The organism is Novosphingobium sp. SG919 (genome assembly GCF_012932495.1).
GTDB lineage: Bacteria > Pseudomonadota > Alphaproteobacteria > Sphingomonadales > Sphingomonadaceae > Novosphingobium > Novosphingobium rhizosphaerae.
In genome coordinates, this window is sequence record NZ_JABCNG010000001.1 from 1,093,088 (window position 1) to 1,207,425 (window position 114,338).

A 114,338-nucleotide genomic window follows, 5' to 3' on the forward strand; every position below is an offset into this window, starting at 1 on the left:
CGCGCTGAGAATCGCTCGAGATCAGGCTCGGGCTCGCTTCTTCGAGGCGCCACGGCCGCCGCGGCGTCCTCATCGTCGCCGTCCTTCGGGTCGGTGCCGCGGATCCCCAGCAAGCCCCAGGGCTTCGCGTGATTTGGTGGGCGTCACAGCCCAGTCGAGCCCGTAGCGAACGCGTCGCCATTGCAGACCTTGAGGAGCGGTCCGACTGGCTGAGCGCGGTCAGTTGGCGTTTGACGCCAGAAGCGCGTCTGTGCGCCGACTTCGACATCGCTCGGGCGGACGGGCCGGTCGCGCTGACCCTAACCTTCCCTAGCTTCTTTCCGGACACCCCGCCTCAGATCACTCCGCGCGATGGCGTGAGGCTATCGAACCATCAGTACGGCGCGGGCGGGGAACTGTGCCTCGAATACCGACCCGACAACTGGGATCCGGCCTTCACTGGCGCGATGATGATCGAGAGCGCTCATAGGCTTCTAAGCGGTGAACGGCCCAGTCCCGGCGCAACTGCAACGGTTGACAACGCCCACCGAACCACGGTCGGACAGGATGTGCGCGGATCGTTTAACCGCCTGCTCCTGCCGGGCGATCTGGTCAACGTGATGGGCAGCCTCGCCCTGCATCAACCGGTCGAACTCGAAACCTCGGAGCACTTCAGCGCTGGCCATTGGCTGGCCTTCGTCCGACGGATCGGCACGAAGGAGGAGCCGATCTGGAACTGGGACACGAAGTTCGCGGGTCTTCGTAAGAGGACCGGCATCGCTGTGAAGATCATACCGAGCGTCCGAAACGGCGTCGTCGCCACCTATGACTTCTTCAAAACGGTCGTGAGCACGCTCAAGCGTCCGGACCTCGAGTCTCTAGTCGCTTCCTCCCAGGAGGAGTTCGCCATGCTGATCGAGTGCGACACCCAGATTTCGATGATGTCTCTGTCAAGCGGGAGCGGCAACCGCGCTGTCTTCGACTACAGGACGGTAGTGCTCCCGAAGGACGCACCCCGCATCCCAGCAGAATACGAACGTCTCGACCGGGCGACCGTCGCAATCGTGGGATGCGGATCGGTCGGTTCCAAGATCGCTGCGACCCTGGCTCGATCGGGCATCGGTCGCTTCGTGCTGGTGGATGGGGATGTGCTGCTCCCTGGCAATCTTGTGCGCAACGATCTGGACTGGCGGTCCGTGGGGCTGAACAAGCCGAACGCGGTCTCCGAGCGCATCAAGACAATTAATCCTTCTGCGGCGGTCACGGTGCATCGCATCCTGCTCGGTGGCCAGGAGAGCTCGGCCTCGACCGATGCCGCGCTTGAAGCGATAGGTCGTAGCGATCTGATCGTGGATGCGACGGCCGATGCCCAGGTGTTCAACCTATGCGCCGCGGTGGCCCGGAACGAGCGGAAGGTCATGGTCTGGGGCGAAGTGTTCGCAGGCGGCGTCGGTGGGCTCGTCGCCAGGCTCCGGCCCGACCAAGAGCCCGTACCCCACGCGGCGAGACGCCAGATCCTTGCTTGGTGCGACGACCATGGGATCGACGTGCCGCAGGGCGCGTCTGACCAATACGGCCTCCAGCTTTACGAGGACCTGCCGCCCCTGATCGCTGACGATGCCGAGGTCTCGTTGATCGCGGGCCACATGTCCAGGCTAGCAATCGATGCGCTGGTCAGAGACGCTTCGATCTTCCCCCATGCCGCCTACGCGATTGGGCTGAAGGCCGAATGGATTTTCCAGGCCCCGTTCGACACTTGGCCTATAGATCTCGTGCCACTGGGGGAATGGGGTCCCCAGAAGGACGAGCGGCTTGCCGAAGAGCTCGAGGCCTTCACAAGCGAGTTCTTCCCCGACCTGTCCGAGGGAGACGAGGGTTGAGGCTCGTCCTCCCGAGGGACGTCAGGGTGCGACTGCATAATGCCGTGAAGGCCGCGGGAGCCGTGGAGATAGGCGGCGTCCTCATGGCTGAGCAACTGGCGCCGGGAGAATTCTTGATCGTCGACTTCACCATCGACGCCCAGACCGGAGGCGCCGCCCACTTCGTTCGCTCCGTCGATGACCACAGGATCGCGCTGTCCGACTTCTTCGATCGCACCGGTTCCGACTTCAAGCGCTTCAACTACCTCGGCGAATGGCACTCCCATCCCAATCATCCGCCGGTGCCAAGCTTCGAGGACGTGAGTTCGATGGAGAATCTGGTCGGAGGCGAACGGGACATCCCCTTCGCGATCCTTCTCGTGGTCCGGGTGCACTGGCGATGGCTCAGCCTCAGCGCCACGCTCTTCGAACAGGGTCTCGAACCGAGGCCTGTCACAATCGACATCGGCCCGGCCGCCGGCTAAACTCAGAGCGCGAGAAGACAAGATGTCCAAGACCTCAATTCCGCAGCGAATCCAGTCCGCCATCTGGGCTAGGTCTGGAGGTCGCTGCGAATACCGTGGATGCAACGTCGACCTCGTGGGGGATTTGATCGCAAACAACGACGACGGCCTGTTCGGCTTCATCGCACATATCGTGGCGGACAGCCCGAACGGTCCGAGAGGCGACGCGATACGCTCCCCGCTCCTGGCGGCGGATCTCAACAACCTGATGATCCTCTGTCACCGCCATCACAAGATAGTCGACGTGGACGAGAAGGACGCGCACACCGAGGAGATGCTCCTCGCCATGAAGGAGGAGCACGAGGCCCGCATCGCCACCAACACCGGCATTAGCGCGGAGTATGCATCCCATGTGCTTCGCTTCGGCGCGACGATCGGCTCCAACGAGGCGCTGCTCTCGACTCAGGCCATCTTCGCCGCAATGCCGCCGCTGAGGCATCCGGCCACGCGGACCACCATCGATCTCGAAATGATCAATCAGGCCGTCCGCGACAATGAGGAGGACTACTGGGCGATCCAGAGACGCAACCTCGATCGGCTGTTCGCCGAGAAGGTCCGTGGTCGCATCGAACGGCAGGAGATCAAGCACCTGAGCGTCTTCGCGCTCGCTCCCCAACCGTTGCTGATAGAGCTCGGCCGCCTTCTCTACGACATCGTCCCGACGACGGTCCATCAGCGGCACCGAGAGCCGGAGACCTGGAACTGGCAGCGCGATCGGGATCCACTGGAGTTTGAGGTTTCGCGCCCGCCAGAAGGCGCGAAGGGACCTGTGGCTCTAAAGATCGCGGTAAGCGCCCACGTGAACGATGATCGCATCCACAGGGTGCTCGGCGAGGACACGGCCATATGGTCGATCACGGTGCACGACCCCGGCAATGACGTAGTCCGCCAGCCAGAAGATCTGTCCGCCTATCGCATTACGCTCAGGGCCCTCTACGAGGAGCTCCAGACCCGCTACGGGGAGCAGACCCTGCTCCACCTCTTCCCAGCGATGCCTGCGTCGCTCGCGGTTGAGACCGGACGGGTCTGGATGCCGAAGGTCAACCTCGCGATGCGAATCTACGACCACGTCCGCGACGTCGGTTTTGTCCCCACATTTATAATCGGAGAGTTGTCGAGCAACCTATCCTAGAAGAATGACAGATGCTGGCCGTAGCGACTAGAACAATGCCACTACGATGACGTCGCCACCGCTTGCAAACAGCGTAATCACCTAAATGAACGTCGGCGCTTATGGGTTAGCCCGAGGCGCTCTGTATGGCCAATATTGGGCACATTGCTGAACTTCCGCTTAGCCTTCCGCGATCGACCGCTTTCGGCTAGCAGCGACATTGGGTGCTATCGCCTTGAGCGACCGGGTCTGGTCGTTAGCTGCCACCGTCGCCGAGCCATGAAGCCCGCTGAGCCCGCCTGTAACCAGTTTTTGACGGGAGCTACTCACCGCAGATTTTGAGGAGGTGCAATCGCCGTGTAGAGCCTGTTGGTGTATTGCATGATCCATGATCGTCACTCTTCCTCAGCGGATCACGACTGATCTGCTCGCATTTTGCGAAACTATTTCGGCGGGCCGGCCGGTTTATGTCCGCTCCCGACCGGCCCCCGGGGCCCAACCTTCCGCGTGCTTCGACAATGTCAGCCGCAAGATTGCCAAGTCGGGCGGGCGTGTGGTCTATGGCTGGGCCATCTGGCATATCCCGGAGCTCTACTTCGAAGCCGAGCACCACGCCGTCTGGCAGGGCAGGGACGGCAAGCTTTTCGATGTCAGTCCGCAGTTAGGTCAGGTTCCGAAGATCCTGTTCCTGCCGGATTCATCGGCGGTGTACGATCCGCCCAACTTCCGCTGGAACCGGTTCGCCGCTGATGGCGAAAGCCCGCAGGCATTGGAATTCGTGCGTCTGGCGCGGCGCAGGTTGGAGATCCGCGAACCCTATCACACGCAGGAGTTCATGATCGCCACGCTCTCTGACGCGGATGCGGCGGAGCTCGCGGTGGTCGATGCCGGACTCGCGAGGATCTTGCGCGATCATGGGCGATGACACCGCCATCCGAACGTGCATCAACCGCCTCAGGCTAAGGTAGTTCTATCCCGAACGCGGCCGGGTTGATCGCCCTGAACCCGTCCCGCTTCGTCCACTCGAAATGTCCGCCCAGGCGTTCCACCAGAGCCCCGGCTTCTGCCCGCTCAAGGTTGACGGTCTTTAAGGCTTGCTTCGTAGTACGAAGATAGAGCACCGGTTGTGCGAGAATGTGCCCACTCGCCCGATCGAGCAGATCGGCAAGCATGACCACTTCGATTTCCTCAAGGGGGAGTATCGCGAGATACTCCAGCGCCACCCGCACGGCCGCCGAGCAGATGGCTTCACGATGCAACTCGTGTCGCCGCCCGATCGGAATAGCTTTTACCGAGGCCTTGCCAGACTTGAGCAGGGACACGCTCTGGTCGGGTATGTCTTCCAGATCCAGCCCCTCGACGACCGCGACCACGCGGCCGTCCATGAACAAGGTGTCCAGCCCCTCGACACTGAAGGGAAGGTCATCCAGCGAGGAATGCTGTTCAAGGGCCTCGACCATTGCGTCGGGCTCGAGCGCCATGACGCGCCGCGCGAAGCGGATACTGGCGTTATGGTCCTCCACTTCGCGCTTTCGCGCGACATGCGCCTGATCGTCCGCGGCGCGTGCTGCGGCGACGGCGTCTTCGAGGGCCTGCCTGGCCCTTGCTTCGCGCTTAAGAACCCTGGTCACCCAACCAGGCTGATAATCCGCGGCCTTGCGCCGTGCCGCATCTTCCGTCGCCGAGGTCCGTTCCGGAACCGGAGCCTCGGACTTCGACGCAGTGGACGTCCAGTTCACAAGCGAGGGTGGCTTGCGGTGAGCGCCCGTCAAGGCCTCGATGATCTCGTCAAATTCTCTCGCTGCCTGTGCGGATGCATCGAGCATCGCTTCGCGTTGCACGGCCTTCTGAAAGGCCACCCGACGGCGCTCGGCCTGCTTTGCACTACGATCCATTGCGCGCATCGTGCGAACAACACCGCGCGCGACTTGCCGGCTCGTAACCAAATATACCTCCAATGCGCCGCCAACTTTGCGTTGAACTATACTGCAACCGGGCGCAGAGCCTAAGGGAAATGGGATACCTTCTTGCCATACTTGCTGCGTCCGCAATGGTCTCGGGACCGGCTATCGTGGTTGATGGCGACACGCTGAGGATCCAAGGCGAACGCGTGCGGATCGCCGGGATCGATGCACCCGAGCGCGCGCAATGGTGCGGGCGCAGACAGCGTGTGCCTTGCGGTCGCCTCGCTGCCCAATGGATGGAGCATCGAGTCGAGGGACGCATCGTGCGATGCTCGCCAAGCGGACGCGATCAATATGGGCGTCTATTGGCGACCTGCCGTGTCGATGGAACCGATATAGGCAGCGCTGCTGTGGAAGCTGGCTGGGCCATCGCCTATCGCCGCTACAGCACTGCCTATGTCCTGCCGGAAAGCCGCGCGCGGCGCGCGGGACGCGGTCTTTGGGCGCTCGGCTTTCAAACACCCGAAGCGTACCGCCGGACGCACCGGCGCTAGCGATCAGCGCAGGCTCTTCGATTTCAGGCTGGGCATGCTGGCGCGCGCTTCATCGCCGTCCGGTGCAAGCGCGATGCGCTTCAACGGGACCGCACCAACGGGGAGAGCCCGTTCAATATGGAGCCCGCCGCCTTCGGCAGCCAAGGCCGACTGCAGCCGCGAGACATCGCCGCACCAGATCGTTTCGGCGTCACGGTCCCGTGCGGCATCGGGGCCAATGCCGCCGCGCTCGAACGCGACCGGCTTCATCTGAACCCGCTCACTACCGCTCACCTCCACACCATAGTCGGGGCGCGCGCCGCTACGCAGCACGAGGCGGCCATCCGTGGCCCAGGCGGTCGCCATGCCTTCCGTAAGCTCATAGCCAAGTTCGCCGAGCGCGGACAGCAATGCGTCGCGGCTGGCCGCCACTGCAGCTGCGTTGCGGTGGTCCAAAAGAGCGGATTCTACTGCCGCAGTCTTCGATCTTGCCGCTTCTGTCGAAAGCGCCTCTACTGCCTCGAAACCTGCCTCGACATCCAGCCCCGCAACGCGCGCTTGCGCAATAATCGCGGTGAGGGCGGTCAGCGCTTCCTCGCGCTCGCGGGCTGCAGTCAGACTGCGCCCTGTCTCGATTTCCAGCGCATCGAGGATGAGGTGACGGCGTTCGCGCAGCGCCGACCGAGCCTGGGCGAGCCGGTCTTCCCAAACCTCGCGAACCGCGCCTGGGGCAATCTGGCGGATCTGCGCGATCCGGACCGATATCCTGGTGACGGCCGGATCGCGCTCTTCCTCGTGGGCACTTGCCAACCAACCGGCAAACGAGGAGGAGCCTTCGTCGGTTTTGAGCCGGGAGGCGAGTTGACGATCGACGCCTTCGCGGGCCTTGGGCGCAAGGGCAAGCAGTGCGCGGCTCGTCGCGTCGGGGTCTCCACGCGCAAGACCCTGTTCGAGTTCGGGGTCGATCGGATTGCCGGAGTTGCGCAGCGCCGATAGCACGGCCGCCGATGCCTCGGCAGAACGGCGAGCCTTGGACGTGGCATCGGCCTGCGCTGCGGCGGCAGCAGCGAGCCGATGGTCGAGGTCGTCGCGCAGGAACTGTTCCTCCTGCGGCGCCTGTTTCTGCAGATCCATGAAACGATCAGCGGCAATGAGCGCTGCGAGTTTGTCACGGCGGCTCCGGGTTTGCGCGATGGCAGCGTCGTCCAGGCAATCGTTGCGCTGTCCGACCCGGATCCAGCGATCCAGGGCTGCGTCAACGCGCGCTAGATGCCCATGGCAAATGTCGATCAGTTCCTCGCGCGTGACGATCCGGACGACCTTGGGACCACTCATGACCGTACTCCCATTGCGTCCTGAATAGCGCTGTGCAGTCTCGCGCGCTCGATGGCTGGCTCATGGTGCCACCGATGCGACGATACGCGGTGAATGACCGGGATCGACCGCCGCAACACCGCAGGCCGCCACATCTCTCGGGCCCTGGCATGGGCGAGCAGGGGATCGCGCGGTGCGTCGCACTCGATGCCAATCCCGTAGAGTCCCGTGCGCGGGTCTTCGATCGCGAAGTCGAGACCGAAAGCACCTTCCTCGTTCACCGGTGAAGGTTCCCAGCCAAGCGAGCGGATTTCCTCTGCCACCGCTTCCTCTAGTCCGTCCTGGAGCTTGTCCTGTTGCGCGCCGCTGCGTTGCTCGGGCGTCAATCGTGCGAGCAGGGCCTGCGCTGCATCAAGCTCGCCTTCCGAAATACAACGGGCGTATTCGAAGTAGGCCTGGAGATAATCGCGCGGCGAACTTGCCTGGCGGCGGGTCGACAGGAGGTCCGAAATCAGCGGCACCGGCATCGAGGTTACCAGCAATACCTTCTGCCGCGCACGGGTCACGGCAACATTCAGGCGCCGCTCGCCGCCGGCCTGGCCGAGCACACCGAAGAAGCGGCGGAACGTCCCTTGCGCATTGCGGCCAAAGGTCGACGAGAACACGATCACATCGCGCTCGTCACCTTGCACATTCTCCACATTCTTCACGAAGAAGCCCATATCCTCGCCGCCTTCGACCCGGTCGCGCTCCCGCGAGATCGCCTGGCGGAAGGCGACATCCTGTTCGGCGAGATCTTCGAGGACCTCCTCGATCAGGTCGGCCTGCTTGCGATTGAAGGTCACCACACCGACGGTCGGGATTGGCCCTTTGGCTTCGAGCCAGATGCGTCTCAGGCTGGAGGCAACCATCTCGGCTTCGGCCCGGTTGGTCTGGTCCTCATAAACCCCGTCGGCACGCAGAACTTCAATCGGGCGGATCCGGCGAATCTCGTCTGCAGGATGGCGAGCAGGAACGCTCAGCTTGTTGACGTAGAACGACGCGTTCGAGAACTGGATGAGTTCGCGATAGGCGGAGCGATAATGGATCTGCAGTGTGGTGGGCGGCAGGACCGTCTTCGCCAGTTGGAGCAGGTCCGGGCAATCCTTGATCTCGCGGCGGTTCCAGGTCTCCGAAACGGTCTCGCGCTCTTCTTCCCCGAGCTCCTGCTCAGCGTCCTGGCCTTCGTAGACCTCGGCTTCGTCGCTTTCCACTCGGCTCGTGAAGAAGGCCGTCGGCGGCATCTGCTTTTCGTCGCCCGACACGATCATGTTGCGGCTGCGATAGAGTGTGGGCAGCGCATATTCGATCGGCATCTGCGATGCCTCGTCATAGATGACCGTATCGAACAAGGTCTTGCGCAAGGGAAGCAAGCGGCTCGCGACGTCGGGATTGACCAGCCAAACCGGGCGCAACTGCATCAGCCCGAGGTCGGCCCCCCTGTCTACAAATTCGCGCAGGCGCTTGGCACGCTGGCCGCGCAGGCGCGTGATGTCCTCCCACTCGCGCAGCGGCCGCAATCGGCTTGCGTCAAAGCCTTCTACCAGATGGCGCCGGTTGAGCGCGCGCATCTCAAGATCAGCCTGGGCCAGCGACTTGGCCTTGGCCTCCAGTTCGTCCGCTTCAAGCAGCAGCACGGGATGCTCACTTTCGAGGCGGTTCTTCCAGGCAAGCCGCGCCTCGGTCGCGATGATGCGACGAACGGTGGGCTCCAACTCAGGCGGGGACAGGCCCTCCAGTCTTTGCCGAATGCGGGACAATTCGGCAAAGATCGCCATCGCCTGCGCATCAAGCTGCGCAACGCGTGGACGGAAACGCTGATAGGCGGCAACGCTCGGCAGCGCATCCCTGATCGCGGCAAGGCGCGCCACGTTGGAAGCATCGCTTCGGACTGCGGCCAGGACTTCGCCGACCCATTCCTCCTCCATCCATAAGCGGAGGCGCTCGAGCAGCGCATACGATGCGGCGCGCGCGGTGTGCCGCGCCAGCCCCTGCTCAATTCCATCCATCAAATCCTCAACCGCCGAGCGGGTGCATGCGCGCGCCATCGCGAACGCCGTGCCATGCTCGGGATAGGCCTCAAGCCGCGCGACAAGCCCCTCGGCATGGGAGAGTGCCTTCAGGAGCGCCCGGCTGTGTTCGACAAGCTCCGGCACGCGCAGGCCTGCAAGAGAGCCTGAAGGCTCGCCGAGGTCGACGGTCAGCTCCGCCAGACGATCCCGGATCGGGCGCAGGCGCTGTTCGCGATGCAGCGCCGCATCGAATGCACCCGCATCGTCCAGCCCATTTTCGGCCAGGAAGCGCGCGCGCCGTCGTGACGCCATCCAGCGCGAGGGTGACAGTCGCTCAAGGAAGCTGGGCTGCCGCATGAGCCTGCCGGAGAGCTCGATCCAGTCGGTCAGATCCTCTTCCGAAAGGGCCTGCGTGATCGCAAGAGCGTCTGGCGCTGCGTCGTCGGCGGGAAGTCCGAGCAACGCGGCTTCCACCTCGTTGATGTTCTGGTGCGTGGTCGTCGACTGGGGCGACCGGCCACCCGCACCCGAAAGCCGGTCAAGCCAACGCGAAAGCCATTCACGCTCGCTCTCATCCAGATTCAGAAACGCGGCGCTGTGCTCGCTCGTCCAGCGGCGGTAGGGCTCTGGGTCGTCGATGGCGAGTGCATCTGGCGTGCGCTCGATGACTGCGTCGCGCTCACGCTCTGCGGCGGAAAAAGCAAGGAAGTCAGTCCCGAACGCGTCAACAGTGCCTGCATCGGCCGCAAAAGCCTTGGTACGCGCCAGTGCGCTTCCCTCATATAGCGCTGGCAGCCAAAGCCGTGCGAGCGGTGCGCATGTCTCGACCAGCGACGCGAGACTGCCCGGGTTTTCATCTGCCAGACGCTGGCGCAGCGATGGCAGCGCTGGCGTGTCGCCCTCGCGCGCAAGGCGAACGAGTTCGCCCAGGATCAAACGGTAAGACTGGCCGGTGGCCGGATCCTCGGCATGCAAGGCTGCGTGATAGGCATCGAGCTCATGCTCGAGAACCTCGATCCGGCCCGCGATCTGTTGGCGCTGCTGGCGCAGCAGCTGGGCGCCGCCCGGTCGGCGGAACAGTTCCTCGAGCTGCTCGCGGACCGCCCGAATGACCGGCTCGCGATCCTTGTTCACGTCATTGACCATGACCACGCGATTGCCGAGGCCGGCAGCGTCGAGGCGTTTGTGGACCACTTCAAGGGCGGCCTGTTTCTGGCAGACCACGAGCAGGCTTCGCCCCGTTCCGATGGCGTCGGCAACCATGTTGACGATGGTCTGGCTCTTGCCCGTCCCCGGTGGTCCCTCGACCAGCAGCCCGCGACCGGTCCTTGCCTCCAGGACGGCGGCTTCCTGCGACGGGTCGCTGTCGGCGGTGAAGAAGCGGTCGATCTCGGCGACGGACTTGGGCTCGGGCCGCTCCACGCTTTCACCGACGCGAAACGCCGTCTCAAGACTCGTACCGGCCGGTGGCAGCGCCTTGAGCTGCCGCAGATCTTCCATCACCGCCTGGCCGAGGAACCCCAGATGGAACAGCGCGGCACTGCAGTGGACGCGGTCCTCGCCGGGCCGAATTCGCAGATCCTTCGAGGGCAGGGGGCTAAGCGAACGCTGTGCCACGTCCGCGAAGTCGCGGAACGCTTCAACCACTTCGGCGGCCCTGATACTGGCGCGCGCAAGCAGCGCATTCGCCTTCTCGCGCCACGCAGCCGCCTGATCCATGCCGAGCAACGTCTCGAATGCCGGGTTCAACCGCACTTCTTCGCGGTCGCGATCGAACGACAGCGAAATCCGTCCTCTAGCGCCCACTTCCGGCACAAGCCTGACGGGCCACAGGAGAATAGGCGCAATGCGCGGCCGCGTCGAAGCACGGGCCTCCTGCATGACGAGAAAGGGAAAGCCCAGGTACAGGCCGTCGATGCCGGTATCGCGCCGATAAAGCGTGGCGTGCCCGTGCAGGGTCCGAAGCCGACGCTCGAGGCGCGGATCCTGTGTCAGGGGCGCTGGATCGATCGTGATGGGCTGGTCGTTGCGCAGCAGGACATGGTCCAGAAGCTCGGCCGCCGTGCGCCGGTCACTGTCGAGCTCGGCGAGATCGACGCGGGCTGTCGTCTTGCCGATCACCATGCGGGTTAGCGGCCCGCGCATCACTGCCCCCGTGATGCGCCGGGCGAAAAAGTCGAGCAGTGTCGCGACATAGGCCTGACGCGGGGGCTGCTTCCATTGGTCCTGAGGTACGGACAGCAGCGCCAGCGTGCGAACGACCGGGAGCCTGCGTTCAAGACGGAACTGGTCCGCCCATTCATCAATGCGGTCGATGCCGCAGCGCGCGAAGCCTTCGACGCGGGCGTCGATCTGCGCGAACAGTGTGCCTGGCGACGCGGTCAATCGATCCCGTGCTTCCGTACGGTCGAACTGCGCAAGCCCGGCGCGCCTTGCGGCGGCCTCGGCTTCATCGAGGATGGCATCTGCACTGCGAAACTGCGATGCCGCTGCCGCCAGAAGCAGGATAAAATCCTCCTCCTCGGTGATCTTGCGCTCGATGATCGCGAGCAAGCCCGGATGGTCCGTATCGGGAAGGATCTGGCGCTGCTCTTCCCACAAGGCGGCGAGCCGGCTCTTCGAGGTCGAGAGCACCAGCACGCGCAGCTTTGTTTCGTCGAGCTCCACTTCGAGATGGCGCGCGCGCTCCCGCACGCGTGCCTCTCGGCGCTTGAGGCGTGCCAGCCAGAGCTCGTCGTCCTCGCGCTCCAGTCGATCCGGGACCGGCCCCGTGATCAGCGCATAACCTTCCTCCGGATTCTCGATCAACCACCCCGGTGTGATGATCTCACCGCGGACCACCAACGGCATCGCGGGATTGAGCGTCTTGAGTGCGAGTGCATGCCGGATGTCAGGCGACACCTGCTCCAGCACCGCGATTTCGCGCACCTGGGCCCGCAGGTCGGGATGCAGACCTGCCTCTTCCATCCAGGTCAGGAGATCGCCCCGCAGCAGCAGGGTCCGTGCTTCGTCCCATTGGGCCGGATCGGCGGCTGCCAAGGCATACTGGGCTGGCCCCAAAAACCGTCGTCCGCCAAGCGTGATCGCGCGCCCGGCGGTGTCGTCGTCATAGGGCGAGCGTCGGCCGGGCGCCTCGGGTGCCCCGCCCGAGAGCCATTGCTGAACCTGATCCCATCCCCAGCGAAGGCGCCGGTCCGGGGCAAGCAGTCCGCGCAACAGCAAATCCACGCGCGGATCCAGGTCGTCCGGGATCGGCGCGCCGTTGGTAAGAATGCTGATCAGGAAGGACTGGTCGTCCGCACCCGCAAAGCAGGCACCCCGTGTCACCTGCTCCAGGATGATCATCCCCAGGCTCCACCAGTCACTGGCGGCAGCGACACCGCCAGCGACCGCTTCTGGTGCAGTGTAACGGGTAATCTCGAGAGGCGAGACGATGTCCAGGTCATAGTCGGACAGGCGCGCCGAGCCGAACCCGCTGATCACCAGGTCCAGCGGCTCGCGCGTGCGCACCATGATCGCGGCTGGCGAGAGATCACGGTGACGAAGGCCGCATTCGGCGAGGGCGGCCAGCGCACCGCCGATCTCTTCTACGATCCGTCCAAGCGTTGCGGGGTCGTCGGCAAGCAAACCAATATCAGCAAAGCTGCCGCCGCGCAGATCCTCCGAAACCTCATAGACGCGGTCGCCAAATCGACCCGTCTCGATCACTTCCGGCACATGGTCGCGGTCCAGTGTCGCCAGAACCTCATAGACTTCCGGATCGGGTTCGCTGCCTTGCGCATAGAGAACCACGATCGCCTTTCGCCCGTCCCTGGTGCGTTCGGCCCCGTAGCGTTCCTGGACATGGCTGCCGGTCTCGATGCGTCGCAGCAGCGTCCACTCACCAATGACGGTCGGCGCCGCAGGCGCCGAGTCTGCCGGATCGGACCCGCTGATCGCCGCGGGTTGATTAGCGTCGACAGGCGATCCAGGCGCCGTCGTGACGAGCGCAGATGTGTCTGCGTCGGCCCCGCATTCCGGGCAAATCAGGTCACCAGGCTCCAGCGCGTGGCCGTTGAGGCACTGGATTGCTTCTGGCAAAGGAGCGGGGGGCACCGCTGCCGCATTTGGGCGCCAGCCTTCCGCCCGCAGCGGAAGGCTGGAGAGATCCCAGCCGCAAGGTTGGCCGTCGTGCTCGCCCTCGCAGAACATCTCGTCCAGCGAACGCTCAGTTTGACAGTTGGGACAGAAGCGGATCATGCGGCAAATCGTCCCGGCATGTCGGAGGTGACGACCGTGTGGCCGGCTGCGGCCAGCGCACGGCGAAGCTTTGCCAGGTCTCCGCGCGCCGGAATGCCGGCCATCCACGCTGCGCCATCCGCATCGATCATGATGTCGAGTTTCAGATCGGAGCCTGTCGCGTTGCGTTCATAAGCCAGGAAGGGAGCGCCTCGTTGCGTGAGCACATGGAGTGCCTGATTGTCGCTGCCGCGAAGTGCCTTTGTCTGCGGAAGGTCGGAACGAAATGGACCGGTTATGAGCGCGTCGATGAGGTCCGGATGGGCGTCGAGCCAAGGTTGAATCTGGCCCAGTTCGAGGCCGGTGAAGACCAGCACGGACCGATCTGAAATGCTTCGCCATGCGGCGAGGAGCTCGGCCAGGGCTTCGGGCTGTTCGAACGGTTCACCGCCCGACACAGTCAAGCCGTCGGCGTCGGCGGCGAAGGCTGACAACTGGTCAATCACTTGTCCGGTATTCACGGCGCCTTCGTCATGGGCCCAGGTATCCGCCGAGATGCAGCCTGGACAATGCAGGCTACAGCCCTGGAACCACAGCCCGACGCGGCGCCCGTGCCCAAGGGCAGTGACAGGGAAATGCACACGTGACAGGAACATGCGCATCAGGCCGCCTCCAGCGTAAGCGTCGTGCTCGCGTCATGCACAAGCTTGGTGATCCGCACCGGACCCTCACCATCGCGCTCGAACAAAGCCCGGGCGAGGGGATTGATGAGATGGGCCTCGATCTTGTTGCGAATCCCGCGACCACCATTGGAGAGATCGGCGATACACAGTGCGCGCAAGGCCTCCAGCGCTTCGGTGCTGATCTCGATCGACTGACCGGCAGACTCTGCGTCTGCGCAGACGCTGCGGACCATGGCGTCGAAGATCTGGTTGCCCACCTCGGGCCGGATGAAATCGAAGACGATCACATTTTCGCCAAAGCGATTGAGGATCTCCGGACGGTTCAGCACGAGCTTGAAGTGGTTTTCGATGCCTTCGCGGACCCGCGCCTGAACTTCGGCAAAGGGTTGGGCCGGTGTAACATTGGCCCGACGCTCGCCATCCGGCCCGGTCGTATAGATGCCGAGATTTGAGGTGAAAATGATCAGCGCTTCGGAAAAATAAACGCGATCGCCGCGCCCCGAGGTCAGGACACCATCGTCGAGAATCTGCAGGAACTTGTCGAGAATGCGTGGATGCGCCTTCTCGATTTCATCGAACAGCACCACGCTGAATGGCTTCTCGCGGACCGCGTTGGTGAGTTCGCCGCCGACGTCATATCCGACATATCCGGGTGGGGCACCGATCAGGCGCTGGTCGGCATGTTCGGCGCTGAACTCCGACATGTCGAAGCGGATATAGGCACTTTCGTCGCCGAACAGCAGTTCGGTCATCGACTTGGCAAGCTCAGTCTTCCCGACGCCAGTCGGACCCGCCAGAAATGCGATGCCGCGCGGACGATTGCCGCGCCGTGCACCGCCAATCCCGGTCGCCGCGCGCTTGACGATGTCCAGCATGTGCGTGACGGCATGGTCCTGCCCCACGACCCGCTTGCGGATGCTGTCGGCGCCATCAAGGATCGTGCGACGTTCGATCTTGCGCCAGGCATCTTCGGTCACGCCAACCTTGTAGCGGCGCACTGCTTCGCCGATCGAGGATACATCGACCTGCTCGGCGCGTCCGAGCTGGACGACAGCGTTCAGGTCCATCAGCAGCATGCCCTCGGTCGCATCGACCAGGCTCTGTTTTGCCTCAAGGAGCACCATTTCGCTCGCATCCCGCCCGCCGGGCATTGAGCGCACAAGGGATGGCGCCACGGTGCTGCGCGCGGCACGGTCGGGCGTCGCAACGGGGATGTGGCGCAGGCGCGGATTGTCGATCAGCAGCCAGTCCGGCAGGTCGCCTTCCTTCTCGGCCACCCAGATGATGGAATTGAAGCGCGGGGCGCGCTCGGGGCCGACAGGCCGGGCTTGGGCGCTCTGTGCCAGCACCAGCGCCCGCGTGAAAAGAGCGTGCTCGGCGGCCGACAGGGCATCGCTGCGCACGACAAGCCGCGATGCAAAGTCAACGATGAGCGCCATGGGTGCGCCGTCGAGTTCCGTGTGGCGCTGCAGCGTGGTTGCCAGGAGATCGATACCACCGGCCGCCTTGCCGCTCGTGGGTGAAAGGCCGAGCCGGACCAGTGCTTCATCCGGGTCGCGCCCACTTGTGGCAGCACCAAGATTGGAGAAACCGCCGACCGGATCGTACCGCAGCACATCTTCATAACCTGCCTGGCCCAAGGCATCAGCCAGTACATCGCCCAGCGAAGCGGCAAACGCCTTGTCGCCCTCAGCGCGGATTTGAAGATCGCGGACATTGCCGGTGAGCACGAACTGGCTCTTGAGCGGCAGGAAACGCAAGAGGTCGCGCACCCAACGGGGACGCAGGTCTGCTCCGGTCACTTGTTCCTTTACCCCCGTTTGGGCCGCCAGCACGAGTCCGGGGCAACCAGCAGCCTATCCGTCAGCAAGACCGGGTCAATCCTTGATTGTCAACGACATGAACAAAACCGGGCGACGATTGCCTTGCGACAAGTCACGATCGGTCTTGGAAGTAATAAGTCGAAATCTGATAATGAACATGTACAGTCGCTGAGAATAGCGCCGGTACATTCTTCCGGATTGGCAACCTGACCCCGGTTACGATGTCTTCGCAGGCCTTATCGCGCGAGTCCAAGCTGCGTTTAGCCGGCTGAACGTCCGGCTGTAACATTCCGGCTCGCAATCTGGCCGGGATTGGGCAACCGGGGAGGCGCCTTTTTCAGCTCGAGCTGCACCTTGGACAGCGCCGGCGAGCTTTATGCAAGAGCGGCACGAGCGAAGTCACTATTGACCGGGCCTCATCAACCTTAGGATTTTTGGCTGTTTTCCACCGCGGAGTAACTGTGCGGCTGTCCGGCGAACAGGGCTCCTCCGATGCGGGTAGGAACCGTTCGACCGGCAGTGTGCCCTGGCTGCTCGTGAACAAATCGATCATTGCACAGGCGGGGAAAGCCTTCCCCTGAGGCCTGGCCGTAGGCGGCCAGACCTACCCCTTCTGCGGGGTTCCACCCCGCAACACCCCCAAGAGGAAGAGAACCGCTTCGCGCGAGCCGTGACGGGATGAAGGGCGAGAGAGGTCTCTCCCACCCGTCGCGGAAGGACACGCGATGGATACTCGAGCGAACGGGCAGCGCACGGCGGCGCGTCGGAACATCTATGCCGAAATCACGCAACGGATCTTGTCCGAGCTGGAAGCGGGGAGAGTGCCCTGGGTCCAGCCTTGGGCCGGCAGCGTCGCGCCGGTCGGCATGCCGTACAATGCCGTCAGCGGACGACGATACAGCGGGATCAATGTGCTCAGCCTGTGGCATGCAGCTGCAGAGCGTGGTTTTGCCGGGCACGGCTTCCTGACCTTCCGGCAAGCGCGAGAACTGGGCGGCAGCGTCCGACGCGGCGAGACGGGCATCGAGATTGTCTACACCCGCCGGATTGCTTCCCGCGACGAGCGGCAGTGCGCCGCCGACGAAGGCCGCGAGGCAAGGGCCACCATTCCCTTTCTGCGCCACTTCACGGTCTTTTCCGTCGATCAATGCGATGGCCTGCCTTCCACCATGGCAAGCGAGCGGCCACCGTCCGACCCTCAGTTGATCGAGCCGGCGGCAAACGCGCTGATCTGCGCGACGGGCGCTGATTTCCGGGTCGGTGGGCCGAGTGCATTCTACAGCCCGATCCATGACTATGTTCAGGTCCCCCGGCCGGAGGACTTCTTCGAGCCCATCAACTGGCACCGCACCGCATTTCACGAGCTTGCCCATTGGAGCGGGCACGGGTCCCGTCTTGCGCGTAACCAGAGCGGCGCGTTCGGATCCGCTGACTATGGCCGCGAAGAACTGGTCGCGGAAATGGCAGGTGCTTTCGTTTGCGCCACGCTCGGCATCCGGCCTACCGTTCGGCACAGCGACTACCTCGGCTCGTGGCTCAGCATCCTGCGCGAGGACAATCGCGCGATCCTTCGGACCGCTAGTGCCGCCTCGCGGGCCGCTGATTATCTCCTCGGCTTCCGAAAGGACGACCTCGGCAAAGGAGGCGTTTCGTGAGCGTGGTCATCGGTTGCAATCCGAATACTCTTGCGCGGAATTGTTGCCGCTTCTGTCAAAATTGGCAGCCTCCGTCGGCGAGCGCGGTCTCAGCATTCGAGGCGTGGATGAAGACGGGGCGTGGGCGTCCGGTTCGGCGGCCCAATGGCAAGTGCCACCGGGTTCTGTTGGATCGGCACGGAGCCGAATGCTTTTCGGCCACGGCGCCGGACTTCGTCTGTCTCAACTACACTGCCCGCACATCGCGCCACTCGCCTGCGTCGGATGAATTTGTGGTCGTGCGGTACGACAACGGCGAACCCGAGCGTGAGTGAGCATCTGTGGCGCGGCGCGGGCGAGGCATGCGCCGGCGCAAAGAGCGAGAGAGCGGCTGATCGCTCCGCGACAGGCATTGGGCTGGGGGAGAGGCTCCCGGCGGCCTGTCCGGAGGCCGCTATGCCTGGATCGTTCATTCGCCGTGTCCTGAGCCCGATTGCCCGGGGATTCATCACTTCAATGGTGGCACCCGAGCCCGACGCGTTGCGGGCGCTGGACATTGAGCTTCGCCGCCGCGAGCGACGCTGGCCATTTGGCGCTGCCCTTGTTCTGGCAGCCGTAGTGTCCGGTCTCTTGTGGGCGGCAGTCTTGCTGGTGTGGGTGGCAGGATGAGCGGATGAGCTGGCGGCGCCGGCGCATGGGGCAGGGGAAGACCCGCGTCGGAAGCGTGGCGGCATCAGAGGGAAAGGAAGGCCGGTGGCCTTGTGACGGGCCAGGAAGCCGAGAGAGAGTCTTTCGGCTGCCCGTCATGGAGTAGCTACCATGGCAAAAGCCGTACAGAAGATTACCCTCAGCCCCTCGCGCGACATCCCGCTCGACCGGCTGATCCTGTCACAGGCCAATGTGCGCCGGATCAAGGCTGGCGTGACGATTGGGGAACTGGCCGAGGACATTGCCCGCCGCACGCTGCTGCAGAGCCTCAACGTGCGGCCGATCCTCGATGCGGACAATCAGGAAACCGGCATGTTCGAAGTGCCGGCGGGCGGCCGCCGGTTCCGCGCGCTTGAGCTGCTGGTCAAGCAGAAGCGGCTGGCGAAGGATGCGCCGGTGCCTTGCGTGGTCCGGTCCCCATCCGACGAGGTTTCGGCGGAGGAGGACAGCCTCGCCGAGAATACATTTCGCGAACAGCTCCATCCGCTCGACCAGTTTCGCGCCATGCAGGCGATGGTCGACAAGGGCGCCGATGTGGAAGCCATTGCCGCGCATTTCATGACCACGCCGGCGGTGGTGCGCCAGCGTCTCAAGCTCGCCTCGGTCTCGCCCAAACTGCACGAGGTCTATGCCGAAGACGGCATGACGCTGGAGCAGCTCATGGCCTTTTCGGTCAGCGACGACCATGCGCGGCAGGAGCAGGTCTGGGAACTGCTGACCCACAGTTTCAATAAATCCGCTGGCTATATCCGGGCACGACTGACCGAGAACAGCGTGCGCGTGGCCGACAAGCGGGTTCGCTTCGTGACGCTCGATGCCTATGTCGAAGCAGGCGGCGGCGTCATGCGCGACCTGTTCGAGGATGACGATGGTGGCTGGCTCACCAACCCGGCGCTTCTCGATACGCTCGTCGCGGCCCGGCTTGAAGCCGAAGCCGATCGCATCCGTGCCGAAGGCTGGAAGTGGGTGGCGACGGCGGTCGATATGCCCTGGAATGCTGCTGCTGGGCTTCGTGAACTTGCCGGGACCACTGTCCCGATGAGCAGCGAGGAAGAAGCGCGGATGCAGACGCTGCAGGCCGAGGCCGAAGCGCTGGAAAGCGAATGGGCGGATGCACCGAGCCTGCCTGACGAAATCAGCGCGAAGCTCGATGCTCTTGACCGGGAACTGGGTCTGCTGGTGGACCGCCCGCAGACCTTTGACGCCGAGGACGTCGCCCGCGCGGGCACGTTCCTGTCCATCGCCAGCGATGGCTCGCTGATCATCGAGCGCGGCTACGTGAAACCGGAGGATGAGCCGGCTGACGAGGTCGAGGAAATTGCCGGTGTCGACCGGTGCGAGAGCGAAACCAGCGGTAAGGGCATGTTGTCTGGACCGGACGAGACTGCGATGCCCGGCGGCGCGCGTGAGCAGGAAGCAGAGGTCGAGGACGAAGTGGTCAAGCCGCTTCCGGACAGGCTCGTGGCCGAGCTTACCGCCTGGCGGACGCTGGCCCTGCAGGATGCGCTTGCGCGTGACCCGGCGACGGCCTTCGTCGCGGTGCTGCATGCCTTTGTCCTCGACGCCTTCTACCCGTCGAGCCGGGAAACCTGCCTGCAGATCACGCCCAACCGGGCGTCGTTCGCGTTTGCGCCCACCGATCTCAAGGATAGCGGCCCGGCCCGGGCGATCTCCGAGCGCCACACGCAGTGGAAGGCTCGGCTCCCGCAATCGGATCGCGATCTTTGGGACGCCCTGCTGCGCCTCGACAATGCGCAGCAGTCCGCGCTCTTCGCCCATTGTGTCTCGCTCGTGCTCAACGCCCAGGCTGAAGTCGTCCCCAAGTACGACAATGGGCGGGTCTCGCGTCACAGCATCGAACGGCGTCTCGAGCACAGCCATGTTCTGGCACGAACCCTTGGCCTGGACCTTGTGGCGGCAGGCTGGCGGCCGACTGTCACCGGCTATTTCCAGAGCGTGACCAAGCCAAGGATTCTTGCCGACGTGTGCGACGCCCGCGGGTCCCAGTTCGCAGAGATGATTGCCCATCTCAAGAAGCCCGACATGGCCCGCGAGGCCGAACGGCTGCTGGAGGAGGCAGGCTGGCTACCGGAGCCGATGAGGACGCCGGGGGCAGGCAAGGTCTTCTCGAATGGCGACGTGATCGATGCGCTCCCCGCATTCCTCGAAGGGCCGGTGTTGCCGACCGATGACGCCGACTGCGACCATTACGCGATCGCGGCGGAATAGCCGCCCGACCCCAGCCTGAACGCTTTGGAAAGCCCGGTCCGCGCGACCGGGCTTTCGTCTTTTTGAGGATCACTGATCATGAACGCTCAATCGGTTTTCGATGCCGTGCCGCTCGGCAGCCTTGTCCGATTTTCAAACGGCGAGCCCCGGCCGCCAGCTCGCTTCTCCCGCAAACTGAAAGCCTGGAACAATGACAATGGGGTCGGCCGACTGGTGGCACGTGAACCGGCGCGCGATGGCGCATCCTTTCGCCATCCGGCCTCCTTCACTTTGCATCTCGGTAATTATGGCAGTGAGGGCTCGATCATCATGGTCGTCCGGCGCACTTATTCCGTCGATAGTTCACTCGAGTTTGAGGTGGACGAATACCCCCGGCCCGGAGACGCGCATGTGCTGGCCTCCGGCTCCGGGCGTGATGAATTGCTGCACATCGCGTCGGACCGCGCAGCTGCCGAGCGATGGCTGGCAGCAAACCGTTATACGCAGGCGAGGATCGAGATCGTCGGTTCTGGCCCGCAAGCCGGGCCGAACAGGAGCGGCCTATGACGGAGTTCAGCGCCGTCTATGGCCGGACTGCCGACGGTTTGCTCGCCGCACGGATCGGCGACATCGCCTGCATTGCAGTTCCAGTCTGCGGCGGGCTGCGCCTGGCGACGGCCTGGCGGCTCGCCAAGCCGCTCGACCAATGGCGTGCTGGCGATGCTCTCGCGAGCGAAGGCATCGTTGCCGACGACATGGCATTTCGTGCGCATGTCGAAGATGTCGCCCATCACCAGCGTCAGCTGGGCAGGCTGTCACGTCAGAGGCTGACGACCTCGTGCCGGACGCCGTGGGGCGCCACGCAGCAGGCCACGGTCTATGCCGAGGGCATCGTTTTTCACGCTACCGCGAGCCATGGCGGCTTCAAGCTTTCGCCCGAGCGCCTGGCACATATCGACCCGCTTCTGCGCGTCCGGAATGGCTGGTACGAGGAGGATGTCGGATGGGCCAAGGTCGCAGCAGCGTTTCCTCACCTGTTCACGGACCGCGAAAACGCAGCGGCCGATCGGACGCTGCGCGCTAGCTACCCGCAGATCTGGGCAGACCTTCGCCGCCAACGTCTCGGCTGATGAAAGTAAAGATCCCCCGTGTGCGCGGATGGCGACCACGGGGGATCTCGTCATCGACTCATGCCCGCGGGCAAAATCGCGGTCCAACCCCGTGGGCAAAGCCCGCTGCCTCTTCTGTCCATGATCTGCGCGGCGAGCGCCCTTGCATGCCCTGCGACAAGGCCGGGTACGAAAGCTGACAGCCATGCCGTTATCCATGAACGCCGTTCATGCCCGGGATCTCCACCGGATTGCACAGCGGTTCGACAGGCGCCCGAAGTTGCTCGAAGAAGCCTCGACGCTGAAAGTGCGTCTTGCCGGTGTCGCGCGTGTCCTCGAGATTCCCGACCGTGGGCTGGCTGGCCGCCAGCAGTGGCTCGATCGCTGCATTCCCTTCGAGCAGACTTTTCGATTCCGGGCCGGCGAGGTCCGCTATCTGGCGCAGGCCGAGCAGACGTTCGAGCTCCTGCTCCTCAGCGGCGACGACCGAGCGAAGCTGTTGCCGATCCTGCGGACTGTGCGCGACGTGTTCGCGAGCAAGATCGTGGTCCCCTTCATGTCCCACTGTTCGGCCGAGGACCGGGCGCTGCTCTTGCGCCGCGGGGCAGACGATGTGCTGCACCTTGGCGTATCGCCGGAAGAAGGCGCAGCGCGCATGGCAGCGCTGGTGCGCCGCCAGACCTGGGCGGCCAACCGGCAGGTCGAGGCAGACCGCACGATCAGTCGTGCTGCCGCCGCTGCCGCTGAGCTGCGCTGGCTTTGTGTCGGACCGATCGCGCCCCAGGGTCAGCAGGTTCTGGCGGCCCTGTTCGGGAACATGGGCAGGGTCGTCCCGCACATGGCGCTTACCAGCGCAGCGCGCACCAGCGACCACTGGCCTTCGGAGCGCCAGTTGCATGTGATCATCTGCGGAATTCGCAAGCATCTGAGGCCGCAATTCGTGATCGACACCTTGCGCGGCGAAGGCTTCCGCCTGCGCAGAGGTACGAAAACGGGGAAAATCGACGCTGTCAGTCCTCGGCCAGCGCGCCAGGCTGTCGCGGCTGTCGCGGCTGTCGCGGCTGGCGCGCGCCCCGCTGAAGCTGAGCGCCCCGAGCGGGGGACAGTGGCGGTCGCCCATCGGCGCAGGAGAGGAGAGGGGCAGGTCACGGGGTAGGCCTGGCCGGGACAGAGGGAGCGTCCGGCGAGCCGAACATCCCCTGCTCTCCCGGAGTTCCTGCCATGACCCATCTGCCTGCCCATGCGGTGCCGGGCGCCGCAAGCGCGTCACGACCTGTGTCTCTTGTTGCAATCGCGCACGCCATCAACCGTGCTGCCCAGCGCCTGCTCCCGCAGCTCGAAGCCGGTGTCGTCATCGATGCACGCGCTCTGCGCGGCGCGATGACGGAGGCCTTTGGCGGGACCGATGCGGAAGGGCATTGGGACTGGAAGACCGCCTATGACGCCTGCGAGTGCGCCATGGTCCTGTTCCTGCGCAAATATGCCGGCGCAATTGGCTCGAGACCTGTCGCAGAACAGCTATCGCTGGTCGAGCGCGTGGCGAAGCTTCTCCCGACGCACACGCGCCGGTCCGAGAGCGCACTGGCGCTGCAGCAGTTCTCGACCCCACCAGCGCTCGCTCTGGTCACGGCCCATGCCGGTTCCATCCGAGCCGAGGACGTGGTCCTAGAACCATCTGCGGGAACGGGCATGCTCGCTATCCATGCCGAGCGCAGCACCTGCGGTCTCGTGCTCAACGAGCTGGGCGAGGTCCGGGCCGAGCTTCTGCGGGGCCTCTTTTCGCAGGCAGTGGTCTCGGGTCACGACGCTGCCGCCATCGACGACTGGCTTCCCGATTCGGTTCGCCCGAGCGTCGTCCTCATGAATCCGCCGTTTTCGGCCCTCGCGCACGTCGAGCGGACCATGAAAGATGCCGCCATCCGGCATATCCGTTCGGCTCTTGCGCGTCTTGTGCCCGGCGGGCGGCTGGTCGCGATTACCGGCGCCTCTTGCTCGCCGGACAATCCGGTCTGGCGCGAAACCTTCGTCAGCCTGCAGGGGGATGCCCGTCTGGTCTTCACTGCCGCTATTGCCGGCAAGGTCTACACGCGCCACGGTACGACTATTGAGACGCGGCTTACCGTGTTCGACAAAGTGCCGGCCAGCGAACCCGGGCGCTTCCCGGCCTCCCGAGGCACCGCGCCCGATGTGCCAACGCTGCTCGAATGGGTCTGCGCAGATCTGCCGCCACGCGCGCCGATGGCTTGCGTTTCCGCAAACGGCTCGATCGCTGCGCTGCCGGCCGAGCGGAACAGTCTGGACCAGGCAAGGCGCAGCGTAGCAGCCTTGGCTGCCGTGCCGTCACAGCCCAATCCAGACGAAGCTGCTGCGCAAGTTGCAGAGCTCCATTTTGTCGTCACTAACTGGGCGCCACCCGAGGGCCGGCTCGGCGATGCGCTTTATGAACCCTATGTGCCCCAATCGGTGCGGATCGTTGGCGCCAGGCCGCATCCGACGCCGCTCGTCCAATCCGCCGCAATGGCGTCAGTTGCGCCGCCCAAGCCAAACTATCGCCCGCATCTGCCGCTCGCGCTGGTCGAGGATGGCGTCCTGTCCGAAGCGCAACTGGAGTCCATCATCTATGCTGGCGAAGCGCATGATGGACATCTGGCCGGCGCGTGGAGCGTCGATGCGACATGGGACCAGCTGACGGCGGCACCCGACGATTGCGAAGCTGCCGTCCGGTTTCGGCGCGGTTGGTTCCTGGGCGATGGGACCGGAGCGGGCAAGGGCCGTCAGGTCGCTGGCATCATCCTCGACAATTGGCTCAAAGGCCGCCGAAAGGCCGTTTGGCTCTCCGTCTCAGAGCGTCTGCTAGAGGATGCGCAGCGGGACTGGGCAGCCTTGGGCCAGGAGCGGCTCTACGTGACGCCGCTGTCGCGTTTCCGTCAGGGCACGTCGATCCCGCTCAATGAAGCCATCCTCTTTGCGACTTACGCCACGCTGCGCTCGTGCGAGCGCGGCGGCAAGAAGTCCCGCGTCGAGCAGATCGTCGACTGGCTCGGTTCCGACTTCGATGGCGTCATCGTCTTCGACGAAGCCCACGCCATGGCCAATGCTGCAGGCGGCAAGGGCGAGCGCGGCGATGTCGCGCCGTCGCAGCAGGGAAGGGCGGGGCTACGCCTGCAGCATGCCTTGCCCGATGCGCGCATCGTCTATGTCTCGGCGACTGGTGCCACGACCGTCCAGAACCTCGCCTATGCCCAGCGACTGGGGCTTTGGGCTTCTGGCGACTTTCCGTTCGCGACGCGCGCCGAATTTGTGGCGGCGATCGAGAACGGCGGCGTGGCGGCCATGGAAGTGCTGGCACGCGACCTCAAGGCGCTCGGACTTTATGCCGCGCGCTCGCTGTCATTCGATGGCGTCGAATATGCGATGCTCGAACATGCGCTGACCGCCGAGCAGCGCCGCATCTACGATGCCTATGCCGCGGCCTTCCAGGTCATTCACAACAACCTCGATGCCGCGATGGAAGCCTCCGGCATCACCAGCGCCACGCATGGCACGCTCAACGCCCAGGCAAAGTCTGCGGCGCGTTCGGCCTTCGAGCAGGCCAAGCAGCGCTTCTTCAATCACCTGATCACGGCGATGCAGACGCCCAGCGTGCTGGCGAGCATCGAGCGCGACCTCGAAGCCGGCGATGCGGCAGTCGTTCAGATCGTGTCGACCGGTGAAGCGCTGCAGGAGCGCAGGCTCGCCGAAATCCCGACCGATGAATGGCACGATGTCAGTGTAGACATCACGCCTCGCGAATATGTGCTCGATTATTTGCGGCACGGTTTTCCCGTGCAACTGTTCGAACCCTTCACCGACAGCGAAGGAAACCTGTCCTCGCGGCCTGTCCGTGACGAGGCGGGCAATCCCGTCGTCAATCGCGAGGCAGCGCGCAGACGCGATGCGATGATCGAGCGTCTTGCCGCCCTGCCGCCGGTCCCCGGTGCCCTCGACCAGATCGTCCAGCATTTCGGGCCGGATGCCGTCGCCGAAGTGACGGGCCGTTCGCGCCGGATCGTTCCCCGGCGCCGCGAAGACGGCAGTCTGCGCTTTGCCGTCGAGAACCGGCCTGCCTCGGCCAATCTCGCCGAAACCCATGCGTTCATGGACGATGCCAAGCGCATCCTCGTCTTCAGCGAAGCGGGCGGAACGGGGCGCAGCTATCATGCCGACCTTGGTTGCCGCAATCAGCGGCGGCGCATCCACTACCTCCTCGAAGCGGGCTGGAAGGCCGATGCCGCCATTCAGGGGTTCGGGCGAACCAATCGCACCAACCAGAAGCAGCCCCCGCTGTTCAGGCCAGTCTCTACCGACGTGAAGGCGCAGAAGCGCTTCATCTCTACCATCGCGCGCCGCCTCGACACGCTGGGTGCGATCACGCGCGGACAGCGCCAGACCGGCGGGCAGAACATGTTCAGGGCCAGCGACAATCTCGAATCCGTCTACGCCCGTGACGCACTGCGCAGCCTCTATCGGCTCGTCGTCCAGGGCAAGATCGAGGGTTGCTCGCTCGCCGCTTTCGAGCAGGCGACGGGCCTTGCCTTGCTCAATGAAGATGGCAGCTTGCGCGATGAACTACCTGGAATTGCGACATTCCTCAATCGTATGCTCGCGCTTTCCATCGCTCTGCAGGACATTCTGTTCGACGCCTTCGAAGGCCTGCTGCTGGCCCGTATCGAGGGCGCGGTCGCGAGCGGCACTTACGAGCTCGGGCTCGAAACGCTCACCGCTGAAAGCTTTATGGTCACAGGCAGGCAGACCATCTACGCGCATCCGGGCACCGGCGCCGAAACGCAGCTTGTGACGATCGAGCGCAAGGACAGGTTGTCGCCGCTCGGGCTCGACGTTGCTTTGGCGCTCGTCGAAGAGAAGGGCGCGCGCATGCTCGTGCACGCCCGAACGGGTCGCGCCGCCCTCCAGCGCCGTGCCCGCAGCCTGATCGACGACGACGGTAAGGTCACGGCCCGGGCGCGCCTGGTCTGGCCGGTGGGTGACAGCACGGTCGCTCTCGACACGCTCACTGCAAGTGGCTGGGAAACCGCTGGGCGGGAAGCCTTCGCGGCTGCCTGGGCCGAAGAGCTTGCAGCGCTGCCGGCGTTCGAAACCTCGACGCTGCATATGGTCGCAGGGCTGCTGCTGCCCATCTGGAAACAGCTTCCGGAGGAATCGGCCCGGGTATTCCGGCTACAGACCAACGAAGGCGAACGCATCATTGGTCGCCGGGTGTCGCCGGCATGGGCGGCAAGCGTTGCCGGTAACGCCGAACGGCCCACGCTCGATCCCGATGAGGCAATGACGCTTCTGCTCTCCGGCGACACCGTCCTGCACCTGGCCGAGGGACAGAAGCTCCTGCGGGTGCGATCGATGGGCGACTGGCGGATCGAGCTTTCAGGGTTCAGCGACCTTGCGGTTTCCCGTCTCAAAGCCATTGGCCTCCTGTCGGAGATCGTATCCTGGAAGCTGCGCCTGTTCGTGCCCACTGGCCCTGCTGGCGCCACTGTGCTCGCGGCGCTGCTCGAACGCTATCCCGTCGAGCAGGTCTCGGCGCGCAAGGCGGCGTGAGGCATGGCGATGACAACCGGGGCTGGAGAACTCGCCCGGCGCCTTGCCGAGAACGCCGAAGGCGTCTGTCGGCGCTACCTGTCTAACGGACGGCGTGAAGGCCGCTATTGGCTGGTGGGCGATGCTCGCAATACGCCGGGGCGCAGCCTTTACGTCCGTCTCTCCGGTGGGCCGGAGGGACGGGGAGCGGCAGGCAAATGGACTGACGCGCAAAGCGGTGACCACGGCGATCTCCTCGACCTGATCGCATCGGCCTGCGGGCATCATGGTCTTGGTGAAACCCTTGCGGAAGCCCGGCGCTTTCTCAGCCTGCCAGACGCTTCGCTGCCGTCACCCGGCCCAAAGCGCCACCGCCCCGCACGATCTGCGGCTCCCGCGCCGTCGTCAGAGCGGGCGCGGCGCCTCTGGGCAGCGAGCCGTCCGCTGTCGGCCGATCCGGTCGCGACCTATCTGCGGGAGCGGGGGCTGCGCTCTGTCGCTCTGGGAGCCGCCGTGCGCTACCATCCCAATTGCTTCTATCGGCCCTCCGACCGAGACGGCGCAGGGACAGATCGTGCCTGGCCCGCCATGGTTGCAGCAGTCACCGACCTTGGCGGCCGCGTGACCGGCGTGCAGCGCACCTGGCTAGCCCGAGACGGCCGGGGCAAGGCGCCGGTTGCAACGCCAAGGCGCGCAATGGGCATGCTTCTTGGCAACGGCATCCGTTTCGGGGACGCAGGTGCCGTCATGGCGGCAGGGGAAGGTATCGAGACAATGCTGTCCTTGCGCAAAGTCCTGCCGACGATGCCGATGATCGCCGCGCTTTCAGCGGCCCATCTCGCCGCGCTGCTGTTTCCTCCGGTGCTCCGCCGTCTCTACGTCGCGTGCGATGCTGATGCTGCGGGACACGCAGCATTCCGACGACTGGCCGAGCGGGGAGCGCAGGCTGGGATTGCGGTTGTCGCGCTTCATCCCTGTCTTGATGACTTCAACAGCGACCTGATCCGCTTCGGCGCGCCATCGCTGGCGTCGGCCCTGGCCGGGCAATTGCGGGCGGAAGATGTCGTGTGCTTCCTGTCCCAGGCCGCCTGAGCGGTCGCCGGGCAGAGTTGTCAGCCGGGAAGGGAAGGAGCGGGATGGAATGCCCTGCGGTTGGCCGCGCCCGGCCTTCTCGTGGGGCGACTGCGGCAAGCTGCCCAAGGTTGCAACGCGGCCGTCACCGCCATTTTCCGCCGGTCCGTGCCGGACCTTTGCAGCGCGAAGCAAAATGGCGGGGCCGGCCGCGTCCTGCGCGCTGCTTCGGCCCCGCTGTGCGTGGTGCAGCCCCGGGAAGCGTGCCGCCAGAGGCGTCGCCACGAAGGCCGCGAGAGGCGCGGCTGAACGGCGAAAGGCATAGCATGACCAGCCCCATCGATCCCTCTGATGACAGTCAGGAAGCCCAGCCCGGCTCGACCGCCTATCTGCTCCAGGAAATGCAGCTCTACGGCTATCGTCCCTTCGAGGATGAACCCGACCAACGGCCCTTGCCCGACGAGCGCCTTGCGGCCGGGGCCGTGGCCGACATGTTCGATGGCATGGTTGCGGCGCTTGAGGACACCCGCATCCAGCCCGATCTCGAAGACCTGCTCTGGGGCATCGTCAACGTCTTCCACCGTGCCGGCGAGCGCATCGAACGCGAACTCGACGACAATGAACAGGCGCAAAAGCGTCTCCAGCGCGAGCAGGATGGCAGCGAGGTCAAGTCGGTCGAACTCGAGCGACGCATCGCCGAAGGCATCACCATGATCGAACGCCGCGACACCATGGAATTCTTCCGCGATGCCGCGGCCGAGCAGTTCCGCACCCATCTGCGCAAGCCCTGGCTGCCGCGCTCAGGTCCCATGGTCAACCGCAAGCAACTGACAGCCGCCGTGCTGGACAGCCGCAAGTTTGCAAACAAGCGCCGCTATCAGGACGCCCGTGTGCTCAATCCCGAGGGCGTGCGGATCGCTTTCACCGGCGGGGCGGATTTCAACAATCACGAGCGCGTCTATGCGGTTCTCGACAAGGTCCATGAGAACATCGCCGACATGATCCTGCTCCATGGCGGCACAGCGACCGGCGCCGAACGCATCGCTGCATGCTGGGCGCGCGACCGCAACGTCCCCCAGGTTGCCTTTCAGCCCGACTGGGAGCGCCACCGCAAGGCAGCGCCCTTCAAGCGTAACGACGCCATGCTCGAGACGTGCCCGCGCGGTGTGATCGTGTTCCCAGGCACCGGCATTCAGGACAACCTTGCCGACAAGGCCCGCAAGATGGGTATCCGCGTGTGGGATTTCCGGGCACGGGGCGGCTGAGGCCGCTTTGGCGCCAGTCGTCCAGCACCTCTTCGCGGCGCAGCAGTTCCGGGCGTTGCAGGCGGCGGCGCTTTATGGGCAACGCTTTGTGACGGCTTGCTGGCTCGACCGGAGCGAATGCGTCCGCTGCTCGCCCGCGCTAGCGCTCCTGCGACGAGGCATCCGCAGGCGTCTGCTCGCCCTTTGCCAGGAACCGGATCTTGCGCCATTGGTCGGGATCGCTGCAGTGCATCCGGTCGACCTCCGCATCGGGCAGGCCCACGAGCTCGCCCATCTCCTGCGGAACACACACCAGGTCGAACGACCATTTGCCGGGAAAGGCATCATGGGCGTTACCGTGCCAGTTCTGCGCGTTGTAGAGCGGCGTGATCAGATGCCAGAACCTGTAGCCCTCGGGCTTGAGCTGTTCGATCGCCCAGCTTGTATGGCCGTCCGCCGCAAGCGTGGCCGCATGATGGTTGAGCGTTTCGAGGTAAACCACCGGACGGCACCGGCGCACGGTCGCAATCGCACCGCTGATGATCTCGCGCTCATGGCCCTCGACGTCGATCTTGAGGAAGTTGACGCGGGCGAGCTCGAGCGTATCGACCGTCATCAGCGGACACAGCCGCTTCGGCAGGTCGCCGCTCCCGTAGAAGCCCAGCGCGCCGAAATTGGCGATCTTGTCGCCTTCAACATCGGGAAAGAGGGCGAAAGCGAGGTCTCGCCCGAGCGCGGCCTGATAGGTGCGCACATTGAAGCAGTCGTTGGCCAGCAGGTTGGCGCATAGCAGGCGATGGTTGATCCCGAGCGGCTCGAATGCATGGACGCTGCCTGACGCGCCGACGATGCGGGAGAGGGCGACCGTATGGGTGCCAATGTTGGCGCCCGCTTCGACAACGACATCGCCCGGACGGAGCAGCAACCGATAGAGGTGGACCTCGCTTTCCGACCATTCGCCATATTCGCGCATGCTGGCGCCGATCGTGTCGTCCGCCTCGAGAATGTGGAACAGGCCATGGCGGCAGGCGACGGTCGATATTGAACTGGTCACTGATAGATCCCGCTGGTGATGGAGGAGAAGCCCTTGAGGCCGTCGAAGATACCGCGCCGCCTTGCCGTGTGACTGCGCAGGGTCGGCGGGACTTCGGTGCGCTGGAGAGGGAACCTGGCGGTCATGCCCGCGGTCTTGTGCGCGCTCTCCGCCAGAACGTTTCCGGTATTAGCTGCAGGGCTTGCGGTGGGCATCCGCAGGCTCTGCTTTTGCGCGGAGGTGAGGGCGATGCGGATGGCCGTGCCGAATGACCGCAGGGCGCTCTGACAGCGGCGTTGGCCTTGAAGGAACGGGCGAAACAGGCGCCTTGGCTGCCCTGTCCTGCTTGAGCGCAGGACCACCCCTTGCTTGTCGCCTTCCTGCAGGGCGTGCCCGCCTAGTGCCGTCAACCCCATGCGGGGTTCGCCCTCGCGCGGAGCGCTCGGTGACGACGGTGAGCCGCCCTTCCGAGTGGCGCCACCGGGGATGGTCCCCGCGCACCAGATCAGGAGTTCAAGACCATGGCCACCATCGCCAACCTCACCGTCAAGGCCGACGACAGCTTTGAAGGCACGCTCGCCACGCTGACCGTCTCGGCGCCGATCGCGATCATCCCCAACACGCGCAAGGCGAAGGAGTCCGAGCCCGATTACCGCATCATCAGCCGCAAGAACGGCTTCGACCTTGGCGGCGGCTGGAAGCGCTTCTCCCAGAACACGGGCGCCGAATATATCTCGGTTTCCCTGTCCGCGCCGGAGTTCGGCACGATCTACGGCAACATCGCCAATGCGCCCGGTGATGATCCGTCGAAGAAGGTGATCATCTGGAATCCGCCGGCCTGATCGGCAGGACCGGCTCCGCAATCCTGCGGAGCCGGTCCGGGCTGGCATGGCCTGCATCTCAGTTGCCAATGAAGGTCGGGGCACCGTTTGTGTACCGGATCGTCACGTAGGAATTGTCGCAGAGGTTGATCCTGGACCAGAGCCCCATGGTGCCGTCGGCAAACTTGGTCCGGATATCGAAGAGGCAGGCGTTCGCGTCCCTGTCGAAGCTGATAGTCTGCCGGGCACCGGCTGGAAACGGCATGCGCTTCAGTTCCGGGTCGTGCTTTTGGGTCTGCCAGCGCGCCGAGGAGGCCGGTGCGACTTCGACCTCGGCGATTCGGTTGCCGGTCATGTTAATGAGAACGAAGTCCCACTCCTCGGCCACGGCCGGTGTCGCGGCCAGAAACGCGCCCACGCCTGCCGCGATCAAGATCTTGCGCATGATGTCTCGTCCCCCCGGAATGGTCGGGGGGAATGAACCAGTGCCAATCCGTGCGGAAGCACCCCATGGCGCGCCGTTGGCGCGTCATGGGGTATCTTGGGCTCGGGCAGACGACCTTCGCGCGATCTCGCTTTTGCGATCAGAAGAGGGCTGGCAGCGCTCGATCCAGGTGTGTGCGGATCAGAACTAGAAGGGCGCTACGCGGCAGTAGTCTGAAGCAGCCCTGCCGCGTCGCCGGGGCCCTTAGCCGTTCAGCTTGTCCTTGACCGCCTTGGCGGGCGCGAACGTCAGCTTGTTGGATGCGGCAATCGTCATGGCGGCGCCCGTTGCCGGATTGCGGCCTTCGCGTTCCGGGCTGTTCTTCGCCTTGAACTTCCCGAAGCCGTTAAGTGAGACTTCTTCACCGCGTGCTGCGGCATCGACGATCGCGGCAAGGACGCCATCGACATATTTGCGGGCATCGGCCTTGGTGAGGCCGTGAGCGGCGGCGAGCTGATCGGCAAGGTCACTGTTGTTCATCTTGGATCTCCGTAACGATTCGGCGCTGGCATAGCCGTGTGGCCCTTGTCCGCCAACGCGGCGTTGATGGTTCGAGCACAGAGGTGGGCCGGAAGGCGGGAGGTGCGGGGTGCTGCACCGGCGCCTGTCCTTGCGAAGTACACCCGGCTCGTTGCGGCGCAGTCCCTGGGCGCAAAGCCAGGCCTCCTTCAATCAACCCGTGAAGGGTCCGCTACGCATGCGCGTGCGGCCGCGCGGGGCCCGCGCGGTGATTGCGGCCTGGCTCTGGCCGGCGGGGCACCTGCCGAGCGGGGATGGTCTCCGCTGGCGGACAGGAGCCTTCGATATGCCGCTTTCCACCGCCCAGTCGCTTGCCTGGAACCTCTCGCGCACGCTCATGACCGTGATCGCTCTCATTCGTACCGAGCATGGATATTACGCCCTGCCAGCAAGCGAGTTCGAGGGCGATGCCGCCATGGTTGTCCGCGAATATGACCCTTTCGAACGATGAAGGGAGCAACCGCCACACAGGCCACGATTGCACGTGGCGCGGCCGGATATCGTCTGCTAGACTTGCCCTGCAGATTGCGCTGTGGAGGTGGTGGCGGGCGCGTCCGACGATCATTCGTCATGCCCAAGGACGCGATATGACCATCCTTCTCCTGTTCGGCCTTGTCGCCGCTACCGCGCTTGTGCGGTTCCTGTTTTCGCTCGCCGCCATCGCTTTGCCCGTCTCGACGGGCATCGCCCTTGGACTATCACTCCATTCGGCAGGCGTTGGCATCGCTGCTTCGCTTGCTGCGGCTTGCCTTGTCGCGCTGGTGCTCCTTGCCTGTGGAACTGCAGCATATCGGGCTGCTCATGCGCCGTTGGCGCGGCTCTTCCTGCTCCTCATCTTTGTGCTGCCTGCTGCGGTTGCCGGCTATAGCGTCGGCAGGGCCGTCAGCGCGCTTGTTCTCGATCAGCGGCTTGTGGCCACCATTTTCGGCCTCCTGTGCGCCGCGATCACCGCCAACGCGGCGCATCGAACGTTGCGAGGCAGTGCAACAGCCTGAAAATGGGGCACTTTGTATTCGCAGGTCTGGGCTTGCCGTCGCTGTCGGCGGAAACAGGGCGAGGGGACAGGCACGGCTGCAAGCAACGGCCGCACTGCGCACGGCTTGAACGACCGCGGTACAATGGCCCCGTCCTGTCCGCCCGGAAGCAGCGCTTGGCAGCCATTGCACGGGTCCAGTCGCGACGGCACCTCCGGCCTCGTCTCGATGCGCTTCATGTCGTCCAGGCGCGCTGACGCGCTCACCCGCTGCCGCAACGGCGCCGCGTCCACTTTCTTCCCCGCGGGCTTCGCCGCTCCTCGCGAAACAAGAAAGCGCTCGCTCTGCCGTCCTGCGCTTGCCGCTCCGGGCCTGATGGCTGCGGCACCGGGCGCTGGACGCCCTTTCCTGGCGCATCGAGGCCGGATGGTGCCGGCCCGACCAACCGAAAGGACAATGACATGGCTAAGATCGGCAGCTTCAAGAAAGTCTCGGGCGAGTTCAAGGGCCAGATCCTCACGCTCGGACTTCAGGCCAAGTCGGTGCGCATCGCCGCCGATGACGCGGCAACCGGCAACGCGCCCACCCACCGGGTTCATCTTGGCGACATCGAAATTGGCGCAGCCTGGGAAAAGCGCACGAATGACAACCGCCCCTATCTCTCGGTCAAGCTCGATGACCCCAGCTTCGTCGCTCCGATCTTCGCGCAATTGTTCGAAGGCGAAGAGGGGGACTACGACCTCGTCTGGAACCGCCAGACGCGGCGCGGCGACTGACCGCGCCGCCTTTCTGCCGCCCGGGCATGGCTCGGGTGGCAGATTCCCTACTATACTAGGTGGAGCTATGCTAAGGACAAGGCGACGACACCCCGATGAAGCTTCGGGGCATCGTTGCCGGGAATTTGCGCAGACTGCGAATGGCCAAGGGTCTTTCGCAGGAGGAAGTCGCGCATCTTGCCGGTCTCGATCGCAACTACGTGGGCAATCTCGAGCGTGAACAGAATTCGCCAACGGTCGACACGCTGGAGCGTATCGCTGCGGTGCTCGATGCCCCCGCGCTCGAGTTCTTCCGCCAACCCGACTAGCAGGCAGATCGGCGCTCGCGCCGCGAGCCCCCGATGCGCCAGGCGGCACGAGATGGTCACGCCGCGTCCAAGCGGCGTGCCCTCTCTCGCAAATGGCAGTATGTGGAGGCGCGGAGTCGTCCGGCACTGCCCATGGTCTGTCAGTCCCGCAGGCGCTCCACTGTCACAGCTTGAGCGGGAGGCGCGTGCATGACAAAAATGCCGTTCGAAGATGCGCCTCCGCTTGGCGACACCATCACGCCTTACGACCTTGCCCATCTCGACACCTATCTGCGGCTGCTTGACGCCTCGCGTGATGCGACGGCGTGCTGGAAAGAAGCGATGGCCGTCCTGTTTGGTCTCGATGTGGCGCAGGACCCGGAGCGCGCCTGGCGCATGCATGCGACCCATCTGGCCCGCGCCCAGTGGATGTCCCAGCACGGCTATCGCCAGCTCGCGGCACTCCAGCGCAAGCCGCTCGACCCGAAATAGAACGAAAACAATAGCTACCCTTGACCAAAGTCAGGTCGGTCTGGAGCGCCTGTTTGGGGCGGTCGCACTCCGGTACATCCAGCAACCCTCAATAGAACAGTGAAGGGGAGGCTTTATGTCGCCAGTTGCAGACTGGCGCGAGGAAGATCCTGCGCGTCCGACCGACGAACTCGACCTCAGTGGCATCGCGTTCGAATTCCTTCGCCGCAATATTGAGTACCAGCGCGATTATGCGCTCGCCAAGGCTGCTTCGGCGCCTTCCCGCGAAGAGGAGGATGCCCGCGCCGCTGCGCGCTGGGGCCTGCGATTTCCTGGCTGATCCGGCATCCCCGGCCCGCGAAGGACAGGCCTTGTGGCGCGCCGATGTCCTGGCCTTCACGATCCTCGTAGGTCCAGCCCCTCAGGGATTTGTCGGTCTCGACACGATCACGCCGGATCATCTCCCTGCAATCATTGCCCGGGAAGAGGGCGCTGATGGGCTGCATGTCACGATCGGGCAGGGCGCAAGGCGGGCGCGGCTGCGCTTCGAGCCTGGCTTCGGGCGATGGGGCTGCGTCATGCTGCCGGCCGAACGCAGCCTGCGCAGCCGTCGCAACACCGCCGAATGGTTTCTTCGGACCCGTGGCGGAGCCGCCGAACCCTCGCCGGAAAGTGCCTATCTGTCTTCGCACCGGCGCAGACGGCTCGGCCAGCTTCTGGCTCTGTTCGACGCGCGTCGTGCCGGTGCAACGCTGCGGCAACTGGGCGCGCGCTTCATCGACCCTGACCTCGGCCATGTGTCCGCTGCGGCGTGGGCGGACGCATCGGAACGCAAGCAGTTGCGCCGCCTGCTCGCCGCTGCCGATCAGCTCGTGACCTCTACCTACCGCCGCCTGCTGCGCGGCGAATAGGGACATTTTTTAAGTTTTCGGCTGTCCCTCCCGGGCCGCCCTCCGTCTCGCCAATCCTGTCCTTGCAATCGCTGCGGCGCGCTCGCGTCGCCGGCACCGACCAGGAGGACGCCATGCCCGACCCCACCCATTCGCCCCAGCCTCGCTATCTGGCGCAGCCCGACCCCGAGGCGATTATCCGGCCCCGCTATCTGCGCACGCCCGAGGCGGCCACCATGCTCGGGCTCTCGCCGCGCACCCTCGAGAAGCACCGTTGCTACGGCACCGGGCCGGTCTATCGCCGCCTCGGGGGGCGCATCGTCTATGCCATACCCGACCTCGAAGCCTGGGCGTCGCTGGGCACGCGCCGGTCGACCTCGGATCCGGGGCAGGGCACTGTTCACCCCGCCAAGCGCCTTGCGCCGGGCACCTGAGCGATGCGGGCGCAGATCACCCAGCGCGTGAGCGAGCGCGCGCAGCTCGAGCTCTTCCGGCCGATGCCGGGCGATGTCTCGCCGCGCGACGCGCAGGATCTCATGTCCTGGCCCTTCTTCAGCCTTGCCAAGCGCAAGCGCGTCACGCCCATCGACTTCGTCATGGGCGCCACCGAAATCTCGGTGGAAGCCGTTCCCGAGCATGGCATGGCCACCATCTGGGATGCCGATGTCCTGATCTGGGCGGCGAGCCAGATTGTCGAGGCGCGCGACGCCGGGCGCGCAACGTCGCGGCTCATGGCCACGACGCCCCATGAGATCCTCGCCTTTACCGGGCGGGGCACGGGGCGCGACCATTATGACCGGCTGAAGGCCGCGCTTGATCGGCTGCAATCGACCACGGTCGCAACCTCGATCCGCCAGGAGCAGCAGCGCCGGCGCCATCGCTTCTCCTGGATCAACGAATGGCGCGAGCTCGCCGATGCGCGCGGGCGCGCCTGCGGCATCGAGCTGATCCTGCCTGACTGGTTCTATGCGGGCGTCGTCAACCGGTCGCTCGTCCTCACCATCGACCGCGCCTATTTCCAGCTCACCGGCGGCCTCGAGCGCTGGCTCTACCGCCTGGTGCGCAAGCATGGCGGGCATCAGGCCGGAGGGTGGAGCTTCGACTTCGCGCACCTTCATCTCAAGTCCGGTGCGCTCTCGCCGCTCAAGCAATTCGCTTTCGATGTGCGCGGTATCGTCCAGCGCCAGGCGCTTCCGGGCTACCGCCTTTCGATCGAACACGCCTTTGGCAGGGAGCGGCTGCTGTTCGCCGCTATTCCCGTCGATCCGATCGACAAGGCCATGCGCCGCCTCAAGCTCAAGCCTGTGGATAACCGGCCATGACATTCGGCCTATTGGAAACCGCGGCAGTCGGCCTATCGAAAACCGCCCATTCGGCCTATTGGAAATCGGGTTTTGCTCTAACCCGCTGCAATCGCAAGAGAAATCAGCGCCCTACTAACCGTGCTAACAGAAGAGTCCTTCGGACTCTTGCTAACCGGGATTTGCGCAAGCCGCGGTGCCGCCCCTTGCGCGCCGCTTGCACAGCGCAAGGTGGCAGACGGCGAGCCCCGACACGGCGCGGCACCAAGGGTGGAGGACGGCCATGACCCGGCTCTCCAGCCCATCGCCTGCAGATCGTGCCGGGCGCGCCGGGAGCACCACGACCGAGGTGGAGCTCATCTGGATCGAGAAGCGGCTGGAACATTGGATCCGCTTCGGCCGGGTTGCGGCCGAGCGGATCATCAGCCGTCGCAGCCGTGTCGTCGCTTTCCGCGAGAGCGCTTGCATCGCGTTCGTGCAATGGTCGGCGAGCGACTATGGCACTGTCCGCTCGCGTATCGATATCCTGCGCTGTGTGGGTGCGGGCGAGGCCTACACAACGGTTCCCTTTGTGCGCCCCGGCGGCGAGCTGCTGCTCTCGATCAGGGGCTGGCCGCGTGTCCAGCGCGTGCTTCAGGCGATCGACGCAGTGGAAGCGGCGGGAATCGACGCCTGCGACGCGGCGCCCGATCATTGGCGCCACGTGCACAACCGGCTGACTGTCGGCGAACAGCCGCGCGGATACACCCGCGAGCGCCATGAGGCGTGGCTCAAGCGCAAGGCGGCGGGGCTATGAGCGCGCGGATTGGCCGTGTCGCTGTCGGGATGGCGGCCAGCGCCTGCGCGGTCCTGATTGCGAGCCTGATCCTGCCGACGCCGCGGCCCTGGATCGTGTGGAACGCAAGCGCCAGCGCGCCGCTTGGCGCCTACCGCATCCGAGGGGATGTCCCCATCTTGGTCGGCGACTATGCGGCAATCGCCCCGTCCGCGCAGCTTGGCGCCTATCTCGCGAAGCGCCGCTATCTGCCCATGGGCGTGCCGCTGATCAAGCGTGTCGCGGCCCTTGGCGGTGCGCGCGTCTGTCGCCGGGGCGGAGTGGTGTCGGTCGACGGGAAAGCCATGGCCCATGCGGCAATGCATGATCGGGCAGGCCGCGCCTTGCCGGTCTGGTCCGGCTGCCGACGCCTGCTCGCCGACGAAATCTTCGTCCTCAATGCGGCGCCGGCTAGTTTCGACAGCCGCTATTTCGGGCCGCTGCAGCGCCGCGTTCTGCTCGGCCGCGCGGACCCATTGCTGACGCGCGATGCGCCTTTAGCGCCGCTGCGCTGGCGCGGGCTTCGCAGCGAACCCGTTGTTCCCCTGCAGACGAAAGGATAATCCACCATGGAAATCGGTCGTTTCAAGAAAACCGACGACGGGTTCGAAGGGCGGCTGCGCACGCTTGGGCTCGACCTTCCTGTTCGGCTCGTCGCGAGCGGGTCCGCCGCTGGCGGTAAGGCGCCGGACTGGCGTGTCATATCCGTCGGCGCTGATGATCGAGACATGGCTGGCCGGCCGGTCGGCGCCGGTTGGACCCACAGCCGGAAGGATGGGAACAGCTTCCTCGCCTTGCGGTTCGATTGCCCGACGCTGGCGCGTCCTCTCCACGCCAATCTGGTCCTGTCGAATGAACAGGCGGATCTCTATCTGCTCCTGTGGACGCGTCCACGCAGCCCGCGGGCTGCGGAGGGCTCACAATGAACGTGCGCAGCCGTAATCGCTTTGTGAGCCTCGATGGTGAAGCCAACGACCATTACCCGCGCCGCCGGGCGGCACTGGTTGCAGCCTTGTTGGCCTTCACTTCGCTTCCCGGAACCGCCTGCGGGCAGGCGGCGACAGGTCTGGTGACCGGCCAGGACTACGCGCCGATGGTGACAGCCGCTGCGCGGCGCTTTGCGATTCCCCAGGCCTGGATCTGGCAGGTCATGCGCACCGAAAGCGCAGGCAATCTGCGCGCCGTCTCGCCCAAGGGCGCGATGGGCCTGATGCAGTTGATGCCGGGCACCTGGGCCATGCTCACGGCGCGCTACGGGCTCGGCAGCGATCCCTTCGATGCCGCCGCCAACATCCATGCTGGTGCGGCCTATCTGCGCGAAATGTTCGACCGCTATGGCGACCTGGGGGCCGCGCTTGCGGCCTATAATGCGGGTCCCGGTCGTGTCGACGACTGGCGACGGACAGGACGTCCGTTGCCTGCGGAAACCATCGCCTATGTCGCACGGATCGCACCGGCGCTTGGCTCCCCAAAGATAGCGAATGCAGATCCCTCTGACTGGCAGCCGCGAGCAGCACGGCCCGCCGTGTCCTGGCGTGTCTCCGGTCTGTTTGCTTCGCAGGCGGTAGCCTCGGTCAGCGGTCAGGAGGCGCGCTTGGTCGATACGCCTGTGCCGACTCCGGCTGCCGAACCTGTGCCAGTGCCTGCTGTGAGTTCGTCGCTTGGTGGCGGCGGCCTGTTCGTTACTCGGTCCGACCGTGACTGACGCCGTGACGGCTCTGGCGATCCCCGGCGTTGGCTCGCGTGTGATTGTGGGGGAATGCGGAATCCCGGGAAAAGACAATTCGGAAGGGATGGTCGCAGGGCGAGATAAAAGCATCGCCACCCGCCGGGTGCCATGTTGTTGTGGTCGTTGGGTTTTTTCCGGTGGCATCGCGCCCTGCCAGGTGGCGCTTCTGCGGAGTTCTTCCGCGTTTTCAGAGGCTTGTCGGGTGACGCGATGGATGCGCGCCCGATGAGCAACGACGACCAGGATTTTACGGTCCGGCCGGGAAGAGGGCGCGACGCGGGGCGGGGCGGCGGGCGGCGCGCGCAGAGCCTGGCCGCCCAGGTGCGCCGCGCAGCGGCGCGTGTCGGCCATGCCCGGCGCGGGCCTGCCAAGGGCAAGGGAACCGGCGCACGGGGCCGGGGGCGCATCGCGCGGCTCCGGCTGTCGTCAGGCCAGCATCGGCGGCGGGTCGTGGTCAAGGCCCGTATCGTTCGGCACAAGGGCAGCCGGTTTCGGGCCGCACCGATGGCCCGGCATATCGCCTATCTCGAGCGTGACGGGGTGACGCGCGATGGCAGGGAAGGGCAGCTCTTCGGGTCCGTCGGGGACAAGGCGGATGGTGATGCCTTTGCTGCGCGATGCGAGGGTGACCGGCATCATTTCCGCTTCATCGTCTCTCCGGAAGATGCCGCCCAGATGGAAGACCTCAAGGCCTTCACCCGGGAATTGATGCGCGACATGAGCGCAGACCTGGGCACTGGCCTCGACTGGATCGCGACCGACCACTGGAATACCGACAATCCCCATGTGCATGTTCTCGTGCGGGGTGTCGCTGCGGACGGCAGCGATCTGGTGATCGACCGGGACTATATCCGCGAAGGCATGCGGTTTCGTGCAGAGGAGCGCGCCACCATCGAACTCGGGCCGCGCAGCGAGCAGGACCTGCGCCAGGCTCTCGAACGGGAGGTCGAGGCAGATCGCTGGACCAGTCTCGACAGCCGGCTCCAGCGCCTCGCCGACGAGCTGTCGGGCATGGTTGATCTGCGTCCCGCCGCAGGCGACGACCTGGAGCTTCGCGGGCTGCTGATCGGCCGCGCCGCCAGGCTCGAACGCATGGGGCTGGCACGCCAAGAGGGGGCAGGGCTTTGGACGATCGCACCCGACGCAGAGGCGACGCTCCGGGACCTGTCGATCCGCACCGACATCATAAAGACCATGCATCGCGCATTGTCGGGTCGGGGGCCGGAGCCGGACGTATCAGGGTTTGTCCTGCACGATCGGCCGCCTGACGGCGTGGTGATCGGTCGACTGGCCGAGCGAGGCCACCGCGACGAACTCGCCGGGACGGCCTATGCCATCATCGAAGGCACCGACGGGCGCACGCACCATCTCAAGTTCGACAGCCTCGAGCTGACCGGTGATGCTCCACCCGGCGCCATCGTCGAAGTGCGCAGCTGGACCGACCGCACCGGCGCCGATCGCCTGTCACTCGCCACGCGCACCGACCTGTCCGTCGCCGACCAGATTTCAGCGCGGGGTGCCACCTGGCTGGACCGGCAGCTGCTGTCGGGCGAACGCCACGAGGGTTGGGCTGGCTTCGGCGACGAGGTTCGGCAGGCCCTCGCCGCGCGAAGTGGCGAGCTTGAACGCCAGGGACTGGCTGCACGGCGGGGCGGTGGGTTCGTCTTTGCCAAGGATCTCCTGCAAACCCTGCAGGCGCGCGATCTCGCCCAAGCGATCGACGATATCGCGGAGCGCACCGGACTGGCGCACCAGCCATCGAGTGCAGGCACCTATGTGAGCGGGACCTATCGCACCCGGGTCGATCTATCCTCAGGCCGCTTTGCCATGATTGACGATGGGCTCAGTTTTCAGTTGGTTCCCTGGCGTCCGGCACTTGAGCCGCACCTCGGGCAGCACGTCTCCGGCGTGCTGACGCCGGGTGGATCGGTGGACTGGCAATTGGGTCGGGGGAAGGGGATTGGGCTGTAGCTGATTGTCAGATGCCAAAGCCAAAGGTCGTTGGCCGGGGCTTCTCTGTTCGCCCGGCGCTTCGGAGCCTTTGACGTCGATTGCAGCAGCGCCTGCCTACCGGTCCCAGCCCGTAGGCGCTGTTCGAAAGCAAGTTAAGCAAGCTCCCCCTGGAGAGCCAATGGCTTGCGTTGGGGACCTGATCAGATCCGGCCCTTTTCGCTAGCCCACAGCGGCATAGCCGAATGCAGCGTGTCTCGGCTCGCCCCGTATCAAGGTGGCGGCTACGGATTTTGGGCGCTCAAGCGGTTCCGTCGAGCGGGTGTGAAGGCAGGCAATATCGGCCGCGCGGGTGCGCATACAATCAGCGAGCGCTGAGCTTCCTGCTGTCCGCATCAAGGCTTCTCGGGGCGTTGCTCTGACGCGGCAAGGCCTTTGCCATGCTTCTTCGATCCCAGTTTCACCGGGGAAATGAATGTTCGTTAGAGTTCTGAGGCATCGCCTGCGCAAGATCGCAACTGCAGGTGCTTGCGCGTCTGATTTCCCGAACGTTGACGCGCGTGACCATATCAAGCGCGCGCGGGCGCTATGCTGCATGGTCGTAACCGGCGCTCATCTCCTTCAGCTGACATTGGTGTTGGGTGCCACGTTGCTGGTTACCGGACCTGCCCGCGCCGCGAACTACCAAGACTCCTGCTCGTTCTCGAACGCAAGCAACACCTACACGCTAAGTCCAGCGGAGATTGGGACCAGCGTGACAGCCGATATGAACGCGAATCTGACCTGCAGCGGGTCTTATAATGTCCTAATGGCGACTTGCGTACAGCTGAACTACTCAAACAATTACGCCTATAACGTTGCTAACCCTTCCGTTCATATTCCAGTGAATGTCATTCTTGCAGTGGCCCCGCCGTCGATGACCGGTTCGGCGACTAATCCGCCGTCGGGAACACAGTATAGCAAATATGTCGGCACCGGCCCGGGTGTGAATTTTACAACGGGGGCCAATGGATATGTAAAGGTCAATCTGCCAGCGACAAGTACCTCGTCCGGCATGGTTCCGGGTACCTACCGAGTGCAATACTCCTATGGCTTCGCCTACGGAGAGACTTTTAGCGGCAATGGCTGCACGGGTTCCGGTTTTTCGCTATCCTGGCGGACCCTCACTTTTGACTTCGTAATCAACGCGGTTTGTTCGATCGCGTCGGTCCAGAACATCGCTTTTGGGAGCGTTTCCTACAGCGCCAGCGCGCAAAACACATCGGGCTCTGTCGTCGTGAACTGTCCGACCTCGGCCCCTTACACGATCTACCTGAGTGACGGAAACAATCGCCAAAGTGCCGGTTCAGGCCTGCGGCGCATGAAGAGCGCCGCGGGCAACCTTCTCCCCTATCAGCTCTACAAGGACGCAGGTCGTTCGCAGGTCTGGGATGCGACCGGCGGTCCCGCCGTGGTCGGTGGGAGCGGTGGCGTCAGTGGCACCGGAACGGGCACCAATGCTTCGACAACGATCTACGCGTCTATACCGGCAGCGACAGCAATGCCGCCCGTGGGAAGCTATGCGGACAACGTGGTGATTACCGTTGCGTACTGAATCGAATATACTCGGTCGGCATTGGAGGCCCAGTCTCGCGCTCGTACGCTCGGTTGTCCGCGCCCCAATGGGCAGACCATTTCCTCGCAAGCACCCCTTGGCCGCTCATCGCGCGGCATGCGGCAGTCTTGCGAGGCTGAGATCCAAGGCGTGTCGTCGAGCGGGTGCAATGCAGCTCTGGAGTACCGTCGAGTGCCTCACGGCGCGTCATCCGCGCTCCGGCGGTAGGTTGTGGGGACGCTATCGGAACCGGATAATCAAACACGAAACTTGGCCACTGGGTCTGGCCAATGGGGGAATTGTGGAATGCGGATAACGAACCTGTCCGGGTAGCGCTGCTCCCGGGCAAATGTGGCGTTGAGGCGAGTCCTCGCGGAGGTCCTTCGCCCACATCCCTCTTTCTCCAAATTTTCGATCGGCAGTGCCCGGCATGTCAGCGGATTCGCCGCGGGGCAACTCACGTCATCTGGTTTCCTTGGAAGCCACGCGCCCGACAAGCGGACGGGTGTGGGCGCGCCGCGCCAGAGCAATCCGCTTGCTAACCGATGGGGTTCGCCTCGTCAGATTAAGTTGAGGAAGACTGCATATGAAGAAACTGTTTCTTGGTGTCGTTGGCGCTGCCATCATGAGTGCTGCAATGCCGGCTATGGCCGCTCCGCCAAGCCCGGCGAACGGCACCTCCTCGGGTACGCTCGACGTAAAGCTTACCATCGCCCCGGGTTGCTATCTCGTGTCGTCGGGCGCCGGTACCACCGGCGGCGCAATTGCGAACGCGATCATGGACTTTGGCACTGTCTCTTCGGGCTCCACCGGCTCGGTCGACGGTCAGGCCCTGTCCGCGTCGGGCAGCGGTAGCATGGTGCAGGTGAGCTGCTCCTCGTCCTACGTTGGTGTCAATGCGCCCAGCCTGGACATCGGTTCGGGCCTCAATGCGTCGGGCAATCAGCGCCGACTGCTCGGGCCCGCCGGAGCCACGGTCAATTACAACATCTACCAGGACGCCGGCCGCAACGTCGCATGGCTTCCCGGATCGCCAGTCAACCTGGTCATTCCGACCGCCAATACGCCGGCCCAGGTTGGAATCTATGGCCGCGTCCCGAGCGTCGCATCGCTCGCGGATGGGACCTACACCGACACGGTCACGCTGACTCTCACCTATTGATACCGGGCTGGCCGGGGCCGTGAGCGCCGCTCGCGGTCCCAGCCAGCAATTCCCCATTCCAGCGATGGATTATGTGCCGCCGACCGCTCGCAGTGGCCGTGCCGTTGAATTCACAGAGAAGTGAGCCAGGTTGCATGAAGCTGTTTCGCAAATACTCGCTGCTGACCCTGCTGGCCTTCAGTTCGGTGCCGCAGCCTGCCGGAGCGGCGGCGCTGAGGATTTCACCGATCGGCGTCGACATCCGTTCCGATGAGCGTGCTGCTGCCGTAACGATATTCAACAGCGACAATGAACCTGTGACCCTGCAGGTCCGGCTCTACAAGTGGCGGCAGGTTGACGGCGAGGACCGCCTCGAGCAAGCCACCGATCTCATCGCCAGCCCGCCCTCGCTGACAATCGCGCCCAACAAGTCCTTCACTCTGCGCGTTGCCCGCCCTTCGACCGGCGCTGTCGGGGGTGAGCTTTCCTACCGGCTGTTCATTGACGAACTCCCCAAGCCGATCGATCCGCGGGCAGTATCTCAAGGTGTGCGGATGGTTTTGCGCACCTCGATGCCGGTGTTCGTGGTCGACAAGACGGCCGTTGCCAAGCTCACCTGGCATGTCTGGGAGGACAAAGGTGGCGTTCATGCAGAAGCGACCAATAGCGGGTTGCGGCACGCCAAGATCGGCGGGCTCCGCCTTGAGCTTGCCGATGGATCCGCTCTGACGCTTGCGCAGGGTCTTGCCGGCTATGTGCTTGCTGGGTCCACCAAGCGTTTCAACTACCAGCCGTCTGCGGGCTCCTCTGCCGCGCACCTCAAGCCAGGCGATCGAGTGACGGTTATCGCAAAGAACGATCTTCTGGATATCCGCGAGCCCATCGCGGCCGAAGTTCGCTAATTGCATGCCCGGATTTTCGGCGCGCTGCTGCCTTCTAGCAAGCGCGTGTCTGATTCCAGCTCAACATGCATTTGCTGCCGACAATGATCGGTCGGCTGTGGCCTTGCTTGCCGCAAATGACGATGACCAATCCGGACCGATTGGCGGGCGGGTCGACGCGGGCGGCGGGCTCGGCGCAAGCCAGGACCTCTATCTTATGGCAACCCTCAACGGGACGCCGACTGACCAGTTCGTGAAGGCCCGGCGAAAGCCGGAAGGCTTCTCCTTCCGTGCTGAAGACTTGCGAAACATCCGACTGCTTATCGACCGCAGTTTCAAACCGGACGATATGGTCCCCGCTTCGGCAATGGCGCAGGTTCGCTTCAGCTATGACGAAGAGCATCAGGTCCTCGACGTCCAGGCGCCTGACGCGTTTATCGCCTCCTTCTCGGTGGGGCTCGACACAGGCCGTCAGAGCTTCGATCCAGCCGACATCAAACCGCTCAACGGCTTAATGCTTGGATACGGCATCTACGGAACGGCAGATCGCGGAAATGTAAGCGTCTCTGCAAGCCTCGAGGCCGATCTGATGACGCGCGCCGGAACCTTCGTGACCACTGGCACGGTTGCCAGCACCAATTCGTCCGGGGGCCGGAACGCTGTGCGGTACGACAGTTACTGGCGCTATATCGATCCGCGGTCTGTTCGCTCCTACACCGTCGGGGATTTCAGCAGCAACGCGCAAAGCTGGACATCGGCGGTACGCCTTGGAGGCTTGCAGATCGCCAGCGCGTTCGAGCAGCGCGCAGATATCGTTACGAATGCGCTACCGCAGTTCGGCGGCTCTGCCGCGCTTCCATCCACAGTCGATCTCTACGTCAACCAGCAGAGGATCTACAGCGGGCAAGTGCCCTCAGGTCCGTTCGATCTGAAAGAGCTGCCTTACACGGCCAACGGCAACGTCAGGATGGTCGTTACCGACACCAATGGTCGTCAGGTCGCGGTGACCAAGCCGTTCTACTACACGCAGGGACTGCTGAAGAAAGGCCTGTTTACCTATTCATTCGACGTTGGTGCTCCGCGGCTTGATTTCGGGACGAGGTCGTTTGTCTACGACAGTATCCTGGCCGCAAGCGGCGTCGCCAAATATGGGCTTGGCAACGATCTGACGGTTGAACTTGCCGGGGAATACACCAGCGACGGCCTGGGTATGGCGGGCCTTGGTGCGGTGGCATCTTTGGGCGGAATCGGCGCCGTGCGCGGTTCGATCTCTGGCAGCCGCTACTCCGGTCATTCGGGCTTACAGTATGGGGCGCGGATCGAGGGCGCGGTTGGCGGTGTCCGTTTCTTCGCCGGCACGCAGCGCACCAGCGGCGAATATTTCGACCTGGGCCGAGTGTCGGCAATTCGGAGTACGCGCCGTCATGAGTACGGGCCCGGCCTGCAGCCAGGAGAGCGCGATAGCGTGATTGCCAACTCTGTGCTGTCGCGGATTAACGACCAGGCTGGTGTTTCCTTTCAGCCCTGGTTTGACAAGACATCGATATCCCTGAGCTACAATCGCATCGTGTCCTCGCTCAACCGCTTTGAGGCCATGAACTTCTCTCTCACGCGCGGGCTCGGCAGCAGAATCAGCATCTATGCAAATGGCTCGCTCGATCTCAACAACCGCCGAAACTATGGCCTCTATTTGACTTTCAGCATCCGTCCTGGCCAGCGCGCTTACGCAACGGCAGACTACGGCAATTCCGGCGGCGCTCACAGCTGGGGAATCCAATATTCTTCAACCGGGTCCGGTCGCCAGGGCGAGGTCAATTGGGGCGCTGCCTATCGCGGTGGGCAGAGTGGTCCTTCAAGCGAAAGCGCTTTCCTGAACTATCAGGCGCCTCAGGCCTTTGTGCAGGCGCGCGTTGACGAAAGCGGCGGGGCGTGGCGCGGCCAACTCGACCTGGAAGGATCGATCCTCGCCGCAGGCGGCGGGCTCTTTCCGGCACCGCGCGTGATGAATAGCTTTGTCGTCGTGGCCAATGCCGGACCCCACGTCGATGTCCTGCAAGGCGGGGTTCGGGTGGCGCGCACCGATTCCAACGGAAGGGCGCTGCTCCCCAATGTGATCCCTTATCAGCCAACCCACGTCTACCTGGATCCCGTAGCGCTTCCGGACGGCTGGGAGGTGTCGGAAACCGATCAGGTTGCAGTCGCCGCCTTTAAGCAGGGCGCCATGGTCGATTTCGGAGCACGAATGGCGCATGGGGCGACGATCAGCTTGGTCGGCGCCGACGGCAAGCCCATGGAACCCGGATATGTCGCGCAGCTCGAAGGTGGCGAGCGCGCCACGATCGGCTATGACGGGCTCGTCTATCTGCGCGGGCTGACTGCCAGGAACCGCCTCACCGTCGATCTGGGCGTATCTGGCACCTGCGCCGCGACATTTGCCTATGATGTGAACAAGATCGCCGACCAGATGATCGGGCCAGTGTCGTGCAGATAACAGGCAAGGGCCTCATCTGCGTTGCGGGAGCTTGTCTCGTCTGCACTGCGCCCGTTGCCGCACGCACCATCAACGATTCAGTCCGTCCGTTTCCCCACGGCAGGGTGATGCAGGTGGAGCTCAAGGTTGCGCCGAGCTGCAGCTTCACCATACGGTTCGAAGAAGCCGTGTTGATCCACTGTTCGACTGCGCGGCCCATGATCGTGACCCTGATCTCGGATACCGATCCTGCTTTTGCTGAACCCGTGGCAATCAGCCCGGGGCCTGAAATGAAGTTCCGTCCGCCGCGGCCCCGCCCGGATGGCGCTCAACGGCTCAACGTGGACTTCTGACATGCGAACGCCTGCCCGTTCGATAAGAATGTCGAGAGTCGAGAAGGCCGCGAGCCAGCGAATGAAAGCGTGCTTCAGCACAGAGGCACGCTTCGAACGCCTTCGCCGCGCAACTGGCCGCTGCCATTACCCAACCAATACGCTGAAATCGGGGAGTTCAAGCATGCACATCAGACGTCGGACAATCGCTTGGGCTCTAGCGATCTGCGGCAGCGCGCTCTTCCCAGATAGCGCCTGGGCGGCCAGCACAGCGACAAATCTATCGGTAACAGCCACTGTTGTATCGAGCTGCGCGGTAAATTCGACCTCGACACTCGCCTTCGGCGCGATCTCGGCAGGCACATTCCCTGTGAACAGCACTGGCTCTGTGACCTTTACCTGCTCCGGCGGAACGGCTTGGTTCGTCACTGCCACCCTCAGTTCCAATGCGTCCGGTTCGCAGCCGCGCATGGTGAGCAGCGGCCAATACCTGAGCTACAATATCTATTCGGATGGCGGCCGTACCGTGGCCTTCCCAACCGCGCTTGGCACGCTCGGTTCAGGCAATACTGGAGGAACGGGGACGGGCGGCCAGCAGACGGTGACTGTGTATGGTCAGGTGCCAAGCCAGCCCCTCCCGCCGGCTGCGACCTACACCGACACACTCACGCTGACCGTCAATTGGTGAGCCAGTCTGGCCGACGCTGACAGCACTTGATCAGGAAAATGGACATGAAGAACTTTCGCAGCCGGCTTCTGCCTGGTGTTTTGCTGGCGATTGCCGCCTTCGCTCCCGAAAGCGCGTTCGCCGGAGCAGGTGCAAACAATCTTTCAGTGAGCGCGACCGTATCGAGCAGTTGCAGCATTACCAGCACCACCGCCCTGGCGTTTGGAACCGCCACTGCATCGTCGCTTCCGCTCGATGGCCAGGGCGCGATCAGCTTCACTTGCACCAATACGACGCCATGGATGGTGTATGGTGACGTTGGTCAGAACGCCAGCGGATCGCAGCGGCGGATGATCAATTCCGGGCAATACCTTGCCTACAACATTTACGCCGATTCCGGGCGAACCGCTGTTTTCCCAGTTGCTCTCTCGAGCTTGGGTGCCGGTAACACCGGTGGCACCGGGACCGGCCTATCGCAGACGGTGACCGTCTACGGAAGAATTCCGGCGGGTACCGCCTTGCCCGCGCCCGGCACATATACGGATACCATTGTTTTGACGCTGAACTGGTGACCGGCATGAGGCCCGTATCTTCTGCGTCGCTCAAATGGTGCGCAGTGAGGGCGCTGGCTGGCAGCGCTTTACGCGGGGCACCACGCCCTTGTGTTCAGCGCGCGGGCCGCTCGCATCGCGGCGCCGCTACGCGACGTGCCTGCGCGATGGCGCTTGCGGCATTGAGCATTCCGCCCGGCTCGTTGCGGGCCGAGCCGCTCAACGTCTCGGTCCAGGTCCCGCTCGACTGTGAGTTCGACAGTGGCGCGAGCGGGGGGGTGACTTCGGGCCTGATCGACTTCGGTACGACGGGGGCCGTGGCCGGTCAGCGCGTCACCGCAATCGGCACAGTATACGTCCGCTGCAACCTGCTTACCGCTACGCCCTATGTTCGGTTGGATTACGGACAGAACGCAAGTGGAACCCAGCGCAGGCTGATCGGCCCGTCAGGCTTCCTCGTGCCTTATGAGTTGCGAATGGGGAGTGCTGCGGCGGCTTTGTGGGACGATCAACCTCACAGCATCGGGTACGGAACGACTTTCTCACAGGCTTTGCCGATCTACGGTGTGATAGCCTCCCTGCCTGCTGGCCTGCCGGACGGCGGCTACACGGACCTCGTGCACCTGCAACTCGATTATTGAACGGGCTGCGCGCACCTGTGCGGTCCGCGTTCGCATCCTGAGCGCAGCCCGGTGTTGATCGCAATGCGTTGATCGGCATGTGCGCTGGCGCGTGTTCAGCACTCCGGTCGGGTCTGCGCTCTTTTCCAATTCATACAGGCACTCAACTCCGGGCACGGTGCTAATTGCAGGACATGAAATAATCCAACCCCGGAGAGCTGCCATCGCGGCAAATGGGAAGTCTTGTGCTCCGAGGCTGTGAACTGAGGTGTGGGTCTCAGACGGAGTGGCAGCAACAATGCTCCGTTCTCCAGATTTGGTTCCTCAGGAGCGAAAGGCAAGTGCGCTACGCCATTGCCTGTAATACTGCGCCACATCGCCTTGTCCGGAACCATCGCTTGCCAGGCTCTCAAGACGGATGTCGGATTCGCTCCCAAAGGAGCGAGCCATGTCCGCAACCCGGATCTTGTGGGGTCAGATCATTGCCGTTTTTGCCGTGGTTCTCACGGGGCTGTGGGGGGCGACGCAATGGACTGCCGCTGCGTTGGGATTTCAATCGGCACTGGGCGCGCCATGGTTCTGGCTTGGCGGCTATCCGGTCTACATGCCGCTCTCCTTCTTCTGGTGGTGGTTTGCCTTTGAAGCCTATGCACCGCGAGTCTTTGAAACCGGCGGACTGATCGCGGCTGCCGGAGGCATCGTGGCCTTCGTCGTCGCGATCGCCATGTCGGTATGGCGTGCCCGGGAAGCGCGGCGCGCAGAAACCTATGGTTCGGCGCGCTGGGCGTCGCCGCCAGAAGTGCGCGCCGCAGGCCTGCTCAAGCCTGAAGGCATCATGCTTGGCCGGCTCGGCGGTGACTATCTGCGTCACGACGGTCCTGAGCACGTGCTCTGTTTCGCCCCGACGCGATCGGGCAAAGGTGTGGGGCTCGTGGTGCCGACCCTGCTCACTTGGCCCGGGTCGGTCATCGTCCATGATATCAAGGGCGAGAATTGGCAGCTTACCGGAGGATTCCGAGGGCGCCACGGGCGCGTGCTGCTGTTCGACCCCACCAACCCACGCTCTTCGCGCTACAATCCGCTGCTCGAGGTGCGGCGCGGCCAATGGGAAGTCCGCGACGTGCAGAATGTGGCCGATGTACTCGTCGACCCGGAAGGCTCGCTCGAGAAGCGCAACCATTGGGAAAAGACCAGCCACGCACTGCTCGTCGGCGCGATCCTCCATGTCCTCTATGCCGAGCAAGACAAGACGCTCGCTGGCGTCGCGGCCTTCCTGTCCGATCCATCGCGGCCGATCACGGCGGCGCTCAATCTCATGAAGACGACCCGCCACCTGGGCAAGGATGGCGTCCATCCGGTCGTCGCCTCTGCCGCCCAGGAGCTCCTCAACAAGAGCGACAATGAACGTTCGGGCGTGCTCTCGACCGCCATGTCGTTCCTCGGGATCTACCGCGATCCGGTCGTGGCCGAAGTGACCGGCGCATCGGACTGGCGGATCGACGAACTGGTCGAGGGCGATCGTCCGACGTCGCTCTATCTTGTCGTGCCGCCCTCCGACATCAGCCGGACCAAGCCGCTTATCCGCCTGATCCTAAACCAGATCGGACGGCGATTGACCGAGGAGCTCGATGCACGCGGCCAACATCGGCGCCAGAAGCTGCTGTTGATGCTCGACGAGTTTCCCGCGCTAGGCCGTCTCGACTTCTTCGAATCCGCTCTGGCCTTCATGGCGGGTTACGGGATCAAGAGCTTTCTCATCGCCCAGTCGCTCAACCAGATCGAGAAAGCCTATGGCCCGAGCAATGCGATCCTCGACAACTGCCATGTGCGCGTAGCCTTCGCGACCAACGATGAACGCACCGCCAAGCGGATCTCCGAGGCGCTCGGCACCGCGACAGAGATGCGGGCCATGAAGAATTACGCTGGACACCGCCTGTCGCCCTGGCTCGGGCACCTCATGGTGTCGCGCAGTGAAACTGCGCGTCCGCTCCTGACCCCCGGCGAAATCATGCAGCTGCCGCCAAGCGATGAAATCGTCATGGTCGCGGGACTACCGCCGATCCGGGCTCGCAAGGCGCGCTATTATGAGGACGGCCGTCTGATGTGCCGCGTGCTCGCGCCTCCCGCGCCGGAACAGCGGCGGGCTATTGCTGCCGATCATGAGTGGAGTGCGTTGGTCAAGGACATGGCCGACGTCGGCAGCGACGAACATGGGCGTGATGAGATCGGCCGGGAAGGGGAAGCAGAAGGGGCTGATGATCGGGCGACAGCGGCTCCTGCCTCACGTGCGGCCTCGCCGCGGGGCGAGGATTCGGATGGGGGTCTGCGCCGGCAGCCCGAGCTTCTGCCGCCCGACGAGATCAACCCGCAGCCACGAGCGCCAGTAAGCGAATTTGAGTTCGACGAGGCAGAGGCGGAGGACGACGCTCTGCGGGCTCTGCGTGCAAGTGATCGGCTGGCGCTGCGCAATGCAAGGACCGCATCGCTCGATCCCGATGACGGGATCGCATTATGAAAAAGCCTGCGGTCAAGCGCAGCATCCGTCTGCCCGCCGACCTGGCGCGCCATCTTGCCGATCACGCCGCGTCTCGCCGGGTACCTCAGGCTGCTGTCATCGAAGCCGCCTTGGCATCGCACCTCTCGCCCGATGGCCCCGAACGGCTCGAGGCGGCGTTTGCGCGGCGTCTCGATCGGATCGGCCGCCAGCTCGACCGGCTGCAATGGCACGTCGAACTCTCTAACGAGACCCTGGCGCTGTTCATCCGCTTTTGGCTGACCACGACGCCCCCACTGGCAGAAACGGCGCTCAAGGCGGCGCAGGCTAGCGGGAAGGAGCGATGGGAGCGGTTCGTCGAAACGCTTAACCGGCGCCTCGAGTTGGGTCCCCGGCTGCGCGATGATGTGGCGATGGACAAGGACAATGCCCTAGGCGAGCCCGGACGGTAAGCAGGCCACGTAAAATGCGCAAACGCACTGTGATCTTGTATTAATCCGGATTAACCCTCGTTGCATTTTTGGAACGCACCCGTCATATTTTGACTGGGGGAACCGCTACCAGAGTACTGGCTTTCCGGGATCTTAGCTCAGAACAAGACCCGCCGCGCTTTCAATTGAATAGGCAGTGGAGAGGTTATCTGCTGCCCTGTTCTGCAGCGCGCCGGCTTTTGGAAGACTGGTGTGCGGCCGCCCCCCTCTGTTGGCGCGTGGGATCAAAGGTGTGCTCGCGGTGTGGAAATTTCGGCCAAATGGCGGAGGGGGCAATCATCCGCGCAAGAGGCGCAGCTTGTGGGCTGCGCCGATCAAGCGAGGGTGTGTAGGCGCGCTCCTTGCTGCCATCAGCCTGACGGTCGCTCCCGCTACCGTGCACGCCACCTGCTGGTCGGGCGGCGATGCGCAGGTGCGGCGACTGCAGGCTGCGGTAGACACCGACCCCAAGGCCGCTCTGCCCAGGATCGATGCCGCGCTCCGGACACTTCACATGGGTGACACCCGCCCAGGAGAGCAGAGGAGTTGGCTCCTGGCGGTGCGGACTGCCGCGCTGGTTGGGCTGGTCCGTTACGAAGAGGCGGAGAAGACCGCTTCGTCCGCGCTTTCCGATCCAAATCTTGGTGCCGCTGCACGCGCTGAACTGTTGGGGCAGCTCGTTGCCGTCTCATTTTCAAGACCCGCGGCCCAGCTTGGCTCACTGTTGACCGAGCTTCAGGTCTTGAGGAGGGGCTTTCCCGTCGGCACCCCTGCGTCGGTCTGCACGGCCAATACCATGTCCATTCTGCAAAGGGCCTTGGGGTCGATCGAAGAGTCGCTTCGGACCGGGGGAAATGCCTACCGCGAAGCGAAGGCCGCCAGGCTCGACGGACAGGCAGCCTATGTTGCCCTCAACCTGACCGCGCTGATCTCGCCGACCGGCGATTACGCCCAGGCTGATGATCTTGCGCGCGAAGCCGAAGTTTGGGCTACCCGTAAGGGGTACACGCACCAGCTGCTGCTGGCGTCGTTCATGCGGGCACAGGTGCTGTCTCACAGCAATCCTGCTCTGGCGGCGGAAAAGTTCCTGAAAGCAGCACAACTCTCGCGCCAGCTCGGCATGTCGTCCGGTGCGGCAGAGCAGGGAGCGTGCAGCGCCCTGCTGTCACTTGGGAAACTCGATACAGCGGAAGCGGCGTGCCGGCGTGCCATGGGGGATCTTGGTCCCAGCGATACGATCCCGCGGACCCTTACAGCGCGGCTCCTTGGCGATATCGCGCTGGCCCGTGGCGACGCTGCTGAGGCGCTCGCCCGCTACAACGCGTTGCTAAGCCAGCTTTCGGCGCCAGCTTTGGGCAAGATTGCCGATATGGTGCGCCAGAGCAGATCCGAGGCGCTTGCAAGGCTTGGCAGGTATCAGGAAGCCTATACCGATCTGAAGACCGTCAACACCAATTTGGCGGCGCGCTCGGACGCGCAACGGGCACGCGACCTTGCAGACGCACGCGCCCGGTTCGGATGGGATCGACAGCGGATTGCCAATGCCGAACTCGAACGCGATCTCGCCAAGGCCGATGCCCGCGATGCTGCGCGGCGCCTTTGGATGTGGACAGTTGCCGGATGGGCAGTTCTTTTGGCAGCGACATTGACCTGGGTCGTGGTCACAGGCCGGCGCCATCGGCGCAAGCTCGAGAACCTGGCCGACGAAGCGCGCGAAATGGCCCGCACCAAGGCCGAACTGCTCGCGAATATGAGCCATGAAATCCGCTCGCCGCTTGGAAGCCTGACACTGGCGGCAACGCGGCTCGCTCAATCGTCCGATATTCCCGAGGAGGGCCGACAGCGAGCGGAGCGGCTTGGGCGCGCCGGCGACAGGCTCATAGCGCTGCTCGATGATCTTCTGCTCTTCTCGCGCATCGACGCGAAGCGCCTCCCGGTATCGGCGGAGCCATTCGATCCACGAGCGCTTGTCCAGGAAATGGCCAGCCTTGTGGAGCCGAAAGCGCATCTGGCTGGAGCTGAGCTCTCTGTCAAAGTCGATCCCGACGCGCCGGCCAGTGTCGTGGGGGACCGTAACCGTCTGGCCCAGATCCTCACCAACCTGCTCGATAACGCAGTCCGTCACGCCAATGCCACGAATATCACCTTGGCACTGGCGCCTTTCGGTAGCGCGCAATATCGCCTGACTGTCGCCGACGACGGCAAGGGCATCCCAAGCGATCGGCGCCGATTGATGTTCCAGCGCTTCTCGCAGGTGGACGGCGCGAGTGCGTCCGCGGAAGGTTCGGGGCTGGGCCTTGCGATCTGCAAGGGCTTGGCCGAGCTTCTGGGTGGTGACATCGAAATCGAGGACAGCAGGTCCGGGCTCAAGGTACATGTCACACTACCGCTTGTTGCGGATGACCGATGCGCGGTCGCGGTCCTGGCGCGCGCAGCATGAGCCAGGGCTAGCACGCTGCAGTTGCTCGGTTGATCTTCGTCACTGCCATGACGGCCGCTGGCGCCGTATGCTTGGTGGCGCCCCAATTTGCGAGCAGGCGGAAATAAGAATGAATTCGACGAACCGGAAGGGCCAGGCGATCGCCAGTCTCTCGCCATGGGCAGCTCAGCCCGTACTGATCGTCGAGGACGATCCCCTGATGCGCGATGAGATCGTCGGGCTCCTGTCCGACGTCGGCTATCGGGTGCACGCGTTTGCGGGTGCCGACCAGCTGTTTGCGGCCGAACCCGAACCTGCGGGAATTCTGATCCTCGATCTGCGCCTCAAGGGCCCGAGCGGCCTCCTGCTCCAGCAGAAGCTTGCCGGGCGCAGTGATGTCCAGATCATATTCATCAGTGGCCATGCCGAGGTGGAGGATGCAGTGGCGGCGATGAAGGCGGGGGCTTTCGAGTTTCTGGTCAAACCGTTCAGGCCCCAGGCACTGATCGATGCGGTGGGCGGCGCGTTCGAGCGGCTGGGGAGCGCGAGAGCCGAGCTCATCCATGTCGAAGCGGTCCAGGCTTCGTTTGACAGTCTGACCGAGACCGAGCGCGAGATCGCCCTCTTGCTTGCCCAGGGCCTGCGCAACAAGCAGGTTGCCTACATTTCCGGTAAAGCCGAAAACACGGTCAAGGTGCATCGTGCGCGGGTCATGCAGAAGATGGGGGTGACTTCGCTGATCGAACTATCCCGCCATCTGCAGCGGATCGGCATTGGCAGCGACGCGGGCACCTGACCTGGCGGCGTCATATGACGATTCTATGAAAAACAACCGCGCGGTCGTGCCGTAGCGGCGACTCAACGCGTGCCTGTTTCTCGCAGCCAGCAGTTCATGCTGCAATGCGTCATACGTCGCTTGATATAAGGGAAAATATTCTTTCAGTTGCAACCAACCGAGCAAAAACTGGTTGGGAAGGAGAGGTGCGGGAAGGTGCGCGATTTAGCGCGAGCGCAATTAGCAAAGGGGAAAATTGCACCTTTAAATCAAGTGCTTGCACCAGAAAACTTGAAACAGAATAACTAGTTCTGTTGCGGTGTGCAAGCATCATAGCCGATTCTCCACCTTCTGACTTGCATTTTATTTCGTTGGATGCGCTGCGCATCGTTACTCCAGGACGCGCCAACCGACGGGGCCAAATGCATGGTCTACTTCGCTGCAATCGCAGAATAATCCGGCAGTTTCATCGCATTGTTGCGCCACATCCTGCGCGCGATATTGCGCTCTTCCGGCCCCATGGCGCCGGCATAAATCGCCGTGGTTCGCATATCTGCATGGCCCAGCCAGCGCTGCACCAGATTGAGGGGAACCTGGCTCTGGATCGCGGACACACCGAAGCAGTGTCGCAGTCCTTTCGGCATTGCGTGTTGCCCGTTCAGATTGGCCGACTCCATCACTTTGCGGATGCGCCGATAGGCCGTGACCCGGGAGAAGGACCAGAGCCTGGGAGCATCTTTGCCTTGACCAATATGGTCCCTGAGATCGTGCACCTCGGTGAGAAGATCGATCAGCGCAGCCGGCACTGGAATCGAACGATAGATGCCGCGGCGGCGCTTCTTCAGGCACTCGATGACGATCATGCGGTCATGTCGATCTATACTGTTAGCTGTCAGTGAAAGTGCCTCGGATATGCGGCATCCGGTCGCCGAGATCACCCAGCATAAAGTTAGTGTTTCCCGCTCGAAGTTCGCAGCCGCGGAAAGGAACGAACGCCGCTCGGCGCTGGTGAGGTATTTTCTTTGGCCATTACTGCCATAGATCATCTGTTGCATCGGAAAGCGCCCTTGTTCTTGATGTTGTCTGGTTGGCAGGGCGTCGGCGTAAACCGCAATCGCCCAACCATGTAACAGAACTAGTTATTCCGTCTCGGCAGGAGGGGGCGGATTCGCCCTCGCAGCCGGGGGCAAACATGCGGATCGAACGGATCCCTGAAGGGGCAAATGAAAGAGGCGGGGCGGCGAATTGGCCGCTCCGTGCCCCGCGTGGCGCTGCCGGGCCCATTGCTGATTCAGTTGCGACGATCCTGTTGCTCGCTGTCAGGATCGATAACTTCGACGCCCTCCGTACGAGCTATGGTGACGGCGTCGCTGCCGAGATTGCCGCGTCGGTCAGGTCCTTCTTCCAGGTTCGGTTCGATGATGCTGTCGGCATGGTTGGCGGTGTGATCCGCCGGGGTGCGGCGGAATTCGACGTCATCGCGCGCGGCTCGGCAGGGTGTGGGCTGCTTTCGGTGCGTCCAGAATATGAGCGGATCAAAGCCTGGTTCGCCGCCTGTGCCCGCGTGCCTGTGCGGGCACAGGGCTCGTCCGTCCACGTCGCCCTGTCATGGGCCTGCGTGGAAACGGATACCGATTACGACGATGACGAGGTTCTGAACCTTCTTCTTATCGAGGCGCGCGGACGAATCCCCCGTCAACGGCAATTGCCGCCTGCAGGCGGCGATGTTTCGGATCTGCCTGCACGCGACATGGCGGCGGCGGCGACGCTTTATGCGGAACTGAACGCTGCGGCGCTCCAATTTGCCTGGCGTCCCGTCCGCAGTTTGGACAGCGACGCGGTCCTCTTCCTCCGCGCCTTTATCGCCGCCCCCGGCAACGGCGGCCAGATCGAAACGCGCGATCTGGCCTATCGCTCGCTGGAGCGTCTGGGCGTGGTTCAGGCCTTCGATCAAGCCATGGTGGCGCAGGCGATCGAACATCTGGCGCACAGCGACAGTCATTCTGTCTGCGTTCCGGTGTCGGCGCTGAGCTTTCGCGCGACGGGTTGGTGGGACGCGGTACTGAGCCATTTGGCGGGCGACCGGGCACTGGCCTCGCGGCTCTTTATTGCGCTCGACTGCACGCAGTCCTTTGTGGTCGCGAGCGAGGCGGTGGATTTCGCGGACCGTCTGTACCGCCTTGGCTGCCGTGTTGTGCTGGAGGGGTTGGGTTCAGGTCAGATCGCGATCGCCACGCTGATGGCGCTTCGACCGCATGTCGTCACGCTCGATTCCCTCTTGCTGCGCCTCTCCTCGCGCCGCGAGCCGGATGAACAGCTGTTTCGCCGAATCGTCGGCCTCGCCAGTTCGCTCGCGCCGGTCGTCGTTGTCGAAGGCGTGGATGACGGTGAGCGCGCGCTGCTTGCTGCTGACGCTGGCGCACACTGGGGAACCGGCGACTACCTCGGCCAGGCAAGCTGGCGGGGACCGTCGCGAGCCGAGCATCGTGCCGCGCAGACCGCAGCCTTTTCGGTCTTTTCCGATCCTTTCCAGCGCAAACAGGAGGGGCCGCGATGAGCTCCGATCACGAGTTTCTGCTCGACGTCCTGGCCGATCCTGAGGTGCAGCCCTGGCCGGACGATGAGCCCTTCAAGTTCGCCCGGGGCATGTTGTTGGCACTCCCGCTCAGCGGTCTGCTGTGGGTCGGTATCTTCTTCGCCGTGCGGGCGCTCTGGTGAGGGCGCGCGTCTTGGCAATTTCCGAGGTCTTCGGGTCGCACTCCGAAGCCCGGTCTTTTGACCGGGGTGGCGGGGAAGGGCGTACGCTTTTCGGAGCGGACGTTCTTCTCTGCCGCGCAGAACGGTCTCGTCGGTCGGCCGACCGTGTGAACGCGCCAGCCTCGGCTTTCCTTCCAATTTTTGTCCAACGGAGAGCCTGCGCATGAGGCGATTGCGTCGGCGGCGTGCCTTTTGGCTGCTGCCCCTTTTAACCTTGTCGGCCAGTGTTGGTGCGCAAACCGGCAGTGCTCCGCAGAAGCAGTCTGCCGGGACTGTGCCGGTCGCTCCGGCGCAGGCGCAGCCCGCGCGGCTTTCGGCCAACTATTTCGTGGCGCAGGCCATTCAGGTTTCCGAGGCGGCAGCGAGCGGCCTGCTGGACGGCGTCTACGCCACAGCCTCGCCGATCATGAAGGCGGCGCAGGGGAAGCAGGCCTTTGTTGCGCAGACACGCGACATATTCAACCAATCCGGAACAGCAACGGCACGCGACTGGGTCTCGGTGCGCCGCGAGAGTGTGGGCGCAAGCACGACGCAGGGGGCACCGCCGCCCGGGGACTATATCGTCGTTTTGCTCGGCGTCGAGACGGGGCCGCAGCGCGGCCGGCTCGAAACTGTGACCTTCCATCGGGACAGCGACAACCAGTGGCGCCTCTGCGGCTTCGTCGCAGCGCCCGTCGGTCAGCCCGCACCCACCACCACTCCGAAGAAATAGCCGGTCCCGTCGAACGGGTCGCAATCATCCAGGCAAGGGGAACACCATGAATTACAAGTCTTATGAGGAGCGCCGTCAGGCGCGACAGAAGAGCCACGCACATTTCGGGAACGCGGTCGGCATTCGGTCGGCGGGCAAGGGTGTGCGGCGGCGGATCATGGCGATCCTGCGGCTTTCGTCGATGTATGTTGTGTTTGGGAGGAAGGCGCGGGTTGGGGCGCTGGGGGTTGGAGCGGTTGCTGCGTCAGTGGCAACACTTACACTTCAACCAAATCCGGCCATTGCACAAGTTTATCTGCAGGGAGATACATCCGGTTCGGATACCGTTTGCGTCGGACTAAAAGAACAGACCAGCATATTCTCGGATTCAGGCGGAGGATGTGTTTCAAATAGTGCGCCGATAATTACAACGGGATCGCTATTTTACTCTACACATTACACAAACTCAATGGATAGTCTGAGCCTTGGTGGAAGGCTGTTCGTAAATGAAGGAAGAATTGGAGCAACTGATATCGTTGGCGGTTCCTATTCGCTCCGCATGGGCAGCGTCGCGACGCTGAATGCAACGGCGGGTGCGAATGCTATTGCAATTGGTTCGATGCAAACGACGGGCAGCAATGGCGCAACGACGGTGGCTACCATCGCAAGTGGCAATATGGCAATCGCGCTGGGCGGAAACGCCAACGCCACTGGCGACTTTACCACCTCTATCGGCGGTGGCAGCGTAGCGGCTGGACAGTATGCGATCTCTGTGGGTCAAAATGCTGGCCTTACTTACTCAGGTGCCCGATCTACTTCATTGGGCGTCAGCTCCGGAGCAGCAGACTACGGGGTCGCTGTTGGCAACAGCGCTACAGCCAGTGCATTGGGTTCCTCCGCACTCGGAAGTTCTGCGGCAGCTTCTGGCAACTATGCGACGGCCTTAGGCGCGAACGCGAATGCAAGCATCGCTGGCGCGACTGCCATAGGCGGAAATGCGACCGCCGGTGCCAAAGCTGGAGGTACGGATTCTATCGCAATTGGGGGGCAGGCCTCAATTTCGACAACGGCAACGTCGGGCGTAGCAGTCGGACGTGGAACCATCGTCAATGCCGCTCAAGGGATAGCGATTGGCGACGGAGCCAAAGTTGACACAGCAGCTACCGCAGGCTCGATTGCAATTGGCACAGGCAGCGCGGTAACGGCTGCCACGAACGGTCAAGCCTACCTTACATTGCAAGCCGCACCAGGGAATGGTGAAGCCAACTTCGGCAATCGACGCCTAACTGGCATCGCCGACGGCAAGAACACCAGTGACGCAGCAACCGTCGGCCAGCTTTCCACGGGTTTGAGCAGCGCGAGCAGTGACCTGTCGTCTCTGTCGACGTCAACAGCGAACCGGGTAACCTCGCTGTCGACGGCAACAGGTAATCTCAGCACTAGCCTGAGCACGACCAACACAACGGTTGGCAATTTATCTTCCAGCGTTTCGACAGCGACAGCCGGCGTAATTTCCCTGTCGACCGCGACGGCGAACCTGGGCACCAGCCTCAGCACGACGAACGCGAATGTGGGCAATCTGTCGTCGAGCGTTTCGTCGGCGACTGCGGGCGTGACCTCGCTCTCCACCGGCGTCAGCGGACTCTCGACTGGGGTGACTTCGCTGTCGACCGCGACGGCGAACCTAGGCTCCAGCCTCAGCACGACCAACGCGAATGTCGGTAACCTGTCGTCGAGCGTTTCGTCGGCGACCGCGGGCGTGACCTCGCTTTCGACGGGTGTGAGCGGGCTCTCGACTGGAGTGACCTCGCTGTCGACCGCGACGGCGAACCTGGGCACCAGCCTCAGCACGACGAACGCGAATGTCGGCAACCTGTCGTCGAGCGTCTCGTCGGCGACTGCGGGTGTGACGTCGCTTTCGACGGGTGTGAGCGGGCTCTCGACTGGCGTGACCTCCCTGTCGACCGCTACGGCGAACCTAGGCACCAGCCTGAGCACGACGGACGCGAATGTGGGCAATCTGTCGTCGAGCGTTTCGTCGGCGACTGCGGGCGTGACCTCGCTGTCGACCGCTACGGCGAACCTCGGCACGAGCCTAAGCACGACGAACGCGAATGTGGGTAACCTGTCGTCGAGCGTTTCGTCGGCCACCGCTGGCGTAACCTCGCTCTCGACCGCGACGGCGAATCTGGGCACCAGCCTCAGCACGACCAACGCCAATGTCGGCAATCTGTCGTCGAGCGTATCGTCGGCGACTGCGGGTGTGACGTCGCTTTCGACGGGTGTGAGCGGGCTCTCGACTGGCGTGACCTCGCTATCGACCGCGACGGCGAATCTGGGCACCAGCCTCAGCACGACCAACGCGAATGTCGGCAATCTGTCGTCGAGCGTCTCGTCGGCGACCGCTGGTGTGACCTCGCTTTCGACCGGCGTCAGCGGACTCTCGACTGGCGTGACCTCCCTATCGACCGCTACGGCGAATCTGGGCACCAGCCTGAGCACGACGAACGCGAATGTCGGCAACCTGTCGTCGAGCGTTTCGTCGGCGACCGCGGGCGTGACCTCGCTTTCGACGGGTGTGAGCGGTCTCTCGACCGGCGTGACCTCGCTGTCGACCGCGACGGCGAACCTGGGCACCAGCCTCAGCACGACGAACGCAAGTGTCGGCAACCTGTCGTCGAGCGTCTCGTCGGCCACTGCGGGTGTGACGTCGCTTTCCACCGGCGTGAGCGGGCTCTCGACTGGCGTGACCTCGCTGTCGACCGCGACGGCGAACCTGGGCACCAGCCTGAGCACGACGAACGCGAATGTCGGCAACCTGTCGTCGAGCGTTTCGTCGGCGACTGCGGGCGTGACCTCGCTCTCCACCGGCGTCAGCGGACTCTCGACTGGGGTGACTTCTCTCTCGACCGCGACGGCGAACCTGGGCACCAGCCTGAGCACGACCAACGCCAATGTCGGCAATCTGTCGTCGAGCGTTTCGTCGGCCACTGCGGGTGTGACGTCGCTTTCGACCGGCGTGAGCGGGCTCTCAACTGGGGTGACCTCGCTATCGACCGCGACGGCGAATCTGGGCACCAGCCTGAGCACCACGGACGCGAATGTCGGCAACCTGTCGTCGAGCGTCTCGTCGGCGACCGCTGGCGTAACCTCGCTCTCGACCGGCGTCAGCGGGCTCTCCACTGGCGTGACCTCGCTGTCGACCGCGACGGCGAACCTGGGCACCAGCCTCAGCACGACCAACGCCAATGTCGGCAATCTGTCGTCGAGCGTTTCGTCGGCGACCGCGGGCGTAACCTCCCTTTCGACCGGCGTGAGCGGGCTTTCGACTGGAGTGACCTCGCTGTCGACCGCGACGGCGAACCTGGGCACCAGCCTGAGCACGACCAATGCCAACGTCAGCGATCTGGCTGCCAGCGTATCAACGACCAACGACAGCGTGAGCTCGCTGTCGACGGGGCTGGCGACAACCAACAGTCAGATCACGTCGCTGTCCTCCACGGTGTCATCGGCCGCGAGCGCTGCTGCGGGTGATCGCATTGCCATCGGTGCGAATTCAGCGGCGCCAGCTGCCGCGGGGGACAAGGCCGTGGCTGCGGGCGACTCCGCCTCGGCCGCTGGTACTCAGGCAGTTGCACTCGGGTCTGGTGCCAGCGCTTCGAATACCAAGGCGATCGCAATTGGGGCGGGCGCCAAGGCCTCAGGCGTGCAGTCGATCTCGATCGGCGACGGAGAGGTCACCGGAGACAACTCGGGTGCGTTTGGCGACCCTAGCACCGTCTCCGGATCGGGCAGCTATTCGGTAGGCAACAACAATACCATTGAAGCTGACAACGCCGGCATATTCGGCAACAGCAGCACCATTCCGCTCGGTGCGAATGGCGCGCGGATCGTGGGTAATAACTCCTCCGTTGGTGCCGCCGCGACGAATGCAATGGTCGTCGGCAACAACGCCAGCGTCAGCGTCGCGAACGGTGTAGCCATCGGTTCGAACAGCGTGTCCAACGTCGCCGCGGGTGCTTACGGTTGGGATCCGTCTACCGGGGCTATCACGACCACGGGTACCGGGCCGGCCTGGCAGAGCAGCTTCGGCGCGGTTTCGGTCGGCAGCGACCTTATGGGTACCCGTCAGATCATCAACGTGGCGGCCGGCTCCAATCCGACCGACGCGGTGAACGTAGCCCAGTTGAGCACACTGGCATCCGCCGGGGCGAGCAGCTTGGCGTCGCTCTCGACCACCACAGCAGCGAGCCTGAGCAGTGTGGCGAGTGACGTTGCCTCAGTGTCGACGGCAAGCTCGTCAGGTCTGGCCTCGCTCTCGACGGGCGTCACTTCGCTGTCGACGGGGCTGACCTCGCTTTCGACCGCCACGGACAGCGGCCTGACATCCGTCTCAACGGCGACCTCGAGCGGCTTGGCCTCGCTTTCGACCACGACGGCGGCGAGCCTGAGCACCGTGGCAAGCGGCGTTGCTTCGGTATCGACGGCAAGCTCATCGGGTCTGGCATCGCTTTCGACGGGCGTGACTTCGCTGTCGACGGGGCTGACCTCGCTTTCGACCGCCACGGACAGCGGCCTGACATCCGTCTCGACGGCGACCTCGAGCGGCTTGGCCTCGCTTTCGACCACGACGGCGGCGAGCTTGAGCACCGTGGCAAGCGGCGTTGCTTCGGTATCGACAGCAAGCTCATCGGGTCTGGCATCGCTCTCGACGGGCGTGACTTCGCTGTCGACAGGGCTGACCTCGCTTTCGACAGCGACGGAGAGTGGGTTGACCTCTGTGTCGACAGCGACCTCCAGCGGCTTGTCCTCACTATCGACGACGACGGCAGCAAGCCTGAGCACGATTGCGAATGACGTTGCCTCGGTGTCGTCGGCGAGCTCGTCGGGCCTGGCTTCGCTCTCGACCACGACGGCAGCAAGCCTGAGCACGGTGGCGAGTGATGTTGCTTCGGTATCGACGGCAAGCTCATCGGCTCTGGCATCGCTCTCGACGGGCGTGACTTCGCTGTCGACGGGGCTGACCTCGCTCTCGACTGCGACCGATAGCGGTCTGACGTCCGTCTCGACGGCGACCTCCAGCGGCTTGTCGTCACTATCAACCACGACGGCAGCGAGCCTGAGCACGGTGGCAAGTGATGTTGCCTCGGTGTCATCGGCAAGCTCGTCCGGTCTGGCTTCGCTCTCGACCACGACGGCGGCGAGCCTGAGCACGGTGGCGAGTGATGTTGCCTCGGTGTCGTCGGCGAGCTCGTCGGGCCTGGCTTCGCTTTCGACCACGACGGCGGCGAGCCTGAGCACGGTGGCAAGTGATGTTGCCTCGGTGTCGTCGGCAAGCTCGTCCGGTCTGGCTTCGCTCTCGACCACGACGGCAGCGAGCCTGAGCACGGTTGCCAGTGATGTTGCCTCGGTGTCGTCGGCAAGCTCGTCCGGTCTGGCTTCGCTCTCGACCACGACGGCAGCGAGCCTGAGCACGGTGGCAAGTGATGTTGCCTCGGTGTCGTCGGCAAGCTCGTCCGGTCTTGCCTCGCTCTCGACAACGACCGCAGCAAGCCTGAGCACGATCGCGAGCGACGTTGCCTCTGTGTCGACTGCGACCTCGTCGGGTCTGGCTTCGCTGTCGACCGGCGTAACTTCGCTCTCGACGGGCGTGACTTCGCTATCGACGGGGCTGACGTCGCTTTCGACGGCGACGGAGAGTGGGTTGACCTCCGTGTCGACGGCGACGTCCAGCGGTTTGTCCTCGCTCTCGACGACGACCGCAGCAAGCCTGAGCACGATTGCGAATGACGTTGCCTCGGTGTCGACGGCAAGCTCGTCGGGTCTGGCCTCGCTTTCAACCTCCACGGCAGCAAGCCTGAGCACGGTGGTAACTGACGTTGCTTCGATCTCGACGGCGACCTCCAGCGGGTTGGCTTCGCTCTCGACAGGCGTGACGGGGCTGTCGACAGGGCTGACGTCGCTTTCGACCGCAACGGAAAGCGGCCTGACGTCCGTCTCGACGGCGACATCCAGCGGCTTGTCCTCGCTCTCGACTACGACAGCAGCAAGCCTGAGCACGATCGTGAATGATGTTGCTTCGGTGTCTACGGCGACTTCGTCGGGCCTGGCTTCGCTCTCGACGGGCGTGACGGGGCTGTCGACAGGGCTGACGTCGCTTTCGACCGCAACGGAAAGCGGCCTGACGTCCGTTTCCACGGCGACGTCCAGCGGCTTGTCCTCGCTCTCGACTACGACGGCAGCAAGTCTGAGCACGATCGTGAATGATGTTGCTTCGGTGTCTACGGCGACTTCGTCGGGCTTGGCGTCGCTCTCAACGGGTGTGACTGGGCTGTCGACAGGGCTGACGTCGCTTTCGACTGCAACGGAAAGCGGCCTGACGTCCGTTTCCACGGCGACGTCCAGCGGCTTGTCCTCGCTCTCGACCACGACGGCAGCAAGCCTGAGCACGGTGGCGAGTGAAGTGGCCTCGGTTTCGACGGCGACCTCGTCGGGGCTGGCTTCGCTCTCAACGGGCGTAACGTCGCTCTCGACTGGTGTGACCTCGCTCTCGACGGGAGTCACCTCGCTCTCGACCGCGACGGAGAGTGGCCTGACTTCGGTGTCGACGGCGACATCCAGCGGCTTGTCTTCGCTTTCGACCACCACGGCCGCGAGCCTGAGTACGGTGGTAAGTGATGTGGCCTCCGTTTCGACGGCGACATCGTCGGGGCTGGCTTCGCTCTCGACCACGACCGCAGCAAGCCTGAGCACCGTCGCAAGCGAAGTGGCTTCGGTATCGTCTGCGACCTCGACGGGTCTCGCGTCGCTCTCGACGACCACGGCATCGGGCCTCGCCTCGCTGTCCACGACGACCTCGTCGACGCTCAGCAGCGTCGCCAGCTCGATGAGCACACTGTCAACGGCAGTTGCACCGATCGTGCAACAGGCGGCGGCAGCTGCGGCAAACGGGGGTGGAGCGGTTGCCACCAACATTGGTGGTGCCAACTCTGATGGTACGCTGCAGACGCAGGGTGGCATCGCTGGCGGCAGCACGCAGGTTGCGGGCAACGTCAGTGGCTCGTGCACCTCTGCTTCGGGGATCGATACAACGGCTACCGGTGTCTGTGCCCAGGCCAAGGCAAGCGGTGCAACCGCGTACGGCTCCAACGCCTTCGCGTCGCAGTCGAACGCCACCGCCGTTGGCTTCCGTGCCTCGGCCACCGGCGATTCGGCCACCTCGATCGGCTATGCCAACATCGCATCTGGCGGCAGCGCCGTTGCGATCGGCAATGCCAACAAGGTGTCGGGTAACCAGTCCATCGCGATCGGCTACAAGAACGTTGTTTCTGGCTCGAACTCTGGGGCCTTTGGCGACCCGAACGTGGTCAGCGGCAACTCGAGCTACGCGGTGGGTAATAACAACACCGTCGCTTCGAACCGCGTGTTCGTGCTCGGCAACAACGTGAACGTTGGCGCCGGGAATGATGGAGCGGTTGTGCTGGGTGATGGCAGCACGGCAAGCGGTGCCAACACCGTATCCGTGGGTTCGGCCAGCCAGACCCGCCGTATCACCAATGTGGGTGACGGCATCGCCGACACCGATGCGGCGACTGTGGGTCAGGTGAACCGTGCGACCGCTTCGCTCAGCACACAGATCGCTGGTGTTCAGACCCAGGTCTATGACCTGGCTCGGTCCACCTCGTTCGGTATCGCCGGTGCGACTGCAATCGGCATGATCCCAGACATCGATCCGGACCAGCGCTTCTCGATCGGTGGCGCAGTGGGCGGGTTCGATGGCTACCAAGCCTTCGCTCTCGGCTTCACCGGCCGCGTCAGCGACAACGTCAAGGTCCGGGCTGCTGCGTCGATCTCGGGCGGCAAGTCCACCTACGGCGCCGGCGTCTCGTTCGGCTGGTAATCGAGGCCCCCGACGGTTCCCGGGTGTACCCGCCCAGGAACCGGCACCCAGGGAGTTGCGGGCCTACCCACCTGCAACTCCCACCCTTTTAGCTTCTCCTTCCCGTTTCTTTTCCATCCGCCTCCCGGGCGCCCGCACGCGAAGAGCTTCAGATGCGTATCGGCATTTCCATCATCACCCACGCCGGCCAGAACATCTGGAACAACGGCATTGGCCAGCATGTCTACCACCTCGCCACGCTCTTCCGGCATCTGCCCTTCGTCGAGGCCGTCTATCTCCTCAACTGCGGAGACCAGGATCAGCCCCCTTCGGGTGTGGGCGATTTTGGCCACAGTTTCCCACTCATCCGCCTGAACGAAGCCACCGATCTGATCGATGTCGCGATCGAGATGTCGGGAGCGCTCGATGTCGAGTGGATTGAGCGCTTTCGTGCCCGGGGCGGGCGCATCGCCTATCACAGCATTGGTCAGCCCTATGCGGCTCTGGTCGACCACACGACGTTCTCGAAGACCGGCTGTTTCGCGCGCCCCGATCGCTGCGACGAGGTCTGGCTCCTCGAAAAGGATGCCGCTTTCGCACCGATGGTGCGCAGCATTCATCGCTGCCCGCTCCACATCGTGCCGCTGATCTGGGCGTCCGATTTCCTCGATGAAACCATTCGCCAGCCCGACGGCGTGAACTTCGGCTATAAGCCCGGGAGTCTGTCGTCAGGTCCGGCGACGGCGGCCGTCTTCGAGCCCAATATCTCGCCCATCAAGATGGGGCTGATTCCGCTCTTCATTTGCGAGGAGGTGCAGCGCCGCAAACCTGAGCAGCTGGCGCACGCGCATCTGTTCAATTTCGCGCATCTCGCTGAGCATCCGACCTTTTCCTTCATGCTCAACAACACCGACCTTCAGGCGGCCGGGAAAGTGACGATCCACCAGCGCGACTTCTTCGCCTACGTCATGGCGCGTGGCGCGAACATCGTGGTGAGCCACCAGATCGATTGCGGGCAGAACTATCTCTATCTGGACGCATTGGCCGGCGGCTACCCGCTCGTCCACAACTCGCCCTTCTATCGCGACTTCGGCTACTACTATCCGGATTCCGATACGGAGGAGGGGGCGGCGCAAATCCTGCGCGCCTGCCGTGAGCACGACCAGCAGCTCGGCGCCTACAAGGCAGCCGCTGCCGCTCTCATCCACCGCCTTGATCCCCGCAAGCGGGACAATCTCTCCATCTTCGGACGCAGGCTTCTGGGCCTCGTCTCCGAGCGGAAGCGCGCCGCATGAGCAAGAAGACCAATCGCTGCGCAGCGTCGGGTCTCAAGGTCGGCGTCACGCTCTACGTCCGCGACGGCGCGCAGTCGCTCTGGGAGAATGGGATCTTCCAGAACTGCTATTTCCTTCTGATGTTGCTCGCGCGCTCTCCCGCCATCGAGCAATGCTTCATCGTCAACGGCGGACCCGGCAATCCCGCAGAGGCAGGGGATTTCCTGGACAGCGCTCCGGCGCCGGTTCTGTCGCTCGACGAGGCCATGAACGAGCTCGACATCATCATCGAGCTGAGCGCTCAGCTGAACCCCGACTGGGGGCGGCAGTTCGCCGAGCGGGGTGGCCGGATCGTCGGCATGCGTGTCGCCAACGACTTCGTCATCGATGCCGAGCGGATGGCCTTTGGTCTCGACCATGCGCTGCTGATGACGGCGGTGCCCTATGACGAGATCTGGACGCTGCCTGCCTTCGAGAAGACCTGCGGCCACTACTACCAGACCGGGTTCCGCGCGCCGGTGCGCGTGATGCAGCATCTGTGGAATCCGACCCTGCTCAACCGCGCCATGGAAAAGCAGGGCGTGACGCAGCCCTTCGCCTATCAGCCAGGACGCAAGCGTTGGCGCCTGGCCGTGCTCGAGCCCAACATCTGCACGGTCAAGACCTGCCACCTGCCACTTCTGCTCAGCGATGTAGCCCATCGCGAGGACCCGCGGGCGATCGAGTATCTGCGGGTCTACAACGCGATGACCATCAAGGGGCATCCGGACTTCGTCGCCTACGCCCGGTCCATGGACCTGGTGCAGCAGGGTCTGGCCAGTTTCGAAGCACGGTTCCCGATCTTCCACATCATGGGCACGAGCGCAGACGCGATCGTCTCGCACCATTGGGAAAATGCGCAGAACTATCTCTACTACGAAGCCCTCTACGGCGGCTTCCCGCTGATCCACAATTCGGACCTGCTCGACGGCTGCGGCTATCGCTACCGCTCGTTCGATCCCGAAGACGGCGCACTCGCACTGCGCCAGGCCCACGCCGAGCACGACCGCAATCTCGCGGCTTACCGTGCCGATGCCGACCGGCTGCTGCGGCGGCTCGACCCTGTGTCGGAGCGCAACGTCGCGCTCTACACTCAGGTCCTGCAGGCGCTGGTTGCCAAGCGGGCTGCGGCATGAGGCAGCGGGGATCCTGGGGGCGCCGTGCACTGCTGGCGGGGCCGCTCATCGCGGCCGGATTCCTGTGCGGGCATCTGTCGGCGGCAGGGCAGGGCGTCCGGGTCGCAAAGCCGGAACCGCTTGTCGTCTCGGCGGCGCGCACACTCGGGGTCAAGCGCTGCCTGCCGATGATCTCCGGGATCGCGCAGCGCGCAACGAGCGGCGCGACGATGCAGGATATCATCGTCGATTGGGACCGCGAGGCACCCGATGCCGCGCCCTTCTTCTCGCTCACGGGCCTGGGCAATGGCAGCCAGCGCGCGGCGCTGACGATCGCTGCGATCCCCACGCCTGCTGGCTGTGCGGTGCTCGTCGAGCGGGCCTCCTTTGCGCAGCAGGCCTGCACGGCCGTTGCTGCCAGCGAACTGCCGGGCTTCCCGTCGGCGCGGCTGATCGACGGGATCATGGTCTACCAGAACCCGGCTCAGCCCGGTGAAACCTACACCCTCATCACCAACACCGGCGGCTGCCTGATCCTGCGCCGCCAGGCTTCACTCAAGTGGCAGGGCAAATAATGGAACGCCGCGGACTGCGTATCGGCATCACCATCGGGCTGCATGCGCCCGACGAAAGCCTGTGGATCAATGGCATCAAGCAGAATGCGATCTTCCTCGCCAAGCTCCTGCAGAACTCGCCACTCGGCCATGAGGTCGTGCTGCTCAATACCACCAGCATCCCGATCACCGACCGTCTGCCCTGGGACGTGGGTGCGCTGCCGACCGCGCCCTTTGCTGACCGCTGTGACGGCCTTGATATCCTGATCGAACTCGGTGGACAGATCGGTCCCGACCAGTCCGCCCGGATCAAGGCGCAGGGTACCAAGCTCGTCAGCTACAGCTGCGGCTCGGAATATGTGCAGAACATGGAGGCGATGATCTTTCGTCGGCCACTGTGGGACGGGCTGTTCATCAATCCGGACTATGATGAAATCTGGATCATTCCGCAGAATGCGCCAACCACCCTGCCATTCCTGCAGACGTTCCGTCGCTGCCCGGCACGCGCCGTTCCCTTCATCTGGGACCCTTGCGCGATCGAGGCGGTTTCGAAGGACTTGCCTGAAGGCGGGGAATATCGCCCTCGTTCGGGCGCGCGGCGTGTCTCGGTCATCGAGCCGAATGTCGATGTCCTCAAATTCTGCATGTACCCGATCCTCGCGACCGAGCAGGCCTTTCGGAAGGCGCCCGATCAGTTCGAAATCCTGCAGGTCGCCAACAGCGACCACATGGTCCACGACGATCGCGAATTCGCGGGGCTCATGCGCCACCTGGATATCGTGAAAGCGGGCAAGGCCTTCTTCCACGGCCGGGTTCGAACACCCGATTTCCTGAGCGGTCACACCGACATCGTCGTCTCGCACCAATGGGGCGTGCCGCTCAATTACTTCTACTTGGAGTGCTGCTGGCAGGGCTTCCCGTTCGTGCACAACGCCGGGCTGATCAAGGATCTGGGCTATTACTACCCGGAGAACGAGATCGACGTGGCGGCGCGGCACATCCTGTCGATCTGTGCGGACCATGACACGGACTGGCGCGGTTATCGCGACCAGCAGCGCCGTCTGATCCAGCGTTTCCTGTCAAGCGATCCGGACCTGATTTCAACCTACGACGACCTTCTGTTTGGTCTCTTTGCCGACACGGCCGCGCCTGCCCGAACGCGAGCGGACCATGCGGCTGCGTGAACTCTGGACACCATCTGGCCGAGGGCTCGCGCCGTTGGCTGCCGCCGCTGGGTTGTTGAACCGCGTTTTGATTGGCCTTTTCCGAAAGACCTCCCCCCATGTTCGATCCATCCTTGCTCAGCCTGCGCGTCCTGTTGTGGGCGGGTGCGGGCCTTTGCGTGCTTCTCACCCTGCTTGGCCCCAAGTTGCTGGAGCGCCGACGGCGTCGTCACCCCTTTCGGCAGAGCCTGTGGTCGCCTCGCGCCGAAACCCTGATGTTCGTGGGGATGTTCGGCGCATTCGCTTTGGCTTTCATCGCGATGCGGGCCTGATCTGCCGAGCCGTTTCGGTATTTAGCGTGCTGGCTGGTGGGGGTGTGCCTTCATGAGCCTCGACTGCCCCGGCTGCGGTAGCGACAATGTTCGCCGGCTTTCCCTTGTCTACGAGGATGGCTTGCATGCGCTCGGGGGCAATGCCCAAAGCGCAGCCGTTGCACTTGGGACGCGCGGGCTGGGGGTGCAATTGGGACGCAGCACCGCACAGGAGGCGATCCAGACCGCCAGTTCGGCAACTGCGGCACCCCCGGTCAAAACCTCTTATCGCCCCAGTCTGCTCCTCGTGTTCATTGCAGTGGCGCTTGTCGGTCCCGTTCTTTCCAGCAGAGCTCTTGCGCTCGCCCTGTTCCTTCTGGGCGGCGTACTTCTGGGGTTAGCGGTTCGCTACAACCGCACGATCTGGCCGAGCGAACTGCATCGCTGGCGCGCTACTTATCGCTGCCAGCGATGCGGGCGGAGTTTCATTCCCGCCATCGATGCTGGCGGGTCGCTCGATGTGGGTGCCTGATGGCTGCCCTCGTCGCCACAATGCCCCTGATGACTTTGAGTTGGGGGCAGATGCCGGAGCCTTGCTCCTCACGCTGTCCTGCCACGGCGGTTGTGCGGGGAGCTTCCAAAGTTTCCAGGACCAGGAATAGTCTATGCTGATGCTGGCGCTGCTTTTCGCGCAGACCTTGCCCTATCTGCCCATCGCTTCGAACTCCGCCGAGGTGACGACGCAAGTCACCTTTGGCTGCGATGCAGGGGCGGGGCATAGCTGCGGCTTTGCGATCTTTTCCGCCAACCAGGCCGGCTTTGCGATCAGGCTGGACGGCGGACAGCGCGCGGTTTTGCGGCTTTCGCCGAATGTGGACCGCTACATTGTTGTCATCGACGAACCGACACCACTGCGAGCGGACGTTTGCCCGGGGCTCATTGCCAGAGGGAAATTCTGCAAGGCGGCGATCGTCAGCGCCGGCTACAACAACTGACCGCTTGTATGGCTCGCGGTTCAGACAGCTTTGCGCAACCGTCGCCGGCGATCGACTATCGTCGGCTCGCCGCGCTTCTGACAGGCCTCGGGATCTCGCCCGAGCGCCTCGAAGAAGCTGTCGAGCGCGCGCTCCTCGAAGGCGATGCGCAAGGGCTTGCACGCTTGAGCGCCGCCGAGAAGCGTCTGGTCTATTTTGCGCTGGGCGAGGGCATTGCATCGCTGCGGCGCGACCAGGATGCGGCATTGCGGGCCGTGGGGCTGACGATGTCGACCTTTCGCAACGAGGCGCACCTCTACAGGCATGCATTTCTCGCGGCGTATCGCCGTACCAGCTGGCTGCTCGCGGCCGTAGCAATCCTCGCCCTCGCGGGGCTGCTACTCCAGTGGGCCGGAAAGGGGGAAGGGGAGGTTGGGTTCAGCCGCGCGTGCCTGTCGAGCGAGGTTGGCCGCCTGTCGGTCGGGGCTGGCCGGGCAGAGGTGCCGAGCCTCGCCCTGGGCTTTGGCGAACTTGCCGAGCGCGCAGCGCTTCCCGCGCGCTTGGGACGCGGGCTGGCGGTCGCTTCGCGGACGCGCGCCAGGTCCGACGGATTAGGCAGGCGCCATGTGAGACGGGGCGATCTGCCGGGCGTGGGAGCAAGGCGTGCATAAGCTCCTGCGCGGATTCGAGGAATCGAACGTCGAGACGCCGCCCGTCGATCCTGCGCGGATCCGCAGCGCCATCGATCGCATCCATGTCGAGACCGCGCTCGCGCTCAATCTCCACGGCAGCTTCCGCAAGGCCGCCGAAGCGCTCAACATGAAGCCTGCCACGGTCAACCGACGGATCCGCGATCTTGAGTTCCTCGTCGGCGTGCCGCTGTTCGAGCGGCGCCATCGCCGCGCCGTTCCGACGCGCCTCGGCAAAATCTTCCTGCGCCAGAGCGGGCGCATGTTCGTCGATTTCCACACTATGGTGGACGGGATGCGCCGCATCTCCAACGGACAGGCAGGGGAAGTCGCGATCGGCTATTATGGGCCGCTTGGCGCCGGCCCGCTGCAGGACTTGCTGCTTCACCCGGATTCCGAGCTTGGCGACGTCAAACCGGTGCCGATCGAATTCGCGAGCGGCTGTCTCTTCGATGCGCTCATTGCCGAGACCATCGACCTTGCGATCGTCCATGGCCGAACCAGCGCGTTCAAAGGGGAAAGCCACCTCCTCTGGCACGAGCGCGTGTTCGCGGTCATGCCGCAAGGCCATCGCCTGGCCGAACATACGTCCGTGCGCTGGGGCGACCTCGTCGGCGAAACCTTCCTCCTCTCGCACAGCGAACCCTCGGAGGACGTCCGCGCCTTTCTTTCCGACCGGATCCGGCCGGAAGGCGGTGCCCCGGTCGTCATCGAGCATAATGTCAGCCTGCCGACCATCTTCCGCATGGTCCGTGCCGGACACGGCCTGTGCCTCTGTCTTGAATCAGCGCTGGCCAGCACAGCGGATGGTCTAGAATACCGCGAAGTGCTTGGACCCGACGGACCTGAATTCGTTCCGGCCAGCGCATGCTGGCTTGCCGAGCATCAGAACCCGGCACTCGGGCGGCTCTTGAGCCTGCTGCGCCGCAAACACGGCAGCGCTGCGATCAGGAGGCTGTCACTGGTCTGACGAAGACGCCGCGTCGGTTCTGCCGACGGCATGTCGGTGTCAGCGCCGAGCTTCGCTCGCCCATGCAACCACGAACTTCCATCTTCGGGCTCGACGCTCGCCGCTATCGCAGCGGCCTGCAAGGCCAGGCCACCATCTATCGCCATATCGCGCGCACCGGCCAGACCCTCGCCGGCACCGCGGTCTGGACGCCCGAAGAGATCGCGATCCTTCGACGGCACCACTCCGATCGGCGCGGCTTGCCGGCGATGCTCCCCGGCCGAACGCCCGAGGCCATCGCTCACAAACTGCGTCGCCTGGGGCTGGTCCGCGCGCGCCGGGTCTGGACAGCCGACGAGGCGAAGGCCTTGCGATCGCCTTACCGTTCAGGTGTCTCTATCGACGATCTTCAGGCCATGTTTCCCGGCAAATCGAAGCGGCAGATCTGGGGCAAGGCTTTTGCATTGGGTGTGAGGCGGCCGCGCCGTCCGCCCAAGCCAACCGGCCTTGCGATCGTCGATGACGTGCGTTCGCGCGCTTTTGCCTGCCGCTTGTCGATGGTCGACCTCGATAGCTTCGTGGGCACGCGGGGCTATTTTGTGCGGCCCCGGCATCTCAACTGGGCTGCGCTTTCCAAGGCGATCGCTCTTCTGGGCGGTACGCCGGAGCTCGTGTGGCGGGATGCATGCGTGTCGTGACCTCGCCACGGCCGGCTCGTCCATGGTCCGCCGAAGAGGACCAGCTCATCCGATCGCTCTACCCGGACTATGACAGCCTGCAACGCAGGCTGCTGTATCGCACACGCAGCGCGCTCAAGCATCGCGCGCGGCACCTCGGGGTAACCGCTGGTCGCCACGTGTGGACCAATGTCGAAGTCGCATTGCTGCGCGCGCTCTATGCGGCAGGCGTTCCGGACCGAGCCTTGGGCGGACCGTTTCCTCACCTCCAACTGGGGCAGATCCGTGCGAAGGCGCAGCACCTGCGGTTGACGCGGCCACGGCGCGCGCCCGTGCTCCTGGGCGTGCCCCCTCTTGATGCGGTGCGCCAGCGCGCGGCGCAGGCAGGATTGAGCCTCGCCGAGCTCGACCGGCGCGCCAGGACCGGGCGCTACTTTCAAAGCTGCAGGCGCAATCTCGACCTGCGCTGCATCTGGCGCGCCGCGCAGCTTCTTTGCGGCGAGATTCGCGTGACCTGGGACGATGCCGATCCCTGATGGTCAATGCTGTCTGACGGGTCAGCTGGGTTTGGCGGCCGTCGGGACGGCCGCCGGGGGAGGCGGCGGCCGGTGGTATTGCCGGATCGCGCGTGTCGGAGGGGCGCCACCGGGGATCTTCGCCTGGAGCACATCGAGGGCACGCTGGATCTGGAAATCGCCGGCAATCTCCGCATCGTCAGGGAGAGGCTTTGCGAACAGCGGCTTATCGGGCTGCGCGCTTTCTTCGGCCGGTCCCTCCACGACCTCGGGTTCGACGCGGCGTAGTTGCATCTCATTGTCGGGCGCGTTGAAGATGGATGCTTCCGTGAACGCCTGCCCCCCTTTCACCGCAGCCTCTGCTTCGCGCGCGGTGCGGGCAACAAAGAGATCCGGCGTTACGCCGATCCGCTGGATGGAGCGTCCCGACGGCGTGTAATAGCGGTTGGTCGTGACACTCAGCGCGCCCTGGGCACCGTCCTGCAGCGGGAAGATATTCTGCACCAGACCCTTGCCGAAGGTCACGAGCCCGACGAGGCTGGCGCGATGATTGTCCTGGAGGGCGGCCGCCACGATCTCCGATGCGCTGGCGCTCCCGCCGTTCACCAGGACAACCACCGGAAGCGTGCGAAGTGCGTCGCCCTGGTCCGAGGCTGTGATCGGTGACGTTGCACTTCCGGATTTGCCCACCCTGACAACGACGTCGCCCGGCTTCAGGAACCGCGATGCGACATGCACGGCCGCATCGATGAAACCGCCAGTGTTGTTGCGCAGATCGAGGATCAGTCCCGACAGCGGATCTGCCTTCAGCAGCTCGGCTTGCGCCTCCCCAAGTTCCCGGTCGGTGACCTGGGCAAAGCCCGTGATATGCACATAGCCGATTGCGCCGATGCGGCGCTGGTAGACGCTGTGGAGATGGATCGTCTCGCGGCTCAGAACGAGCGGCACTTCATGGCCGCTGCCGTCGACAAAGACGATCGCGACCTTCGTGCCGGCCGTGCCACGCAGGCGCCGTGTCGCTTCGATGAGCGTCGTGCGCTCGATAAGCTGGCCATCGATTGATCGGATCAGCCACCCGGCACCAACGCCGGCGCGAGCCGCAGGGCCGGCATCGATTGGAGCAATCACGCGCAGCTTGCCGTCGGCGACCTCGATCACCGTGCCGATGCCTGCGAATTCGCCGGTCGCGCCAGCCTGGAAGTCCTTATACTCCTGGGGCGTCATATAGACCGAGTGCCCGTCGAGCGAACCCGCCATGGCCTTGAGCGCCGTACTGGTGAGCGCGTCCGGATCGACCTTCCCGTTGTAATTCTGGCGAACGATGTCGAGCGCCTGGCTGAACAGTGCCACTTGCGCCTTGACGTCGGTGGCAGGGGAAGGGCCTGCATTTTGCGCCGTAGCCGGGGGCGGGGAAGGGGCGGTCTGCGCAAAGGTGGCGAAGGGCGAAGTCGTCAGCAGCGCTGCGGCGAAAAGGGCCGCGCCTCGGGAAACGGGCATGGACGTTCAGGTTCTCCGGATTGGGGCGCCGCAGCCTGCGCCGATATCAGATCCCCTTCGAGTGCCTCCCGGCGAGCGGGATGCGCGTAGACAGTGCCTTGCGCTGCGATCGGTGTCTGTTCGGCTCGTTCAGCCACTTCGGCATGGCGGTTGCGGCCGAAACTCGGCCGATATTGGTTTTTCTGTCAAAATAACCTTGTATTCGGCCAATGTCTGCAACAGACTTCTGAGTATTCGCTCAATGTAATATTGTTGCCATGTCGAAGCATTAACTTCTGGATGAGGGGGCTTTGCATGAAACTGACCGATCTCGACCTCGGACGCTTCCTCCCGCAAGAGGCGGAGCTGCTTGCTGCTCCCGCGCCGTCCGCGAACCTGGTCGCCAGGCGGTTCAAGTTTCTGACTGCCGATGGACAATCGGCGACTCCGCTCGAGCAGGAAGCGCTGCTCGGCACCAACGACCTTCTCGACGTCAACTTTCTCGATCGCTGCAGCCTCGCGAGGCGCTGCGTTGGGCGCATCCGGGTGCAGGGTGGAGGCAGGCTGGGCTGGGCGACCGGATTTCTGATCGCGCCCGGTCTGATCCTGACCAATCATCACGTCTTTCCCGATGCGGCATCCGTAGCCAGTTCGCGCATCGGCTTCGACTACTGGTTCGACGTGGCGGGGCAGCGGCCTGCCGACCCCGACGAATTCGACCTGCGGCCGGATCTGCTTTTCGTTACCAACGCCGATCTCGACTACAGTGTCGTTGCCGCCGCGCCGCGTTCGGCTGCGGGCGCGGCAATCCAGGAGCGCCGCTATCTGCGCCTGTTTGCCGAGAGCGGAAAGGCGACGCAGGGCGATTTCGTGACCATTATCCAGCACCCGGACGGGGTGCCGATGCAGATCGCGCTTCGCGAGAACGAAGTGATCCGCGCGGCGGAAGACGAGAGCTTCATCTGGTACAAGGCCGACACCGCCCATGGCTCATCGGGCTCACCAGTGTTCAATGACAGCCTGCAGGTGGTGGCGCTTCACTCCAGCGGACGGATCAAGCGGGAAGGGGAGCGCTATGTCCTGGCCGCCGGCGGCACCGTGGACAGTCTCGACGGCCTTTCTGAAAGCGACGTCCTGTGGGAGGCCAATGTCGGCTTCCGGATCAGCCGGATCAGCCATGATCTGCTCGAAGCAGTAAAAGCGAACTGGCCCGCGCGCCTGGCCGAGATCGAGGCTGCGATGCGGGGCGGCGACATCATGTCGTCGACAATCCAAGCGCTGGCCTCGAACGCAGCGCCCAGGCCCGTCGCTGCCTTTCGCGAGATCGAACCCGAAATTCTGACGGAGGAGGCTGAGCCCATGAGCGTGTCATCCAGTGCGACCAGCGTCGTGATCCCATTGCAACTTCGCATCAGTCTTGAGCTCGGCCAGGCGGTGGGCGCGGCGGCGCAGTTGGCGGCTGGCGCCGCCGCGCTCGAGACCGAAGCCTTCGAGATGCGCACCCCCGTCATTTATGACGGGCTCGACGAACGCCCAGGCTTCGATCCACGCTTTCTCGACGAAACGACGCCCGTGCCGACACCGATCATCACGCCGGGGGGCAAGAAGGTGCTGGCCCCGCTGCTCGAAGGCAATGATCCGGAACTGCGCTACCGGCACTTCTCGGTCTGGATGCACAACGAGCGGCGGCTCGCGTTGTTCACTGCGTCCAATGTCGACTGGCGCAAACGGGCAAAGATGGTCGATGGCAAGTCGACGTCGCGCGACGGCCTGGCCGGATGGCCACAGGGAGCGAAGTACGCGGAACTCTGGGTCGAAGATCCTCGCATCGACTCTCGCTACCAGCTTCCCGATGTCTTCTACAGCGAGGATCGCGGGGCCTTCGACAAGGGGCATATCGTGCGGCGCGACGATGTGTGCTGGGGGGAGCACTTCGACGAAATCCAGATGGCCAACGGCGACACCTTCCATGTGACCAACTGCTCGCCCCAGACCAAGGTGTTCAACCAGGGTGCGGCGGGTCAGGACAATTGGGGGGACCTAGAATCGGCGATCGCTGCCGTCACCAAGAAGGACAACGAGGCCGCATGCATCTTTGCCGGACCGATCTTCGGAGCGGATGATCGCTGGTTCTACGGCAAGGACGCCTCGGGCAAAGCGCGCATCCAGATACCCAGTCGGTTCTGGAAGGTGGTCGTGGTCAAGGAAGGGGATGCCTTCCAGGCCTATGGGTTCATCCTGGAGCAGGACGTTCGTGCGGTGACCGAGCAGGAATTCTACGTCACCGACAACTGGCTGGCAGCGTGGAAGCCGATTACCACGATCGAGAGCCTACTCCGGGGCTGGCTCGATCTCTCGCAGCTGGCCGCAGTCGATCAGCACGCTGCTGCGTGATGCTGCGCACGTGGCTGGCTCTGGAACTGGTAGGAACGCCTTGCGGGCATCATCCGCTTTACGAGGAGGCTCCTCGCAACTATCTATAGGTCATGGCGACGATCACGACACGACAGAATCAGCGCCACACGGCTTCGGCTGCTAAGCGGGTCGGCGGATATTCCGAGCTGATCCGGCTGTCCACCGAGCGTGGGCGCAGCGGCGCATCCATGGTTGTCTCGCGCAATTCGGCCACGGGCCGATGGGTGGTCAAGCCCTCGTCCGACACCTGACGCGCTAGGTGAATTTCACGCTTGCCTTGCTGGCAGGGCTTGTCCTGCTGCTGCCTGGCATGACCGCCCTTGTCAGTTGGAATATCCAGGGTGCGGCGCAAGGTGCCAAGCGGCCCGAACTGCAGCTGACATCCGTGACCGCGCTTTTCGTGGCTTTGGGCATGGCCCTCCTGATGCACGTCCTTGGCTATGGGCTCGTATCACTGATCTGGGCAGCCCTCGTCGAACTCGGTGAGCATGTAAGACCTGTGGGGCCGCTCATTGAGAACCCCTACGAGATGGCGCTGGCCATTTCCCTTGGCGGAAAGCCCGCCAGTTCCGGGTCGATCGAAGCCTTTCTCGTTCTTACGCTGCTTGAATGCCTGCTGGCCTGGCGCCTGATCGCCTCGCCCGGGCTCGACCTTGTCTTGGACGGCTTCGACGTCCGATCGCAAGGCTGGGTCTATCAGCATGTCGTTCGCCCTTTGCGCCACGGCTACACGCCCATCGCCTATGTCCTCACGACGACGCCGAGCGGTGAGTATGGCATCGGCTATGAAGGGATTGTGGCAGACATCCGGCAGGGGGAGAACGGAGAGCTCAAGTCGATCAGTCTCGCTGAGCCGCAACGCTTCGCCTACCAACTCATTCCGGCGAGTGACCAGCATCCTCGCCGCAAGCCACAACTGGTTACCCACGAACGAGAATGGGTAGGAGGCGTCGTAGCCCTCGACGGCAGCGTGGTCCGCAATGTCGTGATCCATTCCGTCTCCCAGGCCCTTGTCGAGGAACTCGAGGAACTGGCCGTCGGGGAAGGAGAGGACCCATCGGAATGGGGCTTAGCCGATCGCGGCCAAGGTGAGGACCGGCCATGACCCTGATAGGTCAGCTTATAGTCCTGCTTGTTCTGGTCGTGGGGGTCGGGACTGGGATTGCCTTGACGGCAGCCTGGGCGCGCGAGTTTGCCGACTTGCTATGGCGACTGGTTCTTGCGCCACGAATTGTTAGCATGACCGTACTTTGCGGCATGCTGCTGATCGGGGCGGTCACGCACATCGTGTTGAAAGTCGATGTTGTTGGGCCTCTGGCGTTCGCGATCCAGTTGGCGGCGATGCCCTTTCTCGCCAATCCGCTGAGCGATCGTGCGGCCTATGGAATTGCGGGGCTTAGAAAATCCCGCCCCGAAGGGCTTGGCTGGAAGGGCTACGTTTTTTCGTCGAAACGCTTCGCCCAAAGCGTTGCTTATGCTGCTCCTCGTGCGGAGCAATAGCTTGGCTCGATGTCTGTGCATCTGGATGGCGCCATCAGCTTTACCACTCTGACGCAGCCGCCGATCACCCCACCTCAAAGGCCGACATTACCTATATCTGCCGATAGTTCCGCGAGAGCCCGGCGGACAGGTCAAATTGATCGAGATAGCCGTGGACGGCCCAGCTCACGCGTTTGGCGAGACCTGCTGGGTCTGTTTCTCCGCGCTCGCCAGCACCGTCGATCATGCCTTTGATGATCGCCAATACGTCCTGCGCGGCCAAAGTGAGATCGGCGGGCTTTTGTAAGTCTGACTGCCGGAGAACGTCGAGCAGAATAGCCTGAAGCCGGCAGGTAACACCCAAAGTGTCCTCGTCGAGTGGCAGGCGTGCCTCCTCGATGTCGAGTAACCGGGCCAATGTCGGTCGGCGGAGCTGGTGCCGCACAGCGGCGCGGATCACCACAGACAGTGCGTCCTCGCCCATCGGACCTGCAAGGGCAGTTTCAGCATCGGCAATCAGCAAAGACGTCTCGCGTGCGATCAGCGCCCCGATCAGGGCGTCCTTGCCCGGAAAATACTGGTAGAGAGAACCGATGCTGACGCCGGCACGCGCCGCCACGGCGTTGGTCGTAAATCCACCCAGACCAGCTTCCTCGAGAATGCGAGCGGCTGCTTCGACGATCACGTTCACAGTATCTGCGGAACGGGCCTGCCGGGGGGGCTTTCTCGGACGTGGGCGCTGTTGGTCGTGCGGTTTGGTCATGGCGGTGAATGCGAGTAGCCAATTATGAGGATTTGCTCGCATTTTATGGGCGTCACTCCATGACGCAAGGAAAAACCATGACTGCGACGCTTCCGTTCGAACCCACTCTGACCGTCTTCATGCTGGTCAAGACTTCTCGCGAGTGGCTGGGCTTTTCTGTCGATCGGCGCTTTGAGCTGCTCGCCGAGCACTTCACGCCAATACTCAGGAAACATGCTGCCGGGGTCGCCCTCCGCTTTTTCGATGTCGAGTTCTACTCGGCCCGGGTGACCGATATCTGGATGTGGGATGCCAAGGATCACCACGCTTATGAACTGCTGGTCGAAGACCTGCGGGTGACCGCCTTCTGGGACCGCTATTTCGACATTGTCGAAATCCTGTCGGGCGTCGAGAACGCTTACGCGAAAAACTATGATCGGCCGACGATCAACGCCTGAGACAGCAGGGGGCAGGCATGTGCCTGCCCCACTCCTTGCGAAGACGGACGATGTGCGATGTGCAAGTTGCTGCCGTCATTGTGGTGGCTTCAGGTGAGATTTACCTGCCGGTCAGTGCGGCAACGAGGAACGCCCGCTTGTGCCAACACCGGCCATTGAGCAGTAGCCAAAGCGCATTGACGACGCTAGAACAGGTCGGGAACAAGGGGGCATTATGCTGCTTAAGACAGTTCATGTTCAGCACTTCAAGCACGTTCTTGACTCAACAGAGGTCGCAATTCAGCCAGACGTTACCTGTTTGGTGGGCAAGAATGAGTCGGGCAAAACCGCTTTTCTTGAAGCACTTCGTCGCCTGAACCCCGCCCAAGGGAACGTCAATTTCAACATCGGTCGCCATTACCCCGCATGGCTGGAAAAGACTCATCGCCGCCAAGGTAAGGACCTAGAGCAAGTCCAGCCCATCGAAGCGACCTTTGAGTTGCAGGATGGCGACAAGGTCGCCGTCAGCGCTGTATTTGGCGAAGGTGTGCTCACCTCTGACGAATTCACGCTAAGCCGAAAATATGACAACGGGCAGCTTTACACTTACAAGGCGGACGAAGCAAAGGCAGTCGCCAATATTCTGGCCAACCTAGACCTGCCCAAGAGCGTGACGGAAACTACAAAAAGCATCACGACTTTCGCTTCGCTGCTCGCCGCCGCTGAGAAGCTCACCGCCAACGAAGAAGACGAGCAAATCAAGGCTTCTGGAGAGGCTATTACTGCCAAGGTGACAGCCGCTCTCGGTCAGGGCCTCGATTTCCGAGCCAAGATGCGCGCAATCCTCAAGACGCGCATTCCCAAGTTCTTTTATTATGCCGAGTACAGCCGCCTTCCCGGGATCGTTAAAATTCGGGAGTTGCTGCAAGCGGACGAAGACACCCTTGATGTAGATATGGCGACAGCACGTTCGCTGCTGAGTATGGCCGGCGCAGACGACGAATATCTGCTCGACCCGGAGTACGAAACCCGGAAGCGGGAGCTTGAAAACGTCGCTAACGCCATCACGCAGGATGTACTGACCTATTGGACGACCAATACCGATCTTCGCGTTCTCATAGACATTACGCAGAAAACGGAAGCTCAGCAGAACGGCAATCATGCAGTGCTGGATGAAATGCACGTGCGGATGTACGACAACCGGCACATGCTTTCCCTGCCGTTTGACGAACGATCATCTGGCTTCCAGTGGTTCTTCTCGTTTCTGTCGGCATTTTCGCGGTACGAGTATGATGATACGCCGGTCATCATATTGCTTGATGAACCTGGCCTTGGCCTGCACGCGCGCGCCCAAAAGGATTTCCTCCGCTTTATTGACGAGCGGTTGGCGAAGCGATGCCAGGTCATTTACAGCACACACTCCCCCTTCATGGTCCAGCCCGGCCTGCTAGAGCGGGCGCGTGTTGTCGAAGATAAGGGCCGCGAGACGGGCTCGGTCATTTCCTCGGACGTGCTGACGACCGATCCCGATACCTTGTTCCCCCTGCAAGGTGCCCTTGGTTACGACGTTGCGCAGCACCTCCTGATTGCCCAAGACAACCTTGTCGTGGAGGGGCCTTCCGACCTTGCCTACATGTCGACTATCTCCGCCCACTTGAAGGACAACGGGCGGACTGGGCTGGACGATCGCTGGGCAATAATCCCGGTCGGTGGGGCCGACACGATCCCTACCTTCGTCGCGCTTTTGGGTATTCATCTGGATGTGACGGTTCTGGTTGATGCCCGGAAAGAGGGACACCAGCGGCTCGCGACCTTGGCGCAGAACGGCTTCTTGAGTGCAACGCGGATTGTTACAGTCGGTGAGCTCCTGAACCGGAAAGCGGCAGATATCGAAGACCTCTTCACCGCTGCCGACTATCTTCTCCTCTACAACGCTGCCTTCGGTAAAAGCATCGCGGAAGGGGACCTGAAAGGCACTGATCCGCTTGTACGGAAGATCGCGCGCTTGGAGGACGTTGATCGGTTCGACCACAATCGGCCAGCCGATAGGTTCTTGCGTGATAAGGCGACTTTCCTCCCTCAGCTTTCGAACACCACGCTCGACAACTTTGAGAAGCTCTTTGTCCGCATCAACGACACCCTGACCAAGCGTTAGGCGCGAACGAGTGGGCCGGTTTTGGGCATAGCGGACACGCAGACCATCGTGTCGGAATGGCGCATTGTGGTCGGCACCCGCCAGAAGCTCCTGGTTAGCACGGTGGGGTGAAGTTGCTGCGCTTTTGAGCAAACTGCTCCCTGACCACAGTAACCGTCCGGCGAGCCCCGCTTGCTGCCGCCGTCTGGTGTGTCAGGACGTCCTATAGGTCGTGCAATAGGGCGCGCTTAGGACAGCCATGACACAGGTAACGGTGCTGACGGGGGCGCGACGCCGCCGGGATTGGACGGATCGGGATCGCTTGGAGATTTTGCGCGAGGCATTCTCGCCGGGTGCCTGTGTGGCGGATGTTGCGCGCCGTCATGATGTTTCCCGAGGCTTGATCTACTTGTGGCGTCGGGCTGCCTTGCAGCAGGTTCAGGAGGCCTTTGTTCCGGCGGTCATCGAAGACGAGTCCGAGACCACCGCCAACGCGTCGGCACAAGAGCCGGAAGCCGCCATCGTGCTGGATTTCGCCGATGGCCGGCGATTGAGGATTTTCGCCTCAGCCCCACCCGCACTTGCGGTGGCTGCCTTGAAGGCGATGCGGTGATCCCGGCGGGCGCGCGGGTGTGGATCGCGATGGGCCACACCGATATGCGGCGAGGGATGCAGAGCCTGGCCGCAATGGTCCAGCAGCACTTTACCAAGGACCCGTTCTGCGGCGATCTGTGGGTCTTCCGTGGCCGCTCCGGATCGCTGGTGAAGATCATCTGGCACGACGGGATCGGCATGTCGCTCTACGCGAAGCGGCTCGAGAAGGGGCGGTTTGTGTGGCCGTCAGCGAAGGACGGGACGGTGTCGCTGACGAGTTCGCAACTGGCTTGCCTGCTGGACGGGATCGACTGGCGCAACCCGCAATATTCGTGGCGCCCGCAGAGCGCGGGATAGCCGATAATCCAGGCATTTCGGGCTTGCTTCGAGAGGGTGTTGGTGATTCACTCGCGCCCATGGAAGCCGCTGTTTCGCCCCTTCCGGATGATGCTGAAGCGCTCAAGGCGCTGCTGACACTGGCGCTGCAGAAGGCCGAGGCGGCCGAGCAACGCGCCGCGGTCGTCGAGGCCGAGTTGGCTAACGCGCGGGCCCTGGCCAGCGCCACCGAAGCAATGATCGCACATCTCAAGCTGCAGAACGCCAAGCTGCGCCGCGAGCAGTACGGCGCCAGTGCCGAACGCACCGAGCGGCTGCTTGCCCAGTTCGAGCTTGGGTATGAGGATCTCGAAGCCGATGCGGCGGAAGACGAGCTCGCCGCCAAGGTCGCCGCAGGGAAGACGACGACCATTCCCGCGTTCGAGCGCAAGAAGCCGGTCCGTAAGCCGTTTCCCGAGCACCTGCCCCGCGAGCGCGTGGTCGTTTCCGCGCCATGCTCGTGCCCGGCCTGCGGCAGCAACCGCCTGTCGAGGCTGGGCGAGGATGTGACCGAGACGCTCGAAGTGATCCCGCGCGCATGGAAGGTCATCCAGACAGTGCGCGAGAAGTTCGTCTGCCGGGACTGCGAGAAGATCACGCAGCCACCGGCACCGTTCCACGTCACCCCGCGCGGATGGGCGGGTCCCAGCTTCCTCGCCATGCTGATGTTCGACAAGTACGGCCAGCATCAGCCACTCCACCGCCAGGCCGACCGCTTTGCCTGCGAAGATGTCCCGCTCAGCGTGTCGACGCTGGCCGACCAGATCGGAGCTGCATGTCACTCGCTCATGCCGATCTACCGGATGATCGAGGCCCACGTCCTTGCCGCCGAGCGTCTCCATGGCGACGACACGACAGTGCCGGTCATGGCCAAGGGCAAGACCGATACCGGCCGACTATGGAACTATGTACGTGACGATCGGCCGTTCGGCGGCTCCGATCCGCCGGCAGTCATCTTCCACTATTCGCGCGACCGGCGCGGCGAGCATCCCCGAGTGCACCTCGCGTCCTGGTCAGGGATCCTGCAGGCCGATGCTTATGGTGGCTACGGTGAGCTGTACGCCCTCGATCGCCAACCAGGTCCCATCCTGGAGGCAGGGTGCTTCGCGCACGCGCGCCGGAAATTCTTCGAACTCGCCGACGTCGAGGGTGCGGCGCGCAAGAAGAGCCGCGGCGAGAAGGCGCCGGTCATCTACCCGATCGCGCTGGAGGCCGTGCAGAAGCTCGACACCCTGTTCGCGATCGAGCGCGACATCAACGGCAAGAACCCCGCCGAGAGGCTCGCCGCTCGCCAGGAGCTGAGTGCGCCGCTGATGGAGGAACTGCACGAGTGGCTGAACGCGCAACTCGCCAAGGTCTCCCGCAACCACGACGTGGCCAAAGCCATCAACTACATGCTGCGTCGCTGGGGCGCGTTCACCCGGTTCCTCGATGATGGCAGGGTCTGCCTCTCGAACAATGCCGCCGAGCGGTCGCTGCGCTGTGTGCCCCTTGGGCGTAAGTCGTGGCTGTTCTGCGGCTCGGATCGCGGCGGTCAGCGCGCGGCGATCACCTACTCGCTGATCCAGACCTGCCGGCTCAACGACGTCGATCCGCAAGCCTGGCTCACCGATGCACTGGCCCGCATCGCCGATCATCCAGTCAACCATCTCGACGCGCTGTTGCCCTGGAACTGGAGCGTCAATCAACGCGCAATCGCCGCCTGATCGAAACACGCTGCGGCCTTCGGCGTATGCTTACTGACCACACAACCCATACCGTGATCATTGACTAGCCCTATCGCCTGCACGAAGGCATAAGCGGTGGAAGGCTCCACGAATGCCCAAGCCACTGACAATCAGCTTGGATCATGGGCAAGCCTCTGTGATCTTGTCGCGATACTATCCAGGAATTGCCTGTGTCCTCGCCAATCCGCGTTCTTGTTCCAGTTGATGATACCGATTCTGAGGCACTGGCAATCCCGCTAGCCTACGCAAAAACGATCGCCCAACGCGCGAATTCGCGGGCCGAAAAGATCGTTCTGCTAACCCACACCAAACAGCAGCTGCGATCGACCTCGCTTGTAAGCCATCTGGGGGTTCAGGCCTGCAAAGCGCTTGCGGCAAACAAGCCTGTTGGGCTTGGGGAAGGTCTCGTGCTGCATCATGAGACTTTGCAGACTCTACGTTTCGGCGTTGGGAGAGCCATCGTCATCGCCTTCTATGCCGATGAGAAGATGATGGATTTCGTCGATGGGCTGTCGGGCCTCATCGGTGTCATTGCAGTGCCATGGCTAAAGGGTGGCGCTGGCGCCTGGGCAGCACGCTGGACGCCACATGTCCATGGGGAGGCCGCCCAACACCCGGCAAAGATTCTTGACGATCCAGTCATCGAAAGTGCGCTCAAGCAGCTTTCGCTAGTGACCAATCTCTCGCACAGCGCGCTGCACCCTCGCGACAAGCAATATGCGGATGAGACCCTGAGGATCCTGCGGACAAAAGGTCACTCAGCCCCCGTCGCCAGCATCAAATCCTGGGCTATCCGAGAAGGGTGGAAGCCCGGTGCTGCGGAGGATCTCGCAAGACTCGCCGAGAAGATCTTCGCACTGAAAACCAAACCCAGCCTCTCGAAATTCCACGATGCCGATGGGCGATACGCACGCTGGAAAGCTGGCAGCGAAGAGGCTTGAATAATCTGGGCTTCTTCGGAACTTTTGCCCGGCTTTTTGGAGCGGAGTTGCTGCCGATCCGCAGCTAGGCTGACCTGTCAGGCGCGGCTAGCCCAAGTCGCTCAACCACAGATGGGTCGGACGCCGACTTGAGGAGCGCGGCCCAGTCGTCGGGCGGATTGCCGTCCTCCAGCATTCCCCTGAATACCCGGTAGGCGTCGGTCTTGGCCCCATATGTGCGCAGGCTGTTCTCGTCGTTGACCCAGGCGAAAATGATCACTTTGGCCGCGAAGTTGTAACGGAAGAACAGCCGGAACCTGCCCTTGCCGAATTTGGCGCGGAACCAGTGCTTGTAGCTGTCGCCCAGCGTCGATCCCTGCCGATATGCCTTTGCGGTAGGGTCCGCCGGCACTGTCTCGAAGACGAGCTTGCTCAGCATTGCGAGGAGCTTGGTGTTGGCGTGCCCTTGATAGTCGTCCGGCCGCTTCTCCTTCAGAACCTCAACGGCGGCGGTGAGCCTGTCGAGTTGATTAAGGAAGAGCGGATGCGCGTAAACGGTCCAGCCATTGATGATCAGCATGGCTAGAGCGCGACATCCCCGTCAATCTTGGTGTCGAGAGAAACATCGATGTCCCCAACCAGAGCGGCAATCCGCTCACGCATCGCCACGGACAGGGGCACAATCGACCTGTCCGGATGGTCCGCCATGTCCCGGGCGAGAAACTCCAGGAAACGATCGACGACCGGGTCGCTAGTCTCCTCGATCGCCTTCTCGACATAGACACGGCGCGCATCGTCGACAAAGAATGTGATGCGTCCGCCATAGTCCACGCCCAGCGCCTGTCGGACGGCCTTGGGGACCGTGGTCTGGCCCTTGGCGGTAATGGTGCTCTCTTCCTTGAGTAGCTCGGCCATGGTTGCGCTCCCGAATACTATGCCCGAATGTAAGGAAATTGCATTACCTTGTCAAGGGTGCCGAGGCTTCACCGTGGGGCCGTGTCGGCTGCCTTAGTCTGCTCGCAAGCTGTTCTACGCTTTTCCCTGTCGCTTTGCGCCAGCCTACGCCGCCCCCTCAACCTTGTTGAAACCGGCGCTTTTATGCGTCTCTTAATCACCCTCGTTGCGCCGTGACCTCACTTCACCGCGCTTCGGGAGTGCGAATGAGTCCGCTGTCGATCCAGTCAGAAGCAAGTAGCCGCGGTGCGCGCATGCTGCGCACTGCGCTCGGGACTGACATCGCGCGATGGCTGGCCGATCCCGCAGTCATCGAGGTCATGCTCAACCCCGATGGTCGCCTCTGGGTCGAGCGGCTTGGGCAAGGGGTCTGCGACAGCGGCGCCCGCCTCGCTCCGGCCGAAGGGGAGCGCATCATCCGCCTGGTTGCGCACCACGTCGGTGTCGAAGCCCATTCCCGAAATCCGCGCATCTCGGCCGAACTGCCCGAGGGTGGGGAGCGGTTCGAGGGGCTGCTGCCTCCCGTGGTCTCCGCCCCGACATTCGCCATCCGCAAACCTGCGATCGCGGTGTTCAGCCTCGACGACTATGTCTCGGCAGGGATCATGGACCGGGAGGAGGCAGTATTCCTCCGCCAGGCGGTGGCCGAGCGGCGCAATATCCTGGTCGCCGGTGGCACGGGCTCGGGCAAGACCACGCTCGTCAACGCATTACTCGCCGAAGTTGCCGGCACCGCGGACCGCGTCGTCCTCATTGAGGATACGCGGGAGTTGCAGTGCCTGGCGCCCAATCTTGTATCGCTGCGCACGAAAGAGGGCGTAGCCTCGCTGACCGATCTGGTGCGCTCGTCCCTGCGGCTGCGGCCCGATCGCATTCCCATCGGTGAAGTCCGCGGCCCCGAAGCGCTCGACCTCCTCAAGGCCTGGGGCACCGGCCATCCCGGCGGGATTGGAACGATCCACGCCGGCACCGCGCTCGGCACCCTGCGGCGCCTTGAGCAGCTCATCCAGGAAGCGGTCATTACCGTCCCCCGCGCCGCAATCGCCGAAACCATCGACGTGATCGCCGTGCTTGTCCGCGAGGGCGGCACCCGCCGTCTCGTGGAACTCGTCCGCGTGAGCGGCCTCGACCCGCACACCACCGACTATCGCCTGTCCCCCGCCTGTGGAGTTCTGCCATGATCCCGACATTCCGGCGCGCGCGCCGTGCGCGCCTTGCCTTCTCTTCGTCGCTGGCGCTGAGCCTTGCGCTACTGGTGCACGCACCTGCCTACGCCTCTGGTTCATCGATGCCGTGGGAAGCGCCGCTCCAGTCGATCCTGCAGTCGATCGAGGGGCCTGTCGCCAAGATCGTCGCGGTGATCATCATTATCGCCACCGGCCTAGGGTTGGCCTTCGGAGATACGTCCGGCGGCTTCCGGCGCCTGATCCAGATCGTCTTTGGTCTGTCGATCGCGTTTGCCGCATCGAGCTTCTTCCTCTCCTTCTTCTCGTTCGGCGGCGGGGCGCTCGTCTGATGTCCGGCGAAGAGGTCGCAGGCTATTTCGCGCCGGTACATCGCTCGCTCAGCGAGCCCATCCTGCTGGGCGGCGCACCCCGGTCCATGGCCATCGTCAATGGCACCCTTGCCGGCGCAATCGGTCTTGGCCTTCGCCTCTGGCTCGCAGGGCTTGCCCTCTGGGCGATCGGCCATGCCCTCTCGGTCTGGGCCGCCCGCCACGATCCGCAGTTCCTCGAAGTCGCCCGGCGTCACTTGTGCTACCCGGTATGGATGCGGCCATGATGTCGCTTCGCGAATATCGCTCGCGCGCCGCAACCCTGCCGGACTTCCTGCCATGGGCGGCTCTGGTCGCGCCCGGCGTGGTCCTCAACAAGGATGGCGCATTGCAGCGGACGCTGCGCTTTCGTGGTCCCGATCTCGACAGTGCAACGCCCGCCGAACTCGTCGCGGTGACCGCCCGGCTCAACAATGTCCTGCGCCGCCTGGGTTCGGGATGGGCGCTTTTCGTCGAGGCGCAGCGCTTTCCGGCGCTGGCTTATCCGGACTCCCGGTTTCCCGATCCGGTTTCTGCCTTGGTCGACCGCGAACGCGCGGAGCAGTTCCGGGAAGAGGCGGCGCATTTTGAAAGCGGCTATTTCCTGACCCTTCTTTGGCTGCCGCCTGCCGAGGCGGCGACGCGTGCCGAGAACTGGCTGTTCGAAGGCCAGGCCAAGCTGCAGGCCGGGGCAGGGGAGTGGCTGCGGACCTTCATCGACCGCACCGATCGCTTGCTCGGCCTGATCGAGGGTTTCATGCCCGAGGCGGCCTGGCTCGATGATGGCGAAACGCTCACCTATCTCCACTCCTGCATCTCGACCCGGCGGCATCGTGTCCGCGTGCCCGAAGTGCCGGCCTATCTCGATGCGATCCTGCCCGACGAAAGCCTCACCGGCGGCCTCGAGCCGCGGCTTGGCGAGCATCATCTGCGCACGCTGACGATCAACGGTTTTCCCAGCGCGACCTTCCCAGGCCTGCTCGACGAACTCAATCGCCAATCCTTCGCCTACCGCTGGTGCTGCCGCGCCATCATGCTCGACAAGACTGATGCCGCGCGCGTGATGTCGCGGATCCGCCGCCAGTGGTTCGCCAAGCGCAAGTCGGTCGCGGCCATCGTCAAGGAGGTCATGACCAACGAAGCCTCGGTCCTCATGGACAGCGATGCGGCCAACAAGGCGGCCGATGCCGACCTTGCCCTGCAGGAACTCGGCGCCGACCATGCCGGGCTTGCCTATGTAACGACCAGCCTCACCGTCTGGGACCGTGATCCCGGTCTTGCCGCCGAGCGGCTGCGTCAGGTCGAAAAGGTCATCCAGGGCCGCGACTTCGCCTGCACGAGCGAGCGCATGAACGCACTCGAGACCTGGCTCGGCAGTCTCCCCGGGCATGTCTACGCCAACGTTCGCCAGCCTCCTGTCTCGACGCAGAACCTGGCCCATATGCTGCCCCTCTCCGCCGTCTGGGCTGGACCGCCCGACGATGCCCATTTGGGGGATGCGCCGCTCTTCCTTGCCAAGACCGAGGGCTCGACGCCGTTCCGCTTTGCCCTGCACGTCGGCGACGTCGGGCACACCCTGGTGGTCGGCCCCACCGGTGCGGGCAAGTCGGTCCTGCTTGCGCTGATGGCGCTGCAGTTCCGGCGCTATCGGGACAACCAGATCTTCGCGTTCGACTTTGGCGGATCGATCCGCGCTGCGGCGCTCGCCATGGGCGGGGACTGGCAGGACCTTGGCGGCGCGCTGCATGCGGATGACGCCGGGGTCGCGTTGCAGCCGCTCTCTGGCATTGATGATCCCGCGGAGCGCGCATGGGCTGCGGAATGGCTGGCGGCCGTCCTTGGCGGCGAGGGGGTGGTTCTCGATCCTTCCGCCAAGGACCATCTCTGGTCCGCGCTTACCTCGCTCGCTTCCGCACCGGTCGCCGAGCGCACCTTGACCGGTCTTGCGGTCCTGCTCCAGTCACAGCAGCTCAAGCAGGCGCTTTTGCCCTTTTGCGTGGGTGGCCCCTGGGGCCGTCTGCTCGACGCTGAGGCTGAGCAACTGGGCCAGGCAAGCGTCCAGGCTTTCGAAACCGAGGGTCTTGTCGGCGCGGGCGCTGCCGCCGCCGTTCTCTCTTACCTATTCCACCGGATCGAGCGACGCCTCGACGGGCGACCGACCCTCATCATCATCGACGAGGGCTGGCTCGTGCTCGACCATCCCGCGTTCGCCGCGCAATTGCGCGAGTGGCTCAAGACGCTGCGCAAGAAGAATGCGAGCGTCGTCTTCGCGACCCAGAGCCTCGCCGACATCGAGCGCTCCTCGATCGCGCCTGCGATCATCGAAAGCTGCCCGACACGCATCTTCCTCCCGAATGAGCGCGCCGCCGAGCCCCAGATCCAGGCGGTTTACGAGCGCTTCGGGCTGAATGCGCGGCAGATCGAGATCCTCAGCCGCGCCACGCCCAAGCGCGACTACTACTGCCAGTCCCGGCGCGGCAACCGCCTTTTCGAGCTGGGCCTGGGAGAGGTCGCTCTCGCCTTCACCGCTGCCTCGTCGAAAACGGATCAGGCGAAGATCAGCCAGATGATCGCCGAACACGGGCGCGAGCGTTTCGCCGCCGTCTGGCTTGCCGTGCGCGGCCTCGACTGGGCTGCCGAGCTTCTTCCCACCATGTCCCTGGAGGTCTGAGCATGTCCATTCCCCGTTCGCGTTTCGCGCTTTGGTCCGCCACTGCGGGCCTGGCTATTGCGCCGATGCTCCTGCTGGCGAGCCCAGCCCGGGCTCAGTTCGGCTTTGGCGGTATCGTCTACGATCCCACCAACTACGCCCAGAATGTGCTGACGGCCGCACGATCGCTGCAGCAGATCAACAACCAGATACAGCAGATCCAGAACCAGGCGCAGAGCCTGATCAACGAGGCGAAGAATCTGGCCAGCTTGCCGGTCTCCACGCTCTCAACCCTGGAGGCGCAAGTCCAGCAGACCCGCCAGCTCATCGGCCAGGCACAGCGCATCGCCTATAGCGTCAAGGATATCGAGAGCGCCTTTGGCACTCGATATTCGGGATCGGCACTGACCGGTTCGGCCCGAGACATGGTGGCCAATGCCAATGCGCGCTGGCAGGATAGCGTCGCCGCCTTCGAGGATGCGCTGAAGGTGCAGGCGGGCGTCGTCGGCAACATCGATGGCGCAAGATCGTCGCTGTCGGCTCTCGTCGCGGCCAGCCAAAGCGCGAGCGGTGCCTTGCAGGCGGCTCAAGCCGGCAATCAGCTTCTGGCGCTCCAGAGCCAGCAGCTCGCCGACATGACCGCAGCCTTGGCGGCGCAGGGGCGGGCGCAGGCGCTCGAATCGGCGCGCAATGCCGCCGCCGAAGCCGAAGGGCGTGCGCGCTTTGCCCGGTTCCGGGGGCGCAACTGAGATGGGACCGGGAAGGAAAGGGATGCGGGTGGCGGGCGTGGCGGCAAGCGCTGCGCTGGTCATCACGCTTGGCGTTGTTGCACTACGGGCGCCTCAGCGCCCGGTGGTTGCCTCGCCGGCACTTTCCAGTCCCGCAGGTCCCGAGCCAGCGCCGCCTTCGTGCCGGACAGCCACCGCGCCAGACCCGGTCTGCAATGCCTATTGGGCGGGACGCCGCCAGCGCTTCTTCGCGAGGCCTTCACAGCCATGAACGACACCGGCATCATCGACACCTTCCTCGGCGTCTTCACCCGCTATGTCGAATCCGGCTTCGGCCTGCTTGGCGGCGAGGTCGGCTTCCTCTCCTCGACGCTGATCGTGATCGATGTGACGCTTGCCGCCCTGTTCTGGGCCTGGGGCGCCGACGAGGATGTGTTGCAACGTCTTGTCCGCAAGACGCTGTATATCGGAACCTTTGCCTTCATCATCGGCAATTTCGGGCATCTGGCGACCGTCCTATTCGAGAGCTTCGCGGGCCTGGGCCTCAAGGCCTCGGGAAGCGGAATGGCGATCGGCGACTTCATGCGGCCGGGCGCTGTCGCTGCGACCGGTCTCGATGCCGGCGCCCCTTTGCTCGATGCAACCGCCGACCTGCTGGGGCCGGTCGGGCTCTTCACCAATTTCGTCCAGATCGCGATCTTGCTGATCGCCTGGCTGATTGTCGTGCTCGCCTTCTTCGTGCTCGCGATCCAGGTCTTCGTGACCATCATCGAGTTCAAGCTGGTCACGCTGGCAGGTTTTGTCCTGCTGCCCTTCGCCTTCTTCGGGCGCACCGCCTTCATGGCTGAGCGCGTGCTTGGGCACATCATTTCTTCGGGGATCAAGGTCCTGGTGCTCGCTGTCATCACCGGGATCGGCACGACGCTCTTCAGCCAGTTTACCGCCGCCGGCCTGGGCGAGGATCCGACCGTCGAACAGGTGATGGCAATCGCGCTTGCCGCCCTCACGATGCTGGGGCTCGGCATTTTCGGACCGGGCATCGCCAACGGCATCGTCTCGGGTGGCCCGCAGCTTGGTGCCGGTGCTGCCGCTGGTACGACGGTCGCTGCCGGCGCCACGCTTGCGGGCGGAGCGGCTGCCGCACGGATGGCCGGTGGCGCTGCGATCGGCGCTGCCAGCTCCGCCGCCTCCGGCACGGCGCGCGCGCTCGGCGGGGCGAGCCAGGCTTATGCAGCCGGAGCCGCCGGCAAGACCGGCGCCGGAGCCGTCGCCGGAGGTCTCGCCAATGTCGCGCAGGCCGCCGCCTCACCGGCCGCGTCACCGCTTCGCCGTGCCGCCGACACCCTCAAAAGCGGATTCTCCAAAGGGCAGGGCGGCGCTTCGGCTGAAGCTCCGTCCGATGCCGCATCCGGTGAACCGCCCGCATGGGTGAGCGCGATGAAGCGGCGGCAGGCGCTGGGGCAGGGGGCAACTCTCACCAGCCACACGCTCAAGGGCGGCGATAGCCATGGCGGCGGCGCCGGTCCCGATCTCAGTGAAAAGGAATGAGCGCTATGCTGTTTCGACGCCCATCGGTCCGCTATGGCGACACGCCAAGACCGGAAACACCTTACCAACGCGCGGCGCAGGTCTGGGACGACCGGATCGGTTCCGCCCGTGTCCAGGCGCGCAACTGGCGTCTGGCCTTTTTCGGGAGCCTGTCTTTTTCTACGCTGCTGACGGGCGGTCTAGTCTGGCAATCCGCACGGGGGACGATTGTCCCCTGGGTGGTCCAGGTCGACCGGCTCGGCGCCGCCGAGGCAGTCGCACCCGCAAGCCCCGACTACCGCCCGACTGATCCCCAGGTGGCGTTCCATCTTGCCCGGTTCGTCGAACAGGTCCGCAGCATTCCGGCTGACCCGGTGGTACTGCGCCAGAACTGGCTGCGCGCCTACGACTTCGTGACCGAGCGAGGGGCCGCCTCGCTCAGCGATTACGCCCGCACCAACGATCCGTTTGCCGAGATCGGCAAGACCCAGGTCGCCGTCGATGTCTCGAGCGTCATCCGGGCCTCGCCGGACAGCTTCCGCATCGCCTGGACCGAACGGCGCTATACCGATGGCGCCCTTGCAGAAACGTCGCGCTGGTCGGCGATCGCGACGGTCCTGACCCAAACCCCCAAGACGCCAGACGCCCTGCGGAAGAACCCGCTCGGCATCTACGTCAACGCGCTCAACTGGTCGAAGGAGCTCAGCCAATGACCAAGTCACCCTTTGGCCTCTGGCCGCTTACAGCCGCAGCTCTGCTGGGCTCGTCCATCACCACAGGGGCGCTGGCGCAGCCGGTTCCTTCCCCGGCAGCCGGGAAAGCGCCGCAAGCGCAATCCGCGCCCGGCCTGTCCCAGGCAACACCGGCGCACACCGTGCGTACAAGGCCCGGAAAGCGGGCGAGAATCACGCGCAAGACCAGTCTTTCGGACCCGCAGCGCCAGGTCGGTGCGGCCAATGCCGCCGCCCGCATTCAGCCGAGCAAAGGCGGCTACTTCAATGCGATCCAGCAATATGCCTATGCCGACGGCGCGCTCTACCAGGTCTATTCGGCACCCGGTCAGATCACCGATATAGCGCTCCAGGAGGGCGAGGAGCTGGTGGGCTCGGGGCCAGTAGCGGCCGGGGATACGGCGCGCTGGATTATCGGCGATACTATGAGCGGGGCAGGTGCAGCCAAACGGGTCCACATTCTGGTGAAGCCGACCCGCGGCGATATCGCGACCAACCTCATCATCAACACCGACCGGCGAACCTACCATCTCGAGCTCAAGGCGACGCCCTCGACCTACATGGCGTCGGTCTCCTGGACCTATCCGCAGGATGCGCTCATCGCGCTGCGCCTCGCCAATGCGGAACGCGCACGCACGGCGCCGGCCGCCACGGGATTTCAGCTCGACGGCCTCAACTTCCGCTATCGCATCACCGGCGACCGCCCTGACTGGCGCCCCCTTCGGGTCTTCGACGATGGCCGGCAGGTCATGATCGAGTTTCCCGAAGCGATCGGTACGACGGCCATGCCGCCCCTGTTCGTGATCGGGGACGGTGGCACCGCTGAGCTCGTGAACTACCGCGTGTCCGGCCGCTATATGGTCGTCGATCGCCTCTTTGGGGTCGCAGAGCTGCGCCTTGCATCGCGCAAAGCCGAGCAGCGGGTGCGGATCGAGCGCGAAAAGGCAAAGCCCCGGAGGGCGTCATGAGCGAACGCGATCTCTCGCGTCACGGAGGTATCCCTTCCGGGTCGTCTGCAGATGGTTCGCACTCCGCGCGGCCGGCGGATCCCGCGCCATTCCGCCTTGGCGGCGAGCCGCCGCAAGTCATGCGTCTGTCGCGCAAGGCGCTCGCGTTCGGTGGCGGGCTGGCCGCCTGCGCGATAGCGGGCGCCCTGTTCTACGCCCTGCAGCCGCGCGTAGCCTTGCCGCGCGCCAACCTCTACGAACCGCAGGCAAATGCCAAACCGGATGCTCTTGCCGGAGCACCGGCGAGCTATGACAAAGTCCCGAAGCTCGGACCGCCGCTGCCGGGCGATCTCGGCCGGCCGATCCTTGCGGCCCAACAGGAGGGGACCCCCGTTCCGGTGCCACCGATGGGCACTCCGCCTGCACCACCGGTGTCTGCTGCGGCTGAAGCCGACAGGCGACAAGCCGACGCGCGACAGGCCGCGATCGCGAGCAAACTGTTCCTGACATCGGGAAGCACCACCGGCTCTGAACAACGCGTGGCTGCGCCCGCGACTGCTTCGCCAGATTCTGCGCAGCCCGGTGCCTCAACCGGGCGCGAAGCCGATGGGCAAGCGGCACGCCGCGCCTTTCTCTCGCCGGACACGCGCCGGGTCACTGCGAGCGCGCAGCGCATCGCCGCTCCGGTATCGTCGCACGCGCTTCTAGCTGGCAGCATCATTCCCGCCGCCCTGATCACCGGCATCCGGTCCGATCTTCCGGGCCAGATCACAGCGCAGGTCACCGAGAATGTCTACGATAGCGCAACCGGGAGGCTCCTGCTGATCCCGCAGGGCAGCCGGCTCATCGGTGAGTATGACAGTGCTGTGGCCGCTGGCCAGACCCGCGTCCTGCTTGCGTGGGATCGGCTCATTCTGCCCTGTGGGCGCTCGATCCTGCTCGACCGCCAGCCCGGCGCCGATGCAGCCGGCAATGCCGGGCTTCAGGACCGCACCAACTATCATTGGGGCAATATGCTCAAGGCGGCGTTGGTCTCGACCATGCTCGGCGCTGGAACGCAGCTGGTCGCGCAAGGCGACGATGAACTGACCCGCGCACTGCGCTATGGCCTTCAGGACACGATCAACCAGACCGGCCGTCAGCTCGTACAGCGCGAGATCGCCGTGCCGCCAACCCTGACGATCCGGCCGGGCTTTGCCCTGCGCGTCCTTGTCACCCGCGACATCGTTCTGGATCCCGCGGACGGGGAGGGCGGACAATGAGAAAACTTCGTCTCGGACCGGTGCTGGAAGACAAGCCGGTGAAGGTCTCCGTCGAATTGTCCGCGGAGCTTGCGCGAACCCTTGCTGCCTATGCCGAAGCCCATGCCCGGGAAACCGGCCTGTCCACACCGTTGCCCCCGGAACGGCTGATCCCGCCCATGCTCCAGCGCTTCATGGCGGCAGATCGAGGCTTCAGGCGATTGGGCCGCACTTGACGCGTGAGCCGTCAGGCCCGGACCCGGTCGCACCCGAGTGCGTCAAGCTGCCCACGGCGCGTCATCCGCGCGCCGTGGGTCCCTCGACAGTGATGAATGGGACCGCAAGAGCATCCGCTGACGCGCTTCCATGAGCGCCAGCGGGGCATGATCGATTATGCAGAGTTCAGACTGTCCTGGTTGGGAGAGCCGCCAGACATTTGCGGGCTTCTATCAAGGACAGGTGAACACGATTCAGCAGGGGGCGATTGCCGCCCAAGCCAGCCTGCCCGTCATCTTGCTCGTGCTGGACCGGTCCAGGCCGGCGCTGACTTTGCTCGCCAGTCTGGAATGGACCTTGGTCCTGATCGCCGTGCTTGCATGGGCGGTTCTGGCGATCGTCCTCTACCGCGGCTTCGAAACCGAAGCGTGCCGCACACTCGCAACCTATGAGGCGGAGTGGGAAATCGCCTTTCCCGGGAAACCTCCGCTGCGACTGGCAGGCTTTCTGCTCAACCAGACCTACGCGCGTCGCCGCAGTCAGCGCTGAAGCTCGGCTGGCATGGGACGAAAGCGGTGTGCTTGAGGGCGTTGCGGCGCAGGTGCGGGGTTGCCGCCGCGTGCCTCGCATTGGCCTCGCCACCACTGGCTGCCCAGGAGCTTGATCCGGGCATCGTCGTCGCAACCTTGCAGGCCAAAGCCTATCCGCTCGGGCCTGACGAGCAGCGGATCACTCTGACCGCCGCACCCGCGTCGATCTATCTTATTCGGCTTGGCGCGCGGCTGAATTTTCTGGAGCGCTATGATCGTGCGGGAAAGCCCATCTGGCGATCCCCACCGCTGCGGCTCGGAGACTGCCCTTCGGCCGAGCCTGGTCTGGTGGCAGAAGGGCTGGGTGCGAGCGGTGAACAGGTCTTCGTCACATCATGCCCACCCGACCGTCTGTTCTTCCTCACGCCCACCAACGATCTCGCTCTGATCAATTTGGGTCACCCCGCCGACATCATGCTTCTTGCAGGCGACGCCGACAGGCTGCGCGAGGCACTTGAACGCTCGTTCCTCGGTCACGATCTGCTGGACGCTCAGGGGCGGGAACAATCGAAATCAGCAGGAGCGCTTCAACTGGCTGGGTTGATGCCACTGTCGCCGGACGCACTCGCGGCAGCAGTCGCCACAGCCCGCTCTAAGCCCGCTCCCGACGAAACCGACTTCGCTGCCCTACGTGAGCTGTTCGCGGCAGTCGATTTTCGTAGAGTCGGCCTCTCGGTGCGAGACGAGAACGATCTTGGCTATTTTCTCGCCCGTGCCGGAGGCTGTGCCGACCTTGCGGACGCGATTGCAGTGCTTCGCGACACACAGCGACGTGCACGCGATCGTGCATCTGCGCATCTTAATCTTGGCGACGCCTATGCGGCCCTGGCCTCCAGTCAGTGCAAGCGCTCCACCGAGGGGAGCACACTGGCGATCGAACAATATCGCCATTATTGCGCCGCACTGCTCCCTGGCCAGCCACCCCGGCGGACCTTGCGGCGCCTCATTGCCTGGCTGCGCCAATCCGGCGCCATACAGGCTGACATGGAGGCGCTCGATGCCGAATTTTGCCGGCCGCGGCTGCGCCTGTTCGACGACCTTGCCTCGAACGATCTCACGTCGCTGCGCGTACATATCATCGAACATCGCGAAGATCTGGGGGAGCGCGGTGCAGCAGGGCTGACGGTGCTGGCCGAGGCAATCGAGGCCCACAATGGCCCCATGGTCAAAGAACTCCTCGAAGCGGATGCGCTGCGCTTCGGCTATGGCGACGAGAGCTTCCATCCGCTGCAACATGCGATCTTCACCGGACCCGATACGCTGGACGCGATGCTTGATCGTGGCGCAGTCGATCCTGACGACAAACCTCTGCTGACGGTCGCGCGGATCGGCGCATTTTCAGTCGATGCCGCCGCGCGCAAGGTGCGCATGGCGAACAGCCTGCTGCGCCACGGCGCCGATATCAGGCAAGCCGATGACGAAGGCGGCGTGATCATTGCCGCCGCGCACGGGGATGGGCCGTCCGAGCTGTTTCGACTGCTGCGTGAGGCCGGCGCACCGGTCAATCTGCCGAACCGGTACGGCCGGAACGCACTCTTTTATGTGGGGCCGTTCGACATCGGCAGGACCGAGGCGACCATAGCCAGCCTCCGCGCATTGGGTGTCGCTATCAATCAGGTCGATCATGACGGAATGACACCGCTTTCCGGCCTCTATCGCTGGACCAATGCCAATCCCGACGCAATCTTGGCCGGATCCAGACAACTGCTCGAAGCGGGCGCCGATCCCAATCTCACGGGAAATGCGGAGACCGCCTTGACCAAGGCTGCAGGAATGGGCTGGCCCAAGCATGTCGCGCTGCTCCTTGCGCATGGCGCTCGACTGCCCGATGACACCGGGGCCTTCGAGGGCGCATTGGTCGAACGCATCCGGCGCCAGATCACCGATCGTGACGAATTTCCGGAAAGCGATGGCGGAGGGCTGCGGTTCGCCTACCGCAAGGTTCTTGCGCTGCTGGGCCAGCCAGTGCCCCCGCCTGCCGCTAACGCAAGTGCCGCCAAGCCATGAGCGCGCGCTGCATCATGCGGCGGCTCGCGGTGGCCCTGCCCAAACGCTCCCACTTGTCGATCACCGGCCTGCTCGACTGGAGTGCGGGCGGCGATCCCGCGCAATTGGCACAGCTTGGCTCAATCGTGGACGATATCGTGCTCCAGACCTACCAAGGTCGGCAGACGATCCCGGGTTATGAAGCCTATTTGGCTTCACTGCGCCGATTGCCATTCTCCTACCGCATCGGGCTAGTTGAAGGTGGGGTGTGGAACGCCCCGGCATGGTTGCGTTCAGACCCGCATTTCCAAGGCTATGTCATTTTCCTCCTTCCGGGACCGAAAGGGCTTCGTGCGCAGCGGGCCAGCGCTGCGGAATTGGCTGGGACGGCCAGTCGGAAAGGAAACCAACTCCCATGAAGCGCGCCCTATTACATCTTCTGATCGCGGCATGTCTGTGGACATCCAGCATGGAGAGCGGACCCGCTTGGGCACGTCCTGCGCGGATCACCACTCCGCCTCCTGGATCGCAATTGCGCACACAGATTCTCGACGCGCTTCGCTCATCGGACTTTCCTGATATCCGCTTCATTGTCCATGTGCTGCACGTCGCCCAAGGCAAAGGCTCTGTCCTCGCCTTTGCATCGGTCGAACCTTCACACGGTGGCTCTGACGGGCAATTTGGCGATTTCATTCTCGAGAACAGGCGCGGCTGGCACGTAATCTGGGGGATCACGGCAGGTGGTTCGAACAGTTGCGCACGGCTTGCGGCCCATTACGCTTCCGCGATCCGCCTCTTGGTCGCACAAGGCGTGGACCCAGACGCGCTCTATCCGGGGCTCATGTCCAATTACCGTCGCGAAGAAGCCGGCGCCAGGGATCCGAACTGCAACGATGTCGGAGACATTTGAGCTGTGCCAGTTCAGGGGCGCTTTGCGATCAACGCTCGACATGGCCTCCCAACGCGCCAGGCGTGCGCGGGGAGGTACTATGACCGGGCACAGAGAGCACCTTAGTGCGCCCGAACGGTCCACGCGGGCGCGACTGGATCGCGCGCTTGTGTCGTGGCGGAACGAAATCGGAACTTCATGCGCAAGCTTCTCTCACTGTTCGGCGCGGGAAAACGGGATGGGGAGACACCGCGTGTTCCCGATCCGAGCGAGGGCGATCATTCGACCGGCCCGGACAATGGACCTGCCGTTTTCGCGCCGCAGAACCCCCTTGAAGAGGCACTGGTTCGTGCATCGAGCGTCATCGAGGCGCGGACCGAATTTATCCGCGTACTGATGGAGTCCGATCTGATTTTCGCGACGCCGCAGCCCGATGGCTTAGAGAGTGACGAGGACGCCTCGGAGTTGCTGCAGATTCTCAACGTGCCGTTCGACGATGGCACGACCGTTCCTGCGGTCTTCACTTCCGTAGTGCGCGTAATCGAAGCTTTCGGTCCCGACGTCGGTCATGTGGCGCTGCAGGGGAGGGACGCGCTCAGAATTCTTGCGACCGACGGCGCCGTTCTGAACCCGGCATCGACCTATGGTGTTGCTTGGTCGCCAGAAGACCTTACCGCCTTGCTCGGCATGCCGGTGCCGCGCACCATCGAATCCCCGACCCAGGTCATGCTCGCAACGCCATCGCAGCAGCCCCAGGCACTAATCGACCGGATCCGCGCCATTGTCGATTCCGAGCCCCGCATCGAGGCAGCATGGCTTGCCTTGGCGGCCTGGCCCGATGCCGATGGACATAGCTGGTATCTCGACGTGCGAACCGCCGCTCCGCGCGAAGCCATCGCGCCGCTGTTCACGGGAGTCGGCAAAGCCGGAGAGACCGAAGGCATGGCGCTCGATATCATTTTCCGGACCGCTGACCAGGAGCCCGGCAGCGGTATTGAGATCAAGCCATTAGCGGCACGATGATCCACCAGCGGCGGGCATCGGAACAGGGGACGTCACAGATGCTAACGCAGGGTGATCCTCATGAAAGTGACCGGCTTGAATGGACGGAGGCCGGACAGGATCCTTTCGGCGACGAGGAGCTCGATGAAGGGGCCGCGATGGAAGCCCGCTTCGCGGCCGAAGACAATCTCGACCTTGCCTGATCTGCGATTCTAAAGGGGGACCTAGCGTGCGAGCATTTTTCGCAAACTAGCCGCTTTGCGTTTGACGCCTACCGCAGGATCATTTCGCAGGGCGTCTTCATAGTCTCGAAGCGCCTCTGCCAGCTGCCCCTCGGCCTCAAAAACTTCTCCGCGTACTCGCAGAGCTCTGGCCCGACTGCGATCGCCATGGGCCTTCGAGACCGCTGCCTCCAGACCGGTCATCAGCACATCGCGGGTGACGGCGGAATGTCCTTTTGCAATCTGCTTGATTGCACTTTCGATCACCCAGAGATTTCCGGATGCAATTCGCTCGCTGCTCCACTCGTCCCGATTGAGGAATTCCCCTGTCAGCGAATAGCGAGCGCAGCAGCCGTCCCGATAGACCAACTCGATGCTTTGGCCATCGTAAGCAAAGCGATAGCTATCGGCCCATCCAGACGGAGCCTGCCAGGACGCAAGTTCCAGAGCCTCGACGAGATAGAACACCACCAGAATGGCATTGTCTGGCCCCTCGGCATGGCAGGTCTGGCAGACCGCGAGGCTGCCGTCCTCGCTCAAGCCGTTGTTCAATAAGTTCGCGTTGAATTCACGCGCCAGGATCACCTCGCCGGTTGCAGCGTAAGCAAGGAAGCGGCCTTTCAGACCCTCGCCAAACCGCCAATCGTTGATGATGAAGGTCCCGTTGTTGGCGACCTTGCCATCGTTGGGGCGTTCCGCCCGCCCGTCAGCCGTCAGGACACCATTCTTGAGGAGCAAGTAGCGGCCATAGCCCGAGTCCCTATACCCACCACGAGTGCCGCCCTGATCGCGATCAGACCACGCAAGGACGTAACGCTGATCCGGCGAACGTGATGCGCTCCCGAAAAAGTCCAGCTCGCGGATCGAAATGAATGAGTCGTCGTCACCGAAGGGTTCCATCTCGATCGCAGATGACTGCGCAGCTTCGTTCTCTGTTCTGGGGGCAGTGGAGCTGCCAAAAAACCGCCGAAGCCAGCCTATCATGTATCACTCCTGCCAATGCACGCCGATGGTCTCGTGCATAGGGGTCTGGCCAGTTCATCGGAACGGCGCTGTGTTGGCGATCAATCTTGTGTCAGATCTTCGATGTCGATGGTGATGTACGGTTCCGAGCCCACCGGCCGGACCGGTCGACCAAGGGCCTTGCGAAAAGCTGCCTGGACGATGCGGTCGTGATGCTCGTCCATCCAACCCACGAAATCCGAGCGATCGCGTAATGGGCGACCGATGATCGCCTCGACCGTGGTTCGATAGACCCGACCGTGGACCGCGGGGATCAAGGCATCGGGCTCGTCTTCGATCTCCAGATAGTCGGGGCAGGGGTAATGCAAGGAACTCGCTCCGTTGTTCGCGATATGCTCACCATGATTCGAGTTGGTCTTGCCGAGCCTGGCGCAACCTCCTCGCGCTAACAACCGATTACGCCATTGCCTGTCTTCGTACGCCAGACTTGGCTTGGCACCGAAGTCTGTTGCGCGCCGCTGACCCGACCTCGCCCTAAGACCATAAGCAGGGCGCAGAGGGAGCGAGCTCGTCTCTCCACCTGGTCGGGGGAGCTGCCCGACCAGGTGGAGAGTTTGCCGCAGCACAAGGGAGTGGATGAGGCGCTTGCCGGGAAGATGAACCCAATCAAAGCGTGCGGGTGTTCTCGGCGATCAGTTTTCGCGCGGCAACGGTGGCCTTTGCCGTATTCGTCTTGCCAGTCCGGATGTCGTCAGCCAGCGCCATGAGCCGGGCACTGATCACGGTGCCGGTCTCGGCCTCCTCCTGCACGCCGATCCCCCCTTTCTCCTTCGCCACGCGGTCCCATTCGGCCCGCACGGCGGCCCAATAGTCCTTTGTGGCGGCCCAGTAGTCGTCGGCAGCCTTCACGTTGTAGCCATCGAATTTCGTGTAGGTGTTGAGGACATATTCCTGGACGATCGGTGCGAGCTTGCCGTTCTTCGGCCCGAGCTTGGTATTGTCCTGCCAGTGGATCCAGCCATCGGGGGTGATCTGGTGGCGGTTGATCGCAAGGTAGCGGTCATAGACCGGGTGGCGCACGGCATCGCGCCGGGCGAGCGGACGCCAGGTCCAGTTCGACCGCCAGCGGCGCACGCCGCCCTGCGTCTCGAACTGGCCCCATCCGCCATAACGCGGGCTGTCATCGACCTGATAGACGGTCTGCGACCAGCGGCCGGTCCGCATCTTCTCCGGCACGTCTTCCCACTTCCAGGTGTTGGTATCGGCGTAGACCAGCACGCGCGCCGGCTCATACTCCCAGTCCTGGCGCCAGTGCTTGACGACCATTTCCTTGCCATCGGCATTCACGACGAGGAGGTGCTGGAGGACTATCCTGCGCCCCGTGTCGTCGATTACCCGGACGGATTCGAACCCGCCGGAGGTCTTCTTGTCGATTGGCGTGTAGCCAGGATCCCAGCGGGTGGATTCCTGCATGTCGAAGCGCACCTTGTAGTTGCCCGCCATGGCGAGAATGTCGGCGCGGTCCTCTTCGAACGTCGCAGCGGCCTGTTCTGCGGCAATCGGGGGATGGGCAAGCGCGGGGGCGGCGGTGCAGGCAAGGGCAAGCAGGCTGGCGCCCAACAAGGTCTTTAAGCGGTTCATGGTGAGTTCTTCCCTGTTGATCAGAAACGATAGCTGAGCGAGACGCTCGCGTTGCGGCCTGGCTGGGTATAGGCGTCGGTCACGGTCGAACTGGCGGCGAGCCCGCGCACGTCGCTCCACCAGGCATATTTCTTGTCGAGGATGTTGAAGATGCCGGCGCGCAGCGTCAGGTTTTCGAACGCCTTCACGAAAGCCGTGGCATCGAGGATCGTGAAGCTATCGGGCCGGTAGGCGCCCGCAGGGGCGCGGCTTTCTTCCTTCTGCGCCGCGTGGGTAAGCGTCAGCTGGCCACCAAAGCGCTCGGCCCGGTCGCGCCAGCCAATTCCCATGACCAGTTTCAGCGGATCGATCGACACCAGCGGACTCGAGACGCCGCCACGAATGCTGTCGCCCTTGGCCCAGGACAGGGCAAGCTGGCCGGTCAGCCCATTGCCGGCCGAGAGGTCGAGTTTGCCTTCCAGGCCCTTGATGCTGACCCGCGTGAGATTGATGTACTGGTAGATGATCGGATCGGCGACTGTGCCGGTGCCGCTGACAATCTCCTGGCTGATGAAGTTGTCATAGTGCCCGCTGAACCCCGTGACGCTCGCCACGACATGCTGGCTCGACAAGCGCAGGCCGCCCTCGATCGTCTTGCTGGTTTCGGGCTTGAGACCGGGGTTGGGAATCGTGCGATAGGCGCCGAAGGGCGAGGTCGGGTTCTCGAAGAACTGGTTCACCTGGGAAGGCGCCGGCGCCTTGAAGCCATGGGCGTAGTTGGCGAAGAGACTGACGGGTCCGGTCAGTTTTACGACGGCGCCGATCTTGGGCGACAGGCGCGAGCCGCTTTGCCTGGCGGCAGCAAAACTGGCCAGCAGCGGGTCGGTCTGGGGGCGCAGGGCATAATGGTCAAAGCGCAGCGCCGGGTAGAGCTGGACGCGCCCGCCTGCGATCTGGATCCGGTCGGATAAATAGCCGCCCGCCAGGGTGAAGTCGGTGACCGGAAAGGCGCGGGTCGGGAAGACGTCGGGGGCGGTCGGCACGGTGCCGTCCCGCAGGCCCGTCTGCCGGGTGATCGAGGCATCGGCGCCCCAGGCCAACTGGTGCAGGAGAGGCCCGGTGGCAAAGTCGCTGCGGAACTCGGCCGCGCCGCCAAATACCCGGTTACGGAACACATTGAGCCGGGTCCGGTCGGCTGCGGTATTGCGATCCTCGGCCGTGAATTGGCGGTTCTCGCCGTCCTGCCAGTAGGCAGTGAGCTGGATGAAGTCGATCGCGCCTTCGGCTTCCTGCCGCCAGTCGAGGGCCACACGCTTGCGTTCGGTCGTGTCACGGGCCGTCAGTCCAATGACGCTGGTCGCGCTCGAGGCGACCGGTGCAATGCCGCTCAGCACGTTAGTGTTGACGATACCCTTCTCATACTCGCCCGTCAGGCGAAGGCGGCTCGAGGGGCCGGTTTCAAGCGCGAGTTTGCCGAGGATCGCGTTCGATAGCGTGTCCTGCGGGTTTGGCGTGGCCCGGGTTGCATTGGGGGCGTCGTTCGTGCCCTGGTTGTCAAGTTCGTGACCATCCCGGCGCGTATAGGCGATCATGCCTGAGAGCGGGCCGCTGCGTGCGGCGAGTATTGCAGTCTCGCTGAATTCCCGGTCCGCCGAATCGTAGCTGGTGCGCAGCCGCCCGCCCACCTTGGCCTCGCCGCGCAGGAGGTCTGCCGGATCGGTGGTGGTGAAGCTGACCGCCCCGGCCAGACCGTCGCTGCCGTACAGCGCCGAGGCCGGGCCGCGCAGGATCTCGACCGACTTGATCAGGCCGAGATCGACATAGTTTCCTCGGCCCGCCGATTGCGCCCCGAACTCGAAACCATCCGGAACCCGGACGCCATCGACCTGGATCAGGACGCGGTTGCCTTCAAGCCCGCGGATGTTGAAGCTGGAAGCGCCGTCGCGGCCGGTTGCGCCCAGCGCCGCGCCAAAACGGGCAGGGGACTGCCGGACGCTCACCCCTGGCTCGAACCGCACCAGGTCCTTGATGTCCGAGACCATCTCGTCGGCCATTTGCTCATCGGTCTTGACGGTGACCAGCGCTGGCACGTCCTGCAGTTTGACCGGCGTGCGCGTTGCCGTGACGACGATCTGGTTCATCCGCTCAAGCCAGTAGTATCCATCATTGTCCTGCGCCTGGGCGGGACCGGATAGCAGCGCGAATGCCAGCGCCAGCGATGCACAGGCCGGGCGGGCATGCAAGCCGGTGCGGTCTGCGAGCCTTGACCAGCGTGCGCAGCGACTTGCGTTCGAACAGATGTCTCCAGAGGGTGCCCCCATCACTTCAATGCTTCCTTTGCTAATGCGAGTGATTCGCATTAGCTGAGCTAACGAGAGTGGGTTGTTGCGGTCAAGCGATCTTTGCCTGCACAAATCGGCGGCGCTTGCCTGAGCGTCGCAGGGAGCACGCGGCTGACGTCGGATTTCCAGGATCGCCGAGCGCTTCAGGACAGGCGGGTGCCTGATGGATCGATGCTCGCACCGCCGAATCGGCGCGGCCATGAGATCAAACCGGGTGTCCGGCGCGTCGGTTGAATCCGCCGTCTACGCTGCAGCCTGTCTTTGCACGCCAGCCTGCGACAGCCGCGAAGTCCTGTTGCTCGCGCCGGAAATTTGCGTCTCTTGATCGTCCTCGACAGCCGGGCGCCTCTCGTCCCGGTGAGGGGACCAACCTATGCCAAAGCCATTTTTCCAAGCAGGCATCGCGGCCATCTTGCTCGCGCAGCCACTTCCCGCAGCAGCCAACAACCTCGGCGAGAACGGCGCATGGCAGTTTCGTTCGCCAACAGACCTGGCCAATCTGACTCTTGTGCTCGATGCGATCGAACGCAAACGGGCTGGTGGCTACGCAGCCCCGGCCTATACGACCACGATCGAGCGCCAGTTCAACTGCGGCATCACCGCGACCGCGCTGGGCAATTCGTCAGCCCAGACCGCGCTCGCCAACTCGCCGACCCTTGGCGGCCCCAGCTCATCTTCCCAAGGTAACGCGAACGACGCCGAGAATGGCCGCGGTGGCACCACATCGAGCGGTCAGACAAACAGCGGCACCGTCAATGCCTCGGCAAGCGGCGATGTCGGAGCCGCGATCAACGGCAGTCCCTATCAGGCCATCAACGCAACCCAGACCAATACAGGCGTGCAGACGGCCAACGTGACAGGTTCAACCGGCTGCTCCTTTGGGGCGCTCAACTGATGCGCCGCGACGACGCGCGCAATTCAAGGCGCAAGAGCTCGGCTGTCGTGGCTATGCTGGCAAGCGCCGCACTTGCAGGCTGCACCAGCATGCAAGGCCTTTCCTTCGCGCAGGGCGAGGCCAAAATGCTGATCGGCCCCCCTGTTCGAGCGAACCGGACGCCGATGGACGCCCCGCTGTCTTGCGTCGCGGGACAGCTTCCAGGTTTGCCTCACAAACCCTTGATCGTCGCCGTTGGCGATATCCGCGACTACACCGGCAAATACTCCGTCAGTGAAGGCAACGCCGTCACCCAGGGCGGAGCGCTCATGGTCGCCTCTGCGCTCGGCAAACTCGAAGGCCGCGTCCGTATTGCCGAGCGGTTCGATCCCACGATCGCGGAGCGGGAGCTTGGCTACACGGATCGGCGCCAGCTCGGTGACGGTACAGTGCATGATCTGGCAGGGGCGTCGGGGAAGCAGACCGTGCCCTGGCTGCCCTACTATGGTGGCAGCATTGCCGCCTCCGACTACTACATCGTCGGCGGCATCACCGAACTGAACTACGATATCCGATCCGGTGGCCTTCAGACCGGCGTGGGCTCGATCGGCCCCAAGCACCGGACCTACACACAGTCGGTCGCCGTGGACCTCCGGATCGTCGATACGCGATCATTGCTGGTGGTCCGAACCGTGAGCCTCACCAAGCAGTTCACCGGCTATGAGACTGGCTTCGGCATCTTCCGGTTCTTCGGCTCCGACCTCTTCGACATCAACATCGGGGCCAAAGGCCAGGAGCCGCTCCAGCTTGGTATCCGCACGGCTCTGGAAGAGGCGACCGTGCGGCTCCTCGGCGCGGTTGCCCGGATCGACGTGGGGCCGTGCCTCGCCAAGTCGGGTTGGGCTGAGACCGCTGCCACATCGCCGGCGGACACGGGACTGCCGGTGGCGTCGAGATTGCCTGCAACCGGGGATCCGTTCAACGGATTGCCATCCGCAGCCGCGCCACTTGGGGCCGATGTCCGCATTGTCTTCGAGGTCGGATCTGACGCGCTGAGCGGCGCAGCTTCGGCACTCGTCGAGCGGATCGCGGCAGACGCAGCGCGGGGACCAGTATCCGTGACGCTGTTGGCGCGGGACACCGAGACGATCGATCCTGCGAAACGAACAGCCCTGACGGACAGACGGCTCGCCGCACTGACCGCGGCGTTCGCGCGTCGGGGCATCGATCCCGCGACCCTCACGATCACCTGGCGTCCCGCGCCTGCCGACACATCGCTTCCGTCTGACGGCGCCGGGCTGCTGCGCCTGGCCCAGCTGCGCATCGGCTGATGCCCGGCACGCCCGCAATTTTACCCCACCAAGTTCCCCCACCTGAAAGGACCACTGCCATGACTTCCCGAATCCACGCCAGGCGCATCCGCCGCCATCAGCTTCTGCTTGGTGCCGCAGCAACGGCGCTGAACATCTGCACCGCCGCGACCGTCGCGGCCCAGCCTGCGCCGCCTGTGGTACAGGCTGATGGCAACACGATCCTCGCAAGCGACCAGCACCAGTCGGATGCATCGGTCAAATCGATCGTCGCCGGCCCTCAGGCTGAGCTTCAGGGAGCAGCGGACGGTAGCACGCTGCAGGTCTCCGACAATGTCCTGCGCGCAAATGCGCGTGCCAACGTCGCGGCTGCGACATGGGAGCCGGATACCACGGGCTCACTCGAGTCGGAGGCAGCCGTTCTTTCGACTGGATGGTCGGGCACCAGTGCCAGTGGCGGGATCGTCATCGCGTCCCGCCAGCAGGCTCAAGGAACTGCCGTCGTCGGCAAGATTGGCGGTGCCGGTTCGCCGACCCGCCTTGGCGCGGCCTTGACCAATGTCTCGAACAGTTCGGTCCATGTGGATGCCAGCATTCTGGAGTCTGGCGGCACCGGCAACGAAGCCTCGTCCGCGCTCTCGCTCACCAATCTGTCCTCTGGCCTCAGCGCCGGGATCGTCAACGACCAGTCGATCACCGATGCGTCGAGGGTGAGAGCTGTGCAGTTTGGTGACCTTCGCCTCTCCGCCAATGCGCTTACAGACTCAAGCGTCGAGATTTCCGGCAACAGCACTCGAGCGCTTGCTCATGGCAACAATGCCGCGAACGCCTTGTCGGTGAATGCTGTCGCTGTGGGGGGTGTTGGCGCAGGCGGTCCGCCGTCGACGGTCGATACTGGCTCGAATGAAGGGGAAGTGCATGCGCAGTTCGGCGTCCTCTCGAACCAGCGGCTGGACGGAACCGTTACGGCAAAGAATGCCGGAAATGCCTTGGTGCAGATCGACGGCGCTGCGAGTGGCTCGTCGATCGTGAATAACGCGAACCAGCTGGCTGCCGGCAGCTATGGCAACCGTGTCAACAACAGCCTCTCCCTCAATGCCCCGACGATCGCGACGGACAACACCGGGGGAGGGACCGCCAATGTCACCAATATGCAATTGGTGAATGCCGTTGCGGTCAGCGCGCGGGCCGGCCAGGGACCGCGTTCGGTGGTCCAATCCGATCTCGCCGGATCGACAGCCTCGCTGTCCGGAAACTCGGTCACCGCTGCAGCCACGGGCAATCAGGCAGATGGCAATCGGCTGACGGTGACCGCCGCATCCCTGATGCCTGGCCAGGGCAGCGGCGGGGAAGGGGGCGGCCATGGCCCCGGAATTCCGCCGGTGATCGGCACGGCCGCCGTCACTCAGCTTGGTGACATGACCGTCTCCGCGCCTCTCAGCGTTCAGAACGTGCAGATCAATCAGGGCCTGATTGCCGCGTCGCAGGAGCAGTGGTTGAACAGCCTCTCGGTTGGCGGTACGCTTTCAGGATCGGCGCTCGATCTCTCGGACAATGCGGTCACCCTCAGTGCGAGCGGAAGCCGCGCATCGAATGATCTCGGCATCTCGGGTTCGACCGTCGGCTCGTCGGCAGACCTCAACAACCTGCAGCTTGGACTTGGATCCATCTCGGCCACGATCGGATCGACGACAAACCGCAGCGGCTTTACCGCTTGGACGAGAGGGGCGATCGACGATAGCACGGTCGCAGTCCTGGGCAATGAGCTCACGGCGAGCGCGAACCAGAACAGTGCGACGAACGCGCTCAGCGTCGAGGGCGCGCGCCTGGTCAGCACCAGTGGTCATTCGAACGCACAGGCCGGCAGCCTTGCCGAGGGGCTGGGCGCCGCCGGCGACTTCGCGCTTGCAAGCACCCAGGAAATCCTGGGAGGCTATCAGTTGCCGGCTGTCATCAGTGCTGAGGTTCATGGCGCATTCGGGGCAACCTCCGGTGGGCCGAATACCGGTTCTTCGTTCGCGGTGCGTGACAACGGCCAGACTGCATCGGCTACCGGCAATACCGTGTCGAACGCGCTTGCGCTCAAGTCGGCATGGCTCGGCGCGCCGGGCGAGGGCGCGACGGGTTCCGCTCTCGCTTCGACGCAGAGCGCGCGGGCCGAGATCATGGCCGTCTCGGACATGGTTCTTTCGGTGCCGGCCGGACTGACCAGCTCCTCGGCGGAAATCGCCGGCAACAGCAGCATCGCCTTTGCGCGCATGAACAGCGCATCGAACGCGCTTTCCATTGATGCGGCGCTCATCGGACCGCTGAGCAATCTCCCGGCGTTCGTCGAGAACAGCGCAGGAGCGCCGCCCCAGGCCATGGGTGACCATGTCCTGGCCAATACCCAATCGGCTACTGGCAGCGTATCGGCTTCGTCGTCCATCGGCGCTATTGGCACCAACGGACCGCTCGATGGCGCATCGCTGGTGCTGAACGGAAACACCGCACAGGCTTCGGCTGCCGCCAATTCGGCATCGAACTCGCTGGCAATGGTCAGTGCAGTCGCGCCGGCCGCTTCCGTGGCCCTTGTGAACTCCCAGTCGAGCATGGCCGCTGTTGGGGCGACTGCACGTCTCGATGCAGGTGGCACAGGCGCGCTTTCGGGCTCGCAAAGCGGCATTTCGGCAAACTCGGCGATCGCACAGGCGACGGGGAATGGTTCGTCCAACGCCATGACGCTCTCGGGTGCCACTGGCTACGATTGCCTGCCCGACCTGGCGTCCGTCACCACCGGACCACTGAACAGCGGCGCGGGGCCAGCTGTCCTTTCGAATGCGCAAATGAACGCTGGCGCCGTGTCTTCATCGGCCCTGGTCCGCAATGCCTCGCTCACTACGCCGACCGGCAATCTCGCGGGTAGCGCGGTCGACGTGACTGGCAACATCGCCACGGCGACTGCCTACGGCAACTCGGCCGCCAACAACATCACGCTCACGTCGGCAACAGCGTTCCCAGCGGCCGGGATCGTTAACAATCAGGTCAACACGGCGTCCGTAACCGCCGTTGCCGGTGCAGCTCTGACGCTCACTCCCGCCGCCATGACCGGCTCGCGCGCCACGTTCGCGGGCAACGCCGTGACCGCTCAGGCGGTGGGCAACTATGCAATCAGCACGATCAGCTTTGGGCGCTGAATAGCGGGGGTCTGCCTAGCCCCCGGTCAGGCCCCTGCGGGCCGCCGCGTGTCCCCTGGCGCGGCGGCCCATTCCTTTTGATGTCAGAGGGCTAAACCCCGGTCTCGCCCTTTCTCGCGAAGTTCATCCAGTGTTCGGCCTGACGACCAATCCTCGTCTGACGGTTCGAGATAGTAGGCCTGATCCTCGAAGTGCGCTGGAATCGCGTGCCCGGGGTCGCCCGCGAGCCAGCTGGCCCAACTCGCCCGTGGCAGGAAATAGGGCATGTTCGCGGCGGCTTGCGCGACCAGCCCGGTGGCCGGAACGAGAAGGCCCGCGCAATGGAGCTTACTTGCCGAAGGCGCGCAAACCCCTGCCCAAGCGAGATAGGGTTCATCCCAGGCGCCAACCCAGGTTCGCGTGACAGCATCCCGGTCTCTGGAAGGATAGGCGACATCTTCCACGATGATCAGACAGCGGACGAGGCCGTCCGCGTCAAGCAGGCGACCGGCTCCTGGCACGAGATCGCGCGCGAACAGATTGCTTCGTCGATCAGCCGGTTCAGCGCTGGTGAAGCATGACGCCGGGAGCCGCCATCGAGCCAGTTCGATCTGCGGGCCGCCCGGCGCATTGGTCGTAACGAGGACATCCTCGCCCGGCCAGATGGTCGGCGTCCACCTGAGCGCAGCAGACGGGGTCGCAGAGAAGTGATTGGCGATCTCTGACAGCGCGCCACGGCACCGAATCAGTTTGGTCATGCGCCTTGCCTAGCAGCGCTGCGGATCGGGTGCCGATACCCTCGCTGCAAGGCATTGGGGCCGCCAAAGGGACCCCTGTGATTACGTGGCGATTACGCGGAGCGATTACGCAGCGATTACGCGGAGCGATTACGCAGCGATTACGCGGGGCATTTTGAGGGCATTTGCGCAGCCAAGACGCATCATCGACCGCCGTGCGGAGAA

General features: G+C 63.9%; 107 protein-coding genes (1 of these 107 cut by a window edge). 84 read left to right on the forward strand and 23 right to left on the reverse strand.

Features of this window, described 5'->3' with window-relative positions:
* The 5 genes from FHT19_RS04840 to FHT19_RS04860 all read left to right on the forward strand — a co-directional run.
* A protein-coding gene (locus FHT19_RS04840) for a nucleotidyltransferase (protein WP_169474111.1) crosses the window boundary here: on the forward strand, nt 1-132 show its final stretch. It extends 1,080 nt beyond the left edge of the window; the window shows 132 of its 1,212 coding nt (coding positions 1,081-1,212); its start codon lies beyond the left edge, outside the window; the stop codon is at nt 130-132.
* A 98-nt stretch (nt 133-230) separates the two neighbouring features.
* Nucleotides 231-1,859, forward strand: coding sequence for a ThiF family adenylyltransferase (locus tag FHT19_RS04845; protein ID WP_169474112.1), 1,629 nt, complete (start codon nt 231-233; stop codon nt 1,857-1,859).
* Between the two features lie 26 nt (nt 1,860-1,885).
* Nucleotides 1,886-2,323 (forward strand): Mov34/MPN/PAD-1 family protein, encoded by a 438-nt coding sequence (locus FHT19_RS04850; protein WP_348981760.1) that lies wholly within the window; start codon nt 1,886-1,888, stop codon nt 2,321-2,323.
* A 22-nt stretch (nt 2,324-2,345) separates the two neighbouring features.
* Nucleotides 2,346-3,494 (forward strand): SAVED domain-containing protein, encoded by a 1,149-nt coding sequence (locus FHT19_RS04855; RefSeq protein WP_169474114.1) that lies wholly within the window; start codon nt 2,346-2,348, stop codon nt 3,492-3,494.
* Nucleotides 3,495-3,861: 367 nt separating this feature from the next.
* Nucleotides 3,862-4,398, forward strand: a complete 537-nt coding sequence (locus FHT19_RS04860; protein ID WP_169474115.1) for a hypothetical protein — start codon at nt 3,862-3,864, stop codon at nt 4,396-4,398.
* Between the two features lie 34 nt (nt 4,399-4,432).
* Here FHT19_RS04860 and FHT19_RS04865 read toward each other — a convergent pair whose 3' ends face one another.
* The 5 genes from FHT19_RS04865 to FHT19_RS04890 form a co-directional block, all read right to left on the reverse strand.
* Nucleotides 4,433-5,368 (reverse strand): hypothetical protein, encoded by a 936-nt coding sequence (locus FHT19_RS04865; protein ID WP_169474116.1) that lies wholly within the window; start codon nt 5,366-5,368, stop codon nt 4,433-4,435.
* 566 nt (nt 5,369-5,934) lie between these two features.
* Nucleotides 5,935-7,245 carry a hypothetical protein gene (locus tag FHT19_RS04875; RefSeq protein WP_169474118.1) on the reverse strand — a complete coding sequence of 437 codons (1,311 nt, stop codon included), beginning with the start codon at nt 7,243-7,245 and terminating at the stop codon, nt 5,935-5,937.
* The gene (locus FHT19_RS04880) at nt 7,242-13,514 is read right to left on the reverse strand and encodes an AAA domain-containing protein (protein WP_169474119.1); all 6,273 of its coding nucleotides are present in this window, start codon (nt 13,512-13,514) and stop codon (nt 7,242-7,244) included. The genes FHT19_RS04875 and FHT19_RS04880 overlap by 4 nt, the downstream gene beginning before the upstream one ends.
* On the reverse strand, nt 13,511-14,155 hold the full coding sequence (locus tag FHT19_RS04885; protein WP_211184772.1) for a 4Fe-4S single cluster domain-containing protein: 645 nt from the start codon (nt 14,153-14,155) through the stop codon (nt 13,511-13,513). Before FHT19_RS04885 ends, FHT19_RS04880 begins: the two co-directional genes overlap by 4 nt.
* Nucleotides 14,155-16,011, reverse strand: a complete 1,857-nt coding sequence (locus FHT19_RS04890) for an AAA family ATPase (protein ID WP_211189000.1) — start codon at nt 16,009-16,011, stop codon at nt 14,155-14,157. The genes FHT19_RS04885 and FHT19_RS04890 overlap by 1 nt, the downstream gene beginning before the upstream one ends.
* Before the next feature lie 713 nt (nt 16,012-16,724).
* Here FHT19_RS04890 and FHT19_RS04895 point away from each other — a divergent pair.
* The 8 genes from FHT19_RS04895 (at nt 16,725) to FHT19_RS04930 (ending at nt 29,568) form a co-directional block, all read left to right on the forward strand.
* Complete coding sequence (locus FHT19_RS04895; protein ID WP_169474120.1) at nt 16,725-17,654, forward strand: zincin-like metallopeptidase domain-containing protein; 930 nt, start codon at nt 16,725-16,727, stop codon at nt 17,652-17,654.
* A 798-nt stretch (nt 17,655-18,452) separates the two neighbouring features.
* Nucleotides 18,453-20,570 carry a ParB/RepB/Spo0J family partition protein gene (locus FHT19_RS04900; protein WP_169474121.1) on the forward strand — a complete coding sequence of 706 codons (2,118 nt, stop codon included), beginning with the start codon at nt 18,453-18,455 and terminating at the stop codon, nt 20,568-20,570.
* A gap of 78 nt (nt 20,571-20,648) precedes the next feature.
* Nucleotides 20,649-21,116, forward strand: coding sequence for a hypothetical protein (locus FHT19_RS04905; protein WP_169474122.1), 468 nt, complete (start codon nt 20,649-20,651; stop codon nt 21,114-21,116).
* The gene (locus tag FHT19_RS04910; RefSeq protein ID WP_169474123.1) at nt 21,113-21,679 is read left to right on the forward strand and encodes a hypothetical protein; all 567 of its coding nucleotides are present in this window, start codon (nt 21,113-21,115) and stop codon (nt 21,677-21,679) included. The genes FHT19_RS04905 and FHT19_RS04910 overlap by 4 nt, the downstream gene beginning before the upstream one ends.
* Before the next feature lie 259 nt (nt 21,680-21,938).
* Complete coding sequence (locus FHT19_RS04915; protein WP_169474124.1) at nt 21,939-22,814, forward strand: winged helix-turn-helix domain-containing protein; 876 nt, start codon at nt 21,939-21,941, stop codon at nt 22,812-22,814.
* A gap of 65 nt (nt 22,815-22,879) precedes the next feature.
* Nucleotides 22,880-27,253: a strawberry notch-like NTP hydrolase domain-containing protein gene (locus tag FHT19_RS04920; protein WP_169474125.1), complete on the forward strand. Its 4,374-nt coding sequence runs from the start codon at nt 22,880-22,882 to the stop codon at nt 27,251-27,253.
* A 9-nt stretch (nt 27,254-27,262) separates the two neighbouring features.
* On the forward strand, nt 27,263-28,324 hold the full coding sequence (locus tag FHT19_RS04925) for a toprim domain-containing protein (RefSeq protein WP_169474932.1): 1,062 nt from the start codon (nt 27,263-27,265) through the stop codon (nt 28,322-28,324).
* 305 nt (nt 28,325-28,629) lie between these two features.
* Entirely contained in the window at nt 28,630-29,568 is a 939-nt protein-coding gene (locus FHT19_RS04930) for a DUF2493 domain-containing protein (RefSeq protein WP_169474126.1), read from the forward strand.
* Nucleotides 29,569-29,707: 139 nt separating this feature from the next.
* Here FHT19_RS04930 and FHT19_RS04935 read toward each other — a convergent pair whose 3' ends face one another.
* Nucleotides 29,708-30,601, reverse strand: coding sequence for an FkbM family methyltransferase (locus FHT19_RS04935; protein ID WP_169474127.1), 894 nt, complete (start codon nt 30,599-30,601; stop codon nt 29,708-29,710).
* The gene (locus tag FHT19_RS04940) at nt 30,598-30,996 is read right to left on the reverse strand and encodes a hypothetical protein (protein WP_169474128.1); all 399 of its coding nucleotides are present in this window, start codon (nt 30,994-30,996) and stop codon (nt 30,598-30,600) included. The genes FHT19_RS04935 and FHT19_RS04940 overlap by 4 nt, the downstream gene beginning before the upstream one ends.
* Before the next feature lie 105 nt (nt 30,997-31,101).
* On the opposite strand from FHT19_RS04940, the gene FHT19_RS04945 reads away from it, so the two are divergent.
* Nucleotides 31,102-31,422 carry a DUF736 family protein gene (locus FHT19_RS04945; protein ID WP_169474129.1) on the forward strand — a complete coding sequence of 107 codons (321 nt, stop codon included), beginning with the start codon at nt 31,102-31,104 and terminating at the stop codon, nt 31,420-31,422.
* A 58-nt stretch (nt 31,423-31,480) separates the two neighbouring features.
* On the opposite strand, the gene FHT19_RS04950 is transcribed toward FHT19_RS04945, so the two are convergent.
* Both FHT19_RS04950 and FHT19_RS04955 read right to left on the reverse strand, forming a co-directional pair.
* A complete protein-coding gene (locus tag FHT19_RS04950; protein WP_169474130.1) occupies nt 31,481-31,846 on the reverse strand; it encodes a hypothetical protein in 366 nt (121 codons plus the stop codon).
* 243 nt (nt 31,847-32,089) lie between these two features.
* Nucleotides 32,090-32,446: an HU family DNA-binding protein gene (locus tag FHT19_RS04955; protein WP_282435877.1), complete on the reverse strand. Its 357-nt coding sequence runs from the start codon at nt 32,444-32,446 to the stop codon at nt 32,090-32,092.
* Between the two features lie 244 nt (nt 32,447-32,690).
* Between FHT19_RS04955 and FHT19_RS04960 the strand changes: the two genes are divergently transcribed.
* The 26 genes from FHT19_RS04960 (at nt 32,691) to FHT19_RS05085 (ending at nt 56,031) form a co-directional block, all read left to right on the forward strand.
* A complete protein-coding gene (locus FHT19_RS04960) occupies nt 32,691-32,855 on the forward strand; it encodes a hypothetical protein (protein WP_169474132.1) in 165 nt (54 codons plus the stop codon).
* A 136-nt stretch (nt 32,856-32,991) separates the two neighbouring features.
* Nucleotides 32,992-33,399 (forward strand): hypothetical protein, encoded by a 408-nt coding sequence (locus tag FHT19_RS04965; RefSeq protein WP_169474133.1) that lies wholly within the window; start codon nt 32,992-32,994, stop codon nt 33,397-33,399.
* A gap of 440 nt (nt 33,400-33,839) precedes the next feature.
* Nucleotides 33,840-34,154, forward strand: coding sequence for a DUF736 domain-containing protein (locus FHT19_RS04970; protein WP_169474134.1), 315 nt, complete (start codon nt 33,840-33,842; stop codon nt 34,152-34,154).
* 95 nt (nt 34,155-34,249) lie between these two features.
* Nucleotides 34,250-34,462: a helix-turn-helix transcriptional regulator gene (locus FHT19_RS04975; RefSeq protein WP_169474135.1), complete on the forward strand. Its 213-nt coding sequence runs from the start codon at nt 34,250-34,252 to the stop codon at nt 34,460-34,462.
* A gap of 189 nt (nt 34,463-34,651) precedes the next feature.
* Entirely contained in the window at nt 34,652-34,933 is a 282-nt protein-coding gene (locus FHT19_RS04980; protein ID WP_169474136.1) for a DUF2285 domain-containing protein, read from the forward strand.
* A gap of 115 nt (nt 34,934-35,048) precedes the next feature.
* The gene (locus FHT19_RS04985; protein WP_169474137.1) at nt 35,049-35,252 is read left to right on the forward strand and encodes a DUF6499 domain-containing protein; all 204 of its coding nucleotides are present in this window, start codon (nt 35,049-35,051) and stop codon (nt 35,250-35,252) included.
* 31 nt (nt 35,253-35,283) lie between these two features.
* Entirely contained in the window at nt 35,284-35,823 is a 540-nt protein-coding gene (locus FHT19_RS04990; RefSeq protein ID WP_169474138.1) for a DUF2285 domain-containing protein, read from the forward strand.
* 113 nt (nt 35,824-35,936) lie between these two features.
* Complete coding sequence (locus FHT19_RS04995; protein ID WP_169474139.1) at nt 35,937-36,236, forward strand: helix-turn-helix domain-containing protein; 300 nt, start codon at nt 35,937-35,939, stop codon at nt 36,234-36,236.
* 3 nt (nt 36,237-36,239) lie between these two features.
* Nucleotides 36,240-37,124, forward strand: coding sequence for a replication initiator protein A (locus FHT19_RS05000; RefSeq protein WP_169474140.1), 885 nt, complete (start codon nt 36,240-36,242; stop codon nt 37,122-37,124).
* Between the two features lie 262 nt (nt 37,125-37,386).
* Nucleotides 37,387-37,899, forward strand: coding sequence for a DUF2840 domain-containing protein (locus FHT19_RS05005; protein WP_169474141.1), 513 nt, complete (start codon nt 37,387-37,389; stop codon nt 37,897-37,899).
* Nucleotides 37,896-38,480, forward strand: a complete 585-nt coding sequence (locus FHT19_RS05010; protein WP_169474142.1) for a S26 family signal peptidase — start codon at nt 37,896-37,898, stop codon at nt 38,478-38,480. Before FHT19_RS05005 ends, FHT19_RS05010 begins: the two co-directional genes overlap by 4 nt.
* Before the next feature lie 6 nt (nt 38,481-38,486).
* On the forward strand, nt 38,487-38,843 hold the full coding sequence (locus FHT19_RS05015; protein ID WP_169474143.1) for a DUF736 domain-containing protein: 357 nt from the start codon (nt 38,487-38,489) through the stop codon (nt 38,841-38,843).
* The gene (locus FHT19_RS05020; protein ID WP_169474144.1) at nt 38,840-39,622 is read left to right on the forward strand and encodes a lytic transglycosylase domain-containing protein; all 783 of its coding nucleotides are present in this window, start codon (nt 38,840-38,842) and stop codon (nt 39,620-39,622) included. The genes FHT19_RS05015 and FHT19_RS05020 overlap by 4 nt, the downstream gene beginning before the upstream one ends.
* A gap of 249 nt (nt 39,623-39,871) precedes the next feature.
* Nucleotides 39,872-41,617, forward strand: a complete 1,746-nt coding sequence (locus FHT19_RS05025; RefSeq protein WP_169474145.1) for a DUF3363 domain-containing protein — start codon at nt 39,872-39,874, stop codon at nt 41,615-41,617.
* A 454-nt stretch (nt 41,618-42,071) separates the two neighbouring features.
* A complete protein-coding gene (locus tag FHT19_RS05030) occupies nt 42,072-43,190 on the forward strand; it encodes a spore coat U domain-containing protein (protein ID WP_169474146.1) in 1,119 nt (372 codons plus the stop codon).
* A 586-nt stretch (nt 43,191-43,776) separates the two neighbouring features.
* Nucleotides 43,777-44,352 carry a spore coat U domain-containing protein gene (locus FHT19_RS05035; RefSeq protein ID WP_169474147.1) on the forward strand — a complete coding sequence of 192 codons (576 nt, stop codon included), beginning with the start codon at nt 43,777-43,779 and terminating at the stop codon, nt 44,350-44,352.
* A 134-nt stretch (nt 44,353-44,486) separates the two neighbouring features.
* On the forward strand, nt 44,487-45,233 hold the full coding sequence (locus FHT19_RS05040; protein WP_169474148.1) for a molecular chaperone: 747 nt from the start codon (nt 44,487-44,489) through the stop codon (nt 45,231-45,233).
* A 97-nt stretch (nt 45,234-45,330) separates the two neighbouring features.
* Nucleotides 45,331-47,703, forward strand: coding sequence for a fimbria/pilus outer membrane usher protein (locus FHT19_RS05045; protein WP_169474149.1), 2,373 nt, complete (start codon nt 45,331-45,333; stop codon nt 47,701-47,703).
* 107 nt (nt 47,704-47,810) lie between these two features.
* Entirely contained in the window at nt 47,811-48,035 is a 225-nt protein-coding gene (locus FHT19_RS05050) for a hypothetical protein (protein ID WP_169474150.1), read from the forward strand.
* A 163-nt stretch (nt 48,036-48,198) separates the two neighbouring features.
* Nucleotides 48,199-48,702 carry a spore coat U domain-containing protein gene (locus FHT19_RS05055; protein WP_169474151.1) on the forward strand — a complete coding sequence of 168 codons (504 nt, stop codon included), beginning with the start codon at nt 48,199-48,201 and terminating at the stop codon, nt 48,700-48,702.
* 44 nt (nt 48,703-48,746) lie between these two features.
* Complete coding sequence (locus tag FHT19_RS05060) at nt 48,747-49,253, forward strand: spore coat U domain-containing protein (protein ID WP_169474152.1); 507 nt, start codon at nt 48,747-48,749, stop codon at nt 49,251-49,253.
* A gap of 146 nt (nt 49,254-49,399) precedes the next feature.
* Nucleotides 49,400-49,873 (forward strand): spore coat protein U domain-containing protein, encoded by a 474-nt coding sequence (locus tag FHT19_RS05065; protein ID WP_169474153.1) that lies wholly within the window; start codon nt 49,400-49,402, stop codon nt 49,871-49,873.
* A gap of 427 nt (nt 49,874-50,300) precedes the next feature.
* The gene (locus FHT19_RS05070; RefSeq protein WP_169474154.1) at nt 50,301-52,367 is read left to right on the forward strand and encodes a conjugal transfer protein TraG; all 2,067 of its coding nucleotides are present in this window, start codon (nt 50,301-50,303) and stop codon (nt 52,365-52,367) included.
* On the forward strand, nt 52,364-52,798 hold the full coding sequence (locus tag FHT19_RS05075; protein ID WP_169474155.1) for a CopG family transcriptional regulator: 435 nt from the start codon (nt 52,364-52,366) through the stop codon (nt 52,796-52,798). The genes FHT19_RS05070 and FHT19_RS05075 overlap by 4 nt, the downstream gene beginning before the upstream one ends.
* 415 nt (nt 52,799-53,213) lie before the next feature.
* Complete coding sequence (locus FHT19_RS24740) at nt 53,214-55,256, forward strand: ATP-binding protein (protein WP_169474156.1); 2,043 nt, start codon at nt 53,214-53,216, stop codon at nt 55,254-55,256.
* Between the two features lie 109 nt (nt 55,257-55,365).
* The gene (locus FHT19_RS05085) at nt 55,366-56,031 is read left to right on the forward strand and encodes a response regulator (protein ID WP_169474157.1); all 666 of its coding nucleotides are present in this window, start codon (nt 55,366-55,368) and stop codon (nt 56,029-56,031) included.
* Nucleotides 56,032-56,140: 109 nt separating this feature from the next.
* Here FHT19_RS05085 and FHT19_RS05090 read toward each other — a convergent pair whose 3' ends face one another.
* The gene (locus FHT19_RS05090; protein WP_169474158.1) at nt 56,141-56,398 is read right to left on the reverse strand and encodes a hypothetical protein; all 258 of its coding nucleotides are present in this window, start codon (nt 56,396-56,398) and stop codon (nt 56,141-56,143) included.
* A gap of 43 nt (nt 56,399-56,441) precedes the next feature.
* The gene (locus FHT19_RS05095; protein ID WP_248290272.1) at nt 56,442-57,065 is read right to left on the reverse strand and encodes a site-specific integrase; all 624 of its coding nucleotides are present in this window, start codon (nt 57,063-57,065) and stop codon (nt 56,442-56,444) included.
* Nucleotides 57,066-57,202: 137 nt separating this feature from the next.
* Here FHT19_RS05095 and FHT19_RS05100 point away from each other — a divergent pair, with 137 nt between their 5' ends.
* The 3 genes from FHT19_RS05100 (at nt 57,203) to FHT19_RS05110 (ending at nt 59,479) form a co-directional block, all read left to right on the forward strand.
* The gene (locus FHT19_RS05100; protein ID WP_169474159.1) at nt 57,203-58,567 is read left to right on the forward strand and encodes an EAL domain-containing protein; all 1,365 of its coding nucleotides are present in this window, start codon (nt 57,203-57,205) and stop codon (nt 58,565-58,567) included.
* Entirely contained in the window at nt 58,564-58,728 is a 165-nt protein-coding gene (locus FHT19_RS05105) for a hypothetical protein (protein ID WP_169474160.1), read from the forward strand. Before FHT19_RS05100 ends, FHT19_RS05105 begins: the two co-directional genes overlap by 4 nt.
* Before the next feature lie 202 nt (nt 58,729-58,930).
* The gene (locus FHT19_RS05110) at nt 58,931-59,479 is read left to right on the forward strand and encodes a DUF4019 domain-containing protein (protein ID WP_169474161.1); all 549 of its coding nucleotides are present in this window, start codon (nt 58,931-58,933) and stop codon (nt 59,477-59,479) included.
* Nucleotides 59,480-60,682: 1,203 nt separating this feature from the next.
* Here the strand turns inward: FHT19_RS05110 and FHT19_RS05115 are convergent.
* The 3 genes from FHT19_RS05115 to FHT19_RS05125 all read right to left on the reverse strand — a co-directional run bounded on the left by FHT19_RS05115 (nt 60,683) and on the right by FHT19_RS05125 (nt 66,352).
* A complete protein-coding gene (locus FHT19_RS05115) occupies nt 60,683-62,932 on the reverse strand; it encodes a hypothetical protein (RefSeq protein ID WP_169474162.1) in 2,250 nt (749 codons plus the stop codon).
* A 321-nt stretch (nt 62,933-63,253) separates the two neighbouring features.
* On the reverse strand, nt 63,254-63,463 hold the full coding sequence (locus FHT19_RS05120; protein WP_169474163.1) for a hypothetical protein: 210 nt from the start codon (nt 63,461-63,463) through the stop codon (nt 63,254-63,256).
* Between the two features lie 123 nt (nt 63,464-63,586).
* The gene (locus FHT19_RS05125; protein WP_169474164.1) at nt 63,587-66,352 is read right to left on the reverse strand and encodes a hypothetical protein; all 2,766 of its coding nucleotides are present in this window, start codon (nt 66,350-66,352) and stop codon (nt 63,587-63,589) included.
* Between FHT19_RS05125 and FHT19_RS05130 the strand changes: the two genes are divergently transcribed.
* From FHT19_RS05130 to FHT19_RS05185, 12 genes are all read left to right on the forward strand, one after another.
* Nucleotides 66,345-67,358, forward strand: a complete 1,014-nt coding sequence (locus tag FHT19_RS05130) for a YadA-like family protein (RefSeq protein ID WP_169474165.1) — start codon at nt 66,345-66,347, stop codon at nt 67,356-67,358. The two genes, FHT19_RS05125 and FHT19_RS05130, sit on opposite strands and share 8 nt — an antisense overlap.
* 152 nt (nt 67,359-67,510) lie before the next feature.
* The gene (locus FHT19_RS05135; RefSeq protein WP_169474166.1) at nt 67,511-68,632 is read left to right on the forward strand and encodes a DUF2827 family protein; all 1,122 of its coding nucleotides are present in this window, start codon (nt 67,511-67,513) and stop codon (nt 68,630-68,632) included.
* Nucleotides 68,629-69,786 carry a DUF2827 domain-containing protein gene (locus FHT19_RS05140; RefSeq protein WP_169474167.1) on the forward strand — a complete coding sequence of 386 codons (1,158 nt, stop codon included), beginning with the start codon at nt 68,629-68,631 and terminating at the stop codon, nt 69,784-69,786. Before FHT19_RS05135 ends, FHT19_RS05140 begins: the two co-directional genes overlap by 4 nt.
* Nucleotides 69,783-70,340, forward strand: a complete 558-nt coding sequence (locus tag FHT19_RS05145) for a hypothetical protein (protein WP_169474168.1) — start codon at nt 69,783-69,785, stop codon at nt 70,338-70,340. The genes FHT19_RS05140 and FHT19_RS05145 overlap by 4 nt, the downstream gene beginning before the upstream one ends.
* The gene (locus FHT19_RS05150) at nt 70,340-71,503 is read left to right on the forward strand and encodes a DUF2827 domain-containing protein (protein WP_169474169.1); all 1,164 of its coding nucleotides are present in this window, start codon (nt 70,340-70,342) and stop codon (nt 71,501-71,503) included. The genes FHT19_RS05145 and FHT19_RS05150 overlap by 1 nt, the downstream gene beginning before the upstream one ends.
* Nucleotides 71,504-71,601: 98 nt before the next feature.
* Nucleotides 71,602-71,814 carry a hypothetical protein gene (locus FHT19_RS05155; RefSeq protein WP_169474170.1) on the forward strand — a complete coding sequence of 71 codons (213 nt, stop codon included), beginning with the start codon at nt 71,602-71,604 and terminating at the stop codon, nt 71,812-71,814.
* 52 nt (nt 71,815-71,866) lie between these two features.
* The gene (locus tag FHT19_RS05160) at nt 71,867-72,325 is read left to right on the forward strand and encodes a hypothetical protein (protein WP_169474171.1); all 459 of its coding nucleotides are present in this window, start codon (nt 71,867-71,869) and stop codon (nt 72,323-72,325) included.
* A 133-nt stretch (nt 72,326-72,458) separates the two neighbouring features.
* A complete protein-coding gene (locus tag FHT19_RS05165) occupies nt 72,459-72,788 on the forward strand; it encodes a hypothetical protein (protein ID WP_169474172.1) in 330 nt (109 codons plus the stop codon).
* A gap of 8 nt (nt 72,789-72,796) precedes the next feature.
* Complete coding sequence (locus FHT19_RS05170; RefSeq protein ID WP_169474173.1) at nt 72,797-73,438, forward strand: hypothetical protein; 642 nt, start codon at nt 72,797-72,799, stop codon at nt 73,436-73,438.
* Nucleotides 73,431-74,426, forward strand: coding sequence for a LysR family transcriptional regulator (locus FHT19_RS05175; protein ID WP_169474174.1), 996 nt, complete (start codon nt 73,431-73,433; stop codon nt 74,424-74,426). The genes FHT19_RS05170 and FHT19_RS05175 overlap by 8 nt, the downstream gene beginning before the upstream one ends.
* A 62-nt stretch (nt 74,427-74,488) precedes the next feature.
* Nucleotides 74,489-75,103, forward strand: a complete 615-nt coding sequence (locus tag FHT19_RS05180) for a hypothetical protein (protein WP_169474175.1) — start codon at nt 74,489-74,491, stop codon at nt 75,101-75,103.
* Nucleotides 75,091-75,618, forward strand: a complete 528-nt coding sequence (locus FHT19_RS05185) for an SANT/Myb-like DNA-binding domain-containing protein (RefSeq protein ID WP_169474176.1) — start codon at nt 75,091-75,093, stop codon at nt 75,616-75,618. Before FHT19_RS05180 ends, FHT19_RS05185 begins: the two co-directional genes overlap by 13 nt.
* A 21-nt stretch (nt 75,619-75,639) precedes the next feature.
* On the opposite strand, the gene FHT19_RS05190 is transcribed toward FHT19_RS05185, so the two are convergent.
* Entirely contained in the window at nt 75,640-77,094 is a 1,455-nt protein-coding gene (locus tag FHT19_RS05190; RefSeq protein ID WP_169474177.1) for a S41 family peptidase, read from the reverse strand.
* Between the two features lie 294 nt (nt 77,095-77,388).
* Between FHT19_RS05190 and FHT19_RS05195 the strand changes: the two genes are divergently transcribed.
* The 4 genes from FHT19_RS05195 to FHT19_RS05210 all read left to right on the forward strand — a co-directional run bounded on the left by FHT19_RS05195 (nt 77,389) and on the right by FHT19_RS05210 (nt 80,988).
* Nucleotides 77,389-79,467: a DNA/RNA non-specific endonuclease gene (locus FHT19_RS05195; RefSeq protein ID WP_169474178.1), complete on the forward strand. Its 2,079-nt coding sequence runs from the start codon at nt 77,389-77,391 to the stop codon at nt 79,465-79,467.
* A 92-nt stretch (nt 79,468-79,559) separates the two neighbouring features.
* Nucleotides 79,560-79,739 (forward strand): hypothetical protein, encoded by a 180-nt coding sequence (locus tag FHT19_RS05200; protein WP_169474179.1) that lies wholly within the window; start codon nt 79,560-79,562, stop codon nt 79,737-79,739.
* Nucleotides 79,740-79,798: 59 nt separating this feature from the next.
* Nucleotides 79,799-80,593 (forward strand): hypothetical protein, encoded by a 795-nt coding sequence (locus FHT19_RS05205; protein WP_169474180.1) that lies wholly within the window; start codon nt 79,799-79,801, stop codon nt 80,591-80,593.
* Nucleotides 80,590-80,988 (forward strand): hypothetical protein, encoded by a 399-nt coding sequence (locus FHT19_RS05210; RefSeq protein WP_169474181.1) that lies wholly within the window; start codon nt 80,590-80,592, stop codon nt 80,986-80,988. Before FHT19_RS05205 ends, FHT19_RS05210 begins: the two co-directional genes overlap by 4 nt.
* Nucleotides 80,989-81,079: 91 nt before the next feature.
* Here FHT19_RS05210 and FHT19_RS05215 read toward each other — a convergent pair whose 3' ends face one another.
* Nucleotides 81,080-81,658 carry a TetR/AcrR family transcriptional regulator gene (locus FHT19_RS05215; RefSeq protein WP_248290273.1) on the reverse strand — a complete coding sequence of 193 codons (579 nt, stop codon included), beginning with the start codon at nt 81,656-81,658 and terminating at the stop codon, nt 81,080-81,082.
* Between the two features lie 149 nt (nt 81,659-81,807).
* Between FHT19_RS05215 and FHT19_RS05220 the strand changes: the two genes are divergently transcribed.
* The 6 genes from FHT19_RS05220 to FHT19_RS05250 all read left to right on the forward strand — a co-directional run bounded on the left by FHT19_RS05220 (nt 81,808) and on the right by FHT19_RS05250 (nt 87,917).
* Nucleotides 81,808-82,167, forward strand: coding sequence for a darcynin family protein (locus tag FHT19_RS05220; protein WP_169474183.1), 360 nt, complete (start codon nt 81,808-81,810; stop codon nt 82,165-82,167).
* Nucleotides 82,168-82,381: 214 nt separating this feature from the next.
* Nucleotides 82,382-84,301 carry an AAA family ATPase gene (locus FHT19_RS05225; RefSeq protein WP_169474184.1) on the forward strand — a complete coding sequence of 640 codons (1,920 nt, stop codon included), beginning with the start codon at nt 82,382-82,384 and terminating at the stop codon, nt 84,299-84,301.
* 238 nt (nt 84,302-84,539) lie between these two features.
* Nucleotides 84,540-84,893, forward strand: a complete 354-nt coding sequence (locus FHT19_RS05230) for a transposase (protein ID WP_169474185.1) — start codon at nt 84,540-84,542, stop codon at nt 84,891-84,893.
* Nucleotides 84,890-85,231, forward strand: coding sequence for an IS66 family insertion sequence element accessory protein TnpB (gene tnpB / locus FHT19_RS05235; protein WP_248290274.1), 342 nt, complete (start codon nt 84,890-84,892; stop codon nt 85,229-85,231). The genes FHT19_RS05230 and tnpB overlap by 4 nt, the downstream gene beginning before the upstream one ends.
* A gap of 59 nt (nt 85,232-85,290) precedes the next feature.
* A complete protein-coding gene (locus FHT19_RS05240) occupies nt 85,291-86,955 on the forward strand; it encodes an IS66 family transposase (RefSeq protein ID WP_169474186.1) in 1,665 nt (554 codons plus the stop codon).
* A 191-nt stretch (nt 86,956-87,146) separates the two neighbouring features.
* Nucleotides 87,147-87,917: a hypothetical protein gene (locus tag FHT19_RS05250; RefSeq protein ID WP_169474188.1), complete on the forward strand. Its 771-nt coding sequence runs from the start codon at nt 87,147-87,149 to the stop codon at nt 87,915-87,917.
* Nucleotides 87,918-87,981: 64 nt separating this feature from the next.
* Here the strand turns inward: FHT19_RS05250 and FHT19_RS05255 are convergent, their stop codons facing one another.
* Together FHT19_RS05255 and FHT19_RS05260 are read right to left on the reverse strand one after the other, a co-directional pair.
* Nucleotides 87,982-88,476 carry a type II toxin-antitoxin system YhaV family toxin gene (locus tag FHT19_RS05255; RefSeq protein WP_169474189.1) on the reverse strand — a complete coding sequence of 165 codons (495 nt, stop codon included), beginning with the start codon at nt 88,474-88,476 and terminating at the stop codon, nt 87,982-87,984.
* A 2-nt stretch (nt 88,477-88,478) separates the two neighbouring features.
* Entirely contained in the window at nt 88,479-88,811 is a 333-nt protein-coding gene (locus tag FHT19_RS05260; protein WP_169474190.1) for a type II toxin-antitoxin system PrlF family antitoxin, read from the reverse strand.
* A gap of 245 nt (nt 88,812-89,056) precedes the next feature.
* On the opposite strand from FHT19_RS05260, the gene trbB reads away from it, so the two are divergent.
* The 16 genes from trbB to FHT19_RS05340 all read left to right on the forward strand — a co-directional run bounded on the left by trbB (nt 89,057) and on the right by FHT19_RS05340 (nt 103,094).
* Nucleotides 89,057-90,031 (forward strand): P-type conjugative transfer ATPase TrbB, encoded by a 975-nt coding sequence (gene trbB / locus FHT19_RS05265; RefSeq protein ID WP_169474191.1) that lies wholly within the window; start codon nt 89,057-89,059, stop codon nt 90,029-90,031.
* Nucleotides 90,028-90,366, forward strand: coding sequence for a TrbC/VirB2 family protein (locus FHT19_RS05270; RefSeq protein ID WP_169474192.1), 339 nt, complete (start codon nt 90,028-90,030; stop codon nt 90,364-90,366). The genes trbB and FHT19_RS05270 overlap by 4 nt, the downstream gene beginning before the upstream one ends.
* Complete coding sequence (locus FHT19_RS05275) at nt 90,366-90,632, forward strand: VirB3 family type IV secretion system protein (protein WP_169474193.1); 267 nt, start codon at nt 90,366-90,368, stop codon at nt 90,630-90,632. Before FHT19_RS05270 ends, FHT19_RS05275 begins: the two co-directional genes overlap by 1 nt.
* Nucleotides 90,629-93,055, forward strand: coding sequence for a conjugal transfer protein TrbE (gene trbE, locus FHT19_RS05280; RefSeq protein ID WP_169474194.1), 2,427 nt, complete (start codon nt 90,629-90,631; stop codon nt 93,053-93,055). The genes FHT19_RS05275 and trbE overlap by 4 nt, the downstream gene beginning before the upstream one ends.
* A 2-nt stretch (nt 93,056-93,057) precedes the next feature.
* Nucleotides 93,058-93,783 (forward strand): P-type conjugative transfer protein TrbJ, encoded by a 726-nt coding sequence (gene trbJ, locus FHT19_RS05285; protein WP_169474195.1) that lies wholly within the window; start codon nt 93,058-93,060, stop codon nt 93,781-93,783.
* Between the two features lie 246 nt (nt 93,784-94,029).
* Nucleotides 94,030-95,310, forward strand: coding sequence for a P-type conjugative transfer protein TrbL (trbL, locus tag FHT19_RS05290; protein ID WP_169474196.1), 1,281 nt, complete (start codon nt 94,030-94,032; stop codon nt 95,308-95,310).
* Between the two features lie 8 nt (nt 95,311-95,318).
* Nucleotides 95,319-96,002 (forward strand): conjugal transfer protein TrbF, encoded by a 684-nt coding sequence (gene trbF / locus FHT19_RS05295; RefSeq protein ID WP_169474935.1) that lies wholly within the window; start codon nt 95,319-95,321, stop codon nt 96,000-96,002.
* A complete protein-coding gene (gene trbG / locus FHT19_RS05300; protein ID WP_169474197.1) occupies nt 95,999-96,988 on the forward strand; it encodes a P-type conjugative transfer protein TrbG in 990 nt (329 codons plus the stop codon). The genes trbF and trbG overlap by 4 nt, the downstream gene beginning before the upstream one ends.
* On the forward strand, nt 96,985-98,229 hold the full coding sequence (locus FHT19_RS05305; protein WP_169474198.1) for a TrbI/VirB10 family protein: 1,245 nt from the start codon (nt 96,985-96,987) through the stop codon (nt 98,227-98,229). Before trbG ends, FHT19_RS05305 begins: the two co-directional genes overlap by 4 nt.
* Nucleotides 98,226-98,444, forward strand: coding sequence for a DUF2274 domain-containing protein (locus tag FHT19_RS05310; RefSeq protein ID WP_169474199.1), 219 nt, complete (start codon nt 98,226-98,228; stop codon nt 98,442-98,444). Before FHT19_RS05305 ends, FHT19_RS05310 begins: the two co-directional genes overlap by 4 nt.
* A gap of 223 nt (nt 98,445-98,667) precedes the next feature.
* Nucleotides 98,668-98,973 (forward strand): hypothetical protein, encoded by a 306-nt coding sequence (locus FHT19_RS05315; RefSeq protein WP_169474200.1) that lies wholly within the window; start codon nt 98,668-98,670, stop codon nt 98,971-98,973.
* Nucleotides 98,974-99,053: 80 nt separating this feature from the next.
* Nucleotides 99,054-101,021, forward strand: coding sequence for a hypothetical protein (locus FHT19_RS05320; protein WP_169474201.1), 1,968 nt, complete (start codon nt 99,054-99,056; stop codon nt 101,019-101,021).
* Nucleotides 101,018-101,419: a hypothetical protein gene (locus tag FHT19_RS05325; protein WP_169474202.1), complete on the forward strand. Its 402-nt coding sequence runs from the start codon at nt 101,018-101,020 to the stop codon at nt 101,417-101,419. The genes FHT19_RS05320 and FHT19_RS05325 overlap by 4 nt, the downstream gene beginning before the upstream one ends.
* Nucleotides 101,416-101,910, forward strand: a complete 495-nt coding sequence (locus FHT19_RS05330; RefSeq protein ID WP_169474203.1) for a hypothetical protein — start codon at nt 101,416-101,418, stop codon at nt 101,908-101,910. Before FHT19_RS05325 ends, FHT19_RS05330 begins: the two co-directional genes overlap by 4 nt.
* Nucleotides 101,911-102,087: 177 nt before the next feature.
* Nucleotides 102,088-102,912, forward strand: coding sequence for an SseB family protein (locus FHT19_RS05335; protein ID WP_169474204.1), 825 nt, complete (start codon nt 102,088-102,090; stop codon nt 102,910-102,912).
* The gene (locus tag FHT19_RS05340; protein ID WP_169474205.1) at nt 102,909-103,094 is read left to right on the forward strand and encodes a hypothetical protein; all 186 of its coding nucleotides are present in this window, start codon (nt 102,909-102,911) and stop codon (nt 103,092-103,094) included. The genes FHT19_RS05335 and FHT19_RS05340 overlap by 4 nt, the downstream gene beginning before the upstream one ends.
* A 21-nt stretch (nt 103,095-103,115) precedes the next feature.
* On the opposite strand, the gene FHT19_RS05345 is transcribed toward FHT19_RS05340, so the two are convergent.
* The 4 genes from FHT19_RS05345 to FHT19_RS05360 all read right to left on the reverse strand — a co-directional run bounded on the left by FHT19_RS05345 (nt 103,116) and on the right by FHT19_RS05360 (nt 108,055).
* Entirely contained in the window at nt 103,116-104,096 is a 981-nt protein-coding gene (locus FHT19_RS05345; RefSeq protein ID WP_169474206.1) for a tetratricopeptide repeat protein, read from the reverse strand.
* Nucleotides 104,097-104,176: 80 nt separating this feature from the next.
* Nucleotides 104,177-104,443: a hypothetical protein gene (locus FHT19_RS05350; RefSeq protein WP_169474207.1), complete on the reverse strand. Its 267-nt coding sequence runs from the start codon at nt 104,441-104,443 to the stop codon at nt 104,177-104,179.
* A gap of 298 nt (nt 104,444-104,741) precedes the next feature.
* A complete protein-coding gene (locus FHT19_RS05355) occupies nt 104,742-105,716 on the reverse strand; it encodes a DUF6607 family protein (RefSeq protein ID WP_169474208.1) in 975 nt (324 codons plus the stop codon).
* Between the two features lie 20 nt (nt 105,717-105,736).
* Entirely contained in the window at nt 105,737-108,055 is a 2,319-nt protein-coding gene (locus FHT19_RS05360) for a TonB-dependent hemoglobin/transferrin/lactoferrin family receptor (protein ID WP_248290276.1), read from the reverse strand.
* Nucleotides 108,056-108,410: 355 nt separating this feature from the next.
* Here FHT19_RS05360 and FHT19_RS05365 point away from each other — a divergent pair, with 355 nt between their 5' ends.
* Genes FHT19_RS05365 through FHT19_RS05375 form a run of 3 tightly spaced genes read left to right on the forward strand, consistent with a single transcriptional unit; the run spans nt 108,411 to nt 113,397 of the window.
* Nucleotides 108,411-108,932, forward strand: a complete 522-nt coding sequence (locus FHT19_RS05365; protein WP_169474209.1) for a hypothetical protein — start codon at nt 108,411-108,413, stop codon at nt 108,930-108,932.
* Entirely contained in the window at nt 108,932-110,242 is a 1,311-nt protein-coding gene (locus FHT19_RS05370; protein WP_169474210.1) for a CsgG/HfaB family protein, read from the forward strand. The genes FHT19_RS05365 and FHT19_RS05370 overlap by 1 nt, the downstream gene beginning before the upstream one ends.
* A gap of 59 nt (nt 110,243-110,301) precedes the next feature.
* Nucleotides 110,302-113,397, forward strand: coding sequence for a hypothetical protein (locus FHT19_RS05375; RefSeq protein ID WP_169474211.1), 3,096 nt, complete (start codon nt 110,302-110,304; stop codon nt 113,395-113,397).
* Between the two features lie 83 nt (nt 113,398-113,480).
* Here the strand turns inward: FHT19_RS05375 and FHT19_RS05380 are convergent, their stop codons facing one another.
* Nucleotides 113,481-114,134 (reverse strand): hypothetical protein, encoded by a 654-nt coding sequence (locus FHT19_RS05380; RefSeq protein WP_169474212.1) that lies wholly within the window; start codon nt 114,132-114,134, stop codon nt 113,481-113,483.
* Nucleotides 114,135-114,338: the final 204 nt, after the last annotated feature.

Excerpts from the sequence above, each read along its gene's own strand:
- FHT19_RS04855 (WP_169474114.1), top strand. The coding sequence starts at position 2,346 with ATGTCCAAGACCTCAATTCCGCAGCGAATCCAGTCCGCCATCTGGGCT.
- FHT19_RS04860 (WP_169474115.1), top strand. The coding sequence starts at position 3,862 with ATGATCGTCACTCTTCCTCAGCGGATCACGACTGATCTGCTCGCATTT.
- FHT19_RS04865 (WP_169474116.1), bottom strand. The coding sequence starts at position 5,368 with ATGGATCGTAGTGCAAAGCAGGCCGAGCGCCGTCGGGTGGCCTTTCAG.
- FHT19_RS04875 (WP_169474118.1), bottom strand. The coding sequence starts at position 7,245 with ATGAGTGGTCCCAAGGTCGTCCGGATCGTCACGCGCGAGGAACTGATC.
- FHT19_RS04880 (WP_169474119.1), bottom strand. The coding sequence starts at position 13,514 with ATGATCCGCTTCTGTCCCAACTGTCAAACTGAGCGTTCGCTGGACGAG.
- FHT19_RS04885 (WP_211184772.1), bottom strand. The coding sequence starts at position 14,155 with ATGCGCATGTTCCTGTCACGTGTGCATTTCCCTGTCACTGCCCTTGGG.
- FHT19_RS04895 (WP_169474120.1), top strand. The coding sequence starts at position 16,725 with ATGGATACTCGAGCGAACGGGCAGCGCACGGCGGCGCGTCGGAACATC.
- FHT19_RS04900 (WP_169474121.1), top strand. The coding sequence starts at position 18,453 with ATGGCAAAAGCCGTACAGAAGATTACCCTCAGCCCCTCGCGCGACATC.
- FHT19_RS04905 (WP_169474122.1), top strand. The coding sequence starts at position 20,649 with ATGAACGCTCAATCGGTTTTCGATGCCGTGCCGCTCGGCAGCCTTGTC.
- FHT19_RS04910 (WP_169474123.1), top strand. The coding sequence starts at position 21,113 with ATGACGGAGTTCAGCGCCGTCTATGGCCGGACTGCCGACGGTTTGCTC.
- FHT19_RS04920 (WP_169474125.1), top strand. The coding sequence starts at position 22,880 with ATGACCCATCTGCCTGCCCATGCGGTGCCGGGCGCCGCAAGCGCGTCA.
- FHT19_RS04925 (WP_169474932.1), top strand. The coding sequence starts at position 27,263 with ATGACAACCGGGGCTGGAGAACTCGCCCGGCGCCTTGCCGAGAACGCC.
- FHT19_RS04930 (WP_169474126.1), top strand. The coding sequence starts at position 28,630 with ATGACCAGCCCCATCGATCCCTCTGATGACAGTCAGGAAGCCCAGCCC.
- FHT19_RS04940 (WP_169474128.1), bottom strand. The coding sequence starts at position 30,996 with ATGGGGTTGACGGCACTAGGCGGGCACGCCCTGCAGGAAGGCGACAAG.
- FHT19_RS04945 (WP_169474129.1), top strand. The coding sequence starts at position 31,102 with ATGGCCACCATCGCCAACCTCACCGTCAAGGCCGACGACAGCTTTGAA.
- FHT19_RS04950 (WP_169474130.1), bottom strand. The coding sequence starts at position 31,846 with ATGCGCAAGATCTTGATCGCGGCAGGCGTGGGCGCGTTTCTGGCCGCG.
- FHT19_RS04960 (WP_169474132.1), top strand. The coding sequence starts at position 32,691 with ATGCCGCTTTCCACCGCCCAGTCGCTTGCCTGGAACCTCTCGCGCACG.
- FHT19_RS04965 (WP_169474133.1), top strand. The coding sequence starts at position 32,992 with ATGACCATCCTTCTCCTGTTCGGCCTTGTCGCCGCTACCGCGCTTGTG.
- FHT19_RS04970 (WP_169474134.1), top strand. The coding sequence starts at position 33,840 with ATGGCTAAGATCGGCAGCTTCAAGAAAGTCTCGGGCGAGTTCAAGGGC.
- FHT19_RS04975 (WP_169474135.1), top strand. The coding sequence starts at position 34,250 with ATGAAGCTTCGGGGCATCGTTGCCGGGAATTTGCGCAGACTGCGAATG.
- FHT19_RS04980 (WP_169474136.1), top strand. The coding sequence starts at position 34,652 with ATGACAAAAATGCCGTTCGAAGATGCGCCTCCGCTTGGCGACACCATC.
- FHT19_RS04985 (WP_169474137.1), top strand. The coding sequence starts at position 35,049 with ATGTCGCCAGTTGCAGACTGGCGCGAGGAAGATCCTGCGCGTCCGACC.
- FHT19_RS04995 (WP_169474139.1), top strand. The coding sequence starts at position 35,937 with ATGCCCGACCCCACCCATTCGCCCCAGCCTCGCTATCTGGCGCAGCCC.
- FHT19_RS05000 (WP_169474140.1), top strand. The coding sequence starts at position 36,240 with ATGCGGGCGCAGATCACCCAGCGCGTGAGCGAGCGCGCGCAGCTCGAG.
- FHT19_RS05005 (WP_169474141.1), top strand. The coding sequence starts at position 37,387 with ATGACCCGGCTCTCCAGCCCATCGCCTGCAGATCGTGCCGGGCGCGCC.
- FHT19_RS05010 (WP_169474142.1), top strand. The coding sequence starts at position 37,896 with ATGAGCGCGCGGATTGGCCGTGTCGCTGTCGGGATGGCGGCCAGCGCC.
- FHT19_RS05015 (WP_169474143.1), top strand. The coding sequence starts at position 38,487 with ATGGAAATCGGTCGTTTCAAGAAAACCGACGACGGGTTCGAAGGGCGG.
- FHT19_RS05020 (WP_169474144.1), top strand. The coding sequence starts at position 38,840 with ATGAACGTGCGCAGCCGTAATCGCTTTGTGAGCCTCGATGGTGAAGCC.
- FHT19_RS05025 (WP_169474145.1), top strand. The coding sequence starts at position 39,872 with ATGAGCAACGACGACCAGGATTTTACGGTCCGGCCGGGAAGAGGGCGC.
- FHT19_RS05030 (WP_169474146.1), top strand. The coding sequence starts at position 42,072 with ATGTTCGTTAGAGTTCTGAGGCATCGCCTGCGCAAGATCGCAACTGCA.
- FHT19_RS05035 (WP_169474147.1), top strand. The coding sequence starts at position 43,777 with ATGAAGAAACTGTTTCTTGGTGTCGTTGGCGCTGCCATCATGAGTGCT.
- FHT19_RS05040 (WP_169474148.1), top strand. The coding sequence starts at position 44,487 with ATGAAGCTGTTTCGCAAATACTCGCTGCTGACCCTGCTGGCCTTCAGT.
- FHT19_RS05050 (WP_169474150.1), top strand. The coding sequence starts at position 47,811 with ATGCAGGTGGAGCTCAAGGTTGCGCCGAGCTGCAGCTTCACCATACGG.
- FHT19_RS05055 (WP_169474151.1), top strand. The coding sequence starts at position 48,199 with ATGCACATCAGACGTCGGACAATCGCTTGGGCTCTAGCGATCTGCGGC.
- FHT19_RS05060 (WP_169474152.1), top strand. The coding sequence starts at position 48,747 with ATGAAGAACTTTCGCAGCCGGCTTCTGCCTGGTGTTTTGCTGGCGATT.
- FHT19_RS05065 (WP_169474153.1), top strand. The coding sequence starts at position 49,400 with ATGGCGCTTGCGGCATTGAGCATTCCGCCCGGCTCGTTGCGGGCCGAG.
- FHT19_RS05070 (WP_169474154.1), top strand. The coding sequence starts at position 50,301 with ATGTCCGCAACCCGGATCTTGTGGGGTCAGATCATTGCCGTTTTTGCC.
- FHT19_RS05075 (WP_169474155.1), top strand. The coding sequence starts at position 52,364 with ATGAAAAAGCCTGCGGTCAAGCGCAGCATCCGTCTGCCCGCCGACCTG.
- FHT19_RS05085 (WP_169474157.1), top strand. The coding sequence starts at position 55,366 with ATGAATTCGACGAACCGGAAGGGCCAGGCGATCGCCAGTCTCTCGCCA.
- FHT19_RS05090 (WP_169474158.1), bottom strand. The coding sequence starts at position 56,398 with ATGCGCAGCGCATCCAACGAAATAAAATGCAAGTCAGAAGGTGGAGAA.
- FHT19_RS05095 (WP_248290272.1), bottom strand. The coding sequence starts at position 57,065 with ATGCAACAGATGATCTATGGCAGTAATGGCCAAAGAAAATACCTCACC.
- FHT19_RS05100 (WP_169474159.1), top strand. The coding sequence starts at position 57,203 with ATGCGGATCGAACGGATCCCTGAAGGGGCAAATGAAAGAGGCGGGGCG.
- FHT19_RS05105 (WP_169474160.1), top strand. The coding sequence starts at position 58,564 with ATGAGCTCCGATCACGAGTTTCTGCTCGACGTCCTGGCCGATCCTGAG.
- FHT19_RS05110 (WP_169474161.1), top strand. The coding sequence starts at position 58,931 with ATGAGGCGATTGCGTCGGCGGCGTGCCTTTTGGCTGCTGCCCCTTTTA.
- FHT19_RS05130 (WP_169474165.1), top strand. The coding sequence starts at position 66,345 with ATGAGCACACTGTCAACGGCAGTTGCACCGATCGTGCAACAGGCGGCG.
- FHT19_RS05135 (WP_169474166.1), top strand. The coding sequence starts at position 67,511 with ATGCGTATCGGCATTTCCATCATCACCCACGCCGGCCAGAACATCTGG.
- FHT19_RS05140 (WP_169474167.1), top strand. The coding sequence starts at position 68,629 with ATGAGCAAGAAGACCAATCGCTGCGCAGCGTCGGGTCTCAAGGTCGGC.
- FHT19_RS05145 (WP_169474168.1), top strand. The coding sequence starts at position 69,783 with ATGAGGCAGCGGGGATCCTGGGGGCGCCGTGCACTGCTGGCGGGGCCG.
- FHT19_RS05150 (WP_169474169.1), top strand. The coding sequence starts at position 70,340 with ATGGAACGCCGCGGACTGCGTATCGGCATCACCATCGGGCTGCATGCG.
- FHT19_RS05155 (WP_169474170.1), top strand. The coding sequence starts at position 71,602 with ATGTTCGATCCATCCTTGCTCAGCCTGCGCGTCCTGTTGTGGGCGGGT.
- FHT19_RS05160 (WP_169474171.1), top strand. The coding sequence starts at position 71,867 with ATGAGCCTCGACTGCCCCGGCTGCGGTAGCGACAATGTTCGCCGGCTT.
- FHT19_RS05165 (WP_169474172.1), top strand. The coding sequence starts at position 72,459 with ATGCTGATGCTGGCGCTGCTTTTCGCGCAGACCTTGCCCTATCTGCCC.
- FHT19_RS05170 (WP_169474173.1), top strand. The coding sequence starts at position 72,797 with ATGGCTCGCGGTTCAGACAGCTTTGCGCAACCGTCGCCGGCGATCGAC.
- FHT19_RS05180 (WP_169474175.1), top strand. The coding sequence starts at position 74,489 with ATGCAACCACGAACTTCCATCTTCGGGCTCGACGCTCGCCGCTATCGC.
- FHT19_RS05185 (WP_169474176.1), top strand. The coding sequence starts at position 75,091 with ATGCGTGTCGTGACCTCGCCACGGCCGGCTCGTCCATGGTCCGCCGAA.
- FHT19_RS05190 (WP_169474177.1), bottom strand. The coding sequence starts at position 77,094 with ATGCCCGTTTCCCGAGGCGCGGCCCTTTTCGCCGCAGCGCTGCTGACG.
- FHT19_RS05195 (WP_169474178.1), top strand. The coding sequence starts at position 77,389 with ATGAAACTGACCGATCTCGACCTCGGACGCTTCCTCCCGCAAGAGGCG.
- FHT19_RS05200 (WP_169474179.1), top strand. The coding sequence starts at position 79,560 with ATGGCGACGATCACGACACGACAGAATCAGCGCCACACGGCTTCGGCT.
- FHT19_RS05205 (WP_169474180.1), top strand. The coding sequence starts at position 79,799 with ATGACCGCCCTTGTCAGTTGGAATATCCAGGGTGCGGCGCAAGGTGCC.
- FHT19_RS05210 (WP_169474181.1), top strand. The coding sequence starts at position 80,590 with ATGACCCTGATAGGTCAGCTTATAGTCCTGCTTGTTCTGGTCGTGGGG.
- FHT19_RS05220 (WP_169474183.1), top strand. The coding sequence starts at position 81,808 with ATGACTGCGACGCTTCCGTTCGAACCCACTCTGACCGTCTTCATGCTG.
- FHT19_RS05225 (WP_169474184.1), top strand. The coding sequence starts at position 82,382 with ATGCTGCTTAAGACAGTTCATGTTCAGCACTTCAAGCACGTTCTTGAC.
- FHT19_RS05230 (WP_169474185.1), top strand. The coding sequence starts at position 84,540 with ATGACACAGGTAACGGTGCTGACGGGGGCGCGACGCCGCCGGGATTGG.
- FHT19_RS05240 (WP_169474186.1), top strand. The coding sequence starts at position 85,291 with ATGGAAGCCGCTGTTTCGCCCCTTCCGGATGATGCTGAAGCGCTCAAG.
- FHT19_RS05255 (WP_169474189.1), bottom strand. The coding sequence starts at position 88,476 with ATGCTGATCATCAATGGCTGGACCGTTTACGCGCATCCGCTCTTCCTT.
- FHT19_RS05260 (WP_169474190.1), bottom strand. The coding sequence starts at position 88,811 with ATGGCCGAGCTACTCAAGGAAGAGAGCACCATTACCGCCAAGGGCCAG.
- trbB (WP_169474191.1), top strand. The coding sequence starts at position 89,057 with ATGAGTCCGCTGTCGATCCAGTCAGAAGCAAGTAGCCGCGGTGCGCGC.
- FHT19_RS05270 (WP_169474192.1), top strand. The coding sequence starts at position 90,028 with ATGATCCCGACATTCCGGCGCGCGCGCCGTGCGCGCCTTGCCTTCTCT.
- FHT19_RS05275 (WP_169474193.1), top strand. The coding sequence starts at position 90,366 with ATGTCCGGCGAAGAGGTCGCAGGCTATTTCGCGCCGGTACATCGCTCG.
- trbE (WP_169474194.1), top strand. The coding sequence starts at position 90,629 with ATGATGTCGCTTCGCGAATATCGCTCGCGCGCCGCAACCCTGCCGGAC.
- trbJ (WP_169474195.1), top strand. The coding sequence starts at position 93,058 with ATGTCCATTCCCCGTTCGCGTTTCGCGCTTTGGTCCGCCACTGCGGGC.
- trbL (WP_169474196.1), top strand. The coding sequence starts at position 94,030 with ATGAACGACACCGGCATCATCGACACCTTCCTCGGCGTCTTCACCCGC.
- trbG (WP_169474197.1), top strand. The coding sequence starts at position 95,999 with ATGACCAAGTCACCCTTTGGCCTCTGGCCGCTTACAGCCGCAGCTCTG.
- FHT19_RS05305 (WP_169474198.1), top strand. The coding sequence starts at position 96,985 with ATGAGCGAACGCGATCTCTCGCGTCACGGAGGTATCCCTTCCGGGTCG.
- FHT19_RS05310 (WP_169474199.1), top strand. The coding sequence starts at position 98,226 with ATGAGAAAACTTCGTCTCGGACCGGTGCTGGAAGACAAGCCGGTGAAG.
- FHT19_RS05325 (WP_169474202.1), top strand. The coding sequence starts at position 101,018 with ATGAGCGCGCGCTGCATCATGCGGCGGCTCGCGGTGGCCCTGCCCAAA.
- FHT19_RS05330 (WP_169474203.1), top strand. The coding sequence starts at position 101,416 with ATGAAGCGCGCCCTATTACATCTTCTGATCGCGGCATGTCTGTGGACA.
- FHT19_RS05335 (WP_169474204.1), top strand. The coding sequence starts at position 102,088 with ATGCGCAAGCTTCTCTCACTGTTCGGCGCGGGAAAACGGGATGGGGAG.
- FHT19_RS05340 (WP_169474205.1), top strand. The coding sequence starts at position 102,909 with ATGATCCACCAGCGGCGGGCATCGGAACAGGGGACGTCACAGATGCTA.
- FHT19_RS05345 (WP_169474206.1), bottom strand. The coding sequence starts at position 104,096 with ATGATAGGCTGGCTTCGGCGGTTTTTTGGCAGCTCCACTGCCCCCAGA.
- FHT19_RS05355 (WP_169474208.1), bottom strand. The coding sequence starts at position 105,716 with ATGAACCGCTTAAAGACCTTGTTGGGCGCCAGCCTGCTTGCCCTTGCC.
- FHT19_RS05360 (WP_248290276.1), bottom strand. The coding sequence starts at position 108,055 with ATGCGAATCACTCGCATTAGCAAAGGAAGCATTGAAGTGATGGGGGCA.
- FHT19_RS05365 (WP_169474209.1), top strand. The coding sequence starts at position 108,411 with ATGCCAAAGCCATTTTTCCAAGCAGGCATCGCGGCCATCTTGCTCGCG.
- FHT19_RS05370 (WP_169474210.1), top strand. The coding sequence starts at position 108,932 with ATGCGCCGCGACGACGCGCGCAATTCAAGGCGCAAGAGCTCGGCTGTC.
- FHT19_RS05375 (WP_169474211.1), top strand. The coding sequence starts at position 110,302 with ATGACTTCCCGAATCCACGCCAGGCGCATCCGCCGCCATCAGCTTCTG.
- FHT19_RS05380 (WP_169474212.1), bottom strand. The coding sequence starts at position 114,134 with ATGACCAAACTGATTCGGTGCCGTGGCGCGCTGTCAGAGATCGCCAAT.